Raw genomic sequence first — 115,343 nt, 5'->3', positions numbered from 1 at the left:
AATGTTGAAAAAGTCCTAGAGATTGCGGAGCAAGCTAATGTAGATGCTATTCATCCTGGGTATGGACTTCTTAGCGAAAATGGAGACTTTGCAAATTCTATTGAAGCGAAAGGGATTACGTTCATTGGACCTTCACCTGATGTCATGACCAAAATGGGCAGTAAAGTTGCAGCTAGAAAAACCATGCAGGAAGCAGGCGTGCCTGTCATACCAGGGACAGAGTCTGCTGTAGAAACTCCTGAGGATGCCATCGAGGCAGCAAAGGAGATAGGGTATCCAATCATGCTAAAAGCTTCTGCTGGAGGTGGAGGCATCGGCATGCAAATCGTAAACAATGATGAAGAATTGCAAAAGGCTTTTGAAAGCAATTCCAAGCGAGCAACGATGTTCTTTGGGGATGGAACGATGTTTCTTGAGAAGAAGATTGTAGAACCACACCACGTGGAAATACAAATTCTAGCTGATGGAATAGGGAATACTATCCATTTATTTGAGCGTGAATGTTCGATACAACGACGTCATCAAAAAGTAATTGAGGAAGCACCATCTCCGTTTATTTCAGAAGATACACGGCAGCGAATGGGAGAGGCAGCAGTGAAGGCAGCTAAAACAATTGGTTATAAAAACGCTGGAACAATAGAGTTTTTAGTAGATAAAGATCAACATTTTTACTTTTTAGAAATGAACACCCGTTTGCAAGTAGAACACCCTATCACAGAAGAAATAACCGGATTAGATATTGTTGAGGAACAGCTCCGTATTGCTGCTGGGGAAGAATTACGTCATAAACAAGAGGATTTGATGATTCAAGGACATGCTTTAGAAGTTCGTATCTATGCTGAGGATCCAAAGACGTTCTATCCTGCTCCGGGCCAAATGACTAGTCTATCCTTACCTGAAGGAGATTACGTTAGGCATGAACTTGCTGTAGATGGTAGTTCGTTTGTATCTCCTTTCTATGATCCAATGATCGCGAAATGTATCACGTCAGCAAGTAATCGAAACGATGCCATTCAATTAATGGAGAAAGCACTAAAGGAATATCACGTAGAAGGAATAAAAACAAATCTTCCTATGTTACGTGACATCCTAGCTCTTGATGCATTTAAACGAGGCAATACAAACACACACTTTATTGAAACGTACTATTTAAAGGAGGAAGCAAAATGATGGAAGTAAAAGCAAACATGGCAGGAAGTGTATGGAAAATAGTTGTAGCGGAAGGGGAAGCAGTATCTTCTGGACAGGATCTACTTATTTTAGAATCTATGAAAATGGAAATTCCAGTTCCAACAGATGATGATGGTACAGTTAAAGAATTAAAAGTGTCAGAAGGGGACTTCGTAAACGAGGGCGATGTTGTCGCAATCCTAGAATAGATAGGAGGTATTTTTCTTGAATATCCCTCAAAAAGTAACAGTGAAGGAAGTAGGACCTAGGGATGGTCTTCAAAATGAACAAGAAATGATTTCTACCGAGGATAAAGTAGAATGGATAAACCAGTTATCAGAGACTGGTTTATCCTATATTGAAATTTCATCCTTTGTTCATCCAAAATGGGTTCCTCAACTTGGAGATGCACTAGAAGTTGCTAAGGCGATAAAAAGGAAAAAAGATATAACGTATGCAGCCTTAGTCCCTAATCGCAAGGGATTAGAAAGAGCACTGGAAGCTAACGTGGATGAAGTATCCATTTTTATGTCCGCTTCAGAATCGCATAACAAAAAGAACATTAATAAAAGTATTGAGGAAACATTCCCAGTACTCCAGGAAGTTGTAAATGAGGCGAAACAAGAACAAAAATCCGTGAGAGGGTATCTTTCAACTGTCTTCGGTTGTCCTTATGAAGGCTCCGTTTCTATTGATAATACACTCAGAGTTTGTCATGAGCTTTTTGAAATGGGCATTGATGAACTTTCGATTGGCGATACGATAGGTGTAGCTAATCCAGTTCAAGTTGAACACGTTCTAAAAACCATGGATAAGTATTTTAATAAAGACCATTTGGCATTGCATTTTCATAATACACATGGCACTGCACTTGCAAATGTTCTAACAGCATTACAATTGGGTTATCATACCTTTGATAGTGCTCTTGGTGGACTTGGTGGTTGTCCTTATGCAAAAGGGGCATCTGGTAATCTAGCTACGGACGACCTTTTGTACATGTTGCAAGGGATGAATGTAAATACAGGAATTGAGCACGAAAGACTTCTTGATGCGGGACAATTTATTCAGCAAAAGATGAATAAATCTTTACCATCCCATCATATGCAGATATTGAATAAAGGAGGCGCCTCCCAATGACGAATGCAGTGACCTTAGAAATGAGCGGTTCCCATATTGCCATAATTACATTAAACCGTCCTGAAGCGGCAAACTCATTTTCTCATCAATTGATGGATGATTTAGAGGTTTTGATTCATGAGGTAAAACAAAATGACGCTATTCGGTGTGTCATTGTGACTGGCTCTGGTGAGAAATCATTTTGTGCAGGAGCAGATTTAAAGGAACGTTCAACCATGACCCAACAACAAGTCGTTCAAACCGTACATAGAATTGGTGAAGTGGTCAATAAAGTGGAGTCTATTCCTTGTCCAGTTATTGCTGCAATAAATGGTGCAGCTTTTGGGGGAGGGCTTGAACTTTCCCTTGCATGTGATATTCGATATGCGTCAGAGACATCCAAGATGGGGTTAACAGAAGTTTCGCTTGGCATTATTCCTGGCGCAGGTGGTACACAGCGCTTGCCTAGATTAATAGGACTTGGGAAAGCCAAAGAACTAATCTTCAGTGCAAAACGGATTGATGCAATGGAAGCTTCAACTCTTGGTTTAGTGGAACAAGTGGTACCACAACAGACTTTAATGGAACAGGCTCTCCAACAAGCAGAACGTATTGCTGCCAATGCACCCATAGCTTTAAAGCAAGCGAAACATGCTATTCAACAAGGGTATGAAGTAGACCTTCATAGTGGACTTGCAATTGAGTGGATGTGTTATCAAACGACCATACCTACTAAAGATCGGCTTGAAGGATTAGAAGCATTCAAAGAAAAGCGAAAGGCTAATTTTAGAGGAGAATAAAGACAGGAGGGTGTAAGATATGAAATTTGAAGAAGCCTTTGAAGAACGAGTAGAAACAATTAGAAAAGGTGGTGGCGAAAAGTACCATCAGCGCAATGAAGAAAAAGGAAAGATGTTTGTCAGAAAACGCCTTGAGCTTTTATTTGATGATGACATCGAATTAGAAGATGCCTTTTTTGCAAATGCTCAAGATGGAAGTCTTCCTGCTGATGGGGTTGTGACCGGGATAGGCAAAATCAACGGCCAATCTGTATGTGTAATGGCAAATGATTCCACTGTAAAGGCCGGCTCATGGGGAGCAAAAACGGTTGAAAAAATTATTCGAATTCAAGAAACAGCTGAAAAATTAGAGATTCCTATGCTCTATCTAGTTGACTCAGCAGGCGCACGAATTACAGACCAAGTAGAAATGTTCCCTGGTCGAAGAGGAGCAGGGCGCATCTTCTATAATCAGGTGAAGTTATCTGGTCGTGTTCCTCAAGTGTGTTTATTGTTTGGACCATCTGCTGCAGGAGGTGCTTATATTCCGGCATTTTGTGATATCGTCGTGATGGTTGAAGGAAATGCTTCGATGTATTTAGGATCTCCACGTATGGCTGAAAAAGTTATCGGGGAAAAAGTAACGCTGGAAGAAATGGGTGGAGCTAAAATGCACTGCTCAGAATCAGGATGCGGAGACGTGTTAGCAAAATCTGAGGAAGAAGCAATAGAGTACGCAAAGCATTACTTAGCCTATTTTCCACAAAATTATAAAGCGAAGCCACCTGTCCAAGAAGCATTGCCGATTAAAGAACATGAAAAAACGATTGAACAATTAATTCCGGAAAATCAAAATGCCCCTTTTGATATGTATGAGTTTATTGATCACCTAGTAGACGAAGAATCATTCTGTGAAATAAAAAAACTTTTTGCTCGCGAATTAATAACAGGGTTAGCCCGTATGAATGGGAAACCAGTTGGCATTATTGCCAACCAGCCACGCATGAAAGGTGGCGTTCTGTTCCATGACTCTGCAGATAAAGCAGCGAAGTTTATTAATCTATGCGATGCTTTTAATATTCCGCTTCTATTCCTAGCAGATATTCCAGGATTTATGATTGGAACGCGAGTAGAGAAAGCCGGTATCATTCGTCATGGTGCTAAGATGATTTCAGCCATGAGTGAAGCATCTGTCCCTAAGATCTCTGTCATCGTTCGAAAAGCATATGGAGCTGGATTATATGCCATGGCAGGCCCTGCGTTTGAACCAGATTGTTGCATTGCCCTTCCTAGTGCCCAGATTGCCGTTATGGGACCTGAAGCAGCAGTGAATGCGGTGTATGCAAATAAAATAGCTGAACTACCAGAGGAAGAACGACCTCAATTTATAAAAGAGAAGCAAGAAGAATACAAAGAAAATATTGATATCTATCGCCTTGCTTCCGAAATGGTTGTAGATGAGATAATTACTCCAAATCGTTTGCGAGATGAACTCATTAAACGATTTGAGGTATATGAATCTAAAAATCTAACCTTTACAGAACGCAAACATGGGGTATATCCTGTATAAGCTAAAAAACGTGAAGCAAAACCCTCGTATTTTTCATATACGGGGGTTTTGCTCCTTGTCATTTAGTGCATGTATACTTATATAATAAAGAGAAGAGATTTTGAAGGAAGAGGTGTTTCCATGAAATTAAACGATGTAATAAATAATATTGACTACGAATTGATTCAAGGCACAGAAGATACGTATATTGAATCAATCTCCTATCACTCTAAGCATATTGAGCAGGACTCACTCTTTGTATGTATAAAAGGACAACGTACTGATGGACATGACTATATTGCACAGGCTGTCATGAAAGGGGCTTCAGCGATTATAGTCGAAAGAAAAGTAGCCTTGGAATTTATACCAGAAGATTTAACGGTGATCCAAGTGGACAAGGCTCGTTCTATCTTACCTTCATTAGCTAGTCAATTCTATCAGTATCCTTCCAGAGATTTTCGGTTAGTAGGCGTAACTGGGACGAATGGGAAAACCTCTGTATCTCATATGATCTCTTCCATTCTACAACATGCTGGCCGAAAAGTGGGCAGCATTGGAACGCTAGGAAATAAAGTGAACGAAATGGATATAGAAAGTCGACGAACGACACCAACAACCCCAGAAGCGCTGGACCTTCAAGATACCTTCTCTAAGATGAAACAATCTAGCGTTTCGGATGTTGTTATGGAAGTCTCTTCGATGGGACTTGCTCTGGACCGTGTAAATGGATGTGATTTTGATATTGGTGTATTTATGAATCTAACCCAGGATCACTTAGATGATCATGGAACATTCGACAACTACAAACAAGCGAAATTGAAATTGTTCAAGAGCTGTCCATTCTCCATCATCAATGCTGATGATGAGCATGCCCATGATTTCATTGATGCTAGTATAGGAAAATACACAACGTTTGGAATAACGAATGGAGAAGCGGATTTACGGGCTGTTTCTATTACCAGTACTGCTTCTAGTGTTTCTTTTACACTAGAAGGGGAAAATCTAACCGAAGAAATCAGTGTCCCTATCCCGGGTGAATTTACCGTGTACAACTCATTAGCTGCCATTGCGAGTTGTTTACAAATGGGGCTTTCAATTGAAAAAATTAAAGAAGCGTTAGCTGTTGTAAAAAGTCCTGAGGGGCGCTTGCAGACTATTGAATCTGATCAAGGGTTCTCTGTTATGATTGATTATGCTAATACCCCAGATGCGCTGGAAAACGTCCTATCAAACATAAGAGCTTACACGGCCGGAAAACTGATGGTGGTATTTGGTTGTGGTGGAGATAAAGACCCTAAAAAAAGAGCAAAAATGGGACAGATAGCCAGTCGATGGTGCGATCATATGATTTTAACATCAGATAATCCTCGGTCTGAGAACCCCTCAACCATCATCCAAGATATAGAAGAAGGGGTATTACTTGAATCCAGCTACGAAGTTATTGAAGATCGACGAAAAGCAATAGAACGAAGCATCCTTCTAGCTGAACAAGGAGATATTATTCTAATCGCTGGAAAGGGATTTGAAACAGATCAAATCATTGGCGAAACAGTACTCCCATTTAATGATGTAGAAGTAGTGAAGAGTCGTTTAGCATCCTCACCAGCATCATCATAAACACTTAAAGTATGCCACAGTCCATGATAGGGCTGTGGCTTTTCTTGAGATATTTCGTTCACTTTTGTTCACAAAGAATTCATAAAACACTTTTTAAAATGAATTACAAAAGAGTATGTATTGCGTTATATTTGTAGTAGTTGTGCCTATAAAAAAGATTTGTTTAGTTAAGAATGATACTTACTTGGTAGAAAGGAAATATGATAATGAAAAAAACAATAATGAAAACCTTTATGTTTATGTTTGCTTTATTTATTCTAGCTGCTTGTGGAGGTCAACCAAAAGAAGAAGGAAACAAAGCTTCATCAAGTGATTCCGATGATGTACCTGAAATGATTGAAGTTTCCATTTCAACAGACCCTTCAAGCGACCAATTAAAGCCTAAAGAGTCTTTCACTATTCAGGCTAAGGTAACCCAGGGTGATGAGAACGTAAATGATGCAGATGAAGTGGAGTTTGAATTTTGGAAGAAAGGCCAAGAAGAGCATAAAAAAGTAGAAGGTGAATTTACTGAAAAGGGTGTTTATGAAATAGAGAAAACAGTAAATGAACCAGGTACCTATTATGTTATTTCACATGTGACAGCAAGAGGCATGCATAATATGCCACAAAAAGAATTGCAAATTGGAGAAATGTATCATGGTTCATCCAATGAGGAAGGAATGGATGAAGGGGAAAGTTATGAAGAAGGTAGTAGTGAAGAATCTGATCATGGTGAGGGTGGCATAGTGGCGCATGTCATGTTAGATGATAAGCTACCTGTGAATGAAGAGGTTACCCTGGTAGGTCATTTACAAAAAGATAATGAACCTTTAACCGAAGCAGAAATACAGTTTGAAGTTTGGAAAAATGGGGACGAAAAACACGAATATGTAGATGCTAAAGAAGGTAAACAAGGTGAATATTCCGTAGCTTATACATTTAAAGAACAAGGGGAATACCATGTGAATCTTCACTATAAAAAAGGCGATATGCATAGTCATAAAGAAAAAATGGTGGCGGTTGAATAAAGAAGTAGAGCTCCAGATATGATTCTGCAGCTCTTTTTTTGTTATTTAAGAAATTTTAAAATGTTTGCTTGTATATTCCTTGGTGTACCGCAGCCCATTCCTTGCTAAATAGGCACTTCTGCGCTATTAAGCTCACTTAACCTTAAGTATGCTGACCAAGCTTGCGAATTCCCTCCACCACTTGAGGATTTTCTAATGCTGATAAATCTCCAGACTCTTCGTTTAAATATGCTGTTCGAATAGCTCTTCGCATTACCTTAGCATTTCTTGTTTTAGGTAGGTCCTCTACAAAATAAAGATTACTAGGTCCTAATGCTTTTCCTAAAACAGAAATAGTATGTTGCAAAATCTTTTCTTTTAAGGCATCTGTTTCAGACATATGGGGTTTTAAGACGACAAATGCAACGGGGGTTTCGCCTTTAACCTGATGGGGAACTCCGATTACCCCGGCCTCAACTACTGCATCATGTTCAACTAGTACAGATTCAATTTCAGCTGGTCCCGTTCGCTTGCCGGCAACGTTTAACGTGTCATCAGATCGGCCTGTAATGGTATAAAATCCTTCCTCATCATGGATAACCCAGTCTCCATGTACCCACGTGTCAGGCCAGCGATTCCAATATGTTTTTTCATACCGTTCATTTTCTTTATAAAACCCTTTCGTCATACCTACCCATGGCTTAAGGAGTACAAGCTCGCCAACTTGGTTAGAGACTGAATTTCCTTGATGATTATATACTTGTACGTCCATACCAGGTAAGGCTGAATTAAAGGTTACCGGACCAATTGGTTTTACCAATACATTGCCTAGCATTCCACCTGATATTTCCGTTCCTCCTGAATAGTTAAAGATAGGGATTTGTGATTTCCCGACATCTTTAAATAACCACATCCATGGTTCTGGATTAAAGGGTTCTCCTGTTGCTCCAATCACTCGTAGGGTTGATAAATCATGTTGATTGACCCAATCTGTCCCGTTCTTCATCAAGGAGCGGACTAGTGTAGGTGAAATGCCAAGATGTGTCACTTGGTGTCTTTCTACAATATCCCACAATCGATCTGGGTTAGGGTAGTCAGGTGTTCCTTCAAACATGACAATGGAGGCACCATTAATCAACCCTCCATACACTAGAAATGGACCCATCATCCATCCCATATCTGTGTACCAAAATAAAGTATCTTTCTTTTTTACATCCATCCCAATACCAGCATCAAAGGAAGCCTTAATAGGAAAGCCACTATGTGTATGAAGAGCTCCTTTCGGTTTACCAGTAGTACCTGAGGTGTAAATAATCATAAAAGGGTCATCAGCGTTCATTTCTTCGGTTTTGAAATCGGTTACATTTTTCGTCATGGTCGACCATGTTACTTCTTTGTACGCATCCAGATCTATTTCCGAACCTAAACGCTCAACTACTATCATTTTTTCTATAGAGGGACACTGTTTGATTGCTTTGTCTGCTTCTTCTTTCATAAGCATTGTTTTACCACGTCTGTGGAATCCATCAGCTGTTATGAGTACTTTGGCCTTTGATGCATTTATTCTAGTCGCAATGGCGTCTGCTTTATAACCTGAGAATGCTGGTGAAAAAATCGCACCAATTTTAGAAGCGGCTAGCATGGAAAAAAGGGTTTCTGGAATCATAGGTAAGTATAAAGCAATGATGTCTCCTTTTTCTATTCCTATATCTTGAAAACCAGCAGCTGCTTGATTTACTTCTTTGAGTAGTTGTTTATAAGTAAACATACGAGTTAATCCTTCATCACTTTCCCATATAAGGGCAAGTTCATTTGCCATATCCGTATCATTAGCCCACTTTTCCACTGCATTGTAGGTAACATTCAACTTACCGTTAACAAACCAATTTGGATACTTGATTCCTTTGGATAAATCTAATGTTTGATTGTAGTCATGGAACCATTCAATGCCAAGTTCTGAAACGGCCTGATCCCAAAACCATTCTATTTCATCAATAGATTTTTCATGAAAGGCATCGTAATCTGTGTAACCAAGTGAGTTCATCCATTGATACAATCGAGTTTGTTTTTTGTATGTTTCACTAGGAAACCATACTGCGTGTTGTGACAAATCGAATCCTCCTTCGTCATACGAATATTCTGAAACTTCCTAGTGTCTATTATATAACAAAATGAAAGCGCTTTGAACTGGGGGGGTGAAATATCGTTGTCAAATAAAATACAGGATAGAAAGGATGATTAGAAGGAAATAAAAAAGAGCAAACATAGCGAAGATGATTGCTCTTTTTATGAAATCTATTGATAGATTTCATTCATAATTCGTTTTAAAATATCTAATTGCTCATCAAAAAGCACCTTATAATGTTTTTTAAGAACTTCAAATTCCTCTGTACCTTTTTCTGTAACACGGTACCAGTAAACTTTTTGACGTTTTTTCTCATAGGATTTGTAATCTTCTTTTCGTTGGAGAAGACCTTCATCTGTCATTTCATGTAATGTATCCAGAAGAGTAGATGGAGCTGGGCGCCAATTGCCAGTTAACTTAGCAAACTCTTCTTTAAAGTGTTCACTAATCATGGATGTACGTTTGTGTAACAAATGTAAGACGTAAAACTTTGTGAATTGAGCGGCTGACATGTTCAAGGCAAACTTTTTTGGATTGTTTTTACTAGACAAATTCATCCCGCCTTTAGTAGGGTTTATTTCATGGAAATCCATCCAAAATATTCATTGTTTTCTAATTATATCATATCTATACTTAGTAGTAACTCCAAGTAGATAATAAAAAACAAAGAAAAAAAACAACTAAAACAATAAATAATGTATTTTTACACTGTTTATGTTACAATGTGCCATGTAATATTTACGTTAAATTAAATTCCACATATTCTTTAGAAATATCAATGGATTTTATAATGATTTCTATGGTAGATTCTTGGTATGATAAGAATGTTAGGAATTATGGTGATATCAACTATTATATAGTTCTCTCTTTAGAGAGCGTCGTCGACTCAAAGATTGTATTACACTGTCACGTTACATGTATTTATTCCATTTCTATAAGGCTGAAGCACAAGATATATGCTTCAGTCTTTTGTTTGGAAGTAACGATATTTGGTTTCATCGATACTAGGATAAAAACTCCTATCAAGTGGAATACTGTTTCATTAATAGGAAGACAAAGGAGTATGTATAGTGAAGATTGCGATAATAACAGAAACGTTTCTGCCTTCTACAGATGGAGTTGTAACAAGGTTAACAGAAGCTATTAAGTATTTACGCAAACAAAATCACGAAGTTGTTGTTATTGCACCTGATCTTGGCGTTACGGAATTTGAAGGAGCAATTATTGAAGGGGTAAAAGCAACAAATTTACCTTTCTATAGGTACCGACCGTTTGCACTACCAAATAAAATTGTTAAAGATCTCCTGGAGAAACATCAACCTGATTTAGTACATGTGGTGAACCCAGCATTACTAGGAGTTAGTGGAGTAAAGTATGCAAGTCTTCTTAACTTTCCATTAATTGCTTCTTATCACACTCACGTACCAAAATATATGGACTATTATAATTTATATCCATTTAAGCCAATTCTATGGTGGTATTTTAAACGCCTGCACAATAAAGCAGATCTTAATTTGTGTACCTCTCAAGCTGTCAAAAATGAATTGGATGAGCATGGTTTTCACAATGTTCATGTTTGGAAGCGAGGGGTGGCGATAGATCGATACCATCCGAGCCATTATAATGAAGATATGCGTAACCGTTTGTCCGGTGGGGAGCCTGAAAAAAAGCTACTTGTATTCGTGGGTCGTTTAGCACCGGAAAAGGAAATTCATAAGCTAAAGCCTTTACTTGAAAAACGTAGTGATGTTCGGTTGGCCATCGTAGGAGATGGACCTGTTCGGGAGCAATTAGAAAATAAATTTACCGGTACAAATACCATTTTCACAGGCTTCTTACATGGTAATGAACTATCTCAAGCGTTCTCATCAGCTGATGCGTTTATTTTCCCATCTATTACAGAAACATTAGGTTTGGTTATCCTAGAAGCAATGGCTTCAGGCTTACCAGTCATTGCTGCCAAGAGTGGACCTACTATGGAACAGGTGGATGATGAACGAACTGGCCTATTATTCGAAAATGAAGATACGCAGAGTTTAATTACAGCTGTAGAAAAGCTAGAAGATCCGGCTCTTCACCAAAGCATGAGAGAAAATGCTAGAGAGGAAGCCGAGAAATTCAGCTGGACTAAACCATCTGAACAAATCCTCGAAGTATATGAGGAGGTTCTGGGTGTAACAGCTATGAAACAAGCACAATGAAATGACTAACAAAAAGACTAAAACATAGGTTTTAGTCTTTTTAGTATGGAATAAATCTTACATGTAATCAGGAGGGACCATGATGATAAAATTAGCTTGTAATTATTCAGCAGAATTATTGAACTTATTACATCAAGAAAAAGTAACAGTAGATTGGATTAAACTCTCTCGCTGGGATGTTTATACAAAAGAGGTACAATTCGCTCGTAAAGTAAGACCTGTTTTACTACATACATTACCCAATGCAGCACAATCAAATCTTGAGGAAATGGATTGGGATGATATCAATAATGCGATTCAAGAATGTAGTTCACCACATATTGCGATTCACCTATCTGGTCGTCATAACTACTGGCCCAATCATCCTGCGACAATAGAAGCTATTAAACAACGTTTACATAATGGGATCCTCTATTGTAAAGGAAAGCTTGATGTAAATCTGCTTATTGAAAATGTTCCTTATGACTCTAGGAGTGAAGTATATAAATGTGTATCAGATCCATCCTTTATCTATTCATTATGTGAAGACACAGGTGTTGAACTTCTACTTGATTTAGCTCATTTACGAGTTGCTGCCTATCATCGAAATGAATCACCTTACGACTATTTAGACCAGTTACCGCTACATCGAATTAGAGAGATTCATGTTTGCGGTCCAGAATATGATCCAGAAAATGGACTACAAGATCGGCACTTAGAAATGGCAGAAGAAGATTATCAATTATTAGCCTTCACACTTACCAAAACATCTCCTGATTTTGTCACGTTGGAGTATGGAGGAACAGGAAAGAAGATGGAGTGGAGAAGTGATCAGGACACGTTAGAAAGGCAACTGCAGAGGTTGAGTGATATAGTGAATAGCCAATTTAAACATGATGGAATATAAAATACGAACAAACGTTTCTGTAAAGGTGATAACGTTAACAGACAGTGTGTTTTTATGCTAATATTTTATACTATTAGGATTTCGTAGATATTAATGCTATTTCTCATACACTTATTTATTGTTTTGAGGGATTTTAACTATTAATAGCACAGGACATTTATGGTAAAATTTAGTTTATAAAAAGACAGAATAAGCATAATTTCCCTTCATTTGATGGATTTTACTATAGGCGTGAAAACAGTTTCGATTGATTCCTATAATAAGAAAAGCATCGTTTGGACGATGAGGTTTGAAATTCGATGAACTAGTTATCTGAAGCATGTAGGTTCTGCTTAGCGTTCACAATACCTCAGTATATATTACTAAGCAGTTTTCCCTTTATGTGGTAAAATACATGTAGAGTTATCGATTCTATCAACATCAACTTTACAATACCTTTCTTCAGCTTCTATCCCCTCCATTTACACTTTTCATTTGCCTTCCGTTTATTCTCATAGTACAGTTGTGTTTCGTTGAAAGGAGTGAAGACCATGACACGAGTGGTCATCTTAGCAGAGAAACCGTCTCAAGCAAAAGCATATGCCGACGCATTTCAAATAAAAGAAAAAACCAAAACACATATCGAATTAAAACCAGACGACACATTTCCCGATGGTGCGACCATTACGTGGGGGATTGGCCATTTAGTAGAATTACAAGAGCCTCATGAATACAAACCTGAATGGAAGAAATGGAAGCTCGATCAGTTACCTATAGTTCCAGATCAATTCTATGAAAAAGTATCCAGTGGCAAATGGGCTCAATTCAAAACCGTTAAACACCTTTTCCAACAAGCAGACGTTATCATCAATGGAACCGATGTGGACCGGGAAGGATCAAATATTTTCTATAGTATCCTACGACTTACAGGTGTAAAAGGGAAACCAATCAAACGTTTATGGATTAACTCCCTAGAAAAAGATGAGGTCAGAAAAGGGTTTAACCAGCTACAAAATAATGAAAAGGATTTGTTTTTGTTCGATGAAGCTAAGGCACGTCAGATTAGCGATTGGATGGTAGGTATCAATGCCAGTCGTCTATTTACAGTTTTGCTGCAAACAAAAGGATTTTCAGGATATCTATCAATCGGTCGAGTACAATCACCTACCGTCTATTTAATATATCAAAGGCAAAAAGAGATTGAAGACTTTGTTCCAGAACCTTTTTATCAGATTGAAAGTTATTTTCAAGCGGATAAAGGTACATATAAAGGCATAGCAAACATCAAAGAAACCGACAAGGCCAAAGTACAAGCTATAATGGATCAGCATAGACTTAAGGAAAAAGAAGAGCTACCGGGTACAGTGCAAAAGGTGGAGAAGAAAACGAAGCAACAAAAATCTCCAAAACTTCATTCCTTATCTACATTGCAGAGTGTAGCGAATAAACGTTGGAAATACAGCCCTTCAAAAGTGTTGAAAACAATGCAGAAATTATATGAGAAACGATTAGTTACATATCCACGTACAGACTGTAACTTTATTACAGAAAATGAATTTGCTTACTTATTGAAGAACCTTTCTAAGTATCAGGAAACTATGAACGTTTCCTTTACACCAGTCTCCCTTAAGCCGAATAAGCGATACGTAGACAGCAACAAAGTTCAGGAACACTATGCAATAATCCCGACAAAAACGGTTCCTACCACTAAAAAACTAGCTAGCTTAAGTTATGAGGAACGTAACATCTATAATGAGATTATGATGAACACACTTGCTATGTTTCATGAAAATTATGTATATGAAGAAACCACCATCATAACTGATGTAAATGGGTTGCCATTTAAAACAACAGGTAAGACAGAAGTAAAGCGTGGATGGAAGGAATTGTTCCCTAAGCCTGCAAAATCGAATCAAGAGAAAGACTCCATTTTACCTGATGTATATAACGGCGAAGGTGTAAAGGCACATGTTCATTTAAAAGAGAGCATGACAAAGCCACCAAAGCCTTACACAGAAGGCGATCTGATTAATATGATGAAAACTTGTGGAAAGCTTATCGACAATGAAGAAGACGTAGAAATGCTTAAGGAAGTCGAAGGTCTTGGTACGGAAGCAACACGATCTAGTATTATCGAAACGATTAAGAACCAACAATATATAGAAGTAAAAAAGAATGTCGTATATGTAACAGATAAGGGGATAACTCTATGTGAAGCCATTGAGGGCACACTTCTATCTAGTCCTAGTATGACGGCCAAATGGGAATCTTATCTAAAAAAGATTGGAAGCGGTCAAGGTTCCAAACAAACGTTCATAAAGCAAACAAGCCAGTTCATAGAGAAATTAATAGAAGAAACACCCAACACCCTTGGTCATATACAAGTTAAACAAACAAAAGGAGCGGAACAAAACAATAATAAAGAGATTGTTAGATGCCCCTCTTGTATGACTGGATCAATTGTTGATCGCTACAAATTCTATGGATGTTCTAATTATAAAGAAGGATGCAACGTCACATTTCCGAAGAAATTAGCAGGGAAAACATTAACACCGAACATGATTAAAACACTTTGTCAGAAGAAACAAACGAGAGTTCTTAAAGGATTTAAAGGAAAAAAACCATTCAAAACAGCACTAAAATTAGACGAAGAGTTCAAAATAAGATTTGATTTTAAAGATAATCTATCAAAAACTAATGACTAGTTTAATCCAATAATTCAACCTCAAATTATCCCATCTATAAAGCTAATATAAGCTAATGATGCTTTTTAAAATCATTAGCTCCTTTTTTTCTTTCAGGAAGAAATCTGTCTAATCGAAGCACAAAATAACAGGAACTTAGTGAACATAATAAATATAATAGAGCTAGAAACTCTGATGGTCATGAAAGGATACCTATTATGTCAGACTTTTACGTTAATGTGTTTCAAACAAGAGATACTTCGTTTCAAATTGGGGTTCTTACAGGAAGGATGATTCGAAATACCTTGATAGTATGGAAAGAACTTACTAAGCAAGGGATGGATCATGACAATATGAAATCTATATATGAAACATATGCTCCAAATCTGTTGGAAGAGTTAGAAGGATTGGCTTCTCCAGATTATTATGACAGTATTTTTAGTTTAGTTCAGCCTGAAGAAGCGGTTAGCATCAGTAGGGTATAATCTTCAAATTCTAGGTAGGCATGATGGAGTAGACCAAGAAGGATTAGTCTTAAGGTTGCATTTTGTTAGTCATGAGGATTATAGAAAAGGGGTATCACCGTGGATTTCGATACGAATGGTTTTAGATACGTGTTCTTCCTTAGATGAAGCGGTGTCTTTGCTTAAAGAAATCCCTCACGCTGCTTGCTATAATTTTTCCATAGGAGATCGAGAAGGAAATATAGCTGTTGTAGAAGCTAGTCCAGAACAAGTTGCGGTAAGGAATGATGGTGCATCATTAACCTGTGTGAATCATTTTCAAACCAAACTGCTAAAAAGTAAGAATCGAACAAATATAGAAGGGTCTATAAAGAGAAACGACTACTTGAATTTGTTTAAAGGTGGATATCTTTTCCAACACGAACTATTCAACATGTTTAAATGTAAGAACTCTCCAGTTTACTTTACTGATTATGAAAATCAATTTGGAACACTACATACATTTTCATACCCCTATCAAAATTCAAGGATCTTAACCTCTATTGCTCAAAGTAATCAAGTATTAGATATGGATTTGCAAAAGTGGGTGGATGGTGAAGATATAAATGTACAGGTTTTAAAAGGCTATATTGAATAAGAGCTATAATATTTCTTCTTATTGGTGTAACGAGATGTATAGACTTCCTAACTTTAGGAAGTCTTTTTATTCAAATGCCCATTTGAATATTTTCTGTTGACCTTGGAAGAACAAAAACATACACTATAAACAAACATTAAAACAATTATTTGAATGAAGGTGTATAAATTGAGTGAAAAAGTAATAAAACAATCCAATAAAGAAACGTGTGATACATTTTGCTATGATGAGGAAGTCGTCCTAAGAGTACAACCAGAAATAGAAAAGGTGGAAGGCGTAGAATTAATTTTTAAAGCACTATCAGACGCTACGAGAATGAAAATTGCCTATGCATTATCAATAGAAAAAGAGCTTTGTGTTTGTGATGTGGCTAATATTATTGGCTCAACGACGGCTACAGCTTCCCATCATTTAAGATTGTTGCGTAACATGAAATTAGCTAAATATCGAAAAGAAGGAAAGCTTGTTTTTTACTCTTTAGCAGATGATCATGTACATCAACTAGTTTCGATAGCTTTGGTTCACTCAAAGGAATCATAACTCTTGTGGACGTATAGAGGGGGAACATAAAATGAGTCAAATAGAAAAAGACCAACAATCAAGTTGCTGTTCTAATAAGCTGGATAATGCAGAAGCTCCCCAAACTACCAATTCCTGCTGCTCTGGGGAAGAAACCAAGATGAATCAAGACAAAGATAAAAATAAAAGTGCATCACCTTGTTGTGAAAAGGAAACAAGCACCACATCTTGCTGCAGCAGCAACAATGAAAGCACTAAAAACACACAGGAAGAGGGTAACGAGGGAAATGATAAACATAATATTGTGGAGTATAACATTAGGGGAATGGACTGTCCTTCATGTGCAGTTACCATTGAAAAAGGGTTAAGGAAGACTGACGGAATTCAAACGGTACAAGTGAATTATGGAACTGGAAAGATGGCAGTCGTAGCGGAGGACCCTTCCATTTATAGCACAATTCCAAAGCAAGTCAGAAAATTAGGTTTTGAGGCCGCTCTTGTCGACTCTAATATCAGCCAAGAGACTTACAGAATTGAAGGGATGGATTGTGGTTCTTGCGCCAAAACAATCGAAAATCATTTGAGTAAGAATCCCAATGTGCATACGGTTCGTGTGAACTTTTCCACTGGAAACATGAGAATAGAGCATGCTACAACTTCAAAAGACATAGTAAAAGAAGTACAAAAAGCAGGTTTTGATGCTGGGTTAGAGTCCTCTGAACAAAACAACAAGCAAGCAGCTGATAAAAAAATGTTGTTAGGTTCTGCGACCACCCTATCTGGAATATTTCTAGCGCTTGGTGCGATTGCTTCCTTTGCAAATCTTGTTTCAAGCTTATCTATGGTCTTATATGGCACTGCTATTCTCATAGGTGGTTTTAAACCAGCAAGAAGTGCTTTTTATGCAATTAAAAGTAGATCTCTTGACATGAATGTTCTGATGGCATCCGCAGCAATTGGAGCAGCTTTTATTGGTGAATGGTTTGAAGGAGCTATGGTAGTCTGGCTCTTCGCTTTAGGAAATACACTGCAAAGCAGATCAATCGAACGCACTCGTGACTCTATTAGAAGTTTAATGAACCTAACACCTTCAGAAGCTACCGTTAAAATCGGTGAGCAACTAATTCGTAAGGCCGTCAAAGAAGTTGAGATTAATGATATTATCATCGTCAAACCAGGTGAAAAAATCCCCCTTGATGGTGAAATCCTAACTGGAATATCCAGTATTAATCAAGCCCCTATCACAGGAGAATCCTTACCTGTAGAAAAACAACAAGGGGATACGGTTTATGCTGGTACGGTCAACGAAAATGGATCTTTAGAAATAAAAGTAACGAAACTCGTGGAAGATACAACGATTGCCAAGATTATTCATCTAGTTGAAGAAGCACAGGAGCAAAAAGCTCCTACTCAAGCTTATGTTGATCGTTTTGCCAGTGTCTATACTCCAATTGTTTTTGTATTAGCCCTTTTTGTTATGGTGCTTCCTCCACTATTAGGCTTTGGCACCTGGGGAGATTGGCTCTACAAAGGGCTTGCCTTATTAGTAGTGGCGTGTCCTTGTGCTCTTGTGATTTCTACACCTGTAGCTATTGTTTCTGCTATTGGCAATGCAGCTAAGAGAGGGGTATTAATCAAAGGAGGTACGTTTTTAGAAAAAGCTGGCGTAATTCAAGCAATTGCTTTTGATAAAACAGGAACGTTAACAGAGGGAAAACCAAAGGTAACAGAAGTAATTAGCCTTAACGACAACAGAGAAGAGCTCATTGCTATTGCAAGAACAATAGAAGAGTATTCTACTCATCCTATTGCTAAAGCCATCACCACCTACGCAGAAGAACGAGATATCCTGGCTAAAAATGGGGAAGCTTTTCAAGCAATCGCTGGAAAAGGAGCTCAAGCAACAATAGATGGTGTCGAATACTTTGCTGGCAACCCTAAGTTGTTTAAAGAATTAAACGTAACTCTAGAACAAATAGAAGAACGTATCCATGCTTTACAGGGAACAGGAAATACAATGGTTGTGGTAGGTACTCATAAGAAGATTCTTGGTATATTTGCTGTGGCAGATACGATCCGTGATATTACTGTACATTCCATTAAGACACTCAAAGCAGTAGGAATGAATGAGATGGTAATGTTGACTGGAGACAATGAAGAAACAGCAACAAAAATCGCTAACGACACAGGTATTGATCGTTATTTTGCTGAACTATTACCAGAAGATAAAGTTTCGGCCATTAAGAAACTTCAGCATGAAGGAAAGCGCGTTGCTATGGTTGGAGATGGAATCAATGATGCACCAGCTCTAGCAACAGCTGACCTCGGGATTGCAATGGGTGGTGCCGGAACAGATACAGCCATGGAAACTGCCGACATTGTACTCATGGCAGATAATTTAGAGAAATTACCACACACTATTCGTTTGAGCCGTAGAGCATTGACTATTATTAAACAAAATATTTGGTTTTCAGTCATAACTAAATTAGCAGCACTGGTCCTGATATTCCCTGGCTTCTTAACCTTATGGATGGCCGTTCTAAGTGATACCGGTGCAGCATTAGTTGTTATTCTTAATAGTATGAGGTTATTAAGGCAAAAATAGGGGATAATATCGTTTTTGAAGTAAAATCATAGTTTGAAGGGCTTATTATTTAACGCTTGGATCCAATCCAAGCGTTTTTTTGCTATGTGATGGAATCCATACTATTAGATACATTTGTGGAATTTTATGTTAAATTTAGTACTTAGGCGAACTTCTTTATTTCTGATACTCATAAATTAATTGTTGAAATTTTTATTAGTGCTTATGGGTTTCTGAATAGCATTCAGTTGTTGGAGTTATATAACTATCAAAACATGTAAGACTGGTGGTGGGGTATATAAAACAGCACTTAAAGGAGTTATTGACTTAATGAATTTTCATATTGTTAACAATTATCACAATTACACTAATACATATTGCTATTGTATTAACAGTCCCTGGTTAAGTTAAATGGATTAAGTAATCTTTGTTTAATTTTTGATTCCAAAATATTATGATGGAGGAATTAAATGAGAAATTTACTATTTTTAATCATTGTTCTTGTTCTAGCATTTATTGGTATATTTATTGGTTCTGTCATGAATACGAATTATAAAGCAATTGAAAGTAATAATAGCTCCGATCTATATAAAGGAACTCCTCTCACAATTGCAATAATAGGAGACACTCCAAACGTTAAAGAAGAACAGGTAACCTTCCATGAAATAAAGTTATCAGAGGTAATAAATATCCCTAAGAATAAATATAATGCAGTCTTTATTATGGAAGAATATTTAGGTGAAGCAGCACACAAAAAGTATAGAGATGCGTATCAATCACTTGAAGTTCCAGTATTTTTTGTTAGATCGAAAGCATCACACATGCCTTTTATCAACATGGAAAATCAAATCAGCTATGAAAAATATGAAGATAGAGTTAATGACACTCAAGATTTTATTACCGGTCTTTGGTACCCAAAATCAAAAGAAGAATTCAAAACGTTCAGATTTGGTTACCGGGTGGAGAATGATGAATTTCAGAGGGATAATGTTCAAGGGGTTTACTCTTCTGTTTTTAAGAAGATTGAATCAACTCTACAGTAACTTCAAAACAATAATGCTAACAAGATAAGTAAGCGCTATTAGTTCCTTGATAAAGGAGAGAATTTTTTGAGTTCAACTACCAAATTGCCACTATCTGAGGCAGAAAAATCAATACTTCGAAAAGCTAAACTCAAAATGAGCGATATACATGCTTTTAATACATAACAAATAGCTAACATGCTCGATATTCCAGTTGGAGAAGCTGAGACTTTAAATGGATTGGCTGATTTTTAAACTGTTCTTTCTATTGGTATAAACTAGCTGAAAAGTTGGTATTTATGTTGAATATTTTTGCCTTTTCGGAAATTAAAAATGAGGATGGCGCTCAGCTTTTTGACCAATTAGAGCAAGAGTTAGGTTTATGTATTGATAGTTGTGTGGAAGACCAAATTCGTTGTGTAATCAACTACGCAAATAACCCTAATAGCAGCAAACAGTGGTTTGAACAGAAGAAAGAAAGGCTTATCGAGAGATAGTAGGTTTCCTTGAAAACAGACCTAAAAAGGCTTGGTATGATTAGAAAATAAAGACCAGGAAAATTTGAAATTCTCCTGGTTTCCTTGGTTGTTCTGAAATCTTTTCAAAATAGGTATGGACTATATGTTATCTTGATAATTCCCTTAATTTAATTTCATTTCTCTTTTTTTTGTGACTTCATCTTTTTCTTCGAAGACTCTCGGATCATAAATACTCATTTTTGTGTTTAGAAAAAAACCTATAATTTTCTTAATCTTAATAATGATAGATCCCTCCCATGTTATTATAGCGCTTACATTTCATTATTTTATGTAAACATTTGGCATATATACCATTAATAGAACAAAAAGTAAAAGAATATGTTAAATCTCTTAAAAGAGTAAGAGAGAGGAGGATACATCATAAGGAGAATTATTGTTCGGACTTTAGAAAAAAGAGGAGGTTTCCAAAGAAATGGCTTCTTACCACCTTAATTGTACTATGTAAAGCAAGTGTACAGTTCTATAATCAGTATTATAATCTAAATTACTTGCCTAAAGGGGAAATGAATGCTGTCTTCACATCTCCAAACGAAAATTTTGATATACATATAAACATCACTACTGAAATACCTAACAACAATGATAGGAACAACCATGGAATGAAGGGGGAGGAGGCGCTCTTTTTTTTCCAAAAATCCGAATGGTCTCATTATAGAAGTCGAGCTGATCCCAGGTCAACGAGATGAGTTCCTGTTTCCGCATGCCAGTTGTCGCAAGCAGTTTGATCATGGCTTCGTTGCGAAGGGAGAGGGGGCGTTCATCTTTATCCAAACCTGCAAACAGTTGTTTCAGTTCCTGTAGGTTCATATATACAGGAAGCTTGGTATCCGATTTGGGATATTTGATGCCAGCCATGAAGTCAGAAGAAAGCAGATTATTCGTTAAGCAGTAGTTACAAAACGACTTTAAGCACGAAATACGACGCTGCATCGACCGCGGGCTGACATGAGCTTTTCCCATTTGAAACTGGATAAACCGACGAACAATTGTTGGATTTACATCATCCACATTAGTCGAGCGTTTATGTTGCTCCAAAAAGTGCAAAAAGCTTTTTAAATCGGACTCATAGCCAATAAGCGTGTTGTTGGAGTAATTTTGTTCAACTTCGAGATAGAGTAAAAATTCGTCCAGATTTCCAATGAGAATGACCTCCAAGAATAGGATTATTTGGACGTACCACCAACTTATATCCGGAAACCAACATATTATAGGACGACACAGGAACTTATGGAGACAGTCCAATAAATTATCGTCAAGTTAGCCGAATAGCTTTCACATAATGTTTATTATAAGAAGTTGATGTAACAGCATTTTTTCAATTCTGTCTCACTATCTTAAGTATACTGGGTTTATGAGACACAAGTTATTGTTCAGGAAAGAGTTCCTATAATATATATTATGTTCGGGGCGTTAAAAGATATAAAAAAATAAAGCTTATTCTGTTCTATGTTTATGGTCCCTCTTCTTACTATTCTCTATATTCACAAAATCAGCACTATACTCAATAACATCATTTATATATAAGTTATGTTCTTTAGCAAATTCCTTAACTTTCTCTAACAACTCTTTATCGTATGTAGTTTTATACTGAGTTCGATCTTTTGGTCTTAAATCTTTATTAAACGTTATAACTCCTTCTGATAAAACGTATTCTAAACCTGTTTCCATTAAATAATTTACATGAGTATTGTTTTTATCAGCTACATTTTTTAGTCTCTCAAGTACTGTTTTACTAATATTCGTTCTGAACTTCACTCTACTTATATCTGTCGTATGAACTAATGATCCATTTACTGATTTCCACATTTTATTTATCTCTCCTTAACTATTATGTTTATAATTTATACAAACCGTAGGCCATTCTAAACTTCTCTATTACAAATAATTTCAGGTAGCATTATTATATATAACTTTTGCACGTTTAGGTAGAGTAAACCTCTTATTATTCTTTCCTTCACATCGTATCTGTAACTAGTTTCAAAATACTTCGCCACTATCATTCTTCACATATGATAGTTGATTTCTTTGGGTGCCTAATCAAGAAAAATATGAATAAATAAATTCCCTATTAATTTTATTTTATTATAACATCTTCTGATTTTTAATTATCAGAAATTTCAAAATGATATATTCTTGAGAGTTTATTGTAGTAATTACTCGAATTATGCGATATAATATCAAACCAGTACAGTTCATAAATGTATAACTGTACAAAAAATATTATTAAATAAAACAACATAGGAGGAAAAATGTGAATAAGTTTACACCAATGTTTTGGAATGCCTTAACAATTGGAATTGTATTCGTTGCCTGGGGTGCCATTTTCCCTGATCATTTATTAAACGTAATGATGACAATTCGAAATGGTATTTTAGATAAGTTTGGGTGGTTTTATCAATTATCTGTCACCTTTATGCTTATCATTTCTATTTATATTGCATTTAGTAAATTCGGAAAGATTAAGCTTGGTAAACAAGATGATAAACCAGAATATAATACACTAACTTGGTTCGCCATGTTATTCAGTGCAGGTATGGGTATTGGTCTATTATTCTACGGATTATCCGAACCGGTAACGCACTATGCGAACCCACCTGTTGGCGAGGCACAAACAATTGAATCTGCTAAACAAGGCTTGAAATATAGTTATCTTCACTGGGGGATACATGCTTGGGCTATATATGCAATTGTTGCATTAGCACTAGCTTACTTTAAATTTAAGAAAGACATGCCAGGATTAATGAGCGCGACCTTAATTCCTTTATTCGGAGATCGAATGAAAGGGAAAGCAGGTTATGTTGTTGATATTATTGCCGTATTTGCTACACTTTTCGGCGTTGCAATCTCTCTCGGTGTAGGTGCCAAGCAAATAAATGGCGGACTTAACTACTTGTGGGGTGTTCCAAATACATTCCCAGTTCAACTAATCATTATGGGAGTTACTGCAGTATTATTCATTTACTCTGCTGCTACCGGGTTATCAAAAGGTATCAAGTATCTTAGTAACACGAACCTAATTCTTGCAGTGACACTATTCTTTGCATTCTTATTACTAGGACCAACTCAATTCGTATTAGAAACCTTCTCTACTACTCTAGGTTCATATATTAAAGATTTTACTAGTATGGGACTTCGCTTTGCACCGTTCCAAGAAGAGAATAACTCCTGGGTTAAGGGTTGGACTATATTTTACTGGGCATGGTGGATTTCTTGGACACCATTTGTTAGTACATTTATCGCACGTGTTTCTAAAGGACGTAGCGTAAGAGAATTTCTTGTCGCAGTTGTGATTGCACCATCACTTGTGTGTACACTATGGTTTGGCGTATTTGGCGGAGCAGGAATATTCTTTGATTTTGTTCAAGGATTAGATGTTGCTGGTCAAAGCCTAGAAACTTCGCTATTCTACGTATTTGATCAATTACCACTTAGCGGATTACTTTCTGTAATTGCGATTATCCTGATTATGACATTCTTCGTAACTTCAGGTGACTCTGCAACATTCGTTTTAGGAATGCAAACATCAAACGGAAGCTTAAACCCACCATTCTTTGTTAAGTTTAGTTGGGGTGTGATCCTTACAGCTATTGCTGCTATTTTAATGGGAGCTGGAGGATTAGATGGTTTACAAGCTGCAGCTATCATTAGTGGATTGCCATTGACCATCATACTGTTGCTAATGATAGCAAGTTTACTCAAGTCATTTAAAACGGAACCAATTCCTGGTGAATCAAAAGAAGAAATAGAAGAAACTAAAACTAAAAAAGTTAGAACAAAAACAGAAGCTACGAATCCAGCTAAATAATTAAGTATAGAAAGAGGGTAAACCATACTGGTTTACCCTCTTTTTTATTTAGGCTGAGTAACGTTTATTGTTGATTATTAACATTATAAAGGGAACACCGAATATTGGTATTCCCTTAATACATAAAGTCTGATTTTCAAATAAACGGTCGAATTTTTGTGGATTATCCATGTTACTTTGAATCAAAGATCTTAATTCTTTTATACCAATTATCCAATTCTTCCTTATTTTTTATATCATATCTTCTTTCACCAAATCTAAAAATGATCTTTTCAACATCGCTAACTAAATTAAAGATAAAGGTAGAATTAGTAATGGTAGTGATTTGTACTTCTTGTTCATTGAGTTTATTATAGCGAATGGTAATTTGCTTTTCTTCTGGATAAAGGGAAAAAATTTTTAATTCTTCGTGAGAATTCAAATCTCTGATAATCTTTCTTACACTTACTCTGATTTAGAACGTACGTTTGTTTCAATTAAGTATCAACAATTACCTTTAACAGCCCTTTTTAAATTAATTACATACAAATAAACCAGGATCCTTTAGGACCCTGGTTGACTGTGTACTATTCTTTCTCCGCATCTGGAATGCCTGGTTGTTGTTCTTTTGTCCATGTGCTCTTCGCAGGTATTTTAGAATAGTCTGCACGATGGGAGTACTTTTGAGCTATTTCTGTTACTTCCTGTAATAGTCCGTTATCTAAAGTTGTAGGATTCAATCCTTTTGAAAGGAATAAATCATTTTTTACATGAAGATCGTTTTCTGCTGCTTCTTTACGAGGGTTGGATACATATGCGATTTCCCCACCTGTAAGTTCACTCACTAATTTTGCTAGGTCGTTTATACGATGCGTTTCTGTCATTTGGTTAAAAATCATGACTCTATCTTCACGAGCTGGTGGATTCTCAATAGCCAGTTCAATACAGCGTACTGTATCTTGAATATGGATGAATGCTCTTGTTTGTCCACCAGTGCCATGAACGGTAATAGGATACCCAACAGCAGCCTGCATTAAGAAACGATTTAATACAGTACCATAGTCTCCATCATAATCAAAACGATTGATTAGACGTTCGTCCATCTTTGTTTCGATTGTATTTGTACCCCACACAATTCCTTGGTGAAGATCAGTAATTCGTAAATTGTCATTTTTATTGTAGTAATGGAATAACAATTGATCTTGTGTCTTTGTCATGTGATAAATGGAACCAGGATTTGTCGGATAAAGAATTTGCTGTTGGACTCTTTCTCCTGAATCAGTTGTCACTTCAATATCTAAATATCCTTCAGGAATCTCCATACCAGCTGTTCCATATCCATAAACCCCCATTGTTCCTAAGTGTACGAGATGAATATCTAGCCCTGAATCTTCAATAGCACATAATACATTATGAGTTCCATTAATATTGTTATTTACAGTATAACGCTTATGTTTAGGTGATTTCATCGAGTAAGGGGCTGAACGTTGCTCAGCAAAATGTACAATGACATCTGGTTGCTCACTATGTAATATTTCAAGAAGATGATCGTACTCTTCTGCTATATCAATATTATAAAACCCCATTTTCTGACCAGAAACATCTTCCCATACTTTCAGCCTAGTACCCATTGGCTGAATAGGAGTTAATGATTCTGCTTCTAGTTCATTGTCAATATTACGTCTGGAGAGATTATCGATGATAATGACTTCATGACCCAAGTTAGAAAGATGTAGACTTGTAGGCCAACCACAGAATCCATCTCCTCCTAAGACAATAATCTTTTTCTTTGATTGTAAATGATTACTTTCTAAATTCATTTCGATACACCCTTTATCCATTAGTATATTATTTTCTTAGGAAAGAAAGTATTGGAATAACTTGTTCGTAGCGACTAAATAATCAATAACACACGTATGATGTAGTTATCTCTTTTATAACAACTACTTTTTAATCATATCTAAAGGGGGAAAGCAGTGCAACCTATTCATGTCATCTATATATGATTTTTACACGAAAGGAGAAGATGAAGTCCTGTGAAAGAAAGGATAAAGCCTTACTAAGAGAGAATGTAACAAACTGTTGAGTTATTGCTTTTGTTTATCTTCAAGTACTTCAAGGGCCTTATTAATAACTTCATCCTCTCCTTCCTTAATTGTTTCAATAGAAGGTCCAACTGTATAATCAGGTTCAATACCATTCATATGAAGTAGCTTCTCCCCTTCTTCTGTTCCTACATGAGTTCCAGTGAAATAAACATTGATATAGTTCGGTAACTGTATTTGCGTATTATATCCCACTTCCCCTTTAGAGGTTCTATCAACAAATTCACCAATTTCAGCATGCTCAAATAATCTTAAAAACTTTCAGCTTTACCGCGAAATTTCAAGAATTTTTATATAGATTAGTTGATTTTGTTCCTGTGAAATGAACATCTATTTCCCCTCCGTGTAAAAATAAATAAGTAAACGCTAAAAACCTTGTGTGAAACGAACATCTTCCATTGTATGAAAAATACGAATGAGTAGTAGTTAAAAGGGTATAACTTATTTAAGAGGTATTAGGAATCCAGAATATCTAGAAAGCAACAAAAGGAACTTCTAGAAAGAAACCCTTAAATCTGATATTCTAACATTTGTATGAAACAACTGATGAACAAGAGGTGCCGATATGGAGAGAATTGCCATTTTGCTTCCTTGCTATAACGAGGAACAGACAATTGGGAAAGTAATTGATGACTTCAAAACAGAACTTCCCGATTCAACGATTTATGTTTATGACAACAATTCCTCAGACCGTACTTCCGAAGTCGCTAGAGAACATGGAGCAATTGTTCGAATGGAATGGCGACAAGGGAAGGGAAATGTAGTCCGCTCCATGTTTCGTGAAATAGATGCGGACATATATGTGATGGCTGACGGAGATGATACGTATCCTCCTGAGTATGTGCATGACCTTATACAACCTATTCGAGAGAAAAAAGCGAATATGACGATTGGTGATCGCCTGAGTAATGGTACGTATTATGATGAAAACAAACGACAATTCCATGGGTTTGGGAATCGTTTAGTAAAAGGTTTAATTAATCGTTTATACAAAAGCGACATAACCGATATCATGACTGGTTATCGTGCTTTCGACCAGTTATTTGTAAAATCAATGCCTGTTATGAGTTCTGGCTTTGCGATTGAAACGGAAATGAGCATTCATTCCTTGGATAAAAAATTTCTACTAAAAGAAGTTCCTGTGGATTATCGCGATCGTCCTGAAGGTAGTGAATCAAAACTGAATACCTTCTCAGATGGAATGAAGGTATTACGAATGATATTTACATTGTTTAAGGAGTATAAACCGTTCGTTTTCTTTTCTCTATGGACGCTAGTACTTATTTTGTTAGGTCTTATCGTAGGAGTTCCTGTGATTTCAGAATTTGTAAGCACTGGATATGTATCCAAGGTTCCTTCCGCTATACTAGCTACTGGCTTTATGATACTTGGCGTTCTCTCCTTTGCATGTGGACTCATTTTAGATGTCATGAGCGCTACGAATCGAAAGCAGTATGAACTTGAATTAAATCATTTGTATAACCGAATTAGGGGGAATCAAAATGACTAACCTTTCCCCATTTATACGTCTAATGGTATCTGCAGTAGTCAGTTTTATTGCTACTGCAGGTATCATTTCTTTCTATGAGCCCTTTTATCCATTCACCATGTTTATTGGTGCTATATTATTTTGTTTATTTATGCTACTCGCTTATCGCGCAATTACATCATTCTCATGGAATAATTCCATACTTTTTTCAAGGTCTTATCTAAAATGGATACTCCCATTTGGACTTATCTTCCCTGTACTTTTAATGGCCAGTAGTGCCCCAGACCAATCTCACATTGAAACATACTTCATGTTAATGAGTGTGTATTTGGTTACCTATTTGGTGTATGTTTGTTTGTTATTTATCGGGATTGCCCAACTGATTCAATTAGATATAAGTGGCAGCTCTAGTAAATTTAGCTTTCTTGTTTATTTTGTTATCCCATTTTTGGCTTGGTTGGTTTATTTTATAGCCTTTTTCCCAGCTACCATGACACCAGATTCTCTCTCTCAATGGGGACAAGCTCATTCATATGACTGGAGTAACTGGCACCCTCTCGTACACACTTGGCTTTTAACCGTCCTTGTTCAAATATGGGATTCGCCGGGTGTTCTCGCTTTATTTCAAGTATTTATGATGGCTTTGGTTTGGGCGTATGGAATGAAGTCCATTGAAAAACAAGGTGTATCATTTGTTTGGCTTAGCTTATTCACAGTCCTAGTTGCTGCTTGGCCAGTACTTGGGATTTATTCCGTTTCTCTTTGGAAAGACGTTCTCTATAGTATTGTACTGTTTCTTTTCTGCGTGCTAACGTTTAACATTGTCTTTTCTAGAGGGACATGGTTAACGCAAAAAAGTAATCTGCTTCTGTTGTTTATTACGTCTCTAGGCGTAGCTTTTTTTCGCCACAATGGATTTCCTGTCTTTCTAGTAATGGGGATTTTACTTCTAATCGTTTTTCGAAAACACTGGAAGCCGCTCTGTGCTAATTTTATAGCTGTATTAGCCATATACATCGTGGTTACTGGACCTATATTTTCAGCTTTAGATGTAAGACCTACTGAAGCAAAAGAAGCTTTGGGAATACCAACACAGCAAATGGCCAATATCGTCATCAACGGGGATCTGACCGAAGATCAAGAGGCATATGTTTCGAATGTTATGCCGCTTCCTATGTGGGAAAAGTTCTATCATCCTTATAAGGTAGATCCGATTAAATTTTCTGGTGAATACGATGATACATTTATCGCAAATGACTTAGGTGCATTTCTAAAAGTGTGGTCAGGAATGGTTATCCAAAATCCTGGCTTAGCCATGGAAGCCTTTCTCAAGGAGACTTCTATTGTGTGGCAAATGCACGAACCTAAAAAACCTGGATACACTTCTAACTTTTTGACCTACATTTATAAAGATAACGAGTATGGCTTAGAAAATAAGATATTCTTTCCAAGTATCACATCGAACGTTAAAGAGTATTTGGAAGATAGTGAAAAGAACTTTCTTACAACGATTTGGAGACCAGCTAGTTATCTATTTGCGATTGTATTCCTTACCTTTACCGCATGGATGAAGTTTTATAAACGAGCTAGTATGTGGCTTATTTCCTTACCTGTTCTTTTGAATATTGGTTCTGTTGCTGCTACTTTACCCGCTCAGGATTTCAGGTATCTATTCTCCAATGTTCCAGTTGCCCTTTTCTTAATTGCAATGATGTGGATTGGTCAAACCAAGATGAGGGACGCTCATGAGTAGATTTACACAATCAATCAAAAAGAATAGTACTGGTATAATCTTGATGACATTTGCAGCCTTCTTTACTTCTTTAGGCCAAATGTTTTGGAAACTTTCAGATGCCGGAATCAATCCAAGTTTAATTGGTGGGTTTGGTTTCTATTTTCTAGGAGCTGTACTCATGATTGTCTCCTTTCGTTTTGGGAGTTTATCTGTTCTTCATCCCTTGTTAAGTCTTGGCTATATATTTGCTCTATTTCTAGGTGTATTTCTTGTTGGGGAGACAATTGAATTTACTCACTTTTCCGGTATTGTCCTAATCATTCTAGGAGTCGTTTTAATTGGAGGTGGTGATGATTAGCCTTTTTTTGGTCCTTTTGATGACGTTGTTTGGCTCTCTTGGTGGCTTTTTCTTTAAGAAAGCTGGAGATTATCCCTTAGGTTTGAATATCCCATTCCTAATGAAGGTTGGAACAGGAGGTACATTTTATTTAGCTGGAGCACTTCTAAATATTTACCTTTTAACCCTGCTTCCCTATACAGTGGTATATCCTATCACCTCTGTGACATATATCTGGACGATGCTTCTTTCTGCTATATTTCTACATGAAACGATCACAGCAAAAAAAATAATCGGTGTACTTCTCATTTCAGGTGGATCGGTTCTACTTGTCTTGTAATAGTTTAGCCGTAATCGCTCCCTTCAGCTAATATAGAAAAATGGCGCATCTCTTTTAAGAGTGCGCCATTTTTATTACTCATGAAAGTTTGTACCTGACGTAACTTCTTTTACATATCCGGCACGAATAACGTAATCACCAAACTTTTCGCTTTCTTGTCTGTCCTTGGCATATTCAAACAAAATAGGTTTTAACGTACTTAGAATTTCTTCTTCCCCTATGTTCTCACGGTATAGTTTATTTAAGCGATTACCAGTAAATCCTGCTCCTAAGTACATATTGTACTTTCCAGGACCTTTTCCGATAAAACCAATTTCACCTAAGGCAGGTCGAGCACACCCATTGGGGCATCCTGTCATACGAATGACAATCTCTTCATCTTTTAATCCAGCTTCATCCAGTATAACTTCTATTTTATCTATAAGGGATGGAAGATATCGTTCTGACTCTGCCATTGCCAATCCGCAAGTTGGAAATGCAACACAGGCCATAGAATTCCTACGAAGAGCTGAATTTTCCTTCCCATCTGTTAAGCCATACTGTTCTACTAATTGATCGATTGCAGGTTTCATATCCTCTGTTACATTGGATACAACCACATTTTGATTGGCAGTAAGTCGGAAATCACCCGTGTGAACCTGCGCAATTTCCCGAAGACCTGTCATAAGCTTATAATCCTCTGTATCCTTAATTCTTCCATTCTGAATAAATAACGTTAGATGCCATTTTCCATCACCTTGTACCCATCCATAGCGATCGCCATTATGATCAAAATGGTAGGCACGAGCTTTTTCAATATCCCATCCTAGTCGATTGTTTAACTCATTAATAATCCAATCAACGCCGTATTTATCCACTGTGTACTTGAAACGAGCGTTTTTTCGTTCATGACGGTTTCCATAATCACGTTGAATCGTCACAATTTTCTCTGCCACATCTACAACTTGGTCAGCTGAGCAAAAACCAATAACGCGACCTAATTGAGGATACGTATCTGTATCTCCATGTGTCATCCCCATTCCGCCACCTACAGATATGTTAAACCCTTGTAATTTCCCTTCTTCAATGATAGCAATAAACCCAATATCTTGACTAAATACATCCACATCATTAGAAGGTGGCACTGCTACGCCAATTTTAAATTTACGTGGCAAATAAGTAGATCCATAGATTGGTTCTTGCTCAACTGAATCACGACTATCAATGACTTTTTCTTCATCTAACCAGATTTCATGGTAAGCTCGTGTTTGAGGGGTAAGATGATCACTAACTTTTTTGGACCACTCATAGACTTCAGCATGTATATCAGATTGATAAGGGTTGGCATTCGCCATAACGTTACGATTCACATCTCCACACGCAGCTATACTATCCATCAGTACTGCATCTATCTCTTGTATAGTTTTCTTCATATTCCACTTCAAAATACCATGCAGTTGAAAAGCTTGTCGCGTCGTCAGCTTGAGTGTTTCATTCCCATACGTGTTTGCAAGTTTATCCATCGCTAACCATTGTTCAGGCGTTGCTACTCCACCTGGTGCACGCACACGAATCATAAATTGATAGGCAGGTTCTAGTTTTTGTTGTTTACGTTCGTTTCGCAGGTCTCGATCATCTTGCATGTAGCTACCATGAAACTTTAGTAATTTCGTTTGTTCTTCTGGAATACTTGCTGTAATACGGTTAGCAAAGTCCTCTACTAACGTACCTCTTAGGTAGTTACTTTCACTTTTAATTCGTTCCATTACATCTAATGCTTTATCTTGCTGCCCGTTTTTTGTGCTCATGCTTTAACCCCTTTCTACAGTTAATAAACGTCACGTTGATATCGTTTGTGGCTTCTCATATCAGCTAAATAGACTTCTGCTTCTGCCTCACTCATTCCGCCTTCACGTTCAAAAATCGTCAACAAAGCCGAATGAACATCTTTGGCCATATATTTTTCATCCCCACAAACGTACACATAAGCCCCAGCTTGAATCCATTGATAAAGTTCTTTTCCTTTTTCAAGCATGCGATGCTGCACATATACTTTTTCTTCGGTATCACGGGAAAAAGCAACATCCATTTTCGTTAAAACCCCTTCTTTTAGCCACTTTTGCCATTCAATTTGATAAAGGAAGTCTGTAACGAAATGCTGTTCCCCAAAGAACAACCATGTATCCCCTTCTGCATCATTCTCTTCCCATTCTTCTAGGAAAGCTCTATATGGAGCAACACCAGTTCCTGCTCCAATCATAATAACTGGTGTATCTAACGTGTCGGGTAGCTTGAAGTTAGAATTTTTCTGAATGTAGATTGGTAGAGAATCACCTGGTTGTAATCGTTCAGCACACTGCCCGGAACAAACCCCCGTACGAGCTCTCCCATGTGCATCATATCTTAATGCACCAATAGTAAGGTGCACTTCGTCTGGATTAGCCGTCAAACTACTAGCAATAGAGTATAAACGAGGTGGAAGCTTTCGGAGGTTTTGCACAAAGTCATTGGCTGAAACCTCCCAAGGTCCAAACTCACGAGCTAAATCAATCAAGTCACGCCCATAAATATATGCCTTTAACTCTTCACTTTTATCAGATTCTAGTAATGAGTGAAGCTCCTCATGATTGGTTAGCTGAGCCAACTTCTCTAATAAAGGTTTAGTTATGTTGGTAATCTCATAAGTCGAGGTCAATGCATCTCGCAATACTTGTTGCTCTCCATCCTTACTTACGGTAATGAGTTCTTCCGGATTCCAATTCATTTCTACAATAAAGTTGTCGACTAGAACAGGATCGTTTTCGGGATATATACCTACTGCGTCTCCAGGTTCAAATAATAATTGTGAGCCTTCTAAATCTAATTCTAGATGTCGTGTTTCTTTATTTGATCCTCGCCCATTTAAATTAAGGTTTTCTAAAATTTCTGCCCTGAATGGGTTTTTCTTAGAATATACAGATTCTGAAGTATTGGAAGGTGAAGGGTTTATACCTTCTGTGGACCCAACTTCCTTATTTGATTGTTGGCTTTGGTCTAATTCATTTAGGACTCCTTCAAACCATTCAGCAGCAGGCTCTTCAAAATCTAAATCACAATCTACTCGTGGATATAAACGTGTTCCTCCTAATTCTTCTAGTCGTTGATCAAAATCTTTACCAGTTTGACAGAAAAATTCATATGACGTATCTCCTAATGATAAAATCGAAAACCGTAGATCTTCTAGTTCTGGCGCTCGCTTGCTATAAATAAACTCGTAAAATGTTAGTGCGTTATCAGGAGGTTCACCCTCTCCGTGTGTACTGGTTAAGATAAGTAAATCTTGAACTTTCTTGATGTTTTTTGGTTTAAAGTCATCCAATGAAGAAACGGTTACTTCTATGTTTTTCTCTTGGAGTTTTTGTGTTAATTCCTCCGCTAACGTTTGTGCATTACCAGTTTGTGATCCGTATAGTACTGTAACCTCTCGAGCTGGAGTTTGGCTTGATTGCTGGGTGATTGCTTGAGACTCTGTTGCACCTTGAGCAACTGGTGCGTTAACATCAGTTGCTTCTGTACTCTGTCCTGCAGCAAGGTACCCACTTAGCCAAAGTTTCTGAGATTCTGTTAACGTCGGAAAAAGTTGATTTAAGAGCTGTACTTGTTCTTCATTAAAAGGACTATTTGTTACTTGAAAATGCAAACATACCCACCTCACAAAGGAAAACTATTATTTTTATTACTATGAATACCTTTACGTATTCATACATCCAATCTCATTGTAATCCGAGTTGTTTAATCGGATTTATGTGTAAAATTATTTCCCTGCTATTTATGCAGGGATAATCTATTCACGTATTTTCGTTCTTCACTCATTACAAATGAAAATACCTCTCTTCTACGACAAGAAGAGAGGTACACACTGCAACTATGTAACCGTACTCTTCTTATCCTTCGGAGTGCTTTGTGCACCCGCTGGTATTGGCACAGTATATGATAAACAGACGGTCTAGCTTACAAAACCGATGCCGAGGTTTCAACGGGCCAGTCCCTCCACCTCTCTAGATAAGAAAAAGGGTATAAAATTGTTGTCAAAATGAATGATTGGTTCACATAATATGCTGATTTAGATGAAAAGTCAATAGATTATTAGAAAATTTATATAATTCTCTACAATGACTAAGCTTTTCTATTCGCGCATTCCATTTTAACCATAACATACCAATAAAATGTTGTTTCTAACTAAAAAATTTTAGGTGAATAGATAAGTGAAGCAGGACACCATTAATCAAAAGCTTGTCATTTGAATACTTCCCTCTATGGCTTAGCTACAATTTTTCCGCGACTATGTCGTGATGACAATCGGTCTAAAGCTCCAGGGACATTTTCTAAAGAGATGACATCCTCCACTAATGAAGTGATATGACCTTCTGAAAGTAGCTCAAGCATTTCATTTCCCATTCGTGCTAAATCCCTTTGCTGATGCAGAGTATTCACCATATGTGCACCACCTAAAGCAACTTGATGGAACGAAAGGGCACGTTTGAAATCAATGTTATTTGAAATATCAGGAGCTCCTGCAATAAATGCAATGTGGCCATTAAATGCAAGAGTCTCAATTGACCTAGTAGCATTCTCAGAACCGACCGTATCAAGAACGGCATGCACCCCTCGTCCTTCTGTAAACTCTAGTGTTCTTTTGACAAAGTCATGTTCTTTATAATCTATCGCATAATCTGCACCTAGCTGGTAAACAAATTGATGATTTTCTGCTGATGCTGTGGTGATTACATGTAACCCTGCATATTTCGCTAGCTGAATGGCAAAGCCACCTACTCCACCAGCCCCAGCATGAATTAGGATTGTTTGCCCTGCCTCTAACGTCATTTTTCTGAACAATGATTGGTAAGCAGTATATCCTGCACAAGGTAATGCCACCGCCTCTTCAAATGGAACGGATTCTGGTATAAGGGAAACCGTGTGAGAAGGTACAACAGAAAACTCAGCAAAGTTCCCATCCTTTATCATATTTCCATGATAGACCACTCGATCTCCGGGTTTCACCTCTGTTACATCTCTCCCTATCTCCTCCACGATTCCTGCCCCATCTACTCCTAATATATGAGGATAAGTCCATTCTGGGTGACCATTTGTAGCAACCTTATAATCAACTGGATTCAATCCCGCACCTTCAATCCGAACAAGCACTTCGTTTATATTTGGTTCTGGTTTTGGAACTTCTTGTATCTCCATCTCACGCCACTTTCCTGCTTCTTGTAATAGTAATGCCCTCATTATAAAATACCTCCAAATATAAATAGATATCCTTATTCAAAATTAAAAACTAAATTCCATCATAGCATGATAGATTTACATACATGCACCAATTTGCTTTTTAAAAAGTAAGCCATTGTATTTTTGTAGTCATCTCAGTCTTTTCAGAGTTTGATATTGAAGAATTTGTTAGTATTTATATGTAAAAAACTGCTCTCCACTAATATGAAGAGCAGCTTTTTCATGTATTAATACCTCTGTTATTTTCTATTCTCTAAGTTTCTCCATTCTGTAAAACTGTGATACGTAATCCCTTTAAACCCATTAGGTTGAGAATCTGTATAATAATCTCGAACTTTAGCAAGTTCATCTTCCATAGTCAGATACGTTTTATCATCAAAGCTTACATAATCTAAATAGTGAGGTTTTACTTCTATACCTACCTCTACTTTGGGGGAGTTTTCATAAAAAACTTCATTCTCTGATAGAGATGTTATGCTATTTGATCCAAGCGCCGTATTACGGTATGCCATTACAGTCACGTAATCATTCCGATCAATCATTTCTTTATAAAATCCAGGGTAATATGGTTCTACACTAGATCCATCTGTCCAAAAAGGTAAGTCACTCCCTACGATAAATCCATTATCACGGGCATATTGAACATACTGTTGTGAAGCGTTGGACCATTGTTGAATCATATCAGTACGATCTTGGTCCCATTCGTCAAGAACATGAGGTTCGATATCAAGGTGAATACCAACAAACTTCCCATTCTCAGGGGCATTGTTATTATATTCCATAACCCGGTCCATTCTATGTTTTCCTTCTGGAATATTGACCTCAAGACCCCAATGAGGTGCACCCATTAAAGCATGAACGGTCATATTATTTTCGGTTGCTTTTGTAATGAAATACGGATAATGTTCTTCTACTAGGGGGTTATAATGTAAATAAATATGATTTACATGGTGTCTTGTTAAAAAGTCAATGGTTTGATCAGGAGTTTCTGCGACTGAGTTGCTGTCCCAGATCCAAACATTTTTTTGTGTATGGTATTCATTCAATGCATCTTTAATAGCTTGAGCATAATTGGAAAATGCATCTTTCTTTGGTGTGTTGGATAAGGAAGAAAATGACGTTAGGTCACCACCTTCAAAGAAAGCATTAGCTTGTGCCTCTGTGTAAGTAATCGAAACCCCAATCTGAGAAGTAGAAGCTGGTTCAATTGTTGCATTAAAGCCATTCATTTCAAGATGTGTTTTAATCATACTGGTCAGCTTGTCGTCTTGCCCAGTAATTTGGGTAGTTACTTTTGAACCCTTTATCCCTTGAATGGAAACATGGGTCAATATATCCCTGCTTACAGTGGAGCTCGATTCAATGGTTGTAGCGGAAGATGTAACATCTTTAACATCGTAGTGATTGTATGTATTGCCTCCTGCTTGATCAGCAATAAAAGAGGATGCAGGTAAAAACTCTCCATCTTCTTTACCATCAATTAGTACCTGTGATTGATGGTCAACATATGAAAATTCCCAACAACTCTCACAGATAACTTCATCCTGAGTTTGAATGGCACTTTCCCCCAATACTGTTTTTCCTACAAATAAACCAACAAATAAAACGCAAACCATAAACGAGATTAATTTCAAATTAAAAGTCATGTGTGTAGTGTCCCTTCAGCATATATTTTGTTATTACTTACTATATCGAAATGGAACTACGACTTATGAAGTATTAAGTTAAATTATGAGTTTAATTTCCTAGTTTAGAGACTAAAAAATACCTATATATATAGTGCAAAAAACCTATGAATTTGTCATAGGTTTTTTGCATATATATATGAACCTCCCTTGACCACTATTAGCATACAAATTTGGCCCTTGGAATCCTTCTATTGCTCTAATCAATTAAAATACTATCGTTTTATTTTCAAATACAATAACACGATCCTCAAGATGCCATTTAACTGCACGTGCTAATACAGTTCTTTCTATCGAACGACCTATCTTTTTCAAATCTTTGACATCATCTCGGTGGTCTACTCTGTTAATATCTTGTTCAATTATTGGACCTTCATCCAACTCATTAGTTACATAATGAGATGTGGCTCCAATTAGCTTGACACCCCGTTCATGGGCACGCTTATGTGGATTTGCTCCAATAAACGCAGGTAAGAATGAGTGGTGAATATTGATAATCTCAGAAGGGTGAGCAGCTACAAAGTTTGGAGTTAGGATTTGCATATAGCGAGCAAGGACAATGACATCTATGTTGTATTCCTTTAGTAATTCCAATTGCTTTTCCTCTACTTCTGCTCGATTTTCTTTAGAGGCCGGGATATAATAGAATGGAATTCCAAATGATTCAACAATCTGCCTGGCATGCTCATGGTTACCAATTACTAAGGGGATTTCTGTAATGATATCTCCGCTTTGCCATTCAAATAAAAGCTCTCTTAAACAATGTAGTTCTTTTGATACGAATATAGCTGTCCTTTTCACATCATACACACTTTTAAGCTTCCAATCCATTGAAAAAGTTTGTGCTATGAGGCTGAATTGTGTTTTTAGCTCTTCTTCTTTAGTAGGTAAATCAGGGCATTCAAATTCAATTCGCATGAAGAAGGTCCCTTCCTTGGGATCAGTTGAATATTGGTTTGATTCCATAATATTGGCATTATTGTCTGCTAAAAACGTTGAAATGGCAGATACAATTCCTGGTTGGTCTGGGCAACTGATTAACAAACGCCCTCTGTTTTGTTGGTCCTGTTTAAAAGTTTGGATTTGTTCCTGTATAGATTGTGACATCAGAATCTCCTTCTTTATATATTCTTCAGTGATTTAGTATAGTAACACACTACTCTATTTTGCCCTTTTCCTATATCAATGTAAATAATACTTGAAAAAGATTCGCTTCTGTGGCAAAGTTTAGAAAAGGCGTTAATTAACTTAATAATATGAGAAATGTAGGGGGACCAGTGTTGCTGGTTGAGATAGTATGCGTTACATACTGACCCTTGGAACCTGAACTGGTTTAGACCAGCGTAGGGAACATAGTCAATCGATTAATAATGTATTGATATATGCACCCTAGGTATGGACCTAGGGTGTTTTTTATTTTCTTATCATACATTTAATCTTCCTACGCTTCCTGTTCTTCATTCCTATTTCTAGATTAACGCAATCTATGAACATATCAGGAGGTATTAAAATGAGAAAGTTTTTATTCGTCGTGCTTACATTAGTGGTTGTTATTTTGACAGCTTGCTCTTCCAACGAGCAAGGAGCAAGTTCTAAAGAAAATGAAGAAGAATTAAAAGAAGTATCTATCGTATTAGACTGGACTCCTAATACAAACCATACAGGATTATACGTAGCAAAAGAAAAAGGATATTTCAAAGAGCAAGGTCTGGATGTCGAAATCCTTATGCCAGGTGAAACAGGAGCAAATCAACTTGTTGCGTCCGGAAAGGCTGAATTCGGTGTAAGTGCTCAGGAAGCATTAACACATGCCCGTGTTCAAGATATTCCTATTGTGTCTATAGCAGCTGTAATTCAACATAATACTTCTGGATTTGCTTCACCAAAAGATAAGAACATAACATCACCAGCTGACTATGAAGGTAAAACGTATGGTGGCTGGGGTGCTCCGGTAGAAAAAGCCGTTCTATCATCTTTGATGAAGCAGGAAGACGCTGATGTAGAAAAAGTGGACATTGTCAACATGGGCAATACTGACTTCTTTACAGCTGTTAAACGTGATGTTGATTTTGCTTGGATCTATTATGGCTGGACCGGTGTGGAAGCAGAATTGCGTGGTCAAGAGTTAAACATGCAATACCTCACGGACTACTCCGAAAAATTAGATTACTATACTCCGATATTGACGACTAATGAATCGATGATAAACGAAAACCCTGAAACAGTGTCATCCTTTATTACAGCCGCTTCAAAAGGTTACACCTTTGCTAAGGATAACCCTGAAGATGCAGCTTCTATACTTATAGATGCTGTTCCTGATTTAGACGAAGAGCTTGTAAAAGCAAGTCAAAAGTGGCTATCTCCTAAATATCAAGATGACGCAGAGCAATGGGGTATTCAGGAAAAAGAAACTTGGAAAAATTATTCCGATTGGATGTATAATAACAATCTTCTGGAAGAACAGTTACAAGTCGAGGACGCATTTACGAATGAATTCCTACCAAATAAGGAGTGATCTTATGGCTAATTCATTAGTCAGTATTCAGATTTTACCTAAAACAAACAAGAACGACAATGTTATCCCTTATGTAGACCAAGCTATTTCTATTATTGATGCATCAGGTATCAAATATGAAGTTCATCCTTTAGAAACAACATTAGAAGGAAATCTATCAGAAATTTTCACCGTTATTGAACAAATGAATCAAAAAATGATAGATATGGGTTGTTCCAATGTCATCTCACAGATCAAAGTGCTCTATCAACCTAGCGGAGCATCTATGGATCAATTGACGGAGAAGTATCGTACATGAAACACATCATTCTTCAAGGATGGAGGCCCATTGCGGTCCTCATCCTTTTATTTATTATTTGGGAAATTAGTAGTAAACTATTTGCTATCCCAGCTTGGCTTATGCCTCCTCCTTCCGATATTTTTCATGAAGGAATAACAGGCTGGTCTAATTATAATGGCCATTTATTATCAACCATTCAATTAACGTTGCTAGGTTTTATTATTGGTACCAGCTTTGGTGTGATTGTAGCCATTGGGTTACATACTATTTCTGCTTTAAGAGAAATTGTTTATCCATTTATGATCCTATCTCAGAATATTCCTATTATCGTTTTGGCACCATTACTTGTAATATGGTTTGGATTTGGAACGCTCCCAAAGCTTATTATCATTACATTAGTTTGTTTTTTTCCTATCGCAATTGCCACTTTAGATGGACTTAAACAAACAAGCTCTGAATTGATGCATTACATGAAAATGGCGGGAGCTTCTAACAAGCAAATTTTCTGGAAGTTAGAATGGCCACACGCCCTCCCTTCTCTCTTTTCAGGTCTTAAAATTTCTGCAACCTATAGCGTTATGGGAGCGGTAATTTCTGAATGGCTCGGTGCTAAAAAAGGGATTGGGGTTTATATGACACTAGCATCCTCTTCCTTTCGTACAGACAGGCTATTTGTGGCTATTTTCATCATCATGATTGTCAGCTTAAGTTTCTTTGCCCTCATTGCTCTATTAGAGAAGAGAGTTATACGTTGGCAAAATAAAGGAGGGAAACATACAGATGGCTAACCTCTCATTAGAGTCAATATCCATGTCATTTGAAGGGAAGAAAATAATAGAGGATATCCATTTCGATGTGAAGGATGCTGAATTTGTAACCATTTTAGGTCCATCGGGAAGCGGTAAAAGCACACTTTTCCATTTAATTGGCGGGTTATACAAGCCTGAACAAGGACATATTTTTCTTAATGGGGAAGAAATAACTGGGAAAAGAGGTTCTATTAGCTACATGCCTCAAAGTCCTTCTCTATTCCCTTGGAGAACCATTGTTGAGAATGTCCTACTCGGTGCAGAAATAGTTGACCGAGCTGATAAAGAAACAGCATTACAAATGATTGAGAAAGCTGGTTTATCAGGTTATGAACACGCATTTCCCCATCAACTATCTGGGGGGATGAAACAGCGGTCTGCCTTTATTCGTAGTTTAATGAGCCCTCAACCCCTAATCTGTCTTGATGAACCTTTTTCTGCTTTAGATGAATTCACAAGACTCGAAATGCAGAAGTGGCTCATGAATATATGGGATGAACACAAACGATCTATTTTATTTGTTACACATAATATTGAAGAAGCTCTATTTCTTTCAGACCGAATTATTGTGTTGTCCAATAGACCAGCAACTGTTGAAAGGGAATTCCATATACCCTTTAAGAGACCAAGGCAAGAATCTTTATTATTAACGGAAGAGTTTTTGGCATGGAAAAGAGAAATTTATAATGAACTAAGGGTGATAGTGTGACTTATCCAATCATAGATGCTCATATTCATTTAGATATGTACACAGAACTTCAACAGCATAAAATTTTAAATGAAATGAATGCAGAGGGCGTTGAAGCACTTATTTCAGTGTCTAATCATTATCAATCTGCCTTAACTAATATAAAACTCTCAGCAATGAATCAAGGCGTAAAGACGGCTATCGGCTATCACCCTGAACAAGCATTACCATCTGATACAGAGATAAACCACCTCTTAGAACTAATAACGAATCAAGCGGAGGATATCATAGCTATTGGTGAAGTTGGTTTGCCCTTTTATAGACGTAAAGAAAACCAGGAACTTATACTTAAACCTTATATAGATCTGTTAGAAACGTTTATTCAGATGTCTGTTAAACTTGATAAACCAATCATTCTCCATGCTATCTATGAAGACGCAGAACTCGTACTTGATTTATTAGAGAAATACGATGTAAAAAAGGCACACTTTCATTGGTTTAAAGGTTCCTATAATACTATTCAACGTTTAATGGGTAACAATTACATGATTTCTATAACTCCTGATTGTGTGTACGAACAAGAAATACAAACAATCATCCACCACTATCCACTGGAACTTATGATGGTTGAAACAGATGGACCCTGGCCTTTCGAGCACCCGTTTAATGAAGAAATGACACACCCTAAAATGATTCACACCAGTATTCAAAAAATAGCTGAAATCAAACAACTGAATGAAACTACGATTTATAAAGCTATGTATGAGAACACAAAACAGTTTTATCAACTTGATGTTTAACCAAGAAAGTTCAATTGTCTTACCAATTTTATCGTGTTGCATACTTGTATGTATTATCCATATATTTCTATAAAAAAGGACGCATTCTGTGTAGGCAGAATGCGTCTATTTATATTACATTGCAGCAGTTCTTCATTGTATTTTTTTATCCGTTCTTAATAATAGATTGTTGCTCCAACAATGATTAACAGAATGAATAGCACAACGATTAGTACAAATCCTCCACCATAATTGTAACCTCTTTGACCACCAACTGGATTATAACCACAGCCTCCAAAGCCCATCAACTCACCTACTTTCATCAGTAATACTATACGTTATGTAATGCTAAGACCTATTGGAAGGGCACATACCTTAATGGGGAGCATATAGTATTGTCAAGATAGGTCAATATCACATAATGGTACATTAGTAAAATAAAGAGGTGGAATATATGAGCAATGATTACTTAGATATTTTAGCGAAATTTGGTATCGGTGGTGCCCATCCTGGAGGATTGCCTCTCACCAAGCAAATTTTTGCGATGGAAAATATCCACCCTGACATGAAAGTATTGGACCTTGGCTGTGGAACAGGTCAAACTGCCGAATACATTAGTACAACATTTGGTTGTGAAGTAACTGCACTTGATAATCACCCATTAATGGTGCAAAAAGCAAACAATCGGTTTGATACAACTTCATTGCCAGTACACATTGTTCATGGTGATGCACAGAATCTCGAATTTAAGGATTTTTCATTTGATATGATTTTGGCTGAATCTGTTATAGCTTTTACGGACATCTCCAAAACCTTAGCTGAGATAAATAGAGTTGTTAAACGAAAAGGATGTTGTCTGTTGATTGAAATGATTGCAAACCAGGAGTTAGAACAGGAAATCAAATCTACAATCGAGGAAGTTTACGGAATTCAACATGTATTAACGGAAGATCAATGGTTAGATAAATTAAACAAATCTGGATTTACAAACATTCAAGTTTTACCCACTATTACAAGTCTTCATAATACAGAAATAACTGATATGAACATATCCAATGATATAACACTAGAAGATTATGATATATGGGATAAACATGCCCACATAACAGAAACGTATGCTTCACATATAGGATACCGTGTATTTCGGTGTTGTATTTAAGTGACATATATATTTTTCACAATATGCAAAAAATCAAATGTTCAATATTTTGTTATGTTGATCCTAATGTTGAACCTCTAATTAACTCTTCAGTTGGCAGTGTGTGAAGTTTTTTGTAATGACACTGTTGTTTAGTATGGTAAGAGTCAACAATTTCGTATCCTACTGCATAACCGATCCACTTAGGGAACAATGTACCTTCTTCACCATATAGAAATATAGACTGAGCTCTTTCATTAGTAATATTTAAATTTGGTAAATAATAATGTTTCCATAATTCTTTCATTGCTTCAAATGGATAGCGATTATGCCATGGACCTAACCATTTCTCTCCATACAGTTGTTTTACTGCATGCTCGGCAAGACCTTCAAGTATGATGACATCTTTAAGAGCAGGTTCAACTTTCATCTTATTGTAAGTGGATAACCTGCATATGTGATGGTATTCATGTGCGAAAAGCGCTCGCACTTCATTCAAGACAAGAAATGGGGATAAAAACAAAAAGATAGATTGCTTATAAGTTACACCATTTTTAGAAGCTATCCTTTTACATTCAGGAAGATGAGCCTGTTTTATTGGGAAAATGAACACATTCACTTCAGGTCCATTCCACAACCTTTTTAAACGATGATATTCCTCTTCAACTACACTCCAGATATGCATTCTACTTAAATTCTTTAAAGTTTGCTCCAAATACTCATATTCAACAGGTTCAAATAAACCATACTGCAATAAAAAAAATTGCAATTCTTCACCTTGTATATCACTTTCATATTGTTCAATAGGATAACATAAAGTTTCACATTGAATTCGAAAGAGATTTTCTAAGTGAAATGTATTACCTTTACATGCCTTGGTAAAATCATTTAACCATAGAGACGTTTCCATTATGGACAACTTGCCCTCTCCTTTGATGAAACAAAATTAGGTACTTACCCATTATCCTGTAAGCTATGCTCGTGTCCAATCCAAAATACAAAAACTCACATAAGTTAGCAGTAGGTACAATCATGTATAGAATAAAAGGAGGGTATGTATGTCTGGACCAGATTTTTATCATGTGTGCTGCAGATATCATGGTAAACCCGTTCGTATAACATGCCGAGATGGCAGATCCCATGTAGGAGAAATCACCAGAGTAACAAGAACGCATGTATGGATAAGGCCGATAGACGGTCCAAGAGGATTTAATTATGGATTTTATGGATTTGGTTATGGTGGATTTGGTGTTCCATTTGCCTTAGGTGCCCTTACTGGAGTTGTTTTAGCTTCCGCTTTTCTCTGGTAAATCCAGTAAGGTACACTCCCGTTATTAACGAATGTATGTAGCTAGGTAACAGGTAAGAACAATGAATACACCTTCTCTCTTGTGAAGGTGTATTTTTTTCAAGCTTCTATTCTCGAAACCTTTTTCAATAAGAATTTCCGTGTAAGGAGAGAACTTAGTTGAAAAGAAGAAAACCTTATCGGTCTCCCATTAAATCAAGGTTATGTCTATTCCCTGAGTATAATTGGTGTGGACCTGGTTGTAGCGGTCCCCAAGGTCCAATAAATGCAGTAGATGCTGCGTGTCGAGCACATGATCTTTGTTACCGCTCCAAGGGACCTAGATGTGATTGCGATGTTGAATTTTTAGAAAGATTAGATAGGCTTAGAGAACTTCCCTCAAAAGAAGGAGAACACGCCCGTCTAATATACAGTATATGAAACTCCAAACTCTATTCAAGTGTTACTAAGGATTGCTATTTTATCTTTAATTGCTTTTACAACCACTTGATTCGTTTTCACACGTGCATGAAGTTTGTCTTCTCCTTCAACCACATGCCAAGGACTTGCTTGAGTAGATGTGCGGTCAAGCATGTCTTCTACAGCCATTTCATAGTCGTCCCATTTAGCACGATTTCTCCAGTCTTCATCTGTTAGCTTCCACTGTTTAAGTGGGTTTGCCGCTCGTTCACCAAATCGTCTAAGTTGCTCATTTTTCGATATATGAAACCAAAGCTTAACCACAACGTATCGGTCTTCTGTAAGCATATTTTCAAATTGATTTATTTCTTGAAATGCTCTGAACCATTCGGCTGATGTAGCCAGATTCTCTACTCTTTCAACCAAGACACGACCATACCAGGAGCGGTCAAAGATAGTGATTTTTCCATAAGGTGGTACTTTAGTCCAAAACCGTTTTAAATAGTGATGTCTTTTCTCATTAATGGAAGGAGCACCGATGGAATGAACATCAAATCCACGGGGATCAAGACCACTAGTCAATCTTTTTATCGCCCCTCCTTTACCCGAAGCATCCCACCCTTCACATACGATCAAACAACCTATTTGGTTATCAATCAATGACCTTTGTAGTTTAAGTAATTCCAATTGTGATTGTTTAAGTTCCTTTTTATATTGTTTTTTATCACTGATTTGTAATGTGAGGTCAACATTCTCCAACATCTTTTCATTCCCCCCTTTCATCTCCCAAGTATTACTCCAAACCAATTAATAGACTCGAATAAACCTTTTCAAGCATTTTACCACACTTTTCTTTAAAAATACGTTATGTTAGACAAGCATACTTCTATAATGATAGAAAACTAGATAGGAGGAACTATACATGCAATGGGTTATGATGCTTCTTATATTTATTGGAGGTATTGCCGTCTCAGTCCAGTCCTCCGTTAATGGCGGTCTAGGCCAAAAAGTAGGTGTTTTCGAGGGAGCCTTTGTTTCCTTTCTTGTTGGTACAGTAGCATTGTTCTTGATAATGTTGTTCTTTGGAAAAGGTAACCTTCTACAAGTATTCCAAGTTCCAAAATGGCAACTACTTGGTGGTCTTCTTGGAGCTTTTTATGTAAGCACGATGGTATTAGCAGTACCTAGAGTTGGTGTTGGAGCTGCTATATTTACTCTAATCACAGCGCAACTAATTACGAGCTCTTTAATCGATCACTTCGGATGGCTTGGAATGAAACAAATTCCCCTTGATTGGCAACGAATTGCTGGGATGGGATTAATGATTGTAGCTATTCTCTTATATACAAAGCGTTAATTATCCTTCGTTTTAATCTTTACATACAAAAACCAATGGAATCTGTTACTGATTCTATTGGTTTTTTACTTGGATAGGCTTTTTAAGAGCATCAGATTGGTATATCGACTCTAGCACTTGCACAATAGAAACACCATATCCTCCATCTAACTCCAAATCTTGCTTCCCTTTTATCGCTTCGACTAAGTCAAGTATTTGTCCTTGAAATACTGGTAGTTGTTCTGGTAAAGGAAATGTTTCATAATGGTCATCTTTTGCTATCCATACTCCTTTCCCAACTTCTACTTTCACCATGCCATTTTTGAAAATTAGTTCAGTGACATGTTGCCTGGCACCTTTATACCCTGATATTGAAATCGTAATTGGAATATTGGTCGATGTTTCAGCCCATACTAATGCACTAGCATCCACATCATATTTGGAATGATAAGTTAATGTAGCGCGAACAGTGCTAATAAATGAGTCTGTCATCCATAGGATTTTATCAACAGAGTGGGCACCTAAATTCATCATGACTCCCCCACCCGCTTTTTCTTTCTCCAAGAACCATTTAGGCCTTTCAGGAGTGAAATAATGCATGTGTCTCGATTCATTTATTTGAACTAATTCACCAAGTTCTCTAGATTGAATGATTTTTCTTGATACTATATTTTCAATAAAATAGTGCTGAGTATGACCTACCATTAACTTAACACCATTTTTTTCTGTTGCTTTGATGATTTCTTTGCATTCCCAAACGGTAAGGGCCATTGGTTTTTCAAGTAATATATGACTCTTTTGCTCTGCGCAGAACACTGCTGATTCTTTATGCAAAAAATGAGGTAACGTAATAATAGTAATGTCAGGACATTCTTGCTTAATCATCTCTTTATAATCGGTATATCCATTTACATGAAATAATGAACTCGCACGCTTGACTTTGTCATATTCTTTATCAGCTATGGCAACTGCTCTTACTTCTTCTAGGTTTTTTAAAGCTTCTAAATGCTCCTGAGCAATGTTCCCTGCACCTATGATACATACTGTATATATCACTGCTTTAACTCCTTTGTCCTACATTGTGTAATTTAATGAGAAAATCTTTATCTTGTACAGCATGTTGGTAAACTAGTTCAATTGATTCTCGTTCTGTTGCAACGCCAGACGTGAACTCAATGGAATAGGAGCCTTTAAATCCATTTCGTTTCAACTGATCAAAACGATTCCTTACAAATGGAGAACGTTCTTCTAAAGTGAAGAAGGTTCCATTATCAAATACACTGACATGAGCGTGGCTAATTCTAGCTCCTACATAATCAAACCAAGCTTGAAGATCAGTATTTTTATGAAAAGGATGAATGATTGCTTTATATTTACTATTGTTTAATTCAGTGAATATATCTTTTGCCATTCTTGGATCTTCCATGATTGTACCAGGATGACATTCACACAGTAATTGGCACTCACTAGGTAGTTGACTTGCCCAGTATTCAAGGTTTTTTAGATAAGTGTCTATCTCCTTCGTATTATTTCCAAGATTAAATTTCACAGATTGAGGTTGTAACCGTTGAATCATTTTGGCTGCTTGTAATCTCTCTGTTTCGTAACCGTCATCAAAACGAACATAGGAGTTATACACCTGAACGGGGAGCTTACTTTGTTCTAATCTCCTGATTTCTTGATTAGAAGCTTTTAGTACATGGTTTTCCCATAACTCGATACCAGTAAATCCATCCACATGAAAGCGAGATAACCACTCACTAACTTCTAAGGAAGGATTTCTAGCTTCGCGCCATCTATTTTTTTCTAACAACACAGTATTAATCAACACATTCGTCATGAAGATTCTCCCTTCGTTCAACAGAAAGAGGCAAGCCTTCCGGTTATTTATTTTAACCCAGAAGAACTTGCTCCTTTGACAAAGAATTTTTCAGTAAACAGAAACACAATCAAGATTGGTATTAGTGTCATTAACGCTGCAGCAATCAAATACTGTTCTTTTCCAAACCACGCTCCTTGCAAGGACAACACACCAATAGGTAGAGTGAATTTCTCTTCTGATGATAGATAAATAACAGGTGCCATGATTTCATTCCACTTTGTCATAAATGTAAAGATGGTTAGTGTTGCTAATTGGGGTTTACACATAGGAAGGAATATACGCCAATATGTTTGAAATGGAGTGCACCCATCTAACTTGGCGGCTTCTTCATATTCTTTAGGAATAGATAGAAAAGCCTGTCGCATTAAAAAAATTCCAAATGGCTGGGCAAGCCACTCCAAAATCCATAGTGGCACAAGCGTGTCTAGGAAACCCATGTGTTTAAAGATAATGAATTGCGGAATAATCATGACAACTGGTGGAATCATTAGCGTACCTAGCACCATAATAAATAGCGAATTCTTAAAGGGGAATTCTAGTCTGGCAAAAGCATAGGCTACCATAGAACAGGAAAGTAATGCTCCAGCAACAGAAAGAACTGTTACAATTAAGCTGTTCACTCCATATGTTCCAAGATCGGTCATTTTCCATACTTCTACATAGTTTTGCCACTGAAATGGGTTTGGAATCCATTCTACTGGTATAGCCGTGTACTGCTTATAGGATTTTAATGAATTCATTGCAGCAGTGATAAAAGGAGTAAGCATGATACAGGAGCTTATAAGGATGATGAGATAACTTACAATCCTTCGCTTATTATTTGGATTTTTCATATAGAAACACCTCTACTGATTACACTATTTTTCATAGTGAACCCACTTGTTTTGAAGCTTCACTTGAATCAATGTGATAATAAATAGGATGATGAACAGCACCCAAGCAATGGCAGAAGCATAACCCATTTTCAAGAAAGCAAATCCTTGTTGAAATAAATACAACATGAGTACCATGCTGGAATTGTTCGGTCCTCCAGCAGCTGTTATATCTCCCCCATTCCCCGTCATCACATATATTTGTTCAAATGCTTGAAAGGTCGTAATCGTACTTAGTACTAATACTAGAAACGTGGTACCAGAGATTAACGGAATGGTTACGTGCCTAAACTTCTTGAGAACACCTGCCCCTTCTATTTCGGCTGCTTCATAGAGATCTTCAGGAACATTCTGAAGTCCAGCTAAGAAAATTACCATCATATAACCAATTCCTTTCCAAACTGCCACAACCACTAATACAGGAATCACCAGCATTTCATCATTCAGCCATTGCTGTTGAGACATACCTATCTTAGAAAGAACCGTATTCGCTAAACCAAATCTAGGATTAAATATTGCATCCGCGACATATAGAACGACCGTCCAGGAAGAAATGACAGGAATAAAGTGAGCCATCCTAAATAACTTCAATCCTCTTAGCTGTTGATTCAGTGCAACAGCTAATATTAGAGCAAGGATTGTTTGGGCTGGTACAAATAAAACCGTAAAATAAACGGTATTTCCTAATGCTTGCCAAAACACTTGATCATTGACAAGCTTAGTGTAATTCCCGATGCCTATAAATTCTGGAGCATTTAACATATCGTATTTAGAGAGACTAAAGTAAAAAGAAGCAAGTAATGTAAACGCTATAAATACTACAAAGTGAATAAGATAAGGGGAAATCATAATCAATCCCCATTTCCCCTCATGAGTTAACCTTTTCTTTTGTTTAGGTTCTGTTGGTTGGGTTGGCTTGTTATGTTCGATTTTCGAAGGATTCGCCATAATTGCCACACACTTTCTATATCTATTTATCTAGCATTATTGATTGTTATAAAATTCATCTAGCACCTTCTGAACTTCTTGATCCGCTTCCTCTAAGGCATCATCAACACTCGTTTCACCTAAGAAGGCACGATTTACGTTATCTCCAAATACTTTCACCCATTCAGACCATACAGCATTTACATCAAGCGTACCTGCAAAATCAAAACTGTCTAAGAAAGCCTGCTTGTTCTCAGGTTTTTCACCAGATCCTAAGAATAAATCAGAGTTAGCTACAGACTTTTTAACAGGAACTGCTTCCCCAAGTTCCGCCCATTCTCTTTGAACTTTATCTTCTGTTACCCAATATTTGATCCATTCCCAAGCAGCTTGTGCTTTCGCATCAGAAGCACTCTCACTGATAATCCAGGAGTTTGCAATAACTGGCGAGAAACGCTCTCCACTTGGACCTTTTGGTAGAACGGTAACATCATAATTTACACCTGTTTCATTTGCCGCAAGTACTCGAGCATAAATGCCAATTCTCATCGCAGCTGTTTCACTAGGAAAAGGAGACATTGGACTTTGGAAAGCTTGAAGATCAGCGGGATCAGTTAAAATCCCTCGTTCCATTCCATCTACAATCCAGTTCATAGCCTCTTTGTTTTCGGTAGAGTCCACAATGGAATTCTTTAACTCATCCCCAAGGACACCACCGCCATATGATTTCAATACTGGCATCCAGCCTTCGGTTATATTAAAAAATGTAAGACCAAATTGTTTCACTGTACTTGTATCAAAGGAAGAAGCATTGGCATCGTTATCATTAGCATCTAATGTTAACTTAGCTCCCGCTTCCTTTAAATCATCCCATGTCCAACTATCATCCGGATAGTCTACACCTGCTTTATCAAACATATCTTTATTATAAAAGAGGGCACCAATTTGAATTCCCTGAGGGACAGCCCAATACTTACCGTCAGCATCCTTGTTAAAATCTAAGCCGTAATATTCGTCCTTGTTTAAGTCATTATTGATCCATTCCGTTAAATCCTTTGCAGCCCCTCGTTCAGCATACTTTTGAACAAACACCCCATCTGATAACCAGACATCAGGAGCGGTACCACCTGCGATTTGCGTATCTAATTTTTGGAAGAATTGAGAATAAGGAGCGTTTTGAGTTTTCACCTTGATGTTGGGATGTGCTTGTTCAAATTTGTTAATAAGCTCTTCCATTTTTTGATCAGCACTTCCAGAAGAATAAAATCCTAACGTAATTTTAACTTGTTCTTCACTAGTAGAATCATTGTCTCCATCTTGCTCAGCGTCCCCTTCTGTTTGGTTAGAACAAGCGGATAGCACTAGAGCAAATAGAGCAAACAAATACAACACTAGCCGAGGCCATCTTACCTTAGACATGTTAAAATTCCCCCTTCGTTTATTGATAACGCTTTCAAACTTAATACTACTCTGTTTTTTTTATAAGAGAATGTAATTTCATTTGATTGTTTGTGTTTTTTTCAATAAAATGAAAATAAAGAATTTTCTGTAATTAGATTTCGTTGATCTTGCTCCTACCTTCCATGCCAATCATATGCAGTATGTCGTATATAAGGGGGATTTACATGTATATTCCATTTACTAAACGTACGTCCATTAAGTCCAAGCTATTTTTTGTCATCCTTTTTTTCGTATGTGCTCCCCTTATTCTATTCGGTTATTTTTGGTATGAAAAAACCACATCTTCCCTTGAACAAAATGCTATTCAATATAGTCAACACCTATTAAACCAAACCAATCAATATCTAAATTTCTATTTAGAAGACCTTAAAAAGGCTACTGCCCCCTTCCAGACTAATCTACAAGTTAAACAATATGTAGATTTACAGCCTCAACCTAAAGACAAATTCACGACTTTTCAACTCTCTAAACAAATACAGGAAGAAGCTTTTGCATCTATTCTTAATGGTCGTTCGGATATATTTGGTATATCACTCATTAATAAAAATGTCATGCAAGTAAACAATTACAGCCAAGTAAACACATTTTTGGATATGGATGAGATTCGCAACAGAAATATCGAGCTATGGAAGAAAGTAGATTCGTTCGATACCTATGAAGTGTTAGATGTAGAAAAGATACAACATACTTCTGTAATACCAATAGTTAGGAAGCTGTATGATAAAACAACCTATGAGACAACTGGATTACTAATCATTCATTTGCAGTTAAACCAACTAGCTAAAATTATCAATGAGGTAACCCTTAGCCATTTTAATAATGTCTGGATAGTTAATGAACACCACAAGATTATGTATCATTCTAATGAAGAGTTGTTAGGCACAACATCCATATCTCACTCCTTCCAATCAAACATTTCTGTTCAAAGAGAAAATAAAGAAAATACGTTATTAGTTCATGAGGAATTTCCAAATACTGAATTAAAATGGGGACTCATCGCCAGTGTACCGATGGACAGGATTATGGGTAACCTAATTAAACTGCGTAATTCTACGATATGGGTAGGATTAATCCTAATTGGTGCAGCCCTATTTTTTGTAGGTGGCTTCTCTTTTTCGTTAACGTATTCATTAGAGAATCTACAAAAGTTAATGAAAAGTGCTGAATCTGGCAATCTAAATCTCGAACGAAAGAAACCATTTCCTCTTTATCAAAATGATGAAGTGAGCGATCTTTATGAAAGCTTTTATACCATGACTACAGAACTTGATCGATTGATAGAACAAGTTCATCTTGCAAAACTTAAAGAAAAGGAATTGGAATTAAGAACCCGTGAATCGGAATTGCAAGCTATGCAATCACAAATCAATCCTCACTTTTTATACAACACCTTAGAAATTATTAACTCCTATGCGATTATTGAGAATCAACCAACCATTAGTAACATGACAACCTCTCTTGCAGATATGTTCCGATATAATGTAAGTAATACAAAAAAAGTGGTAACCCTCCAAGAAGAAATGGCACAAATTAAATCCTATTTACAAATACAACAAGAACGGTTCGAAAAGCTTCGTGTCATTTATGATCTAAATGATTCTGACTTACAAGATGTTATAACTGCTCGATTAACCCTTCAACCTATTCTAGAAAATGCGTTCATTCATGGTTATGAAGAGCATCAATTAGCCCCTGAATTTATTGGCATCTATGGGAAGAAAACGACTTATTATTATCAAGTGTTCGTTGTTGATTTAGGAAAAGGCATGTCACCAGATACGATCGAAACATACAACTATGCGTTCACTCATAATGTTGATCCACCTGAACCCCAAAAATCTACCAAGCGTATAGGGTTAATGAATGTTCACAAACGTTTGTGCACTCAATTCGGGTTTCCTTATGGTTTATCTATACAAAAGTCTGATGAGACAGGCACCGTCATAGAAGTACGTTTACCCTTTGCAGTGGAAAAGCAAATGAAGGAGGCATAGATGATGTATAAGGTTATTACAGTTGATGATGAAAAGCTTATTAAACGTAGCATCCATGCACTAATTCTTAAGAACCAAACAGGATTTGAATTAGTTGGCGAAGCAATTGATGGTGAAGATGCCCTTCAACTATGTACAGACCTATCTCCCGATCTTGTCATAACAGACATTCGTATGCCTAAAATGAATGGACTTTCTTTTATTCAAAAGGTTAAAGAAATGAATAATCACACCCAATTTATCGTTGTTTCTGGCTATGATGAATTTGAATATGCACAAACGGCCCTCCGCTTTGGGGTAGTTGATTTTCTTTTAAAACCGATTAAACCGGACCAATTTTTAGCGTCATTACAAAAGGTTTATCACCATCTTGAAACAAAAGATAAAGCTTCAAAAGAACGAAGTGAATGGCTCTGGAACGTAAAAGTATTTGCTGAAGAACTCGTTAGTCATATATGGTTATTAGAAGAGCAACATGTACGTACTAAAATGGAAGAGATTCACCAGCAACTATTGAACAAACAAGTAGAAGAGCAAACGATGAAGCGGCTATATACGGATTTAATAACGTATATGAAAGGTGAATTAAAAAATCAAACTGAACGGATGAGTGACCTCCCCTGTATAGATGAGAGATCATTACCTGATAAAGAGAAGAATATGAAAGATTTTATGGTGAACCTTTGTGAATCAATCATCAATACGGTAAAAGAAAAGAGGAAATATGGTCATAGAAAAAACATTTTAACTGTGGTTTCGTACATTGAAGAACACTTCACTAAAGAAAATGTATCCTTGCAAGAAGTTGCGAATCTAGTAGATATGTCTCCCTCCTACTTCAGTATGGAGTTTAAACAAGAAATGGGAATAAGTTTCAAACAGTTCATCACGAAGAAGCGAATAGAGAAAGCAAAAGACCTGCTGCATAATCCTATTTATAAGACGTATGAGATCGCAGAAGCTATTGGATATGGAGATTATCCCCATTTTACGAAAACCTTTAAAAAATGCACAGGCTTAACACCAACACAATATCGCAAACGAATTGGATTGTAGAAAACTATGAAGCAATAGAGTGTTTCTAAAAATACACAACACCAAAATAAAAAAACGCATGGGGGCTCATACTTAAACCCCATGCGTTCTATTATGCATAAAAAAGGAACCTTCAACTTTTCTACACTATCAGTAAATGTCTAGATACGATGAATATGTGTTTTCCTTGCTTTGAATACTTATAGTCCGGTCCGTAGCGTTTTTATCTGATAAGAGAATGGTAATCGTTTTATCATTCAATTCACTATTCACATAATCCGTTATATCTATGCTATACCATCCCTTAGATACAATATCTACTTCACCAATTAATGTCCCCTCTTGGTTGGAAGGAGTTGTGTCCCATGTTATTGTATCCTCACTCCACCCATCATCAGTAATGCCAGTAATAGTCATGGGTACCTTTGACACATTTGCATCGGTTACTCCTGAATTTACGTAAAAATGTAGTAGCCCATTTGAAACACTAGATGTTTGAACGGAGGAAAGATCAAATTTGAGATAGGTGGATCGATCATAGTTACTCGATTTTGTATCCAATACATCTTTTATTTCTAAAAGCGGCGCTGCTCCATAGTTCTCATCCCCATATGAGCCGCTTCGAACATGAGCATCTTCCTGAACTGGAATGGTATTCTTCACCCATTCTGTTGATAGTTGATCATATTCATCATAAGCCGAAGCCCAATAATACCCTTCTGAGAGAATTCGATTTACTTTAAAACCTAATTGTCCTTTTCCATTGGGAAGATTCTCAGATGAAAACGTGATGTAACCTTGAGAATCCGTTTCAGTATTGATATATAAACCACTTAACATTGTAAAACGTCCACCTACAGTACTCATCACTCCTTCTGATGTATCCTTATCAATCACTTGTAAGGACACGGTCCCCTTGGTTCCGTCATACTGAATACTTGCATGTTTTATGATGAGGGGCTTTAATTCAGTTTCACTAGTTGTAGCTGATGTAACACTTGATGAAGGGCCTATATTTCCATTCACATCTATAGCAGCAACTTTATAGAAATACTGTGTTTTGGCTAGCAGTCCTTCATCCGTATAATCAAGCCTTCTAGAGGAACCCACTAAATTGGAATCATTCGCTTCAAAATCTGGAGATGTACTTCGATAAAAATAATATTCTTCTACTTCTTGATTATCATAAGCTCTTCCGTAAGTTATTGAGATACTCTGGTAATCTAAAGCAGTAGCTACAGGTTCAGAAGAGACAGGTGATGGATCTATGGAATCTTCAGGTGGTTTCCAATAAACAGCATCAGGACTCCACTCAGATGGTAAATAACGAATGGTATCATAATGGTGAAGTGCAATACCTCCATATGAAACATCCCCCGAGAAAGCGTTTTCAACTTTATCCAACTCAGCTTCCATATACGTTCGACCTTCTTCTCGAAAACTAATAACTTCAGGGTCTCCGCCATCAGCTATATCTTTCGTCTCGACTCCAATGACGACCGAATTAGGCTTTCCGATTTCATTGGCATAATCGATTTCTCCTTGTGCTTGAGCAATAATACCTGCTGAACCATCTGCTGTATCGCGATAATCCATAATGGAAATGTAATCGACAATATCTTGAATATGCTCTGATAACCATTTTGTTTCTTTTGTTTGATTCGAGGCACCCCAAGTAATGGCTTCTGCATTTGGTGAACTATCATACCACCTTGGAATGGCAGCACCAACAAAAAGACCGGATCCAGCTATTTCTTTTCTATTCATGAATATTTGTAAAAGATCTAAATATTGAAGTTGTAAAGAGGGTTTATCTGTTTTGAATTCGGGGGCAATATAAGGTTCAATATCAATATTTACTCCATCAAATTTTTCATTTTCTTGTGAGGAAAGATTATAGTTCAAAATGTTTTCAAATTCTTGAATGGCTATATCATGATAGCGTTCATAGGCACCAAAATAGGGAGGTGATGTTCCTCCTGCAATTAATGCATGTACTTTATATCCATTATCATGAGCCCAACTTACAAGGTTGCGAACTCGATCACGTTCGTCTTCTAACATATCAACTCCAAAGTAACGATCGACACCTAAATATAACGTGGTGATCTCATCCTGTCCGAACGTACTTGTGTCTTTTGCCATGGCATCTAATACATGTCGTGATCCTTCATTATAAAGTAAATTGTAAGATGCATTTTCCCAAATCCACATGGCTCGGTTTTGATTAATAAATTGGGTGGCTTCCTGTGATCCTTCTCCACTATATACATAAGTTGTAGCACTGTAGCCAACATTGCCTTCCATATCAGTAGCTCTAGCTTCTAAACTATAGGTCTGATTGTCTTGATGGATTTCCCATTTATATTCATACCCATCATTCTTATGCTTTGTTCTCATCCATTCACTACCATTTACCCTGATTTCCACCGATGCTAGTTCGTTTACTGCTTCTACAGATAGTTTTACCTTTGTCTTTTCACGAAGCAATTGCGATCCATCACCAGGACTTATGATTTTAACCAATGGAGTATCTGCAGAAGGGTTGATGATATAGCCATTTACTATGTTAGACCATATAGTGTATCTTGTTTCAATGTCGGTTCCAGTTGCCAGTAATTCGATATCACCGTTATAAGTGGATGTATCCAAATCATAATACCAATTTCCGTCGCCAGAATTCACGACAGGTCGTTTCGTTGAACCATTAATAAGTAAGTGTATGCTAGTAACGTTTGTATATGATCCAGATACCCTTACCGTATCCTCATCTAACGTATCTCCATTTTGATGAGAATCAATGGTTAAATTCCCAGATGCCTCTACGTTCGTCATACAAAAAAAGAACATGGAGATAAACAGTAAAAAGACCGTCATTACCGATCTATACGAATGTTTTGTGTATTCCATTCTCCTTATCACCTTCCTTTTTAAGAAATTATTAAGTAACAAAAACTTGCTTTATAGCAAACCTTAGGAATAATAGGGTTTCTTAATTTTAGACAAAAAAAGAATCACCACCTTAGTGATGATTCTATTAATATAGATTCATTATCATGCTGTCCTTTATATGTCTTTTTTTGAAATCCTTATACTTTAATAATGTCTTCGTAGGCTGTAGGTGACTTTCTTGAAAAGAGAATTTCCCCTGCCATGTGACATCCACTAAATTGAAAGCTATTAGGCCCGGCATGGGAAAATAATAGTACTTCCTGATTTATCCCTCTCGTCACTTCAACTGCTGTAACTGCTTGTTTTGAGAATAATTGATTTTTCGTGTCGAATACATCTATTTCTTTTAACGTAAACGGAGTTTTTTCCATGGTTGAATCGGGGACAATTGCCGATACAAATTTAACTAACCCTTTTCCTTCTTGAGAGCAAGTAACTTTAGTAGATTTATTTTTGTGATTATAATCTCTAGAAGTCCAACATGACTCTGTTGAGACTATACCAGAATGAAGTGAAATCATAGTAAGTTCAGCACCGTTTTTAGCCTTAGAATGAATTTTCCCATCGTCTTCAACCCTAACATCATTATCTTCACTAAAATGAAAATGTTGTTTATATTCATGAGTATCATGGGAAGAACATGTGTCAACTAAGATCCAGTAATAAGGTTTAATAAACATCAATTGACGCTTAACCTCGACAGGGCTTTCTAATCGCAAATAGCCATTATGTCCTGATTGAACATAGTCAACAAGATCCGTAGATTTCCAATAACGATCAACAGGTTGAGCTATATTCTCCCATGTCCATGAATCCACATAAGTAGAAATCGTTTGATCATCCACGCTAATTGTATTGTGTTGGGTGGATTCTTTAAAATATCTTCGGTCCTCATTTTCCATATAAGTGTATCGACCTGTATCTATTAAAAAATCCGCTCCGTTTGAACATAAGTCAAAATGGAGAAAATCGTCATGACCATGTGCTCGAATGATGTCCATATGGCCACCATCAAATAATACATATTGAGCGTCCGATTTCCATGAACTTCTCATGATAGAATAGCCGGCTTGGTCAAAATGAGTGGAACAAAAGGAAGGTTCTACTGGATTTAGTCTTTCGTATAAGCTGAATCCTTCTTTACCGAAGTACCATATTCCTTCAAAATCCAATACACTATACGCTTGATGCTTAAATTCCCCATTCTCAAATAAAACTGATCCACGTGTTAATACATCACGGATATCTGTATGATCACTATCACTAATCATCGGTTGATGTCCATTTGGTTTCACAAATGCAAGTGATGCAGTAAATAACCTATGAAGAGAGCGTTCTAAGGTACAAGGTAGTGAATAATCATTCTTCTTAGCTAGTAATACACATTCAAACAGGCAATGAAGAACTTCATGATGATACATGGGACTTTGTTCATTATGCATGCCATCTTCAAATACCTGGAGTTTACACATGCCCTCTAATCTTGTAACTGCTGCTTCTAACCATTTTTCAGTGCTCTCTAGATGTGGAAATAACATAGCTATCTGAAAAAGCCCATTGGTTTCAAGAAATCCCCAATTACTCTGCTGATCATGTGGGAGGTAAGCTATATGTAGATACATCCCATGCAAAGATAGAGCATGTTGGAAGGTTTCCTCTTCCGTACGCCCCCATTGCTCTGAAGATTTCACACAATAATATCCTTTTATCCAGTTTGTTATCCTAATTCCGCTATCTAGCTTCCGCCATGTATCTTTTACATTGTATTTTCTGTCTTTACTTTCATGAACTTCATTTTCTGTGAGTGGGTTCTGCGCTAACCAGTCGTTCATTAACCGAATATAAGCGGAAACGTACTTTTCATCGTCTGTTAACCAATAGGATTGACCTAATTCAGCCATGAATCTAGCCCGATTCAGATTTACTGTCCATTCAAAATCACCCTTATATTGGTATGTCCAATCGATTGAGTCAGAAAAAGAAATGGGTGTCTCACAACGCTCCATATCCCATCTGTGTGTAAAGATGAACGTGTTATCACAAGCCAAGTCCGCCCTATGAATGACTTCATTCACTTCATTTTCCCAGTACTGTGTTGTCATATCTTTAATGTAATCTTTTGAGGCTTCAGAGTAAAAAAATGAGGGTTCCTTTACACCTGAGTTCATACGTAAAAACCTCCATTCAGATTAAGAGAATTATCTTATATACTAGTGTATATGAATTTTTCTTTTACCAATACGACTTTTTCATGTCTTTATTGTTCCAATACAATAAAGTATTATATTTGCAGAAAAAGTAAAGGCCTTTGTATTTATCAACAACAGATTTTATATTTACTATAACTATTTAAGGCAACTGTAGCTTTGCAATTTTCTTAAATTTAACCAGTAAGGGTTCAAGAAAATAGAGAACAGGTACACTCACCAAAGTTAAAACAATACCAATACCTTTGAAATATTATCATTTTCTAATAATAAGAATATTAATAGAATGAAGGTAAAATCTCCAAATATAAATGGAATCTTTCATGTAGTACAATTAATACAATTATGTACTTTAACCCCCCTATTTTGATAAGACTTATTAATAGTTAATCACATAAAATATAAATCCATGATACCTTAAGGGGGTATCATTGTTGTTCGAGTATCTTGGTTTTTCATCTTCTAAGGTAAGACTCTTCGCATCATAAAAAGGAACACTTTTTGATTTACCTTTGTGACAGAATTACTCCTCTAATACTGACTAACTACTAAGTTAACTCTATATTATATTCGTTAACTAAGTCTTTAAAGGCAGGTCTTTCATTCCTATCTCGTCCAATTACATGTGTTGCAGTCACTAGTGAGTTCAAAACTGCCTCTTCAGTAGCATCACCAACAGCTCTGAATGCTAAATCAATATCTTCCTCATGTATCATTGGAACCGACATATAACTTGAGATTTTATTATGAGGTATTTTGGTAGCTGTAGAAAAGCCAATTACTACTTCTCCACTCCCATTTGTAATGATAGAACCCGTGCGAGATAACCCTGTAATAGTTCTTTTAATAACCCTATTTAATTGTCTTTCAGATACAGGTAGATCTGTACTAACTATTACAATAATGGAACCTTTATCTTTCTCCTCATGCGATTGGAGGATGGAATCTCTCAGTTCTTCCCCAACAGCTTTTCCGTTCACTTTTAAGTCACTTAATATTCCAAAATTAGCTAACACAAAAACCCCCATTGTATATGTACCATGCTCCATCTTCATTAACCTTGAGGAAGTTCCAATCCCCCCTTTTAATGAATAACAAAGCATTCCAGTACCTGCTCCAACCGAACCTTCTTTTACCTCTTTTGATGTATTATTCAATGCATGTATAACATGTTCCTTAGTAATAAACCTAGCTCGAACATCATTTAGTAGCATGTCGTTACATTCACATACTACAGGATTAATTGTTCCAGTTGTTCTTCCAATTTCGGGATTTTGATCTAGCATATATCCAATCAATGCATCTGCTGCAGTTCCAATACTCAACGTATTCGTTAAGATGATTGGAGATTCTAATGTGCCTAACTCATTGATTTGTAACGTCCCCATTGTTTTTCCAAACCCATTAATCACATGACTTGAAGCAATTACCTTTTCTTTAAATATGTTCCCTTGGTGAGGTAAGATAGCTGTAACACCTGTTTGAGTACCATTCTCGCTAAGAGTGACATGACCAACAGATATGCCATCAACATCTGTAATTGAGTTGTAGTGCCCTGTTTCTAGTTTACCTATCTTTACTCCATAATCTCTGATCCTTTTTTGAATGGACATCGGCTTCCCCCTATAAAGTTCATTACCAAATTTAAAAGGAAATTTGGTAATTGTGAAAGAAGGCCTAGGTTCTCCACCTAGGCCTCATCCATATTCATATACTAATTGATTATTTCCATTGATTTTAAAAGAATGACAGCACAGCCAGAAGCAAATCCCCCTGCACTAAAGGCAAGGAAAAAATAAAGCCAACTTGTACTTTCTTTCTTTTTAATATATATAGCATAGATAAGGGAAAATAACACTCCTATAAACATAGCGCCAGATGCGGTTGTAGGAGATAAGATTTCTAGATTCATGAATAGTGCTCCTTCGATGATTGTATAATAGGATTGTAACATGAAAGGTAACCTTTCTCCTATGTTTATTTAAGTGATGCTATGTCAATATTGCAATATCTGGCTATGGTTTTAAGAGGCCAACTATAATTATAGCTGTGATAATAAATATAAAATTGCCCAGGTAAGGCAGCTCCAGTTGGATAGAAGTGGGTCCAATTTTTTCGTTTTAGGCTATTCAACAGTGCTATCATTCCTCTATCTATCACTCTAGTAGGTTGAGGAGATATAGCAATCAATGCTTCAAGTGCCCAGGCAGTTTGCGAAGGTGTTGAAGCTTTTAGAGGTATATACATTTCTTCCTGATCACTCCTGCATGATTCTCCCCATCCACCATCCTCGTTCTGGATTCGTTCTAACCACTCTTTAGCTAACTTTAATGAGAGATGAGTATCTGATAACCCTGAAGCCTCCAAACCTGTTACGGCTGCCCATGTACCATATATATAGCAGATTCCCCATCTACCATTCCAAGAACCATCTGTTCGCTGATGATCTAACAACCAATTTACTCCATTCTTTATTTGTGGATGATCTCTAGGTATTTTTGCATAGTCTCCTAGAAATTGAAGCGTTCGTCCAGTTAAGTCAGGCGTTGATAGATCAACACTCGCTACGTCTGCTCCATCAATTGGGAGTAAGGTAAGTATTCGTTTATTGGTGTTTTTTTCAAATGCAGGCCACCCACCATCATCATTTTGCATAGATAGAACCCATTTCAATCCACGATTCCATTCCGAGCGATAGTTATGTTGTTCGTCCGCCAATTTCTTTAGAGATCGTAAGGCTGCAGTTGTATCGTCCACATCAGGTTCCATGGTATTCACATCTGAGAATCCCCACTTTCCAGGAGGGGTATGTGAATTATGAAAACTCCAGTCACCATATCTGAAATGTTGCCTTGATAGTAAATAGGAATTTGCTCGTTGAATCGGCTCTTCAGCAAAGTCCACTCCGGCTACCTGTAGGGCAGAGCTCAATAAAGCTGTATCCCATATAGTAGAAGGTGAATTTTGAATATGAATGCTATGAGGTGTTAGATAGCATATTAATGTTTTCATTCCTACTAAAGCTTTTCTGATTAGAGAATCTTGTTTTTTATAATCAAGGGCTAACAATGCAAACACCATATAAAATGACGAAAGAAAATAACCATACAAGAGACCATTTGGCTCTATTCTTTCAAACATATAATCTTTTGCTTTGTTAACCTCTTTGTCATTTGCTTTTTCTTGAAAATCAGACAAATAAACAAGGCTATCCTTCATCCATGACTTTAAAAATCTTGTCTGGTTACGGAGATCTTCATAAAATCGTGAATCATATAAAAGTAAATCTGATAAGTCAGGTGTATCTTTTGTGTTAAGTTGGAATTGTGAATTCATGAGAATAAGAATCGGAGCTAGGTGAACTCGTGCATACCCAACAAGATCATAAAAGCTGAGCGGAAATGCTTTAGGCACAAGTATGAGCTCAATCGGAATGGAAGGTAAGCTAGACCATGGTAGGTTTCCCGTTACGGCAAGCATTAATTTTGTTATGGTATTAGCTCTCATTAAACCTCCATTATCTTTAATATAGGAAGAGGCTTTTTTCATCAAAGGATCTTCTTTAGATGTCGTGCCTGAAGTTAACAATGCATAATAGGCATTAATAGTGAGCGATACATTTCCATCATCTTCATCAGGATAAAGTTTCCAAGCCCCATTAGATAATTGTTTAGACGCAATTCGTTCTGCAAGGGCTTCAATGAAAGCCCCATCTTGTACCTTAAGTGTTTTATAAAGAATGATTGTAAATGCATCCGTGAGTAAACTATTTTCAAAACACAGATGCCAGGATCCGCTTTCTGTTTGTATAGCTTTGATCTCTTCTATGAGTCGGTCTTTTTCCTTATACAACTGTTCTTTCATTAACACAGACTTCCCATAACACACCCTTTGTATTAAGGTATATTGTCTTGAACTATTTTCTATGAGCAATCTTGGTTTTCTTCACAATCAGGAATGTTGTTAGTAATTAATACATGAAAAGAAGGACCCCTAATTATGATAGTTCTTCACTGAATGTTATTAGGTATGTTCATGCGTTAGAGAACGAATAATAAGAATTCCTGACAAAACAGTTAACACTAAATTTCTTTCAGGAATAAGAAACATGTCTAAGTAGAAAGGATTTATCCCACTAAACCAATTTCCCCAGACCACACTAGGAATAAAACTTAGGAACGTTAGAGCAAGAGTCACCAATAATAACAACCAGTAAGGATTGAAATTCCTCTTCATACCGCCTAGTACATATATAATAGCTAACATTTCCTTAAAAATAATAGCACCCAATTAAATTTATCAATCGTTAATCGATATTCGAATCTGTCTGTTTTTTTGCATAAATGTAGAATCTTTATTTAGAAAAATATAACAAATCGAATCTATTATAAATGGATTTGGTTGAGAACATGTAACAATTTACAACCAACTTAGAACCTAATACTTCCCTACCCTAGTCAACACTCGTTTATGAAATAGTAACTGTAAGATTTATTAAAATCGAGTAGGAGGAGGCGACTAACCTCCGTCCTCTCACACCACCGAGCGTACGGGTCCGTACTTGGCGGTTTCCTTAAGGTTGACGTAAGAATTTATATCGTTGCGATAAACTACGAAGTCCTAAACGACTCCAATAGGAATTGTTTAGGGTTTTATTTAGTATTGAGCTATTGTCTACACGCCAATAGCCTTTCCTTGAGTTTGCCCACTCGTATGCTTTCCTCTTACGAACACCCAAATGGATTAACTTTCTTTTCCTTGTTTTAGGAAGTTTCCAGTCTTTCCATACGCACATTCTTAACAAGACTTTAACCCTAAAGCTTTTGCTCATGCAGGGCACAAAAAACCAACATTCCCATAAGGAATGTTGGTTTAGTAGGTATTTATTCTTTTGATATCAATAAAGTTTTCCCATCTTCTTGCTTAATTTTTTCTTGCTTCATTAGTGTACCAAGTGCTCTCTTGAATGCTGCTTTACTGATATTAAATTGGTCTCGTATTGCATCTGGTGAGCTTTTATCTGTGAACGTCATTTCGCCTTTATTAGAAGATAAATAAGCTAGAATTTGTTCAGCATCTTCTCCTAGTGCTTCCTCTTTAACTGGGCGTAATGATATGTTTAATGTTCCCACACTTTTTACATCAATAATTCGACCATTCACCCACTCACCAAGTCTTGGCTCTTCTTTTCGTTCAGTGTAGTGAATGAATCCTTGATACCCTTCCTCTGTTACCAAAAAGGAGCCTACTTTGTTAGCTCGATAAACTCGCCCGCTTATCGTATTATTTAGTAGACTTTCTGGAGCGGGTTCAGCATATTGTTCGATAATATTTTCAGTAGCAGGTTTAGCTAGCAGTCGTCCTTTTTGATCAGTTTGAAGACACACATACAATTGGTCGTGAACAATAGGCCAAATTCGATTTAATAGTGGTAAGTCATCCTTCGATACTAAAATGTGTTTAGGGATTCCAATATCTACAAATACCCCAAGGTTATCGACCATATCTACAACTTCTACCCAGCCATATGTGTTAAAATCAATATCAGGAAGATAGGTAGTAGCCACTATCTTGCCTTGTTTATCATGATATAAAAAAGCTTTTACTGTTTGATCAATATCTACAGTTTCTTTCGTATCATTCACATGTAGCATAACTTCACCGTGTTCATTCATAAGCACGAACCCATTATCTATTTTTCTAGATACTGAAAATTCATGAACAGTACCTACATTAAAGTTAGTCATCATTAGCCTTCTTTCACAGAATTATACGATTATTGTTTCATGTTCTAACGTATAATCTTTAGAGTATTTACGCTACTCTATATAATAAACGTTGATAAACAAACTTGCAAAACTATATCCATCACTTTTAAACAAAATTGAAATGATTATAAGAGGTGTCGTATGCGTATATATGTTGATGCAGATGCTTGTCCTGTAAAAGAAATTATTATTAAAGAAGCACAACAATTTCAGATTTATGTAACGTTGGTGAAGAGTTTTTCGCACTTCTCCCGTGAAGAAGATCCTCCTATGGTGACAACAACCTATGTCGATACAGGTGCGGATGCTGCGGATTACCGTATAATGCATCTTGCGCACAAAGGTGATTTGATTGTCACCCAAGATTATGGTTTAGCAGCATTAGCATTAGGAAAAGGCTGTTACGTTATCCACCACAAAGGATTCTCTTTTACAAAAGAAAACATTGACCAGTTATTAACCACTCGTCACGCAAACGCTCAAGCACGAAAAGGTGGGATGAAAACAAAGGGACCTAAAGCAATGAGTGATGATGACCGAGAAAAGTTTCGCTCTGTACTTCATTCCATATTACAAAGAAATCATGAAGAAAGCAGGTAGTGAAAGGTTCACTACCTGCTTTTAAATGGAAAAGTATTACTTGTCGCTTGTAATTGTCTAAATTTATCAACTAGCGGATGAACTTTCCTCTATTTACCCTGGTAGTACGGTACTCCCCATTAAATACTGGTCTACCTCTCTCGCAACTTCACGGCCTTCATTAATTGCCCATACGATTAAGCTTTGACCACGTCTTGCATCACCTGCTGCAAATACTCCTTCGAGATTTGTTGTGTAATTTCCATATTCTGCATCTACACAGCCTCGAGAAGTTGTATCTACACCAAAATGCTTCAGTAATGGTTGTTCTGGTCCCTCAAACCCAATTGCAATCATAACGTGCTGCACTGGCCATACCATCTCTGTACCAGGAATTTCTCGGTACGAATAAAACCCTTTGTCATCCCATACTTTCTCCGTTTGAACAGTGTGTAGTTCTTGAAGATGACCGTTTTCATCTGCTACGAACTTGGTTGTTTGAATAGAATATTGTCTCGGGTCTTCCCCTTTTGTTTCTGCAGCTTCCTTATATGCATACTCCAATGTGAACACATTTGGTGGTTCTGGCCACATGTTGTCTTCTGGTCTTGTGGTTGGCTGTTTAGGGTGCTTCCCAAATTGAACAACACTATTACAGTCTTGACGAAGAGCTGTAGCTACACAGTCAGCTCCTGTATCGCCACCACCAATGACAATGACATCTTTGCCTTCCACATTAATATATTCATCCTTTTGCATATCTTCATCTAGAAGGTTTTTTGTAGAAGCGGTTAAGTAATCCATTGCCAAATGAATTCCTTTCGCGTCACGCCCCTCAATGCTTAAATCACGTTGTTTTTGTGCACCAGTACATAAAATGACCGAATCATATTGTTCCTGCAACTCTTCTGGAGATATGTCTTTTCCAACTTCGGTATTGGTTATAAAATCGATACCTTCTTGGCGAAGTAGGTTAATGCGACGTTCTACAATATCCTTTTCCAGCTTCATATTTGGAATACCATACATTAATAGACCACCTGGACGATTGGAACGTTCGAAAATGGTTACAGAATGACCAGCTTGATTTAACTCATCTGCACTTGCCAACCCAGCTGGTCCAGAACCTACAATGGCTATCTTCTTTTCTGTTCGTTTCTGAGGAATACGCGGCTGAATCCAACCATTTTCAAACCCTTTATCAATAATAGCTTTTTCGATATTTTTAATTGCCACAGCAGGATCAGATATCGCTACTGTACATGCCCCTTCACAAGGAGCAGGACAAACACGGCCTGTGAATTCAGGGAAGTTATTTGTCTTCTCTAAACGCTCCAAAGCTTCTTGCCATTTTCCTCTATAAACAAGATCGTTCCATTCAGGAATCAGGTTATTAATGGGGCAGCCTGAGGCTTGCCCATTAATCTCAATACCTGTGTGGCAAAAAGGGATGCCACAATCCATACATCTTGCCCCTTGTCTTTTTAATGTTTCGTCTGAGAAAGGAGCGGTATATTCATTCCAATCTTTTACCCTTGAGTGGGTTGAGCGTTCTACTGATTCTTCTCGTTCATATTCCATAAATCCTGTTGATTTACCCATGCTCTCTCTCCTTTCTTATTTCAAAGCAACTTGGGGCGTATCACTTGCATCTGTTGCTTCTTGCTCCTGTTTCGTTGGGTTACCTTGAAAAGCACTCATGACAGCTTCATCTTCTGTTAATCCATCAGCACGATGTGCTTCAATTCTATTTAACATATTTTTGTAGTCTTTCGGAATGATCTTCACAAAACTTCGTTTAGCCATTTCCCAATGTTCTAGTACGTGCGCTGCACGTAGACTATTGGTTTTCTCAAAATGATTCTGAACTAGCGTTTGGACTTCTTGCGCTTCCATCGGATCTTCTAATGATTCAAACTCTATCATTCCTGTGTTGCATAGAGACTTAAATTTATCTTTATCATCGGCAAGGACATAAGCAACACCACCAGACATTCCAGCAGCAAAGTTTGCTCCGACATCACCAAGGACAACGACACGTCCTCCCGTCATATATTCACAACCATGATTGCCGACTCCTTCAACTACCACGTTTGCTCCGCTATTACGGACAGCAAATCGTTCACCAGCTACTCCGTTAATGTAGGCTTCTCCTTTTGAAGCACCATACAGGGCAACATTTCCAATAATGACATCGTCACTTGCGCTTGGACTTTGCTGTGGTTTGGATACAACAACCTTTCCGCCGGATAAACCTTTACCAACGTAATCATTTGCATCTCCCGTTAAGTGAAGGGAAAGGCCACGTGGTATAAATGCACCAAAGCTTTGCCCTGCTGATCCAGTAAAGTTTAGGCGGATAGTGTCCGCAGGTAAGCCTTCCTCTCCATAACGTTTGGAAATCTCACTTCCAACAATCGTTCCTACTACTCGGTTGGTGTTACGGATTGGATAGGATAATTCTATCCGCTTCCCTGTATTAATAGAGGATTTAACAGCAGGTAGAAGTGTCGTTAAATCTAGAGATTTATCAAGGTTATGATCTTGCTGTCTTTTACACGTTTTTGGACCTTTTGGTTGATAGACTAGGTTCGCTAAGTCTAGTGATTTAGCTTTCCAATGTTCACGGGTTTCTTCACTTACCTCTAATACATCTGTACGTCCAACCATTTCCTCTACTGTACGGAAACCTAATTCAGCCATAATCTCACGAAGCTCTTCTGCTACGAACTGCATATAGTTAACGACGTAATCAGCATGACCTGTAAACTTTTTACGAAGCTCAGGATTTTGTGTCGCCACACCAACTGGACATGTATCTTTATGACAAACACGCATCATTACGCACCCAATTACAACTAATGGTGCTGTTGCAAAACCGTATTCTTCAGCCCCTAATATCGCAGCCATGGCAACATCTCGGCCTGTCATTAATTTCCCATCAGTTTCTAATACTACTCGATCACGTAAGTTATTCAATACTAACGTTTGATGTGTTTCTGCTAAACCTAATTCCCAAGGTAATCCTGCGTGTTTAATACTAGTTTTTGGTGAGGCACCTGTGCCCCCATCATATCCACTCACGGATATAACATCAGCAGATCCTTTTGCTACTCCTGCTGCGATGGTACCGATCCCAGACTTAGCAACAAGCTTCACGCTAATACGTGCATCTCGGTTTGCATTTTTTAGATCGTGAATTAACTGAGCAAGATCTTCAATAGAATAAATGTCATGGTGTGGTGGAGGCGAAATTAATCCTACTCCCGGTGTAGAACCACGAACATCTGCAACCCATGGATAAACTTTCTTACCAGGTAATTGACCACCTTCCCCTGGCTTTGCACCTTGAGCAACTTTAATCTGCAACTCATCAGCATTCACTAGATAGTGACTACTTACACCAAAGCGACCAGAGGCAATTTGTTTAATGGAACTACGTCTTGAATCTCCATTTTCATCTGGATGGAAGCGGCTTGAATCTTCTCCGCCTTCGCCGCTATTACTTCTTCCTCCTAGACGATTCATCGCAATAGCTAGGGTTTCATGCGCTTCTTGGCTTAATGAGCCAAAGGACATTGCTCCCGTTTTAAAACGACGAACGATGTCTTCAACGGATTCAACTTCTTCAATAGGAACGGATTGCTCTGATTTAAAGGTGAATAGATTACGTAAAAATCCGATTCGCTCTTTATTTGCAGCCTTCGAATATTCTTTAAACATGTTGTAATCATTTTTACGACAAGCCCATTGAAGTGTATGAACAGTTTGTGGGTTGAAAGCGTGATGCTCTCCAGTTTTTCGCCACTGAAAGTCACTTCCAGGCTCTAACGTTGTGCTTAAAACATCCTCATAAGCAGTGGTATGACGTATCTTCGCTTCCTTGGAGATGGTGTTTAAATCGATTCCATCTAGCTGAGATACCGTGCCAGTGAAATAACGATTGATCACATCTTTACTGATACCGACTGCTTCAAATATTTGAGCTCCACGGTAACTTTGTACTGTTGAAATTCCCATCTTAGACATAACTTTTACTATTCCAGTAGTTACATGTTTACGATAAGCTTGAACAGCTTCATTCACATCCATATCTAAACTGCCATCTTCTACAGTTTGGCGGAATGTCTCATATGCTAGATAAGGATAGATCGCATCTACACCATATCCAATTAACGCAGCAAAATGATGAACCTCTCTGATTTCACCACTTTCTACAATTAGACTTGCCTTTTTACGCTTGCCTTTTTGAACCAAGTGTTGGTGCACTGCACTAGCAGCCAATAATGGCGGTACGGCTACATTTTCAACACCCATCGTCCGGTCAGAAAGTATGAGCAAGCTATACCCTTCTTCAATAGCTGCTTCTGTTTCATTACAAAGTTCCTCTAATTCTGCTTCTAAATCATTCGTAAAAACAGCATCAAGTGTCTTACATCGGAAGTTTGATCGATTCACATCCCTAATTCTATCCATTTGGTCTGCTGATAGAACAGGAGACTTTAGTTGAATACGATGACTATTCGATTCATTTGGATGAAGTATATTTCCTTCAGCACCTAACAAGGTCGTTGTTGATGTAATCATTTGCTCACGAATAGAGTCAATTGCAGGGTTTGTAACCTGTGCAAAGTGTTGTTTGAAATAAAGGAAAAGAGATTGAGGGTTTTCCGATAGTACAGCTAATGGTGTATCATTCCCCATTGCTCCTACTGGGTCTTTTCCTTCGGTTACCATAGGTAATAAATACTTATGGATATCTTCATACGTATATCCAAATGCTTTTTGTCTTACAAATGCGTCATCAACTGGTTTAGGATCAATGTACGTTCCTTCCGGTTCTAGATTCCAAAGATTTTTATCCAACCATTCTTGATAAGGATGCTCGGAAGCCATATCATGCTTAACTTCTTCATCAGAAATGATTCGTTGTTGTTCTAAATCAATCAAGAGCATCTTTCCCGGACTTAATCGATTTTTATATAGGATATTGTCTTCTTCCACATCAATTACGCCTACCTCAGATGAATAAATAAGCATATCATCTTTTGTTACGTAATAACGCGCAGGGCGTAGTCCATTACGGTCAAGGATACCTCCAATTTGATTTCCATCCGTAAATGTGATGGAGGTTGGTCCATCCCATGGTTCCATAAGGGTACTGTGGTATTGATAAAAAGCACGCTTTTCTGGAGTTAAGTGCTCATTTTCAGTCCATGGCTCAGGAATTAACATCATAGCTGCATGAGCTGGCTTACGACCAGATAGCACAAAGAATTCAAAAGCGTTGTCTAAAGCAGAAGAGTCACTTCCGCTCGAATCAATAATAGGTAGAATTTTATCAAGGTCATCTCCAAATGCTTCAGATGCCATTTGCTTTTCCCTAGCTTTCATCCAGTTTTTATTACCTCTTAATGTATTAATCTCACCATTGTGAATAAGGTAACGATTTGGGTGAGCACGTTCCCAACTAGGAAACGTGTTTGTGCTAAAGCGGGAATGTACTAAAGAGAATGCAGATACAAAATCTTCATCTAATAAATCTTCATAAAATGAATCCATTTGTTCTGGTAATAAAAGACCTTTATATACAATCGTTTGACTTGAAAGACTAGCAAAATAGAACTGTTTATCTTGCTCTAGTGCCCAATTTTCAGCTTGTTTTCGAATGACGTATAGTTTACGCTCAAATGGTAGCCCTTTTTCCATCTCGTCACTTGCTTCTATAAATACTTGACGAATGATAGGGCAGCTATTTTGTGCAGCAATTCCGATTTTTCTGACATTTATAGGTACACTTCTCCAGCCTAGAACCTTTTGCCCCTCGGCTTCGATTAATGTATTTATATATGCTTCCTCTTCTTCACGTTCTTCTTCATTTGAAAAGAAAAGCATTCCAACTCCGTAACGTCCTTGTTCAGGTAAATTCAACTCCGCGCACTGTTTCTTAAAGAATGTATCTGGCATTTGAACGAGCAATCCTGCTCCATCTCCAGTGTGAGGATCACTGCCTTGGCCACCTCTATGATCTAGCTGGCACAACATGTGTAACCCTTTTTGAACAATTTCGTGTGTTTTGTTCCCTTTTAATGATGCATATAGTCCAATACCACAAGCATCATGTTCAAAATCAGGGTTGTAAAGTCCCTGGGGGTTTGGAATTTGATTATATGTCATGAGCTATCTCCCCTTAAAATTAAAATGAAAATCCGTTTAACCTGTTAATATACATTGTAAGTTTTCTAAATGTTGCAAACAATATATAATTTAGATAGAATTAATCTAATTTTGATATGAATCGATATGGAGGATGCATTATGGAGCTTCGTCAACTACATTATTTTATGGAAGTTGCAGAAAGAGAACATATATCTGAAGCGGCTATTCACCTGCATGTGGCCCAATCAGCCATCAGCAGACAAATCGCTAATCTTGAAGATGAGCTAGGAGTTAAGTTATTTGTTAGAGAAGGAAGAAATATTAAACTAACTCCAATAGGAAAAATATTTCGAACACACACTAAAACGGCATTAAAAGCTATTGAACATGCCACTAAACAAGTTGAAGAATATTTAGATCCCGATAGGGGTTTAATACGGATTGGCTTCCCAACCAGTTTAGCTAGTCATTTACTTCCTACTGTCATCTCTTCTTTTAAAGAGAACCATCCTAATGTAGGTTTTCAACTACGACAAGGTTCTTACCATTATTTAATCGATGCCGTAAAAAAACGTGAGATTGATTTGGCATTCTTAGGACCTGTACCAAAAGAAGACCCTGAGGTAGAAAGTCATATTTTATTTACTGAACAAATTTCAGCACTTATCCCCATTCAACATGAACTTGCAGAACAGGAAAGTATTCTGCTCAGTGATTTGAAAAACGATTCATTTGTCCTGTTTCCAGAAGGATATGTCTTACATGATATTGCTATCAATGCATGTAAACAAGCAGGATTCACACCTCATGTTTCTTCTCAAGGAGAAGACCTTGATGCAATTAAAGGATTAGTTTCTGCTGGAATTGGGGTTACATTATTACCTGACAGCACATTCTATAATTCCACACCACGTTTAACCGTGAAAAAACCAATTGAAATCCCACAAGTAAGACGTTCTGTCGGGATCATAACCCCTATGGATCGTGAGTTAGCACCATCCGAAAAGGTTTTCTATAGTTTTGTTAAAAACTTCTTCTCGATGCTTGAGAGATACCAATAATAAGAAGCCACTAACTGTTGTTAGTGGCTTCTTATATGGGAAACTATAAAAATGTTGGCTTGTATAAATTTAGAGGCGATATCGTGTAGCAACATCCAACTGACCTACGTCCTGTGGGGCAACAGTTTGTACGTCGCTAGAACGGCACCCTGAACTTTTCTTTAATCTAATTATTATCAACTGCTGATTGTATATCATCCTTATAAGCATAAGAGAAAAGCAAGGATACTAATATACCTCCTCCGATTATATTTCCAATGCTAGCAGGAAGAAGATTGAGGAATAAAAACTCATACCAATGGTATTCAGAGTTCGATAAGATTCCCATGCTGAAGTAACCCATGTTTGCAGCACTGTGTTGGAAATTACCGGCTACGAAAAGGACTACAGGTAATAGTGTCCCTAATATTTTACCGGTTATATCCCTTGCAGCAGTAGTTAAAAATGCAGCCATACCTATTAACCAGTTTGCAAGAATTCCAGACAAGACAATCTGAATCCAGCCTGTAAAACCGTTATCTAAAAACTTCATTTTATGATCTATGTATGTAGATAGCTCTGTATAAAATGAAGTAGATAATGAACCAGACAGTTTAATAATAATAGCGACAAATAAGGCTCCAAGAATATTTCCAATATAGGCAGAGCCCCAGAACTTCAAAATGTTTCGTTGCATAAAACCTGTAGAGTGAAACAGATACGTCGGTAACAACACATTAACTTCTGTAAATAAGACAGAACCAGAAATAAACACCATTGCATAACCTGCAGCAAACCCAAAACCAGATAGCAGATAGTACAACCCTTTCGCTTCAATACCAATTGCCAAAAGAATGGAAAATGCAGCACCGAATGTCATAAATGCCCCCGCGGTAAGGGCTAATACTAACTGACCTGGGAATGGTTTTTTTAAATGATCTCTACCCTTATGAGCAAATTCGCTAACAATTTGAGAAGGAATGTAGAATTGTCTACCTGGTCGATCCGGATTGTCTCTGGGTTCGATTGCTGTTCCATCTGAAGATTGATGTTGGTTTTGTTGTATTTCGTCATTTTGTTGCTTATTGTTCATCCATATATCCCTCCAATTACTCCTCCTATTCCCAAAAATGATTGTTAATAATCTAATGTAAAACGTATTCATCGAAAATTGAGACATTAATTTTTTTAACCATGAAACTTAAATGTTGTCGGTGTAATAAATTCAATGTTCGGTTCTGTTGATAAATCGCTTACTAATCGAAACAGTGCATCGTCTTTTTGTTTTGCTTCAATCATGCAATCAATTTGCTTAGTTGAACCATTTGATTTCTGTACAAAATTCAAAAACATTTCTTTATCAATGTAAGGAGCATGACTTTTAAACTCATCCTGGCTTTTAGGAGAAGATATATGCATTTTTACTGGAAGGGAGCTCCCTTCCCATGTATGTAACACACGATCCAAATTTTCTTCCCAGTTCAGATGATCATAATTAGCCAAATGATGATGGATATCAAATATAAAAGGAATCATTAGCTTTTGTGATATATATAAACAATCCTCCATGGTATATAACGTATCATCATTCTCCAGCATAATCATTTTTTGTATGCCGGTCGGAATATATGACCAGTTTTCAATGAATCGTTCTAAAGACTCTTCTTTATTATTGTATCCCCCACCTAGATGCAAAACACAACGATGTGTGGGATCAATCCCCATCCCGTGTAGTAGTCGGTAATGGTATTTCAACACATGAAGTGAAAATTTAAATTTATCTTTATTAGGAGTATTGAGAACTACAAAATGATCAGGGTGGAAATCAATACGTATCTGATTTTGTTTTGCATAATTACCAATCTCTTTTAACTCGTTACTTAATGATACGTAATACTTCCAATCAGCGAGTTCTTCATGAGTAGCCAAGGGAACCAGCTTCGAACTCATCCGAAAGAATGTAATACCATGAGCCCGATTATGTTTCAAGAGACGTAACGTATTATGGAGGTTAGATGAGGCAATTCTCTCTAACTTATGTACTGCAGCCTCTCTGTCCTGCAAGGAACTGAATTGCTTATATGTCATCGTTTGCGATGGCGATGCATTCTCTACATGTACACTCATTGCTACATACCCAAGTCTAAAAATGGTCATTTATATTCACCTACTATCATTTAGATAGGAATAGTTTTCACCTGAACAATGTATTTATGTACATAGTTCTGTCACAAAGAGATAACAGGACATGTGATACAATATGCACAGTGCAATTAATGGAGGTTAGGTAAATTGACTGCAGACCTTATACATCAGGCCGAAGACTTTATTCGGAACTGTTATGTTGAATTAAATAAATCAGAGATAGAGATAGTGGAACGAATACAAGAAATAAAGTACTCGATACTTGATCATGGTAGCTATGAACATACGTTCGAAGAGCTCCAACATGGTGCCAAAATGGCTTGGAGAAACAGTAATAAGTGTATAGGAAGACTTTTTTGGGATAGTTTGACCGTATTTGATCAACGACATGCTTTTTCATCTGAAGAGGTAAAAGATGCATTAATCGATCATGTGAATTACGCAACGAACAACGGAAAAATTCGGTCTACTATTTCTGTTTTTAAGCCTAAGCAAAATGGCGAAGAACCTGTACGAATCTGGAATCATCAGTTGATTCGTTATGCAGGATATGAAACGGATGAGGGGATTGTAGGTGATCCAGACTCCATTGCTTTCACTAAAACATGCCAGCAATTTGGGTGGGAAGGTCAGGGTACTCATTTTGATATCCTACCTTGGTTGATTCAAATAAATGGAGAACAGCCTACTCTTTATGAAGTTCCAAAAGAAATAATTTTGGAGGTTCCGCTTCGACATCCAGAACTAGAATGGTTTCATAATCTACAACTAAAATGGTATGCTGTACCGATGATTTCAGATATGAAACTCGAAATAGGTGGAATGGAATACATAGCTGCCCCATTTAATGGTTGGTATATGGAAACTGAAATAGGTGCAAGAAATTTAGCGGACGATTATCGCTATAATATGTTACCTAAAGTGGCTGAATTAATGGGGTTAAACACGAAACGTAACGCAACTCTTTGGAAAGACAGAGCACTTATCGAACTTAATACAGCCGTACTACATTCTTTTAAAGAAGACGGTGTAAATATAGTGGATCACCATACAGCAGCTCAGCAATTTGAGAAATTTGAAGAGAAAGAGCATCATTGTGAACGAGAGGTAACAGGAAACTGGGTTTGGCTAAATCCTCCCGTATCCCCTGCTACTACACATATTTTTCATAAGCCTTATAAAAATAAAATAAATACTCCTAATTATTTTTATCAAGAGAAGCCCTATTTATAAGAGGAGACTGCGCCTTTCTTGTGCAGTCTCCTCTATCATTCATGTTATATTATTATGACTGTTTTTCTAATACAGAAATAAATTCTCTCATATAGTCAGGAAGATCTGGTGGGCGACGGCTTGACACCAAGTGTCCATCAACTACAACAGGTTCATGTACCCATGTAGACCCGGCATTAATCATGTCATCTTTTATTCCAGGAGTGCTTGTTACTTTCTTTCCATTTAAAATGTCTGCGGAAATTAATACCCACCCAGCATGACAAACTTGACCGATTGCTTTTTTCTGATCATCCATTGTTCGCACCATGCTTAAGATAGATTCATACCTTCTTAATTTGTCTGGAGACCAACCGCCTGGAACAAGTATCGCATCATATTCGTTTGGATCAATTTCATCAAACGTTTTATTCGATACAACTGGCACGCCATACTTGCCTACGTATTCTTCATCTACTTTTTCCCCTACTATATCAACTGTAGCTCCTTCTTCACGAAGTCGCATGACCGGGTACCATAATTCTAAATCTTCAAAGTCGTCACTTACGAGTTGAATCACTTTCTTATTTTGTAAACGCAAAATCTTCCCTCCTTTTCCTTGTTCACTTCCACTATAAAGGAATAAACAAACACACTCAATTCATTTATCTATAATTAGGATAACTCCGATTAGTGTAAAACATTTAGAAGTCAAAAAAAAAATAAAAAGGCACGAGGCCTTTTTATTTTTTCTTATTTTGCGCTTTCGCTTCAGCGTTACGCTCTTGCTCTTCAAAATCTTTACGAGCGCCCATTTCCTCACTGAATTCAACGTCGCGTTTTTGCTTTTCTGGTTTGTTGTTGTTTTCTTGATTACGTTTAGGCATGTAATTAACTCCTTTAATGATTAAGTATTGTCTTACCCTTATAATCTGTCCAATATAATGTTCCTTATACACAAAAAGAAAAGTCTTATTACTTGAATGAATGGTTCAGAAAATTTAGAATTGAAGTTAATATCTCTTCTCTTTTTTTGAACAAAAAAGAAAGCGTTTTCAAAAATTGTTGTTAAGGGATTAAAAAATCTTTTTATTACATAAGGAGGATTATACATGATCTACGCAAATCCAGGTGAAAAAGATTCTTTAGTTACTTTCAAAAAAAAGTACGATAACTACATTGGTGGTGAATGGGTAGCACCAGTTAATGGCGAATATTTCGAGAATGTTAGCCCAATAAATGGGCAAGTATTTTGTGAAGTCGCTCGATCCACTGAAAAGGATGTTGATTTAGCAATTGATGCTGGTTATCAAGCCAAGGATAGCTGGGGAGCAACATCCCAAGCTGAACGTGCTGTCATTCTTAATAAAATCGCCGATAGAATCGAAGAAAATCTAGAAAAACTTGCAGTAGCTGAAACGTGGGACAATGGAAAAGCTGTTCGTGAAACTCTAATGGCTGACCTACCTCTAGCTGTTGACCATTTCCGTTATTTTGCAGGATGTATTCGAGCAGAAGAAGGTTCTATTGGAGAAGTAGATGGAGATACTGTAGCCTATCATTTTAAGGAACCTCTAGGTGTAGTAGGACAAATTATTCCTTGGAACTTCCCTATTCTAATGGCGACATGGAAACTAGCTCCCGCTCTGGCTGCCGGGAATTGCGTTGTATTAAAACCTGCAGAACAAACTCCTGCATCTATAATGGTTGTAATGGAGTTAATTGAAGACCTACTTCCTCCAGGTGTGATCAATATTGTGAATGGCCTTGGCGTTGAAGCAGGTAAACCTCTTGCATCAAATGACAGAATAGCTAAGGTAGCATTCACCGGCGAAACAACAACTGGACGTCTAATTATGCAATACGCATCTCAGAATATCATACCTGTAACACTTGAGCTTGGAGGTAAATCTCCTAACATCTTCTTTAGTGATGTTGCTGATGAAGATGACGAATTTTTTGATAAAGCGATAGAAGGGTTTATCATGTTTGCTCTTAACCAGGGTGAAGTTTGTACATGTCCTTCCCGTGCATTAATCCATGAGTCCATTTATGATAAATTCATGGAGCGTGCTTTAGAAAGAGTTAAAGAAATCAAACAAGGTAATCCATTAGATACCGAAACAATGATAGGTGCCCAAGCATCAAGTGAACAGTTAGAAAAAATCCTTTCTTATCTGGAAATCGGAAAAGAAGAAGGTGCAGAATGCCTTATAGGCGGAGACCAGACCCAGCTAGCTGGAGATTTAAGTGGAGGTTATTATGTAAACCCAACTATCTTTAAAGGAAGCAACGATATGCGTGTATTCCAAGAAGAAATATTTGGCCCTGTCGTTTCTGTAACTACATTTAAGACAGATGAGGAAGCATTAGAGATTGCCAATGATACTCTATATGGATTAGGTGCTGGCGTGTGGACACGTAATATTAATACTGCTTATCGTTTTGGCCGTAATATTGAAGCTGGCCGTGTATGGACAAACTGTTACCATGCCTATCCTGCCCATGCAGCTTTTGGAGGCTATAAAATGTCTGGAATTGGAAGAGAGAATCATAAAATGATGCTAGATCATTATCAACAAACCAAAAATCTGCTTGTTAGCTATAGTCCACAAAAGTTAGGGTTTTATTAATATGGAAAAGGTCACCGCTACGCCAGAAGCTTTGGAGCTTATTGAAAAATTAAGAACTAAACATGGTCCCCTTATGTTTCATCAATCTGGTGGTTGCTGTGATGGTAGTTCTCCTATGTGCTTTAATGAAGGAGAATTTATGTTAGGAAATGCAGATCTCCAATTAGGCGAAATAGGTGGATGTCCTTTTTATATTAATAAAAAACAATATGATTACTGGAAACATACTCAACTCATCATTGATGTAGTAGAAGGCCGAGGTGGGATGTTTTCACTTGAAGGGCCCGAAGGAGTTAGGTTTTTAACTCGCTCAAAAGTTTTACCTAAAAAATAAGGGACTGTCCAAATAAGTATGGAGGATGAGATTAATCTCATCCTCCATTTCTATTTAGTCTTCTCTTTTTTGCTTAGCTCTATGGTCTGCCTCTTCTGCTCTTTCTTTGGCTTCTATATCGTTCTCATCCGCAAACTCTTCTTTGTATTCTACATCTCTTCCATCACGTATAATGTCCTTCTCAGGAGTTTGTGATAGTTTTGCATCATCTTTCGCTTTATTCTTTTTACTCTGTCCTCTAGTCATTTAGAATATCTCTCCTTTTTAAATGAAATTCACGTTTTAATATTTCAGAAAAAGGAATAGTTTATACAATAAAGAAACACTAAAAATCCTAGTTCATCGGAACTGATGAACTAGGATAAAGGGTAAGTATTCTAGAATTGTTCTAAAGACTTATTACTTTAAAACTTTAACTGTAACAGTTTTCCTTCCCCATTGAAGTGCTTCACTTCTACTAGGGATAAAGACATCAATCTCATTTCCATTAATGCCGCCACCGACATCACCTGCAACAGCATATCCATAACCTTCAACGTGTACCTTTGAACCTAAAGGAATCACATTTGGATCTACTGAAATTACCTTTTTATTGGGATTAGCTTTTAAGTTTATTCCTGTTGAGGTGATTCCAGAGCAGCCAGCGCAATTTGCAGTATAAGCTGTTGCTTTTACTTGAAGAGTTTTTGCTACATTGCTCGTTTCTTTTGATTGTACATTTGATTCATTTGATTGTACTTGTTTAGAAGCAGAAAGTACTAGCTTCTGTCCCACATAAATCGTATTCGTGGAAAGATTGTTCCAGGATTTCAGTTGAGATACAGAAACGCCATATTGGTTACCAATTGCCCAAAGTGAATCTCCTGATTTTACTGTATGTGAAGTGTTCGTGTTTGTAGAATCATCATTCGAATCTACTCGATTAACTTTTTCTGTTGTTTGACCAGGAGCTGACACTTCTAACTGAGAACCTGGATAAATAATGGTTGAAGAAAGATTATTCCACTCTTTTAAGTTATTCACACTAACGTTGTATGTTTGAGAAATCCCCCATAATGTATCACCACGTTTCACTTCTACCTCTTCTGCATAAGCTGTACTAGCGAACACACCTGAAACGCCTGCAACAGCAGCTAATGTCATGATTGTCTTCTTCATTAGGAATACCCCCTGCTTTTTTGTTCGAAATATTCTATAACCTACTATATCAGAGTTTACTAGAGATGAAAGAACAGGGAGGTAACAATATTATTTCTTGTATAACAACAACGTAACAAAGTGATTACAATGGTAGCTTTAAGAAAATTGCACTTACCATTTTTACTATTAAATCAGATTAATTGGTCATTTTTCTGAGTGGTAATCATGCTTACAATGACATAACTGAGAAGTGATAATCCAACAGGGATTACTACAGGGTGTATCTGTATAGCCTCGCTAAAAAATGAATCAACGATAACATAAGTACTTATTCCAGTTAACATGGAAGCAATAGCACCATACTTATTTCCTCGCGACCAATATAACCCTAATACGACTGGCCATATAAACGCAGCTTCCAATCCACCAAAAGCATATAAATTTAACCAAATTAATAACTGCGGAGGTTGTAGCGCTAATAAAAATACTAAGATCCCTAATGCTGATGTCATTATGAAACTCAGTTTTTTTACTTTCTCATTTGGAGCACTCGGATTAATGTAATTGATATATACATCTTTTACTAATGCCGAGCTGACCAAGAGTAATAATGAATCGACAGTGGACATAATAGCTGCCATAGGTGCAGCTAATACAATCCCAGCCAACCACGGAGGTAATACCTCTTGAGCTATAAGCGGCATTACTGTGTCTTTGTTCTCAATGCCAGGCAAGATTGGTTTAGCAAAGACTCCAATTAAATGCATATTTAACATTATAACCCCTACAACAATCGTTCCTATTATAATAGCTCTATGCATCGCTTTGGAACTTTTATATGACATGGCACGGACTGTTACTTGGGGTAGACCTACAACACCTACACCTACTAATATCCAAAAGGAAGATACATATCCTGGTGATAAATCCGCATTAGCTCCATAAGGGGTTACTAAATTTGGGTTTTCAGCCACTAAATCTGACATGAGGTTCGACACTCCCCCACCAGCAAAAATCGTAGCAATTAATAAAATAATCGTACCAAAAAACATGACCACACCTTGAACTGTATCCGTGAGAGCTACAGCTCTAAAACCACCAATAACTACATAGACAAGTACTGAAATTCCAAAGATGAATAAAGCAGCCGTATAAGATAAGCCCGTTACTGACTCAATTAACCGGGCACCACCTACCCATTGAGCAGCCATTGCTGAAAATAAAAAGAGAACGATACTAAATGCAGATAATAATACCACCCATTTACTCTCATACCTGGCTTTCAGAAAATCGATGAGCGTAACAGCTTTATATCGTCTCGCCAAAATAGCAAACCGTTTTCCTAGCACCATTAAAACAAAATAACCTGTGACAACCTGGCTCATAGCTAATAATACCCAACCAAGTCCTTGGCTATATGCTAATCCTGGACCTCCTATAAAACTACTTGCACTTCCATAGGTAGCGGTCATCGTCATTGCAAGGATAAATCCACCTAACTGTCGATTTCCTAGAAAGTATTCTTGCAAAAAGGATTCGGAAGATTGAACGTGACGGCTAGACCAAAAACCAATAATAAATATAATAAGAAGAAATGCAACTAACGAAATTAATACGGAACTATTCAATTCATATCACCTTCATCTTCTAGGGAAACATCTGTGAAAAAGACTTTCACAATAATAATGACTAAGCTTGCCATTAATAAAAATCCTATAATACAACTATAAAAAAACCACGCAGGAAACCCTAATATGTAAGTGTAATCCTTTGGGTCCTTATGACCCAATCCATAAGCGAAACCAAACCACCAAATAAAATTAAGTATAGCAAGTCCAACACCAATTAATGCCTCTTTATTAGCTATTGTGAATCGCTTATCTACTTTTGTAGAATTCATAGCATCACCTCTTTTTTATGTGAAACAACGAGTTTCAAAATTACTTGATTATTGATTCTTAGACCACTATACCATTGTAATTAGCAATAATACATAGTTTTGCAAAGTACAATTAATGCTCAAATTCAAATTAAAATGCCACATTATCGCAATAATGTGGCATCATAAGAAATACTAAGACTCTAAAGGTAACTGAACAGTAAAAGTTGTTCCTTGTTGAACTTCACTTTCTACTGTAATCTTCCCTCCATGATCTTCTATTATTTTAAAACTAACCATTAATCCTAGACCATTCCCATTCTTTTTTGTGGTATAGAATGGTTCACCGATTTTTTTGAGTTGATCAGGCGGAATTCCGACCCCTGTATCCTTGACCTTCATGGTTATATCTTTATTTTCTAGTTGAATGGAAACAGATACAGTTCCTCCTTTTGGTGAAGCTTCAATGCTATTCTTTATGAGATTCAGAAATACTTGCTTGACCCGATCTTCATCACAATTAACTTCCATAACATCCATCTTATTCTCAAAGCTTAGTTGAACTTTATGTTTTTTTGCATGAAATTCCAATAAGGAAATAACATTCCTTATGATGGGGATGATATTTTTCTTTCCAAGCTCTATTTCTTTAGGTTTAGAAAGTAACATAAACTCTTCTACAATTGCATTAACACGCTCAATTTCTTCCACAATAATGGATAAGTATTCTTGTCTTTCATCATCCGTTTCATCCAATTGTAAAAATTCAGCATAGCCTCTCATTGAAGTTAGAGGGTTTCGTATTTCATGAGCTACACCAGCTGCTAATTGACCCACTGCAGCTAGTTTATCTTGTCGATGAAGTACTTCTTCTGTTTTCTTCCGTTCTGTAATATCACTTCGAATTGCTAAGTATTGATATGGCTTTCCGTTTTCTTTCAAGAAAGGCACGATGGTTGTGTCTACCCAATAATAGGTATCATCCTTTGCACGATTCCGAATTTCACCCTTCCATACATGACCTTGACCTATCGTTCGCCATAAATTCTTAAAGAATTCTTTAGTATGATAACCAGAGTTTAAGATTCGGTGATCTTCTCCTATTAATTCTTCCCTACTGTATTTAGAGATTTGCACGAAATTTTCATTCACATTCATAATAGTCCCTTTGGCATCTGTAATCGCAACAATGGAGGATTCATCTAAAGCAAACTTGATATCTTGAATATCTTTCATCGCATCTAACACTTGTGATTCAGCTTCTTTGCGTTTTGTTATATCATTCCGAATAGCAATGTATTGGTAAGGTTTTCCCTTCTTATTTAAAAAAGGAACAATGGTTGTATCAACCCAATAGTAAGATCCTTCTTTGTCTATATTTTTTACTTCATTTTTCCAAACGTTCCCAGTACCTATCGTTCGCCATAAATCCTTGAAGAACTCCTTTGAATGGTATCCAGAATTCAACAGGCTATGGTCCTGGCCAATTAACTCATCTCTTGAGTACTTAGAAATCTCAACAAATTTATCATTCACATACGTAATAATCCCCTTTGCATCTGTAATCGCAACAATGGAGGATTCATCTAGCGCAAATTTTATATCGTTTAAATACGTATCACTGGTTTCTAATCGGTTACTAATCAACGTACTTGACCACAATAACCCGGCCGTAATCAATATAGTAATAAATAATACTAGATAAATGACGAATTGTTCCTGTGATTGACTCGAGTTGGCATTAAATGACGTGGAATTATAGGATTGAGTGGCTTTAGTTAATAGAAAATAGCCTTCTACAATAGCAGCTGTAATAATAATAGCACTAAGTGGTTTTAACCATGCATTCCTCGTATGAATAATGTTTCTATAAGAAAATAAAACCCAAAACGAGAATAAAAATGATCCGTAAATTAGTAGTAATGACGGAACAAGCACGATCAATTCATATTGTATTCCAAAGCTAAGTGTGTACATTCCAGTTACATGTGTAGCAAAAACAGCTAACATCATAAAAAAACTACCTAACAATAGCTTAACAAATCCAAAAGACTGGGTGGTTACAACATAAAAAGCAATACCAGTAAACGATATACCAAGAATAATAGATAAAATCGTTAATGGTATTTGATTCCCCACTATGCTGTATGTATCCATTGCCAACATAGTTAAAAAATTCATGACCCATATGCCAATACCCATAGAAGATATCCCACCAAGAAAGATAAAGCGGTTATTCTTCTCTGAAGTTCTAAGTAATGTAAACAAATCTAACGATGTATATGTAGTCATCAACGTTAATAGTACAGCAATCGCAATCAGGATTGGGCTATACGATTCTATAATAGTCCCCATTCTATTTACTCCCCCTTTTACACATGGGCTTACTGTAATTGTACTGGAAACAATATGTACATTAAAGATGCATTATGAAAGATTCTTATTTTTAGTAATAAAAAGTGTACTGATGTTTGCAAGTTGGCATAAAAGTTTACAGGAGGGGTCCGATACTTGAAACGTGGAAGGGGGTTACGGTGAAGCAACTCGCTTTCCTGCGGGCGAGCTGGTGAGCCTTCCCCCCCAGCCGGGTAATGGCTATCGGATCCGCGGGCAAATGTTGTATGTCTGCCGAAAGGACATATAAGCTCTTATTTTTAGTGAAAACCGTCTTTCGGTAGACCTTAAGGACAAATAAAATTTTATTTTTTACAAACAGCGACCTAAATGTCCATTGGCTTTCTTGCCACAGAATTTTTTGTTATCAACCAATTGTTATACTAGAACTTACTAGCGTGTAAACCGTCAGTAGATATTTAAATACCTCAACCTCTCTAACTTCGCAATGTTTGCGTTGCCCCAATACTTACAAAAGTGGCCGTGGAACAAGGAGACTCCCGCCGGAGAAAGAGGTAGGCAAGACCCCACAGATCCCGGGGCTCGAGGAGGCTTGCCAGCTCGCCGGCAGGACGCGAGTTGTTCCACGGCCACCTTTATTCTAACTAAATCTACGGAAACATCCCTCTTTCGGGATTACCAAATTTATCTGAAATTAAAGTCTTCAAGATTATGCATCGATCATTGAATAACAATGGTAATTATTCCATAAAAAAAGAAGGGTGGCTCCCTTCTTTTTTAACTTAAACGAAGATGTCTGTTTTTTCCTTTTAAAATTTGAAAGATTCCAAATAACAACAGTCCAGCGGAAACAATACCTAACAACCATTGACCATTTGGTTGTCCCGCTAATTTAGATAAAGCAGCATCAAGTCCTAGTGCTTGGCTTGTTTGTGCTTTCATGGCTGTTTGAATAAAGAAATACCCAATCAAACCAAATACGACTCCTCGTGATAATAACCCTATCTTTCCTGTTTTACTTACTGCTGATTTTTCTTTCTTAGTCATTTCACTATAATTGAATTGCTTTTTGAATTTTTCCGTCATACCTCGATACATTTCATATAGCCCATAAAGAATGATCGCTCCACCTACACCCATAATTACATATTGCCCCATAGGTTGAGCTAATACTTTTGCCGTTAACGATTGTTTCGTACTTCCACCTGAGGATCCTCCTCCAGATTGAAGAGCCCCTATAAGTATAGAAAAAGCTTTCATAGCAAGTGCACCATACATGATTCCACTCAAAAGATATCCAACTCTTGAACCTATTCCTTTATTTTCAGGGTTTTTAATCAGCTGAATCAATCTCCATACAATATAACCTATTAATCCAATAGTTGTTAACCAAAGCAGTATATTGCCAAATTGTTGTTTCGCTAAGGTATCTAATGCACCTTTTGAACCAGTAGTTTTACCACCTATTCCTAAAGCTGCCATTAATGATAAAGCTCCCAAGAGCACATAAATAGTACCCTTTGCAGTATATCCAAATCTCGCAAATGCTCGTACCCATGGTTTTACATCTTGGGTTGCTTGTTTTCCTTTTCGTTCTGCTCTTTTTTTGGTAACTTCCAGACTACTATCCAACTCCATCGCTCCTTTACTTTTATTTACTTTATCAATAAAATAAATCCCCCTTATCCAAAGAAAACAAACATATTTTGAAAAATATAGGTAAAAAGTATAAGAAAGACGCAACCGCCCTGGGAGCACCGTATATACTGCGGCCTACACAACGTATGTTGGTTCGATGTTGCTACGTAACGCAGCGGACTTAATCGAACTTCCCCTGAATCCGTAGGAGATAAAGGAAACACGAAAACACCAGTGATTCGATGTTAACTTATCGTAAGGAGGGGCAGGAAGTTTGCTAGTCGATGGGCGCTGGAGCTGGACGTGGCCACATCACATTTTCAGTTATACCCATGCATGGAATTTTATAGTACGCTAGACAACAAACAAAGCTTGTAGTGATGATCATCACTACAAGCTTTGTTATTTTTTACTATTAAGTTGCTTGAAGAAACTCTTTTCGTTGCTTCTCAATTTCTGGATCATTTATATATTCATCATAAGACATGTACTTGTCGATTACGCCGTTTGGAGTGATCTCAATAATGCGGTTGGCAATCGTATCAATAAATTGATGGTCATGAGATGAGAATAATATTGAACCTTTGAAGTTGGTTAATCCTTCGTTTAATGCTGTGATGGCTTCTAGGTCTAAGTGGTTCGTTGGTTCATCTAATAGAAGAACGTTTGAACCACTAAGCATCATTTTAGAAAGCATACAACGTACTTTCTCACCACCAGATAGTACTTTAGCTTTCTTCTTCACTTCTTCACCAGAGAATAGCATACGACCTAAGAAACTTCTTAGGAACGTTTCCGTTTCGTCTTCAGGAGAATACTGACGTAACCATTCAACAAGATTCTGGTCATTGTCTTCAAAGAATGCTGAGTTATCTTTTGGGAAGTAGCTTTGAGATGTAGTGACGCCCCATTTGTAAGAACCGGAATCTGGTTCAATCTCACCCATAAGAATCTTAAATAAAGTCGTTTTTGCGATTTCATTATCTCCAACAAGCGCAACTTTGTCATCTTTATGCATCGTGAGGGATAAGTTATCGAGCACTTTCACGCCATCTATTGTTTTAGTAAGATTTTTCACTTCAAGAAGATCGTTACCAATCTCACGATCAGGCTTGAACGCAATATAAGGATAACGACGACTAGAAGGTTTAATATCATCTAATGTAATCTTATCAAGAAGTTTTTTACGTGAGGTTGCCTGTTTAGACTTAGATTTATTTGCACTAAAGCGTTGTATGAATTCTTTTAATTCCGCAACTTTTTGTTCTTTTTTCTTGTTTTCCTCTTTAGCCATTTTTTGAGCTAATTGACTTGATTCGTACCAGAAATCGTAGTTACCTACGTAAATTTGTATTTTTCCAAAGTCAAGGTCTGCAATATGAGTACATACGCTATTTAAGAAATGACGATCGTGAGAAACAACGATTACAGTACCTTCAAAGTTAATGAGGAATTCTTCTAACCACTGAATCGCACGAATATCTAGGTGGTTGGTAGGCTCGTCAAGAAGAAGTACATCAGGATTACCGAATAAAGCTTGAGCAAGCAATACTTTCACTTTCTGAGAACCTGTTAGTTCGGACATCTTCTTATTATGAAGATCTTCTTCGATACCTAGTCCTGTTAGTAGACGGGATGCATCAGATTCAGCTTCCCAACCGTTCATTTCAGCAAATTCACCTTCAAGTTCAGCAGCTCGCATGCCGTCCTCTTCACTGAATTCTGCCTTCATATAAATTTCATTCTTTTCTTGCATGACTTCATACAAGCGTTTGTACCCCATAATGACAACTTGAAGTACATCATACTCTTCATATTCGAAGTGATTCTGCTTTAAAACAGCCATACGATGATTAGATTTTAATGACACTTCACCTGTTTGAGCTTCTATATCTCCAGATAAGATTTTTAAAAATGTTGATTTACCTGCACCATTAGCACCAATAAGTCCATAACAGTTACCAGGTGTGAATTTTATATTAACGTCTTCGAATAATTTTTGATCGCCAAAACGAAGACTTACATTTGTAGCCTGTAGCATAGTATATAATCCTCCAATTCTATAAAGTTACCACATGAAATTATATCATTGTACTATCAATTAAGATAGACCAACGAAGAAAAACACGGTAACAATAACTTTCACTAGGATTGCCATTTTCCATCAAGTTAAACATTTCATAAGATTTAAAAGAAAACTTGCCGAGTGGCAAGCCTTTGGCGCAGACAGAAGCCTAGTTGCGCTAATACTTTCACCATTTATAAGGTTTAAACTTTCTAAAAGTGAAAAAAAGTCCATTACCCATCATCGCAAAATATTCGCTACTTTGCAACAATAGGCAACAGACCTTTACTAAACTTCTTATCCAAAGAAGCTAACCCATATTTTTATTGCACTTGCTAAGATCAATGCTGCTAAGATACCCTGTAGTATTTTTGTGTTGATTTTCTTGCCAGCATTAGCACCTAATGGTGATGCAAGTAAACTGGCTACAATCATAACACCTGCAGGAAGGTATTCTACTTGACCAGTAGTCACTTTCCCAATAGTTGCTCCTATAGAGGATATGAATGTTATTGCAAGAGAACTTGCAATAGTCATGCGCGTAGGTATTTTCAGCACAACCAACATAATAGGTACCAAAATAAATGCTCCTGCAGCACCTACTATCCCTGCACCTATCCCTGTGACAAATGCAAGCGATGCTGCTAACCCCTTGTTAAATTTCACTTCTGTTAGATTTTGATCTTCAATCCCCTCTTTAGGAACAAACATCATAATCGCTGCAATGGTAGCTAACAGACCATATACTAGGTTAACTGCACTATCTGACATCATATTAGAACCATATCCACCTATAAAGCTGCCAATCAGAATACTTATTCCCATATAAAGAATAAGGGATTTATTTAAGTACCCACCTTTACGGTAAGCCCATACACCACCAATTGTGGCAAATAGTACTTGTACAGCACTAATTCCAGATACCTCATGAGCTGTAAATGCTGTAAATCCTAACAGTGGAGGGATATAAAGTAACATAGGGTACTTTATGATTGAACCTCCGATTCCAACCATTCCCGAAACAAAAGAACCTACAAATCCAATAATAAATATAGTCAATAATAACAAGAAATCCATTTCCATGTGTGGACCCTCCCATAACAACTTCTTCCACTTATAAATGCAATGTTTAAAAAATACGCCCAGTTTCCTTATAGGAAGCTAATTAGCAAGTTGAGGGATAAAATGAATGAGAAGGATACGAAAAAAGTATCCTTCTCACAAAACTTCTTTACCCCTGGCAGTATTTTTCAGGGTAAAAAAATTATATAAACAGATTTACATTTCCATTTTCAGCATCTGCTAGGTATGCTGCAACGCCAGCATAAGTGATATCATCTAACATTTCAGCACGTTGAAAACCAAGTAGATCCATTGTCATTTGACACGCAACAAGGTTAATTCCTTGCATTTGAGCCATCTCTATTAGATCAGGTACTGAACTTGTGTTATGCTTTTTCATTACTTTCTTAATCATTTTAGGGCCCATTCCAGCCATGTTCATTTTAGATAATCCCATTTTATCTGCGCCTCTTGGCATCATCTTTCCGAACATTTTCTCAAGGAACCCTTTTTGAGCTTCCACTTTTCCGTCTTTTCGAAGAGCATTTAGCCCCCAAAAGGTGTGAAATATCGTTACCTCATGATCATAAGCTGCAGCCCCATTAGCGATAATATAAGCAGCCATGGCCTTATCATAATCTCCACTAAATAGAATGATATTTGTTTTCTTTGTTTCAGACATATTGTGTCCTCCTCTCGTTGTTTATTACACTTACATGCGTGGGTATTTTAAGATGTTATATTATCCCTTTTGAATATAGAATGTGAATACTCCATCATCTTCTTTTTGATCAAGTAGCTCATGACCAGAAGATTTACTCCATGCAGCCAAGTCTGCTTTAGCACCTGCGTCAGTTGTAACAACTTCTATTACTTGATTAGCATCTAATTCCCCAATTGCTTTCTTTGTTTGAACTAATGGCATTGGGCATGCAAGACCTTTTACATCTAATGTTTTATCAATATTCATAATAATGACCTCCAAAAATATAATTTATAAAGTAAATTTAAATACCTATATGGGTATATTACACCTTACAAAGGATATCGTCAACCCCCGGGGGCATATAGATTTCAATGATACTTCTTACCCTTGTTACATTAACCTCTGCTAGAGTTTCAAATTAATGGGACCAGGAAGAGATATCGGTTCTTTTTGGTTTTAATGATAATTTTGCTATCATGGAATTGGTACATTTTAAAACTGGAAAGGATCAATTTATGAAGCAATTAATTCTGGTAGGAGCTGGCCATGCACATCTCCATATAATTAAACAATGGATAGACCATGCTATTGATGAGGTAGAGTTAACTATCCTGTCCCCAAATGAATACCAGTACTATTCTGGAATGTTCTCTGGATACACAGAAGGGTTATATGATATAGAAGACATTCGCGTTAATGTAGAGTCCTTAGCTGAACAAGCTGGAGCGACATTTTACAAAGAAGCTGTAATGTCAGTTGACGGAGAACAAAAAATACTTCTTACTGATAAAGGTAAAGTTCTTAGTTATGATGCAGTATCTTTTGATATAGGGTCCCTTACTGCTCATACAGATTTACCTGGCATTAAAGAATACGCCAAGCGCATTAAACCAAATTACCATTTTCCTGATATGATAAAAGAAATGCAAGAAAGTTCTAATCCTGTCATAGTCGGAGGGGGTATAGCCGGAACAGAATTAGCCCTATCTTTGCAAGCTTACCGACAAAAACATCAAGAAATAGCTCATGTTACATTAATATCTAGTTCTAATCGTTTATTGGAGAACCAATCTCAAAAAGCATCCAATAAAATGGAACAAATAGTACAAGAACGTGAAATCTCTACTCATACCGGAAAAAGAGTTCGCGAAATAGATTCGACACACATCATTACGGAAACAAACGAAAAAATAGACTACAAGGATGTATTGTGGTTGGCAGGCCCAAAAGCACCTGACCTATTTCGTGTATCTAATTTGCCTATTGATGAAGAAGGATACTTGCAAGTCGAATCTACCTTACAAGTTAAAGCGCATCCTTCTATTTTTGGTGCAGGTGATTGTATAACGTTAACGAATGCACCAAATCTACCTAAAAATGGCGTATTTGCGATTAAACAAGCACCTATTCTATGGGATAATCTTAAAGGATTCTTAACTGATAGCGATGGTCAACACTATAAACCACAAAAAAAATACTTAGCCATAATGTCTATTGGACATAAAGAAGGTTTCCTATTATATGGTTCCTGGACATTTAAAGGGAAGTTGGCTTGGAAACTGAAACATTCAATTGATCAGAAATTCATTCAATCTTATCAACAGAATTAATGTATTGATCTAGGGGGCATCCCCCCTTTTTTTATTTTTGTCTAGCGTACTATAAAAATGTTGGCTTGTGTATAACTTAATAAGTATAGAGGCGGCGTCCAGCCCCAGCTACTAGCAAACTTCCTACCCCTCCTTACGATAAGTCAACATCGAATCACTAATGTTTTCGTGTTTTCTTTATCTCATACGGATTCAGGGGAAGTTCGATTAAGTCCGCTACGTTACGTAGCAACATCGAACCAACCCACGTCCTGTGGGCAGCAGCATATACATCGCTAAACGGGCGCATGTGCTTTTGTTCTTAGCAAAGTCTCACCCGATTTTATTACTCACTTTCTTAAGGAACAGTAGTCTCTAATACTAAAAATTCCACTTCACTTTAGTTTACATAATATTATTATGGGTAAATAAAATAAAGAAGGAGCAGCATTTCGCCGCTCCTTCTTTATTTTAATATAGTATTTATTTATTCCAATTACCGCTGTTGTTTTCAACAACTTGTAGTTCTTTCATGCTGGTTGCCATATCATTCTGACAAATAGGACACTTAGGAGTTTCTTGACTCTTGAAGTTATCTCTCATCCATGCATTACAATCCTCGGATGTACACTCCCAGATTTTTAGGTCTTCTTTTTTGACCTCTTGCTGATTCTTTTTTCCAAACGCCATCTGAATGCCTCCTTCGGATATGATATATGAAAAAGCTACCTCTTAAGGTAGCTTTAATCATTATACTTTAGTTACATTAGCTGCTTGTGGTCCGCGGTTACCTTCAGTAACTTCAAACTCTACTGTTTGACCTTCTTCTAAAGTTTTGAAGCCTTCTTGGTTGATTGCGCTGAAGTGTACGAAAACATCGTCTTCGCCTTGTACTTCAATGAATCCAAAACCTTTTTCTGCGTTAAACCACTTAACTGTACCTGTTTTCATGAGAGAAAACCTCCATTGCTAATTTCTTAATATGTTTCACTTTCTTTTAAAAAAGAATCACATATTATAAAAAGTACCAACGTTAATTGATACTCTTTATAATATGTGATAGTGAGTATTTCAATTTCCGTAAAATATGAAGCAAGTTATTCATTTTTCAATTAAGTTAATCATACTACTTTAACGTAAAGAAGTCAAGTTTCAGGAAGCGAACTGTGGAAACTTTCTTATTTTTTAGTACAAAAACAAAGGAATAAATCTGAAAAGCTCTATGTAAATAGAGCTTTTTCATAAGGTTCATTTATAGTATATGAAAGCTATCATAAATTATACATTTTTTTTGCTATTCTCTGTTAATCTTAGAAATTCTTCTACATCCTTCACGCAAATTTCTATTGCGCTCTCCCAAAATTCTTGGTCAGTTAGATCCACACCAAGATGTTTTGTTGCAAGGTCTTCTACTGACATCCTACCGGTATCTTGAAGTAAGGAAATATATTTTTCTTCAAAATCACGCCCTGATTCAAGTGCTTTCCTATATATTCCAAGACTAAATAAATATCCAAATGTATAAGGAAAGTTATAAAAGGGTACATCTGTTATATGGAAATGAAGTTTGGAAGCCCAATAATAGGGAGAGTACTCATCTAAAGAATCACAATATGCTTCTCTTTGTGCATCTTCTGTTAACTGTTTAAGCTTTTCCACAGAAACAGTTCCTTTTTTCCTTTCTTCATAAAAACGAGTTTCAAAAAGGAAGCGGGAATGGATATTCATAAAGAATGCGACACTTCTTTGTATTTTATCTTCCAATAAATGAAGCCTTTCTTCTTCATTCGAAGCATGTTTAACAGAGGCGTCAGCAACAATCATCTCTGCAAATGTTGATGCTGTCTCCGCAACATTCATCGCATACAATTGATTTAACGGCTCTAAATCATCCATAACATGTTGATGGAAAGCATGGCCCAATTCATGAGCAAGTGTCGCTACGTTAGAAGGTGTCCCCGAATAAGTCATGAAAACTCGTGTTTGTTTGCTATCGGGAAAGCTTGTGCAAAAACCTCCAGGTTGTTTTCCACTTCGATCCTCAGCTTCTATCCAACTTTCTTCAAATGCTCTTTTAGCGAATGCAGCCATTTTGGGGCCGAAGCGTTCAAACTGCTCTTCGATAAATTCTGCTCCATTATCAAACGAAACCTTGTTCTCATTGTTTGAAATAGGCGCACCAATATCATACCAACTTAGTCGTTCTAAACCTAATAAGGAAGCCTTTCTTTGTAAATAGTGAACAAAAATATTCTTGTGCTTATTAATAGCATTCCACATAGCATGTAATGTTTGCTCATTCATTCGATTTATTTGCAGTGGTTCTTTTAAAACATTATCCCAACCTCTATGTTTATAAGTTTGCAGGCGAAAACCGGAAAGATGATTTAATGTTTCTCCAAAATAATCTTCCTTATCCGCCCATGCTTTTTGAAGCTTATCATGTACCTCTTTTCGCGTGTTACGTTCCGAACTACTTAGTTTATTAGCTGCTTGACCTACAGATAATTCTTTCTTTTCGCCATTATCATCTAAAATGACACTCATACTTCCAACAATTGTATCGTACATCTCTCCCCAAGCATGGTAGCCATCTACTGCTAAATCATTCACCAGTGCTTCTTGCTCTAACGGTAATTTCTCTTTAACTTGGTTTCTTCTCTCATTTAATACAAAAGATAATTTATTTAATGTTGGATGATTCAGTATATCATTCCATGTATTTTCTTGAATTTGAGAAAGCTTTTGATCAAATGTAGTTAGTATTGTTGATAAGTCTGCACCTAATTGATTAAGCTTAGCTCTGTACAAACCAGCATTTTTATCATTAACATCTTGGGCACTTAAACAACTCACAAAAGCGGAACTCTCCATTAGCTGTTTAAACGTTACATTGACATGATCAACGATATGAATGATTGCATTGGCATTATTGGTGGGCGTGGGTATTTCCCATTCTTTAACACACTTCTCTAACTCTTTCATCTTATGATGTGTATCTTCTATGTAAGATGCGAACCCCTCTGAATCACTACCACCTTCAAAAAACATATCTAAATCCCATGTTTGGCTATACTGTGTTTTCGTCACAACCAATTCCTCCTTTATATCGTCTCTTTAATTATATACATTATTTAGAATTTTTCTATATTGTTCAAAAAGTTATACTTTTTAACTTTTTAAGAAACACGCAAGCTCCCTTCTACTGATGCTTTACATGATGTAGGTTGGTTTGATGTTGCTCCGTGAGGTGAGCCTACATGATGTAGATCAGTTCGATGTTGCTGCGTGATGCAGCGGTTTTAATCGAATCTTAATCACAGAACCTCTTTCAAAATTCACCTGATTCCTTGTAATCAAAGAAAGACGGAAGCGGTAGTGATTCGATGTTGACTTATCGTAAGGAGGAGCAGGAAGTTCGCTGGGGCTGGAGCCAGACGTATGTGCCCATAATTATGCTTTCTTCACTATTAATAGCGCAAGCCTTTGGAGCAGACAGAGGCCTAGTTTATATAGATAGAAAAAGTAAAAAAGGACTATACATTCTGTATAATCCCTTTTGTCTATCTATATAAACATTGCTTCTAAAGAAGGTTCAGATTCAACAAAACCAACCGCTACTGCATTATATATTTGGTTTTCGTTTAACATAACATCTGGTATTACTAGCACAACTTGTTTTGACCCAGCTGGACGTACTTCTAAATCTACTTTTGTAGGAGGAATTGATTTATATTGTGTAGCTTCGTTAAATCCTACGTTAGAGAAGAGTATATCCCCACCCTTTACTGCAATATCAACTCGTGGTGCATCAGGAGATAAATGGATAAATCGTACTTTTGCTTTACCTTGCTCTGGATATAGGTCATCTTGGTATGGGAGTAATTTCAGCTTTTCAACCTTTCCAGCTGCAGCAAGTGTGATGGCACTATTCGGAGGGACATTTACATCTTTTGTTAATACAGCTTCTTGCTGTCCAGTTGCTGTTATCTTAATACGATAATCTCCTGGCATAACCGGAATATAATCACTAACTTGCTTGTATGCTACATCTTGAAGTAGTAATTGACCATTCACATAAATATCCACATTAGGTGCATTAGGAGAAGCGTGGAACACTCTCACATAGGATTGCTGTTGATTATTTCGATATTGTGCATGGCCCATTTGCTGTTGTTGCTGTAATTGTATAAGTTGCTGCATACATTCAAAATGCTTCATATAATACATCATATGTTTTTGGGGATCAATGTACTTATAGTAACCCGCTAGCAATTCATACATTCCTGCCTTATGTGCTAATTCCCTTTCATACTGATTATATGAATTCATCATTTCACTCCTAAGGATTAATAATTTCATTCCCTTTAATCCCTATGAAGGAAAGTCCATGTTCATGCCAGTAAAAGAGGATTAAATGCTTATTTTTTAGAATAATTTTGATTAAGGTTTTACAAGCTACTAATAGATGTGGTACATTCTAACAGAATTGATTTTACAACAAGGGAGATGTTCTTTGTGACATTTAAAAAGAAATTGACAGCCATGTTATTTGGTTTAGTACTTGCAATCGGATTAGCTGCATGTGGTAATGGCGAATCCGGTGATAATGCTAACTCTGATAAAAATAATGATGAAAAGCAAGAAGATAAGAGTGATAAATCAACAAAAGACGATAGCTCAAATGAATCTGATGGTGGCGACAGCAAATCGAAAAGTGCAAACACTGACATCAAAGAAAGTGGCGATGTAGCAGCTGTTGTAAATGGCGAAGAAATTCCAATGAAGAAATTCAACGATCAGCTAATGTCCCAGGCAAATCAGATGTCTCAATCTGGACAAGAACTTAAAGAATCACAAGTAAAACAATTAAAATCCTCCATTATGCAACAACTAATTAATACAGAGTTAATTCTTCAAAAAGCTGAAGAAAATGACATTACTGCATCAGAAGATAAAGTGAAAAAACAATTTAATCAAATCAAAGAGCAAAATGGAGACAACTTCCAAAAACTATTAGAGCAAAACGATCTTACAGAAGAAGAACTTAAAAACAATATTAAGAAAAACCTTAAAATTCAGCAGTTCATCGATAAGAATACTGAAGAAGTAGAGGTTACTGAAAAAGAACTTAAAGCAGAATATGACAAAATGAAGCAACAATACGAAGCGATGAACAAACAAAGCGACAAAGAAATGGAAGTTCCTAAGTTTGAAGATGCTAAAAAGAAACTAAAAGATAGCGTTAAGAAGAAGAAAGAAAACGAACAAGTAACAAAACTTCTTAAAGAACTCAAGAAAAATAGTGAGATTGAAAAGAAAGTAAACGTATAAAAAGAACATGAAAAAGCAGCCTTCTCGGCTGCTTTTTTTATCTAAAAATCCTAATAATTATTTCATTCATGTATATAACTTTCTAAGTTAATCTACATTCAGCAACTAGTGTGCTTCATTACATCCTTTAGGCTCATAACACCCAGTAACACTCGAACCATAGGCAAACCCATACAACACTATGCAGAAGCTTACCCATTTGTACTCACAGTTAACTTAAACCTTTTTTCTAGCAATGGTTATTGTAAGGATATAATTATATTTATCTGCATGTTTTAGTTCATCTGTTAGTATTTCAAATACCATATCTCTATAATACCTAGTAGGTAATCCTGCACGAATATCTCGATATTTCTCAACCGCCGCAAGTTCTCCAAATAAAGCTTTTTTTACTCCTTCTTCGAAGCTGTTTGGCTTTTGAAATGATTCATCATCCGTGTCTGTAATTTCTTCACCAGTAAAATCTCTATAGATCTGACGAAACATTTTATTGTGCTTTTGTTCATCATTTCGTATTGATGTAATAATTTCCTTATCTTCAGTTGTTGGAGCCACAGCTATTAAATAATCATAAAATAATTCGTCTTCCCTCTCACCTTGCACTGCCTTTCGTACCCCTACCAATGCTTCCTCTAAGGATTTATAAGATTTGTTCTGCCCATATCCTTGCAACATTGGATTTGGAGCATATTGCTTCTGTGTATAATTACCTTTTTGACCAGGCTGTATTTGTCTTTGAACCGGCATCGGCCAATAATAATATGGATTATAGTAATACATTAACAGACCTCCTTGCATTTCAAGTCTATACCAATAAATACGTGGAAAATAATGCTCTTATGCTAAAACTTATTAAGAAGAGAACAAAACACGCAACTTACTGTTGCGTGCTTTGATGTACTACTTGATTTAATTGTTCTTTCTTCTTATAAAGGATATCAATAGAGGTATCATCCTGTAATGAATACATTACCCCTTCTTCATATTCCTCTAATGACTTACTCATTTGCTCTTGATACATAGTTATATGCTCTTTCCATTGAGGAAGATAATACTCAACTAGATCTTCCTTTTGAGCATTTATATACTCTTCTAGTAAAGGCTTTATTTTCACTTGTAGTGCTTCTTTCATTTTTTCCTTTTCATTTTGCTCAAAAAACGATTTCGTGTTTTTAAACAAATTGAGTTCCTGATCAAAATATCCGGACTTCACATGCTTAAATGGTTCTTGAATTTCTGGAGTTTGATAAGATTTCTCATTTGCATGCGGTAAAGAGAAATCTGATATTAATCTTTGTGTTTGTTCTTGTACATCGTCTTTCAACTCAGATACGGTTTCTTTAAGGAACGATTCCACTCGTATAGACACGGCTCGCACTTCTTGTTTAAGCTCACTAGCTAGCTGATCCATTAATCCAAAGATACCTGTCTCCAGATCTTGTTTGGCAAGTTTACTACTCCCTTGAATGGTGGAGGGGTTTATATGTTCTTTAAAGAAATCCGTAAACCTTAATAAGAGTCTTTCTTGTATATAATACGTTTGTTTATCAATTTTTTGTTGAATCGTACGCTCATACCTTGTTGTATCTATGGTTTTAATAATCTCAAGAGCTCTTGAGAGTTGTTCTTTTATAGCTTTCTTTTTCTCTTGTTTCGCTTCTTTACTTAAGGAAGCAGATTCAATCATATGCTGCATTATCTGAGTTGCTCGATTAATATCATAAACGGTTTCATGTACTAACAATCCTGAGATTTCTTCCTCCATAAAATGAGTAAAATCATCATTAAATTCCTCAATTCCTGATGAGGATAGAACAGGATGCTGACTTATGACAGAGTTTTCTTTTTCATTAAGAGCCATCAAACTAGACACAGGATATAAACGTGGATTGCGTATCCCAAATTGCGTTAGCTGTTCATCCATATAATTTGTTACAAGATGTAAATCTTCTGTATTTTGAGCTAGGTCAGCTGCATTTATAAGGAAAAACATCTTATCCATACTGAATGCATCTTTCACTCTGCCAAGCTGATAAAGAAAATCCTGGTCGGCTCTTGAGAAAGCATGGTTGTAGTACGTAACAAACAAGATCGCATCAGCTTGCTTCATATACTCAAAGGAAACTTCTGTATGTCTTGCATTCACAGAATCTGCACCAGGAGTATCGACTAAGGTAATTCCTTGTTTGGTTAAGGGGCAATCATAATAAAGGTTCATCCATTCTACAAAGCAAGAGCGAGTTTCATCAGACACATAAGCTGTAAACTCATCTAGAGTGACTGTAATAGAATGTCCAATGTATTCCTTCATTAAAGAATAACCTTCTTCAATAGCATTAATAAAAGAAAGGCGGTTTTGATCGATTGATGAAAGTTCACCTTGTTGCTTTAAATAAATTAGCTCTTCTACAACCTTTGTTAAGGTAGTAGATTGTAACACATCTTTACCAGCTGCAAATCGAATATCCTCTATTAACTGCGTTTCTGATTTCACTTTTACTTGGACATTACCATGACCATATTCATCATTAGATGGCATTATTCGATTAATTGTCGCTGTGGTAGGATTAGGTGAAACAGGTAACACTTTTTCACCTAAAAGTGCATTTGCAAAGGAAGACTTTCCTGCTGAAAAGGCTCCAAACAATGCTACCGTGTAATGTCGTGTTTGAAGCCTGGCTTTTTTCTCCTTCAATTCTTCTAGGATGGATCCAAATCCATGTACATCCTGTAAAACGTCCACTGTTCGATCAATAGCGTTTAGCGCAGATTCTATAGACATAGAAGCACTAGAATTATCACTTTTCTGTGAAGGATCTTCATCTGGATTATGTTCTCTATTCTGATTCTCCATTTTATTGATCCATTCTACCTGATGAATCTTTGCGTCGCGGTGTATTAATGATTGAGTTGCTTCATCATAAGCAGTTGTGCATATTTCTTCTCCGTTGACAATTAATTGATATTCATTTTTTCTTGTTTCTATAGCATTCTTCTCTTCCTCAATTTGATTTTTTAGCTCTTCATATTCTTTCATGGTATGTTCGAGGTTTTCTTTTTCTTCTAAGTCATGGTTCATTTGATTTTGGATACTTTCTTTAACAAGCTCCCATTTTGTTAACGCTAGTTGTTTGTAGCGCTGTTTTAGTTCATTGGTTACATCCTTTGTATAGACAAGCACATAATCTCCACCACTACCTGCGCCTGTTTTTATGAGACGTTTTAAATCTTCTGGTTCAAACGTTATTGATCCATTTTGTAGTTGCTGTAAAACCTCTTCCTCAACTACTTGATATTCCTTCGCAACTGTTAATAATTTGTTGCGTACTGGCCATTCCATATTCGCTTTCACTTTTTCCATTAAAGCATTATAGAAGTCATGAAGACGATTCTCTCTCTCTTCTTCCGTTTTTTTCTTTGTCATGAACAGGCCAACTTTAAAACCAGAGTCCATTGACTCAATAAAGGAACGAGCGTTTTCACGAAGGTCATGTGACATAACATATGCATTATTTAAAGTAGATTGTAATTCTGATAACATGGATTCTTCAGACTGTTCGGGTCTAGATCTCATTCTCGACTTTTCTTGTTGAACCTCTTCAACAGTCTTCACGTCGGAAATTGCTAGTTCATTTAGTTTATGCTGAAATTCTTCTATATTATTATCTTTTTGTTCCTTATAAGCTTCTACATGTTCTTGCACAATCGTGTTCACAGAGTGGTAGACTGTTTTATGCACAGTGTCATGCTTATGTTCTATCAATATCTTAACCTCTTGTTGTAATGCTTGAAAATCATTGTAGGAAAGCCCAGTATCAATTAATGACGTGAAAAATACCCCTTCAGGCTCAATTCCCCATACATCAAGAGATTGGTACACGCTATTTTTGAATGATGTAAAAGATAGCTCTTCTTCCTGATGCTTATCAACTTGATTCACAACAATATAGAGAGGTTTCCCCCTCTTCTTCATCTCAGCTAAAAAGGCTAAATTGACCTCTGATTGAACATGATTATAATCCATAACATAAAACAAAACATCCACCATATGCAGTGCTGACTCTGTCATAATACGATCTGCATCATTTGAAGAATCGATACCGGGTGTGTCCATGATGCTTACCCCTTCAGGTATTGAGGAGAGTGGCTTACTTACCTCAATCTCACGAACAGCATCTCCATCTTTACAAAAAGACTTAATGGTATCCAAATCATATTCTTGCTCAACTTCAATTGGGTCTTCTTTAGTAAAATATACACGCGCATACTCACGCCCATTTTTTACTTTGACTAAATTTGCGCTAGTTGGTATAGGACTTGAGGGTAAGATTTGTTCGCCAATTAACGTGTTTATCAATGTTGACTTTCCAGCAGAAAAATGCCCGGCAAATCCCATAACGAATTCCTCAGATTGAAGTTTCCCTAATAAATCAAGCGCTTTCTTAGACTGTACTTGATCATCATGAAGTTGAAATTGCTTATATAAAGTAGAAACGATTGGTATTAACTTTGATTGATCCATAGATTGATTTACATTCATTTTGATGGTAACCCCTTTGTTCATTGCATCTTTGTCCATTGTACTGAAATTACACAATGATTGACAGTAGGAACCTATTTTTTATTGCTAACTTTTTGCAATGTAATGGTGTAAAGCTTCTAACAATTTTTCATCAGCAGAAATTTCTTCTTGATATGCAATCGATTCATACTGTTTCAGAAGTTGTTTAGAAATATATAATGTTTTTTGGACTTCATCAGATTGAAACATAACCGTCTGATTGTCTATTTGCACATCACCACTAATAATCGATCGTTGCAAAAGTTGGATTTCTCGTTCAGATAAATGAACTACTCCAAGCCTACAACGTACTAAATAATCTCCGAACTCTTCTTCGTATATTTGTATATTCCGTTCACCGAGTTGATGCAACAATTGAAACAATAGTTGATATACAGGGTGTTGATAATGTCTAGGAATTGGCATTCGAAATTCAACAACCCCCCTCTTGCGAATGTATCTACGTTCCGGGAGATTCCTTGTCTTTCCATCGATAGAATTAACTCTGATGAATTCACCATTATCTGTTAAGACCTGAAGCGGTTCAACCGACACAACCCTCGCCATTGAGCCATTCACAAGGACCTCGTCAAAAATATGGACTTCTCGCGAAATTAGTTGAACCTTTCGCCCATATTCCCCTTCTCGTTTAGCGTGTGACTTTTGTGACAGAAAATTCTTAAATCTATTGATTTCTTCTTGTTGAAACCACCTTCTTTTTCGATTTCCAATCATCGCTACATCACTTTTAATCTGTTCCTCTTTTACGAACTTCATGAGGTACTGAGGTGTCATCTCTAACTGCCGAGCAGCGTCTTTAACAGATACCCCTGGAAGTTGAAACACTTCGCGTAAACGTTTCAATTCCTCTTCACTGAATCGATAGCCTCCATCACGTCTATGAGTATCTATATTAATAGGCTCAGCTAATCTCTGTTGAACTAAGTATTGCACTTGCCGTTTGGTTTTTCCTAATTCATTCGCTACTTGATCGATAGAATAATACAATCCAATCACCACTTCCATTTCATTAAATATATTTTATGTAATCCATTTATTTATATAATTGTACCTTAACATAGAATAATGAGCAATTTTTCTAGGCTAATTACAATTAGATATGTTAAGCTTATGTTATAGATTTTATTAACTGGAACTACTGATGTCGATATACTGGAGGCTGATTTCGACATGAATATCTCATTAACGACAACGTCGTTGCGTTTGTCTAATGAAGTCGATTGGTTCGACGATACATTATATAAACAAGTGATAGCTCACGGTTATCGAAATATTGATTGGTCATACATACCTGATGATTGGCTTTTATACCTATTCCTTCACGAGGAACCTACTCTCGGAAAAAAGAGAAAGATGAATACATTAAAAGAATACTTTCGAGATATTCGTCACTTTTTATCCTATATACATGACAAAGATTTATCTGTTCGTCAGACCCATCATGAAGAGCTCGCTCATTATCAACATCAACTATCTGAACAGGGCTATAAACCTATGACCCTTCGTCGGAAAACTGCTGTGGTGAAATCTTTCCTCTCTTTCTTATACCGAAAAGGAATTATAAATGAAGATCTTACTAGAAGTATGAAACAAATCGCAGTGGAAAAAGAGGATTTGGTAAATCGTGATTTTTACGAGGAAGAAGTGCAGGCATTACTAGATTACTACAAAAAACATAATTGGTTTATGTACACTATGCTATTTGTTCTCGTTTCAACAGGTTTACGAATTCAAGAACTATCTACAGCAAAATGGTCTGGGGTTTATTATCACCCAGAAGTTGACCTTTATTTTATTACAGTAATCGGAAAGAGAGACAAAGTACGTGAGGTCCCGTTATTCGATGAGGTTCTTGAAGCGCTAACGGAGTTCCGATCAAGAAGAGGTTTTCATAGCGCTTTAGGAGACGATGGAACGGCATTGTTCCCGAAACCAAGCGGCAACCATTACCATTTCAAGTACTTGAGTCATGAATTCACAAACCAAATTAATCAACTAGCAGGTGTCTTCCCGTTTATTAAAAGACGTATGGATATGGAAGAACAAATGATGAATGATGGAAAATCCATCAAATTTAAAATCACTCCGCATACATGCAGACATTATACGGCTGCTTATTATTTATCTAAAGGAGCAGATTTAAAAGCCATACAAAACCTGCTTGATCATGAATCCTCCTCTACAACAGATAACTACCTTCGTAGAACTAGAAAATTCCATGAACATGCAGCAGTCAAAATTGGTGGACAGTTTATGAAAAGTAACCATTAGTCCAAGAATCGAAAAAAAGATTCTTGGAGGCAATCTAGTTTACATAACATTATTATGGTTTAATAACTTCCCTTTGTGAATTTTTAGATTTATTGCTTTACACCGTTACGGTAACGTGCTAAACTCTGTGTATAATACGTTAAAGGTTATGAGGAAGACAGATTTTTGGTTTGTTTTTCAGAGAGTCGATGGTTGCTGTGAATCGATAAACATCCTTAAATTGAGCACTTCTGAGCTGGTATCTGAACAAAGTAAGCATACCCGGTCCCCCACCCGTTATCGTGTCTGAGATCGCTCCCATATTTTGAGCGTATCAAGGGTGGTACCGCGTAATACACGCCCCTTGCTATTCATAGCGAGGGGTGTTTTTTGTATCAAAACAAGCTATATGAGGAGGAAGAAAATGCTACACAATCAAGCTTTCTTAAGAACTCCAGGACCAACACCAATTCCACAACAAGTTACCCATGCAATGAATCAACCAATGATTGGTCATCGCAGTCAATCTTTTGCTCAGTTATTCAAGGGTACGAGCGAACGTTTGAAACCTATATTTGGTACAGAGCAACCTGTCTATACATTGACATCAAGTGGAACAGGTGCACTAGAAGCTGCTGTAGTAAATGTGACCAACCCAGGCGATGAGATTATCTCTGTTGTAGCAGGCGCCTTTGGCGATCGATTCGCCTCCATATGTGAGCATCATCAATTAGTTACCCACAGGGTAGAAGTTCCATGGGGAGAATCGGTTGATCAGCAAGAATTAATCTCTACTCTTCATGCACATCCGAATGCTAAAGCTGTTGTAATGACATATAATGAAACATCCACGGGTGTTATGCAGCCAATTCAAGAGCTAACAAAAATCGTGCACGACCACTCTTATGCCCTGGCTTTAGTTGACGGGGTAAGTTGTATCGGCGCTGTCCCAGCTCAGATGGATAAATGGGGTATTGATATACTCGTAACAGGGTCTCAAAAAGCAATGATGCTTCCTCCTGGTCTTGCATTTATTTCAGCAAGTGAGCGCGCTTGGGATGTTATTGAGCAAGTTGACTCTTCTTCCTTTTATTTCGATTTAAAAGCTTATCACAAACAATATGAAAATGGGATGACCCCTTATACTCCAGCGGTTTCTCTAATTCAAGGGTTAAAAGAAGTATGTACCATGCTCGAGGAAGAAACATTAGAAAAAGTGTATAAGCGACATGTGCTAATGAAAGATATGACTCGTGCTGCTTTCCGTGCTTTAGGGTTACCTCTTTTGACATCAGATCAAGATGCATCTCCAACTGTCACTGCCGTTAAAGCTACGGAGGGATTAAAAGTGGATGAATTCCGTAACCACGTAAGAGATCGTTATGGTTTATCATTAGCTGGTGGTCAAAAGAAACTAAAAGGCGAAATTTTTAGAGTTGGACACATGGGCTATTGCTCCCCTGTAGATGTTCTAACTACTTTATCTATTATTGAAATGGGATTAGTCGATTGCGGTATTTCAATTGAATTAGGCGCAGGTGTAAAAGCTGCCCAGGAGGTGTATATCAATGACGTTTCAAATTCTAGTAAGTGATCCAGTAAACCAAGAGGGCTTAGAGCCACTTTTATCCAATGAAGAAGTTAATGTTGATCAAAAAACAAATCTGTCTGAGGAAGAACTTCACGAATTAATTCCTCACTATGATGCACTAATTGTACGAAGCCAAACTACTGTGACAGCTTCTTTAATTGAAGCTGCAACCCAATTGAAAGTAATTGGTCGTGCTGGTGTCGGTGTTGATAACATTGACCTTGATGCTGCTACTGAAAATGGTGTGATTGTTGTTAATGCACCGGACGGTAATACCATGTCTACTGCAGAGCATACGTTTGCTATGATGATGTCTCTTGCTCGTCATATCCCTCAAGCTTATCAGTCATTAATGAATGGAAAATGGGACCGCAAGTCATTCAAAGGTGTAGAACTAAATAAGAAAACACTTGGCATTGTAGGAATGGGGAGAATTGGAACAGAAGTAGCCCAACGTGCAAAAGCTTGTAACATGAGCATTGTCGCTTATGATCCATTCTTAACAGAAGAACGAGCTCTAAAACTAGGCATTGTAAAAGGGACGATGGATGATATTTATGAACAAGCGGACTTTATTACCGTCCACACTCCTCTTACGAAAGACACAAGACATATGATTGATGAGCAAGCATTTGCAAAAATGAAAAATGGCGTACGTATTCTGAACTGTGCACGTGGTGGTATTATTGAAGAGAATGCACTACTTCAAGCCATTGAGGATGGAAAGGTAGCAGGAGCTGCTCTTGATGTTTTTGAAGAAGAACCTGCAACCCATCACCCACTTCTTTCTAAACCAGAAGTGATTGCCACCCCTCATCTAGGTGCTTCAACAGAAGAGGCCCAAACGTTAGTTGCCTATGATGTAAGTGAGGAAATCCTTCGTATTCTTAAAGGTGAACCATTTAAGAATGCTGTCAATATGCCATCCATTTCTTCTGAGGTCCGAGAAGTTCTGGAACCATATTATTACCTCGGCGAAAAACTTGGAGAAATGGCTATTCAACTTGTACTAGAAGCACCGACAAAAGTAACGATCACGTATGCAGGTGAACTTACAGACTATGACACATCATCTCTTACAAGAAATGTAATGAAAGGTCTATTAAGCTATCACTTAGGAGATAAAGTGAATGTGGTAAATACACTCCATATGGCTAAATCGTATAACCTCTCCTATTCCGTTGAATATTCAGGTTCAGCACGTGATTTCACAAATCTTATTACTGTTTCTATTGAAACCAAAAATGGTACTCGCACCATCTCTGGAACAATGTTAACAGGGTATGGTCCAAGAATCATTAAGATTGATGATTACTCAATCGACATTGCGCCTGATACGCACCTACTCTACATCCAACATCGAGATACACCTGGTATGATTGGACTTGTAGGTACAACACTTGGTAAGCATGATATTAACATTGCAACGATGCAGGTTGGTCGTAAAGAAGAAGGCGGAGACGCCATCATGATGTTAGCAATTGATCGACCAACAGATCAGAACGCTTTCCATGATTTAGGGCTAATCGAAAATATTACATCTGTAAAAGACATTCACCTATAAACATGCAATACCGCATAGACCTCTTTTGTCTATGCGGTATTTCTTTAGTAATCATTATTATATATAATCTGTTTTAGAATCTCATAAGTTTTATATATCTCTGTAAATTCACCCATAAAAAACTTCCTTAATGTAGCAATAGACAAAAATATTTATATATAAAGACTTAAATTAGAGATAATACACATTATATTTTTCCCTTTTCACTCACCATATCTACATGACTCAAATCTAAAATAATTCAAATTTTAAGTAACACTTTCCCTTCATAATTACGACTCTCCATTAATTTATGTGCACTTGCTGCATCCCTTAAATCAAAGACTTTCTCAATAGGGAGGTAGACTTTCTTAGATGCAAATAAATTTATAACCTCTTCGGCAATAGGAGCTATGAATTCTGGTCTATATCTCCTTGTTGTCCCTAAGCTAAACCCTTTAATATTTCTACAGCTACTATGAACATCCTCGTTTTAATTATACCTGCTTTCCCACTACTATTTCCGAACTGAACAAGAGTACCATATAGGGCTAAGCAATCTAAACTCTTGCTGGTAATTTCACCAGCAACTGAATCAAAAATTACATTAGCACCTAAATCATTTGAATGATTTAGGACCTCTTCTATAAACGTATCGTAGGTACAAACTACGTCTGCTCCTAAACTCTCCACGTATTCTTCTTTTTGCATACTGCCAACTGTTGCAATAACTTTTTCTACACCTAATAGCTTGGCTAACTGCAGAAGCATTGAACCTACACCACCTGCGGCACTATGTATGACAATCGTATCCATTTTTTTAACCTGGCCAATCTCATGTAACAAAATATAAGACAATATAGATACAGTTGGCATAGTAGCAGCTTGTTCAACTGTTAGTTCATCTGGTATTTTAAATACTAATTGCTCACTTGCATTTACAAATTCTGCATATGACCCTCCTGTTGGAAATGCAATTACTCTATCTCCCACAGAAAATGAGGAATTATCTCCTGCTTCTTCAATGGTGCCAGCTACATCTAATCCTAAAACAAGAGGGAAATTACTTGACCCTTTAGCGCCTCTTCGTTTCTTTATGTCAGCATAATTCACGCTAGTATAAGCTGTTTTTATCAATACTTCATTTTCTTTAATTTCTGGAACCTTTGTTTCAGTAAAAGATAATACGTCAGCATCTCCAAAATGATATTGAATAATAGCTTTCATTTAATTCCCCCTAGTATATTATATAATCCCTAAGCTACTGTTAATTCAATAAGTAAGAATGATATTATTTATTACCATGTATAACTTACAATTAATTCTATGGTATATAAATATTCTGAATGATACAAAAAATAAAACATATACATAACTGTTAGTTTTCACTACTCTTTAAGTCGCAACTTCCCATCAAAAGATAACTTGCTTAAACCTTTTACATTAATAACCTGGTCGCTTTTCATATGGATGAAGAACTCCTATGATAGACTCTGAACACTCTTCTTCAATACTTTTAATGACACCATTAGCTATCTCTTTGTTTGTTAACCACCTTGATGTATCGTTGTTAATGACAAAGCCTAAATAGATATTTCTATGAATACAGTTTGATGAGAGTTTTAAACTACCATCTTCAAAATATCTCCTGCTCCCCTTTATTTGATACAGCTTCCAACTTTGGCTCTTTTCAGAAACTATATGATCGATTAATTCTATTGAAGGAAGAAAAGGAGTCCAACTAACTACAATAGAAATAGGACCATATTTTTCTATCGCACTTCTAACATAATCTTTGAGTAACAATTGACTTTTGTAATCCACCATTAAACTATTTATTAACTCAGGATGTAATGAACTCTCCTTCATGTCCTCATGTTTACTTTTGCCTCTTCCAATAACGGAAACTACAAATCCGTTATCAGCAAACCAAAGCGAAACATCTTTTAACATACCCGTACCACCAATTACCAAAGCATGCTTTCCATTCATATCAACCCTCCTTCTATTCAGAATACACTCTCAACTACGATAAGTAATCATAAATATGGTTGATTTAAACTACTACTTTTGATGTAATAAAAACCTTAAAATTCGTATTTAAATTATAAACCGAAATCACTTTTTATATATTTAACCATTTTTCTATAGATTTCTATGCATTTCGAGAAATCAAAAGCCCTATGTGCACCGTCCTTAAATCAATGATGATTAACAACTTTTAATTGCAGTTTTAATAAGTATAAGATTGAGATTTATTTGGCATGCCAAATGAGTATGAAGCTAGGAGGTTTTAAAGAGAAGTTAGAGAGTGGAGTGACAAAGTGATAATTGTAGAAGGGTATATAGTTACATTGCTAGGTTCGCTTGTAGATTATGAATTAGGCAATGTATAAGACCAGCTATAAAAAGTCAAGTAACTAAATATTGTCTGCTAATCCTCCTAAGTTTCTTTTATTTTTCACCCAAGAATTAAGAGGAATGTTTTCTATGGTTAGGTCCCACGTATAATTACCTTCAATTTACAAATAATATAGAAAAGGTAACTATTAAAGGGGTAAAAATGAATCCATTTATAATAAAAGAACAGCTTACAAGTCGTCTTGGAGTGCATTGGAGCCTGTGGGCAATACCAGGTTTTGAACAACTTTATAATCGGGAGTATTTATTAGGACTATTCTATATGATTTGAGAAGTGGTAGTAAATTTATTAGCAAATCTTCATCTATCCATTATATACTCCTTCCGTGGAGATTTACAGGCATCTTATGATGTTGTCAAATGGGAATGGGCTTTATTTTATCCTTCAGTATATGCCTACGGAATTTGGCAAGCTTATAATACTTCATCAAGAACAAACTATGAGTAAGGGATTGAAGGTGAAAATAACTATTTTCGTCCTCGATTTACAGGATTATTCATCGGATTGCTATTAGGAATGAACTTTGGACTTTATAAGTGCTTTTTTATTAGTCCGGTGTTTAGTGGCTTGTCATCGGGCAATATGTTAGCTTATTTGGTCATATAACAGAAGAATTGTTGTTGAAAAAATTTGAAATGAAAGATAGTCATCAATGAAAAGTATGACAACCGGTAGTCAATTTTACTCCATCAACTTAATAATTCATATGATCCATCTTTACCCAAAATTAATTATTCAAATTTATCGTAAAATAAGATCTTTTGCGACATTCCTAACCAGCCTTTTTTAAAAAGCAACAAAATAAGTTCTAAACCTGCCAGAAAATATAGTAGTAACGAGGTGGAAAAATGACTATCCCTAATTACGAAGATATACGAAAAGTTCATCAACAATTAGTGGATATGAGAGTTGAATATTGGTTCAATCATGATTTACTTTCTTTTCAATGGTGGATACTAATACTAGTATTGATCCTCCCTTGGTTTATTTGGTGGCGTTTTGTAGATAAGAAAAGAATAGATCAGATATTACTATTTGGAACATTGCTAATTTTGTTAGTATCACTTTTAGATGATTTAGGGGTTGAAATGCACCTTTGGTCATATCCATATCAATTAGTTCCTCTTCTTCCGAAATTAGTACCTATTGATTATGGGATGTTAGTCGTAGCTCATATGTATTTGTATCAAAAATATACTAGGTGGAAAAGTTTTATAGTAGCAAATATAGTAATGGCTGCAGTATTTACTTTTATTTTTGAACCAATTACTGTGTGGTTAGATATTTACAAAATGGAAGACTGGCGTTACATCTATTCTTTCCCCATATATATTCTAAAAGCTGTATTAATTAAGTGGCTAGTTGACATGATAATTATAAAGAAGAAAATGTTAGATAATTAATCAATTGATAACATATGTGAATCAGCAGTATGCAAATGTTTGCACTCTCTGAAGGGTTATTACAGGACCCCCTTGGGTATTAGAAAGCTATTTGTATAAAGATTTTATCCGCACATCAACAATTGGTGCTCAGATTGATTAGTGTTAATATCTTCCTAATAACAGCGTTTTTATATAAATAAAGTGTTAATGGAACGAATCATGTCTATGCTTTTTTACCCAAAGCATATATTTCGATTAACTAAAGTGAATTGAGCTATTCTAATTGCTTCATTCCATTTTTACGAATGGTACTATCATCTTTCTCTAAACAGTGTCCAGCGGTAGTCATGTACCAAGTTAAAGATTTCTTTGCTTCGTCAGCAGCAGTACATCAAGCTCAACTGTATTTGGTTTGAAATGGTATGCTGACACATAGTATATTGTAATCTTTAATTTTACTTATTGTCTGCCTCTGGCTCAAAATTCACTTTTTTAAACGTTATCTTTTTAAATATCTGTTTCAATTCTTTTTTGGTAGAGTTACTCAGTTCTTCATTGTAAGCAACATGAATTTTCTCTTTATGAGCATCATGGTCTAATACAGCAATTCTCTTCAGTTCACCTTTATTTTCCAAAATATTCACCATTTCATTTACATAATTATTTAGATCCTCAGGCGTAAAATCAACTTTATTAAATTTTATTTTTGAAGGTAATTGTTTTCTAACTATTTTTTTTACATGTTTTATACTTTCATTATCGTACTTATAATGAACCACTAGTTTACTATTTTCAAAGTCAATATTTAGATTCACACGATGTTGATAACTTTCCCCAAAATTTGAAAAAAGAATTTTTTAAGCTTCGTTCTCATCTTCAAGTTGTTTGATTTCAGTCTTTTCTTTTGTGAATTCGATATCCATCATATCTTCTGACGTAGCAGCATTTACTATAGCTCCTATAGCCATTAGTAATACTAGAGAAGATACCAAGCTATACATTATTTTTTTTGATAAATACCATACTCCTTTTTTTCCCAACTATAACACTCATCTAAATATGTATAAATAATAAACCCAAGCAATCGTCTCCACGATTACTTGGGTTCTAAAAGAAGTATAATGTTATAGGATTCCAATCGCTGCAAGAAGGATAACAACTGCAACGGATATAATCGGTATAAGAACAGCTACGACGAAAATATCTTTGTAACTATCTTTGTGCGTCATTCCTGTAATAGCAAATAGCGTTAAAACTGCTCCATTGTGTGGTAATGCATCTAGTCCTCCTGAAGATAAAGATGCAATACGGTGGAATGCTTCTGGACTTACTCCCGTATTTTGAGCTATCTTATAATATTTAGATCCTAGTGCTTCTAGTGCAATTCCCATTCCTCCAGAGGCAGAGCCTGTTGCTCCTGCTAGAATGTTGACTGAGATTGCTTCTGAGATTAATGGGTGACCCTTTACACCCATCAATAATTCTGTTAGGCGTTCAAACCCTGGTACTTCACGAACTACTGTACCAAACCCTACTGCTGCACTTGTATTAATAATAGCAATAACAGAACCGCTTGCACCGCTATTCATGGCTTGAATGAAACGCTTGTATTTCGGAATGTTTAAAATCATGATTAAAAGAATTCCTGCAATCAAAGCTGTTACAACATCTACTTGAAAAACATTTAGTGTAATCAAGACAGTTAAAAGAGGTAAGAACGATAATAGCCAATGAGGAGTTTTGTCTTCAGCTTCTGTATTTTTATCGTCTTTTGGTTCTGTAAACGCTTCTCCATTATCTCTTAATTTTCTCTCTTGTCTACGTAAATAGAAGTAACCACCAACGGACATGATAATTGCAGCTATGATACCCATTACTGGAGCAGCAGTTGCGGTTGTGTCGAAGTAATCCATTGGAATCAGGTTTTGTATTTGTGGTGAACCTGGAATTGCTGTCATGGTAAACGTAAACGCACCTAATGCAACTGTAGCTGGTATAAGCTTTCGACTTACATTTGCTTCTCTAAATAACGAGATTGCTAAAGGATAGACCGCAAAGACAACGACAAACAAACTTACGCCACCATAGGTCAAAACGGCAGCTGAAGCTAGTACCCCTAAAATAGCACGCTGCGTTCCTATTACTTTTGTCATTGCAACTGCAACGGACCTTGCCATACCTGTATCTTGCATCAATTTTCCGAATATAGCACCTAGCATAAATACAGGGAACCATGATTTCGCAAAGTTAACAAAACCGCCCATATATGTATCTCTATAGGCTTCTAGTAAATCGAGCCCTCCTGTTAACGCAACAATTCCTGCTGCTATGGGTGCCACCCATATAATGGACCAACCTAAATAAGCAAGCACCATTAGTGCGGCTAGCCCAAGAAATATACCAAACATGATAAATCCCCCTAAGTCTAATTGAATCTTTTATAAAGAATACTAAGAGCAATCCGAGTAGCAACATATATGCAAAAAAATATTCAATCCACCGAGGAATCGTAAGCATATATGTTACTTAACACGGGATAACCTCTTACCTACAAAAATTGTTATCGCTTACATACTTTCTACTACCATCGCAATGCCTTGGCCCCCACCAATGCATAGTGATGCTACCCCATATTTTTCATTTCTACGTTTTAATTCCTTCAACAACGTATAGAGTACTCTCGTACCACTTGCACCTACAGGATGTCCAAGTGCAATAGCTCCACCATTCACATTTACTTTTTCCCGATCAAGTCCTAGCTCTTTTTCAACGGACAAGTATTGTGCTGCAAAAGCTTCGTTCACTTCAATTAATCCCATATCTTCTAAACTAAGATCAGCTTTTTGTAAAGCTTGTTTTATAGCAGGAGCAGGTCCAATTCCCATATGGGAAGGGTCAACACCCGTTACTCCCCATGAGACAATTCGTGCAAGCGGTTTTACTTGCTTGGATTCAACAAATTCTTCAGCAGCTAAAACTACAGCGCCAGCACCGTCGTTAATTCCACTAGCATTTCCTCCTGTAACCGATCCATCTTTCGTAAAAGCTGGTTTTAAGTTTGCTAGCGTTTGAGAAGTTGTATCCCCACGTATATGCTCATCAACATCAACGACCTTTGTTCCTTTACGTGATTTAATTTCTACTGGTGCAATTTCTTCTTTAAATTTTCCCTGCTCTGTAGCAGCCGCTGCTCTTTGGTGACTCCTTGTTGCATACTCATCTTGCGCTTCACGAGATATATCATATTTATTGGCAAGGTTTTCCCCTGTTACGCCCATCAATTCGCCGATATATTCATCTGTAAGGGCTGCCCATAACATGTCATCAATTTGCGGTGTGCCTAATTTTGTACCAAAACGGGCACCTCTTAACGCATGTGGAGCAAGGCTCATACTATCTACTCCACCTGCTAGAGCCACACTTCCTTCACCAAGCATAATAGATTGAGCGGATGAAATGACGGACTGAAGGCCAGAACCACATAAACGGTTAACTGCAAGTGCTGGACTTTCAATAGGAATTCCTGATTCTAATGCAATATGTCTTGCTAAATAAGGGGCATTCTTCGATGAGTGAATCACATTCCCCATAATGGAAAAATCAACATCCTCACTAGCAATACCACTTCTTTCGATTGCGCTCTTACTTACCGTTACACCCAATTGGGTTGGATCGACATCTTTTAATGCTCCACCAAAGGATCCAAAAGGGGTTCGCGCGCCTTCTAAGATATAAACATTTTCCATGCTGTTTCACTCCTCTAC

General features: G+C 36.8%; 100 protein-coding genes, 2 riboswitches and 1 other annotated feature (1 of these 103 only partly in view). Of the genes, 44 read left to right on the top strand and 56 right to left on the bottom strand.

Translation table 11 applies throughout. The features are described 5' to 3' along the window. The 7 genes from GLW08_RS00790 to GLW08_RS00760 all read left to right on the top strand — a co-directional run. Positions 1-1,170 carry the 3' portion of an acetyl-CoA carboxylase biotin carboxylase subunit gene (locus tag GLW08_RS00790; protein ID WP_160846695.1) on the top strand. 183 nt of this gene lie to the left of the window's left edge, so only the last 1,170 of its 1,353 coding nucleotides appear in the window; the start codon falls outside the window, past its left edge; its stop codon occupies positions 1,168-1,170. Continuing rightward, positions 1,167-1,379: an acetyl-CoA carboxylase biotin carboxyl carrier protein subunit gene (locus tag GLW08_RS00785; protein WP_160846694.1), complete on the top strand. Its 213-nt coding sequence runs from the start codon at positions 1,167-1,169 to the stop codon at positions 1,377-1,379. Before GLW08_RS00790 ends, GLW08_RS00785 begins: the two co-directional genes overlap by 4 nt. Before the next feature lie 16 nt (positions 1,380-1,395). Next, the gene (locus GLW08_RS00780; protein WP_160846693.1) at positions 1,396-2,307 is read left to right on the top strand and encodes a hydroxymethylglutaryl-CoA lyase; all 912 of its coding nucleotides are present in this window, start codon (positions 1,396-1,398) and stop codon (positions 2,305-2,307) included. Then, positions 2,304-3,086 (top strand): enoyl-CoA hydratase, encoded by a 783-nt coding sequence (locus GLW08_RS00775; protein WP_160846692.1) that lies wholly within the window; start codon positions 2,304-2,306, stop codon positions 3,084-3,086. Before GLW08_RS00780 ends, GLW08_RS00775 begins: the two co-directional genes overlap by 4 nt. Before the next feature lie 19 nt (positions 3,087-3,105). Continuing rightward, a complete protein-coding gene (locus GLW08_RS00770; protein WP_160846691.1) occupies positions 3,106-4,635 on the top strand; it encodes an acyl-CoA carboxylase subunit beta in 1,530 nt (509 codons plus the stop codon). A 120-nt stretch (positions 4,636-4,755) separates the two neighbouring features. Next, the gene (locus tag GLW08_RS00765; RefSeq protein ID WP_160846690.1) at positions 4,756-6,231 is read left to right on the top strand and encodes a UDP-N-acetylmuramoyl-L-alanyl-D-glutamate--2,6-diaminopimelate ligase; all 1,476 of its coding nucleotides are present in this window, start codon (positions 4,756-4,758) and stop codon (positions 6,229-6,231) included. Positions 6,232-6,437: 206 nt separating this feature from the next. Continuing rightward, on the top strand, positions 6,438-7,241 hold the full coding sequence (locus GLW08_RS00760) for a FixH family protein (RefSeq protein ID WP_160846689.1): 804 nt from the start codon (positions 6,438-6,440) through the stop codon (positions 7,239-7,241). Positions 7,242-7,383: 142 nt separating this feature from the next. Here the strand turns inward: GLW08_RS00760 and GLW08_RS00755 are convergent, their stop codons facing one another. Both GLW08_RS00755 and GLW08_RS00750 read right to left on the bottom strand, forming a co-directional pair. After that, a complete protein-coding gene (locus GLW08_RS00755; protein WP_237458251.1) occupies positions 7,384-9,330 on the bottom strand; it encodes an AMP-binding protein in 1,947 nt (648 codons plus the stop codon). Between the two features lie 185 nt (positions 9,331-9,515). Next, positions 9,516-9,902, bottom strand: a complete 387-nt coding sequence (locus GLW08_RS00750; protein ID WP_237458328.1) for a PadR family transcriptional regulator — start codon at positions 9,900-9,902, stop codon at positions 9,516-9,518. A gap of 513 nt (positions 9,903-10,415) precedes the next feature. Between GLW08_RS00750 and GLW08_RS00745 the strand changes: the two genes are divergently transcribed. From GLW08_RS00745 to GLW08_RS21745, 9 genes are all read left to right on the top strand, one after another. After that, positions 10,416-11,546 (top strand): glycosyltransferase, encoded by a 1,131-nt coding sequence (locus tag GLW08_RS00745; RefSeq protein ID WP_160846688.1) that lies wholly within the window; start codon positions 10,416-10,418, stop codon positions 11,544-11,546. A gap of 79 nt (positions 11,547-11,625) precedes the next feature. After that, positions 11,626-12,432 (top strand): DUF692 family multinuclear iron-containing protein, encoded by an 807-nt coding sequence (locus GLW08_RS00740; RefSeq protein ID WP_160846687.1) that lies wholly within the window; start codon positions 11,626-11,628, stop codon positions 12,430-12,432. A gap of 530 nt (positions 12,433-12,962) precedes the next feature. Beyond that, on the top strand, positions 12,963-15,116 hold the full coding sequence (locus GLW08_RS00735) for a type IA DNA topoisomerase (protein WP_160846686.1): 2,154 nt from the start codon (positions 12,963-12,965) through the stop codon (positions 15,114-15,116). A gap of 197 nt (positions 15,117-15,313) precedes the next feature. After that, on the top strand, positions 15,314-15,580 hold the full coding sequence (locus GLW08_RS21750) for a hypothetical protein (RefSeq protein ID WP_237458250.1): 267 nt from the start codon (positions 15,314-15,316) through the stop codon (positions 15,578-15,580). Then, positions 15,549-16,196: a C45 family autoproteolytic acyltransferase/hydolase gene (locus GLW08_RS00730; protein ID WP_237458327.1), complete on the top strand. Its 648-nt coding sequence runs from the start codon at positions 15,549-15,551 to the stop codon at positions 16,194-16,196. The genes GLW08_RS21750 and GLW08_RS00730 overlap by 32 nt, the downstream gene beginning before the upstream one ends. Positions 16,197-16,364: 168 nt before the next feature. Next, a complete protein-coding gene (locus GLW08_RS00725; protein WP_237458249.1) occupies positions 16,365-16,736 on the top strand; it encodes an ArsR/SmtB family transcription factor in 372 nt (123 codons plus the stop codon). A 31-nt stretch (positions 16,737-16,767) separates the two neighbouring features. Beyond that, on the top strand, positions 16,768-19,320 hold the full coding sequence (locus GLW08_RS00720) for a heavy metal translocating P-type ATPase (protein WP_160846684.1): 2,553 nt from the start codon (positions 16,768-16,770) through the stop codon (positions 19,318-19,320). Between the two features lie 449 nt (positions 19,321-19,769). Further along, positions 19,770-20,342: a hypothetical protein gene (locus GLW08_RS00715; RefSeq protein ID WP_160846683.1), complete on the top strand. Its 573-nt coding sequence runs from the start codon at positions 19,770-19,772 to the stop codon at positions 20,340-20,342. Positions 20,343-20,620: 278 nt separating this feature from the next. Continuing rightward, the gene (locus tag GLW08_RS21745; protein ID WP_237458248.1) at positions 20,621-20,818 is read left to right on the top strand and encodes a helix-hairpin-helix domain-containing protein; all 198 of its coding nucleotides are present in this window, start codon (positions 20,621-20,623) and stop codon (positions 20,816-20,818) included. Between the two features lie 612 nt (positions 20,819-21,430). Here GLW08_RS21745 and GLW08_RS00705 read toward each other — a convergent pair. Together GLW08_RS00705 and GLW08_RS00700 are read right to left on the bottom strand one after the other, a co-directional pair. Then, the gene (locus GLW08_RS00705) at positions 21,431-22,015 is read right to left on the bottom strand and encodes a tyrosine-type recombinase/integrase (RefSeq protein WP_160846681.1); all 585 of its coding nucleotides are present in this window, start codon (positions 22,013-22,015) and stop codon (positions 21,431-21,433) included. A gap of 279 nt (positions 22,016-22,294) precedes the next feature. Next, positions 22,295-22,666, bottom strand: a complete 372-nt coding sequence (locus GLW08_RS00700; protein ID WP_160846680.1) for an rRNA methyltransferase — start codon at positions 22,664-22,666, stop codon at positions 22,295-22,297. A gap of 445 nt (positions 22,667-23,111) precedes the next feature. Here GLW08_RS00700 and GLW08_RS00695 point away from each other — a divergent pair, with 445 nt between their 5' ends. Next, positions 23,112-24,665 carry a BCCT family transporter gene (locus tag GLW08_RS00695; RefSeq protein ID WP_337193873.1) on the top strand — a complete coding sequence of 518 codons (1,554 nt, stop codon included), beginning with the start codon at positions 23,112-23,114 and terminating at the stop codon, positions 24,663-24,665. Between the two features lie 172 nt (positions 24,666-24,837). Here GLW08_RS00695 and GLW08_RS00690 read toward each other — a convergent pair whose 3' ends face one another. From GLW08_RS00690 to GLW08_RS00680, 3 genes are all read right to left on the bottom strand, one after another. Next, a complete protein-coding gene (locus GLW08_RS00690; protein WP_160846679.1) occupies positions 24,838-25,086 on the bottom strand; it encodes a hypothetical protein in 249 nt (82 codons plus the stop codon). Positions 25,087-25,231: 145 nt separating this feature from the next. After that, positions 25,232-26,464 carry an NAD-dependent epimerase/dehydratase family protein gene (locus GLW08_RS00685; protein ID WP_160846678.1) on the bottom strand — a complete coding sequence of 411 codons (1,233 nt, stop codon included), beginning with the start codon at positions 26,462-26,464 and terminating at the stop codon, positions 25,232-25,234. A gap of 267 nt (positions 26,465-26,731) precedes the next feature. Next, entirely contained in the window at positions 26,732-26,944 is a 213-nt protein-coding gene (locus GLW08_RS00680; protein ID WP_160846677.1) for a hypothetical protein, read from the bottom strand. Positions 26,945-27,314: 370 nt separating this feature from the next. Here GLW08_RS00680 and GLW08_RS00675 point away from each other — a divergent pair, with 370 nt between their 5' ends. Genes GLW08_RS00675 through GLW08_RS00660 form a run of 4 tightly spaced genes read left to right on the top strand, consistent with a single transcriptional unit; the run spans position 27,315 to position 30,650 of the window. Then, entirely contained in the window at positions 27,315-28,259 is a 945-nt protein-coding gene (locus GLW08_RS00675; RefSeq protein ID WP_160846675.1) for a glycosyltransferase family 2 protein, read from the top strand. Then, a complete protein-coding gene (locus GLW08_RS00670) occupies positions 28,252-29,991 on the top strand; it encodes a DUF6020 family protein (RefSeq protein WP_160846674.1) in 1,740 nt (579 codons plus the stop codon). The genes GLW08_RS00675 and GLW08_RS00670 overlap by 8 nt, the downstream gene beginning before the upstream one ends. Further along, complete coding sequence (locus tag GLW08_RS00665; RefSeq protein WP_160846673.1) at positions 29,984-30,331, top strand: EamA family transporter; 348 nt, start codon at positions 29,984-29,986, stop codon at positions 30,329-30,331. Before GLW08_RS00670 ends, GLW08_RS00665 begins: the two co-directional genes overlap by 8 nt. Beyond that, positions 30,324-30,650 (top strand): EamA family transporter, encoded by a 327-nt coding sequence (locus tag GLW08_RS00660; protein ID WP_202406223.1) that lies wholly within the window; start codon positions 30,324-30,326, stop codon positions 30,648-30,650. Before GLW08_RS00665 ends, GLW08_RS00660 begins: the two co-directional genes overlap by 8 nt. 74 nt (positions 30,651-30,724) lie before the next feature. Here the strand turns inward: GLW08_RS00660 and cysI are convergent, their stop codons facing one another. The 5 genes from cysI to purU form a co-directional block, all read right to left on the bottom strand. Beyond that, positions 30,725-32,437, bottom strand: coding sequence for an assimilatory sulfite reductase (NADPH) hemoprotein subunit (cysI, locus tag GLW08_RS00655; RefSeq protein WP_160846672.1), 1,713 nt, complete (start codon positions 32,435-32,437; stop codon positions 30,725-30,727). Positions 32,438-32,457: 20 nt separating this feature from the next. Beyond that, on the bottom strand, positions 32,458-34,308 hold the full coding sequence (locus tag GLW08_RS00650; protein ID WP_160846671.1) for an assimilatory sulfite reductase (NADPH) flavoprotein subunit: 1,851 nt from the start codon (positions 34,306-34,308) through the stop codon (positions 32,458-32,460). Positions 34,309-34,549: 241 nt separating this feature from the next. Further along, positions 34,550-34,677: riboswitch (SAM riboswitch) on the bottom strand. Positions 34,678-34,922: 245 nt separating this feature from the next. Continuing rightward, entirely contained in the window at positions 34,923-35,900 is a 978-nt protein-coding gene (locus GLW08_RS00645; RefSeq protein WP_160846669.1) for a zinc-binding dehydrogenase, read from the bottom strand. A 239-nt stretch (positions 35,901-36,139) separates the two neighbouring features. Continuing rightward, complete coding sequence (locus tag GLW08_RS00640; protein WP_160846667.1) at positions 36,140-37,546, bottom strand: poly-gamma-glutamate hydrolase family protein; 1,407 nt, start codon at positions 37,544-37,546, stop codon at positions 36,140-36,142. Between the two features lie 246 nt (positions 37,547-37,792). Then, the gene (gene purU, locus GLW08_RS00635; RefSeq protein WP_160846666.1) at positions 37,793-38,692 is read right to left on the bottom strand and encodes a formyltetrahydrofolate deformylase; all 900 of its coding nucleotides are present in this window, start codon (positions 38,690-38,692) and stop codon (positions 37,793-37,795) included. 150 nt (positions 38,693-38,842) lie between these two features. Beyond that, positions 38,843-38,952, top strand: a riboswitch (TPP riboswitch). Between the two features lie 143 nt (positions 38,953-39,095). Between purU and GLW08_RS00630 the strand changes: the two genes are divergently transcribed. From GLW08_RS00630 to GLW08_RS00610, 5 genes are read left to right on the top strand one after another with little or no spacing between them, the layout of a single operon-like run. Further along, entirely contained in the window at positions 39,096-40,100 is a 1,005-nt protein-coding gene (locus tag GLW08_RS00630) for an ABC transporter substrate-binding protein (RefSeq protein ID WP_160846665.1), read from the top strand. A 4-nt stretch (positions 40,101-40,104) separates the two neighbouring features. Further along, entirely contained in the window at positions 40,105-40,398 is a 294-nt protein-coding gene (locus tag GLW08_RS00625; RefSeq protein ID WP_160846664.1) for a thiamine-binding protein, read from the top strand. After that, positions 40,395-41,168: an ABC transporter permease gene (locus tag GLW08_RS00620; RefSeq protein ID WP_160846663.1), complete on the top strand. Its 774-nt coding sequence runs from the start codon at positions 40,395-40,397 to the stop codon at positions 41,166-41,168. Before GLW08_RS00625 ends, GLW08_RS00620 begins: the two co-directional genes overlap by 4 nt. Further along, entirely contained in the window at positions 41,161-41,898 is a 738-nt protein-coding gene (locus tag GLW08_RS00615) for an ABC transporter ATP-binding protein (RefSeq protein WP_160846662.1), read from the top strand. Before GLW08_RS00620 ends, GLW08_RS00615 begins: the two co-directional genes overlap by 8 nt. Further along, positions 41,895-42,677: a TatD family hydrolase gene (locus GLW08_RS00610; protein WP_160846661.1), complete on the top strand. Its 783-nt coding sequence runs from the start codon at positions 41,895-41,897 to the stop codon at positions 42,675-42,677. Before GLW08_RS00615 ends, GLW08_RS00610 begins: the two co-directional genes overlap by 4 nt. A 155-nt stretch (positions 42,678-42,832) precedes the next feature. On the opposite strand, the gene GLW08_RS00605 is transcribed toward GLW08_RS00610, so the two are convergent. After that, a complete protein-coding gene (locus tag GLW08_RS00605; RefSeq protein ID WP_160846660.1) occupies positions 42,833-42,961 on the bottom strand; it encodes a YjcZ family sporulation protein in 129 nt (42 codons plus the stop codon). A 149-nt stretch (positions 42,962-43,110) separates the two neighbouring features. On the opposite strand from GLW08_RS00605, the gene GLW08_RS00600 reads away from it, so the two are divergent. Continuing rightward, complete coding sequence (locus GLW08_RS00600) at positions 43,111-43,815, top strand: class I SAM-dependent methyltransferase (protein WP_160846659.1); 705 nt, start codon at positions 43,111-43,113, stop codon at positions 43,813-43,815. 52 nt (positions 43,816-43,867) lie between these two features. Here the strand turns inward: GLW08_RS00600 and GLW08_RS00595 are convergent, their stop codons facing one another. Beyond that, the gene (locus tag GLW08_RS00595) at positions 43,868-44,704 is read right to left on the bottom strand and encodes a DUF2268 domain-containing protein (RefSeq protein WP_237458326.1); all 837 of its coding nucleotides are present in this window, start codon (positions 44,702-44,704) and stop codon (positions 43,868-43,870) included. A 148-nt stretch (positions 44,705-44,852) separates the two neighbouring features. Between GLW08_RS00595 and GLW08_RS00590 the strand changes: the two genes are divergently transcribed. Both GLW08_RS00590 and GLW08_RS21740 read left to right on the top strand, forming a co-directional pair. Next, the gene (locus tag GLW08_RS00590) at positions 44,853-45,104 is read left to right on the top strand and encodes a hypothetical protein (RefSeq protein ID WP_160846657.1); all 252 of its coding nucleotides are present in this window, start codon (positions 44,853-44,855) and stop codon (positions 45,102-45,104) included. Between the two features lie 158 nt (positions 45,105-45,262). Beyond that, positions 45,263-45,523, top strand: a complete 261-nt coding sequence (locus GLW08_RS21740) for a phospholipase (protein ID WP_237458247.1) — start codon at positions 45,263-45,265, stop codon at positions 45,521-45,523. 15 nt (positions 45,524-45,538) lie between these two features. On the opposite strand, the gene GLW08_RS00585 is transcribed toward GLW08_RS21740, so the two are convergent. Continuing rightward, complete coding sequence (locus GLW08_RS00585; protein ID WP_160846656.1) at positions 45,539-46,264, bottom strand: polyphosphate kinase 2 family protein; 726 nt, start codon at positions 46,262-46,264, stop codon at positions 45,539-45,541. Between the two features lie 160 nt (positions 46,265-46,424). Here GLW08_RS00585 and GLW08_RS00580 point away from each other — a divergent pair, with 160 nt between their 5' ends. Further along, the gene (locus GLW08_RS00580) at positions 46,425-46,859 is read left to right on the top strand and encodes a DMT family transporter (protein WP_160846655.1); all 435 of its coding nucleotides are present in this window, start codon (positions 46,425-46,427) and stop codon (positions 46,857-46,859) included. Between the two features lie 54 nt (positions 46,860-46,913). Here the strand turns inward: GLW08_RS00580 and GLW08_RS22205 are convergent, their stop codons facing one another. Genes GLW08_RS22205 through GLW08_RS00555 form a run of 5 tightly spaced genes read right to left on the bottom strand, consistent with a single transcriptional unit; the run spans position 46,914 to position 51,938 of the window. Further along, a complete protein-coding gene (locus GLW08_RS22205) occupies positions 46,914-47,894 on the bottom strand; it encodes a Gfo/Idh/MocA family oxidoreductase (protein ID WP_160846654.1) in 981 nt (326 codons plus the stop codon). Positions 47,895-47,898: 4 nt separating this feature from the next. Continuing rightward, positions 47,899-48,678 (bottom strand): sugar phosphate isomerase/epimerase family protein, encoded by a 780-nt coding sequence (locus GLW08_RS00570; RefSeq protein WP_160846652.1) that lies wholly within the window; start codon positions 48,676-48,678, stop codon positions 47,899-47,901. 47 nt (positions 48,679-48,725) lie between these two features. Beyond that, complete coding sequence (locus tag GLW08_RS00565; RefSeq protein WP_160846651.1) at positions 48,726-49,553, bottom strand: carbohydrate ABC transporter permease; 828 nt, start codon at positions 49,551-49,553, stop codon at positions 48,726-48,728. Between the two features lie 24 nt (positions 49,554-49,577). Beyond that, positions 49,578-50,540: a carbohydrate ABC transporter permease gene (locus GLW08_RS00560; RefSeq protein ID WP_160846649.1), complete on the bottom strand. Its 963-nt coding sequence runs from the start codon at positions 50,538-50,540 to the stop codon at positions 49,578-49,580. A gap of 36 nt (positions 50,541-50,576) precedes the next feature. Then, positions 50,577-51,938, bottom strand: coding sequence for an ABC transporter substrate-binding protein (locus tag GLW08_RS00555; protein WP_160846647.1), 1,362 nt, complete (start codon positions 51,936-51,938; stop codon positions 50,577-50,579). Between the two features lie 206 nt (positions 51,939-52,144). On the opposite strand from GLW08_RS00555, the gene GLW08_RS00550 reads away from it, so the two are divergent. Both GLW08_RS00550 and GLW08_RS00545 read left to right on the top strand, forming a co-directional pair. Then, positions 52,145-53,974, top strand: a complete 1,830-nt coding sequence (locus GLW08_RS00550) for a sensor histidine kinase (RefSeq protein WP_160846646.1) — start codon at positions 52,145-52,147, stop codon at positions 53,972-53,974. Then, a complete protein-coding gene (locus GLW08_RS00545; protein ID WP_160846645.1) occupies positions 53,975-55,030 on the top strand; it encodes a response regulator transcription factor in 1,056 nt (351 codons plus the stop codon). It abuts the gene before it with no gap. Positions 55,031-55,159: 129 nt separating this feature from the next. Here the strand turns inward: GLW08_RS00545 and GLW08_RS00540 are convergent, their stop codons facing one another. From GLW08_RS00540 to GLW08_RS00515, 6 genes are all read right to left on the bottom strand, one after another. After that, complete coding sequence (locus tag GLW08_RS00540) at positions 55,160-57,919, bottom strand: DUF7594 domain-containing protein (RefSeq protein ID WP_160846644.1); 2,760 nt, start codon at positions 57,917-57,919, stop codon at positions 55,160-55,162. A gap of 179 nt (positions 57,920-58,098) precedes the next feature. Continuing rightward, positions 58,099-60,129 (bottom strand): alginate lyase family protein, encoded by a 2,031-nt coding sequence (locus GLW08_RS00535; RefSeq protein ID WP_160846643.1) that lies wholly within the window; start codon positions 60,127-60,129, stop codon positions 58,099-58,101. A gap of 587 nt (positions 60,130-60,716) precedes the next feature. Continuing rightward, entirely contained in the window at positions 60,717-61,781 is a 1,065-nt protein-coding gene (locus GLW08_RS00530) for a P1 family peptidase (protein ID WP_160846642.1), read from the bottom strand. Between the two features lie 101 nt (positions 61,782-61,882). Then, the gene (locus GLW08_RS00525; RefSeq protein ID WP_160846641.1) at positions 61,883-62,080 is read right to left on the bottom strand and encodes a hypothetical protein; all 198 of its coding nucleotides are present in this window, start codon (positions 62,078-62,080) and stop codon (positions 61,883-61,885) included. A gap of 65 nt (positions 62,081-62,145) precedes the next feature. Continuing rightward, positions 62,146-64,032 (bottom strand): prenyltransferase/squalene oxidase repeat-containing protein, encoded by a 1,887-nt coding sequence (locus GLW08_RS00520; RefSeq protein ID WP_160846640.1) that lies wholly within the window; start codon positions 64,030-64,032, stop codon positions 62,146-62,148. Positions 64,033-65,051: 1,019 nt separating this feature from the next. Further along, positions 65,052-65,915, bottom strand: a complete 864-nt coding sequence (locus tag GLW08_RS00515) for a CvfB family protein (RefSeq protein ID WP_160846639.1) — start codon at positions 65,913-65,915, stop codon at positions 65,052-65,054. A 162-nt stretch (positions 65,916-66,077) separates the two neighbouring features. Here GLW08_RS00515 and GLW08_RS00510 point away from each other — a divergent pair, with 162 nt between their 5' ends. Next, positions 66,078-66,536: a YaiI/YqxD family protein gene (locus tag GLW08_RS00510; protein WP_160846638.1), complete on the top strand. Its 459-nt coding sequence runs from the start codon at positions 66,078-66,080 to the stop codon at positions 66,534-66,536. Positions 66,537-66,629: 93 nt separating this feature from the next. On the opposite strand, the gene GLW08_RS00505 is transcribed toward GLW08_RS00510, so the two are convergent. Then, entirely contained in the window at positions 66,630-68,117 is a 1,488-nt protein-coding gene (locus GLW08_RS00505; protein ID WP_160846637.1) for a glutamate synthase subunit beta, read from the bottom strand. Positions 68,118-68,132: 15 nt separating this feature from the next. After that, entirely contained in the window at positions 68,133-72,692 is a 4,560-nt protein-coding gene (gltB, locus tag GLW08_RS00500) for a glutamate synthase large subunit (RefSeq protein ID WP_160846636.1), read from the bottom strand. Positions 72,693-72,832: 140 nt separating this feature from the next. On the opposite strand from gltB, the gene GLW08_RS00495 reads away from it, so the two are divergent. Next, the gene (locus GLW08_RS00495; protein WP_160846635.1) at positions 72,833-73,735 is read left to right on the top strand and encodes a LysR family transcriptional regulator; all 903 of its coding nucleotides are present in this window, start codon (positions 72,833-72,835) and stop codon (positions 73,733-73,735) included. Positions 73,736-73,901: 166 nt separating this feature from the next. Here the strand turns inward: GLW08_RS00495 and GLW08_RS00490 are convergent, their stop codons facing one another. Beyond that, positions 73,902-74,807, bottom strand: coding sequence for a formate/nitrite transporter family protein (locus tag GLW08_RS00490; RefSeq protein ID WP_160846634.1), 906 nt, complete (start codon positions 74,805-74,807; stop codon positions 73,902-73,904). 95 nt (positions 74,808-74,902) lie between these two features. Next, on the bottom strand, positions 74,903-75,871 hold the full coding sequence (gene uvsE, locus GLW08_RS00485) for a UV DNA damage repair endonuclease UvsE (RefSeq protein WP_160846633.1): 969 nt from the start codon (positions 75,869-75,871) through the stop codon (positions 74,903-74,905). 135 nt (positions 75,872-76,006) lie between these two features. Here uvsE and GLW08_RS00480 point away from each other — a divergent pair, with 135 nt between their 5' ends. Beyond that, the gene (locus tag GLW08_RS00480) at positions 76,007-77,092 is read left to right on the top strand and encodes a nitric oxide synthase oxygenase (protein ID WP_160846632.1); all 1,086 of its coding nucleotides are present in this window, start codon (positions 76,007-76,009) and stop codon (positions 77,090-77,092) included. Positions 77,093-77,144: 52 nt separating this feature from the next. Here GLW08_RS00480 and GLW08_RS00475 read toward each other — a convergent pair whose 3' ends face one another. Both GLW08_RS00475 and GLW08_RS00470 read right to left on the bottom strand, forming a co-directional pair. Next, positions 77,145-77,672, bottom strand: coding sequence for a type 1 glutamine amidotransferase domain-containing protein (locus GLW08_RS00475; protein WP_160846631.1), 528 nt, complete (start codon positions 77,670-77,672; stop codon positions 77,145-77,147). Between the two features lie 142 nt (positions 77,673-77,814). Next, on the bottom strand, positions 77,815-77,958 hold the full coding sequence (locus tag GLW08_RS00470; RefSeq protein ID WP_160846630.1) for a hypothetical protein: 144 nt from the start codon (positions 77,956-77,958) through the stop codon (positions 77,815-77,817). Between the two features lie 225 nt (positions 77,959-78,183). Here GLW08_RS00470 and adh point away from each other — a divergent pair, with 225 nt between their 5' ends. After that, a complete protein-coding gene (gene adh, locus GLW08_RS00465) occupies positions 78,184-79,704 on the top strand; it encodes an aldehyde dehydrogenase (protein ID WP_160846629.1) in 1,521 nt (506 codons plus the stop codon). A 1-nt stretch (position 79,705) separates the two neighbouring features. Further along, complete coding sequence (locus tag GLW08_RS00460; protein ID WP_160846628.1) at positions 79,706-80,038, top strand: DUF779 domain-containing protein; 333 nt, start codon at positions 79,706-79,708, stop codon at positions 80,036-80,038. Positions 80,039-80,092: 54 nt separating this feature from the next. Here the strand turns inward: GLW08_RS00460 and GLW08_RS00455 are convergent, their stop codons facing one another. From GLW08_RS00455 to GLW08_RS00410, 10 genes are all read right to left on the bottom strand, one after another. Further along, positions 80,093-80,284 carry a YfhD family protein gene (locus GLW08_RS00455; RefSeq protein ID WP_160846627.1) on the bottom strand — a complete coding sequence of 64 codons (192 nt, stop codon included), beginning with the start codon at positions 80,282-80,284 and terminating at the stop codon, positions 80,093-80,095. Between the two features lie 153 nt (positions 80,285-80,437). Continuing rightward, the gene (locus GLW08_RS00450) at positions 80,438-81,196 is read right to left on the bottom strand and encodes a LysM peptidoglycan-binding and 3D domain-containing protein (RefSeq protein WP_160846626.1); all 759 of its coding nucleotides are present in this window, start codon (positions 81,194-81,196) and stop codon (positions 80,438-80,440) included. A 173-nt stretch (positions 81,197-81,369) separates the two neighbouring features. Then, entirely contained in the window at positions 81,370-82,806 is a 1,437-nt protein-coding gene (gene panF, locus GLW08_RS00445) for a sodium/pantothenate symporter (protein WP_160846625.1), read from the bottom strand. Next, positions 82,803-83,078, bottom strand: coding sequence for a YhdT family protein (locus tag GLW08_RS00440; protein WP_160846624.1), 276 nt, complete (start codon positions 83,076-83,078; stop codon positions 82,803-82,805). The genes panF and GLW08_RS00440 overlap by 4 nt, the downstream gene beginning before the upstream one ends. Before the next feature lie 174 nt (positions 83,079-83,252). After that, on the bottom strand, positions 83,253-85,412 hold the full coding sequence (locus tag GLW08_RS00435) for a PAS domain S-box protein (RefSeq protein WP_160846623.1): 2,160 nt from the start codon (positions 85,410-85,412) through the stop codon (positions 83,253-83,255). 777 nt (positions 85,413-86,189) lie between these two features. Beyond that, complete coding sequence (locus GLW08_RS00430; RefSeq protein WP_237458246.1) at positions 86,190-87,044, bottom strand: DUF1206 domain-containing protein; 855 nt, start codon at positions 87,042-87,044, stop codon at positions 86,190-86,192. 421 nt (positions 87,045-87,465) lie between these two features. Then, complete coding sequence (locus GLW08_RS00425) at positions 87,466-89,091, bottom strand: ABC-F family ATP-binding cassette domain-containing protein (protein ID WP_160846621.1); 1,626 nt, start codon at positions 89,089-89,091, stop codon at positions 87,466-87,468. A 321-nt stretch (positions 89,092-89,412) separates the two neighbouring features. Then, positions 89,413-90,192: a sulfite exporter TauE/SafE family protein gene (locus tag GLW08_RS00420; protein WP_160847839.1), complete on the bottom strand. Its 780-nt coding sequence runs from the start codon at positions 90,190-90,192 to the stop codon at positions 89,413-89,415. A gap of 187 nt (positions 90,193-90,379) precedes the next feature. Continuing rightward, a complete protein-coding gene (locus GLW08_RS00415; RefSeq protein WP_160846620.1) occupies positions 90,380-90,859 on the bottom strand; it encodes a DsrE/DsrF/DrsH-like family protein in 480 nt (159 codons plus the stop codon). Between the two features lie 60 nt (positions 90,860-90,919). Then, the gene (locus GLW08_RS00410) at positions 90,920-91,147 is read right to left on the bottom strand and encodes a sulfurtransferase TusA family protein (protein ID WP_160846619.1); all 228 of its coding nucleotides are present in this window, start codon (positions 91,145-91,147) and stop codon (positions 90,920-90,922) included. A gap of 251 nt (positions 91,148-91,398) precedes the next feature. On the opposite strand from GLW08_RS00410, the gene GLW08_RS00405 reads away from it, so the two are divergent. Continuing rightward, positions 91,399-92,493: an FAD-dependent oxidoreductase gene (locus GLW08_RS00405; protein ID WP_160846618.1), complete on the top strand. Its 1,095-nt coding sequence runs from the start codon at positions 91,399-91,401 to the stop codon at positions 92,491-92,493. A gap of 462 nt (positions 92,494-92,955) precedes the next feature. Here the strand turns inward: GLW08_RS00405 and GLW08_RS00400 are convergent, their stop codons facing one another. The 4 genes from GLW08_RS00400 to GLW08_RS00385 all read right to left on the bottom strand — a co-directional run bounded on the left by GLW08_RS00400 (position 92,956) and on the right by GLW08_RS00385 (position 96,834). Further along, on the bottom strand, positions 92,956-93,162 hold the full coding sequence (locus tag GLW08_RS00400) for a cold-shock protein (RefSeq protein WP_202406222.1): 207 nt from the start codon (positions 93,160-93,162) through the stop codon (positions 92,956-92,958). Between the two features lie 60 nt (positions 93,163-93,222). After that, positions 93,223-93,423: a cold-shock protein gene (locus GLW08_RS00395; RefSeq protein ID WP_036820291.1), complete on the bottom strand. Its 201-nt coding sequence runs from the start codon at positions 93,421-93,423 to the stop codon at positions 93,223-93,225. Between the two features lie 327 nt (positions 93,424-93,750). Next, positions 93,751-95,562, bottom strand: coding sequence for a M3 family oligoendopeptidase (locus GLW08_RS00390; RefSeq protein WP_160846617.1), 1,812 nt, complete (start codon positions 95,560-95,562; stop codon positions 93,751-93,753). A 477-nt stretch (positions 95,563-96,039) separates the two neighbouring features. Continuing rightward, on the bottom strand, positions 96,040-96,834 hold the full coding sequence (locus GLW08_RS00385; protein WP_160846616.1) for a DUF4397 domain-containing protein: 795 nt from the start codon (positions 96,832-96,834) through the stop codon (positions 96,040-96,042). A 156-nt stretch (positions 96,835-96,990) separates the two neighbouring features. Here GLW08_RS00385 and GLW08_RS00380 point away from each other — a divergent pair, with 156 nt between their 5' ends. Further along, positions 96,991-97,806 (top strand): SurA N-terminal domain-containing protein, encoded by an 816-nt coding sequence (locus GLW08_RS00380; protein WP_160846615.1) that lies wholly within the window; start codon positions 96,991-96,993, stop codon positions 97,804-97,806. A gap of 216 nt (positions 97,807-98,022) precedes the next feature. On the opposite strand, the gene GLW08_RS00375 is transcribed toward GLW08_RS00380, so the two are convergent. From GLW08_RS00375 to GLW08_RS00365, 3 genes are all read right to left on the bottom strand, one after another. Next, positions 98,023-98,586 (bottom strand): ferritin-like domain-containing protein, encoded by a 564-nt coding sequence (locus GLW08_RS00375; protein WP_237458245.1) that lies wholly within the window; start codon positions 98,584-98,586, stop codon positions 98,023-98,025. A gap of 97 nt (positions 98,587-98,683) precedes the next feature. Beyond that, positions 98,684-102,346, bottom strand: coding sequence for a dynamin family protein (locus tag GLW08_RS00370; protein ID WP_160846614.1), 3,663 nt, complete (start codon positions 102,344-102,346; stop codon positions 98,684-98,686). 87 nt (positions 102,347-102,433) lie between these two features. Beyond that, on the bottom strand, positions 102,434-103,375 hold the full coding sequence (locus GLW08_RS00365) for a MerR family transcriptional regulator (protein ID WP_160846613.1): 942 nt from the start codon (positions 103,373-103,375) through the stop codon (positions 102,434-102,436). 183 nt (positions 103,376-103,558) lie between these two features. Here GLW08_RS00365 and GLW08_RS00360 point away from each other — a divergent pair, with 183 nt between their 5' ends. From GLW08_RS00360 to serA, 3 genes are all read left to right on the top strand, one after another. Continuing rightward, positions 103,559-104,659, top strand: coding sequence for a tyrosine-type recombinase/integrase (locus tag GLW08_RS00360; RefSeq protein WP_160846612.1), 1,101 nt, complete (start codon positions 103,559-103,561; stop codon positions 104,657-104,659). Positions 104,660-104,798: 139 nt separating this feature from the next. Next, positions 104,799-105,006, top strand: a binding site (T-box leader). A gap of 56 nt (positions 105,007-105,062) precedes the next feature. Further along, complete coding sequence (locus GLW08_RS00355) at positions 105,063-106,232, top strand: pyridoxal-phosphate-dependent aminotransferase family protein (protein WP_160846611.1); 1,170 nt, start codon at positions 105,063-105,065, stop codon at positions 106,230-106,232. Next, positions 106,207-107,793 (top strand): phosphoglycerate dehydrogenase, encoded by a 1,587-nt coding sequence (serA, locus tag GLW08_RS00350; RefSeq protein WP_160846610.1) that lies wholly within the window; start codon positions 106,207-106,209, stop codon positions 107,791-107,793. The genes GLW08_RS00355 and serA overlap by 26 nt, the downstream gene beginning before the upstream one ends. 241 nt (positions 107,794-108,034) lie before the next feature. Here the strand turns inward: serA and GLW08_RS21720 are convergent, their stop codons facing one another. From GLW08_RS21720 to GLW08_RS00340, 3 genes are all read right to left on the bottom strand, one after another. Continuing rightward, positions 108,035-108,163: a zinc-binding dehydrogenase gene (locus tag GLW08_RS21720; RefSeq protein ID WP_337193907.1), complete on the bottom strand. Its 129-nt coding sequence runs from the start codon at positions 108,161-108,163 to the stop codon at positions 108,035-108,037. Between the two features lie 53 nt (positions 108,164-108,216). Further along, positions 108,217-108,999, bottom strand: a complete 783-nt coding sequence (locus tag GLW08_RS00345) for a quinone oxidoreductase family protein (RefSeq protein WP_237458244.1) — start codon at positions 108,997-108,999, stop codon at positions 108,217-108,219. A 216-nt stretch (positions 109,000-109,215) separates the two neighbouring features. Beyond that, the gene (locus tag GLW08_RS00340; protein ID WP_160846609.1) at positions 109,216-109,764 is read right to left on the bottom strand and encodes a short-chain dehydrogenase; all 549 of its coding nucleotides are present in this window, start codon (positions 109,762-109,764) and stop codon (positions 109,216-109,218) included. Between the two features lie 571 nt (positions 109,765-110,335). On the opposite strand from GLW08_RS00340, the gene GLW08_RS22050 reads away from it, so the two are divergent. Continuing rightward, entirely contained in the window at positions 110,336-110,464 is a 129-nt protein-coding gene (locus tag GLW08_RS22050; RefSeq protein WP_272917045.1) for a hypothetical protein, read from the top strand. A gap of 578 nt (positions 110,465-111,042) precedes the next feature. Further along, positions 111,043-111,597 (top strand): CBO0543 family protein, encoded by a 555-nt coding sequence (locus tag GLW08_RS00335; RefSeq protein ID WP_160846608.1) that lies wholly within the window; start codon positions 111,043-111,045, stop codon positions 111,595-111,597. A gap of 437 nt (positions 111,598-112,034) precedes the next feature. Here GLW08_RS00335 and GLW08_RS00330 read toward each other — a convergent pair whose 3' ends face one another. From GLW08_RS00330 to GLW08_RS00315, 4 genes are all read right to left on the bottom strand, one after another. Next, complete coding sequence (locus tag GLW08_RS00330) at positions 112,035-112,394, bottom strand: hypothetical protein (protein WP_160846607.1); 360 nt, start codon at positions 112,392-112,394, stop codon at positions 112,035-112,037. Positions 112,395-112,436: 42 nt separating this feature from the next. Then, entirely contained in the window at positions 112,437-112,619 is a 183-nt protein-coding gene (locus GLW08_RS00325; RefSeq protein WP_160846606.1) for a hypothetical protein, read from the bottom strand. A gap of 84 nt (positions 112,620-112,703) precedes the next feature. Continuing rightward, entirely contained in the window at positions 112,704-113,987 is a 1,284-nt protein-coding gene (locus tag GLW08_RS00320; protein WP_160846605.1) for a GntP family permease, read from the bottom strand. 159 nt (positions 113,988-114,146) lie between these two features. Beyond that, positions 114,147-115,325 (bottom strand): acetyl-CoA C-acetyltransferase, encoded by a 1,179-nt coding sequence (locus GLW08_RS00315; RefSeq protein WP_160846604.1) that lies wholly within the window; start codon positions 115,323-115,325, stop codon positions 114,147-114,149. Positions 115,326-115,343: the final 18 nt, after the last annotated feature.

Origin of the sequence: Pontibacillus yanchengensis, from assembly GCF_009856295.1 — a bacterium.
In the GTDB taxonomy this organism is placed as follows: Bacteria; Bacillota; Bacilli; order Bacillales; family BH030062; genus Pontibacillus; species Pontibacillus yanchengensis_A.
Note: the sequence above shows the minus strand (reverse complement) of the source record. Positions and strands in the feature narration are given on the sequence as shown.

Excerpts from the sequence above, each read along its gene's own strand:
- GLW08_RS00470 (WP_160846630.1), bottom strand. The coding sequence starts at position 77,958 with ATGCCTAAACGTAATCAAGAAAACAACAACAAACCAGAAAAGCAAAAA.
- GLW08_RS00455 (WP_160846627.1), bottom strand. The coding sequence starts at position 80,284 with ATGACTAGAGGACAGAGTAAAAAGAATAAAGCGAAAGATGATGCAAAA.
- gltB (WP_160846636.1), bottom strand. The coding sequence starts at position 72,692 with ATGACATATAATCAAATTCCAAACCCCCAGGGACTTTACAACCCTGAT.
- GLW08_RS00345 (WP_237458244.1), bottom strand. The coding sequence starts at position 108,999 with ATGAAAGCTATTATTCAATATCATTTTGGAGATGCTGACGTATTATCT.
- GLW08_RS00395 (WP_036820291.1), bottom strand. The coding sequence starts at position 93,423 with ATGAAAACAGGTACAGTTAAGTGGTTTAACGCAGAAAAAGGTTTTGGA.
- GLW08_RS00495 (WP_160846635.1), top strand. The coding sequence starts at position 72,833 with ATGGAGCTTCGTCAACTACATTATTTTATGGAAGTTGCAGAAAGAGAA.
- GLW08_RS00775 (WP_160846692.1), top strand. The coding sequence starts at position 2,304 with ATGACGAATGCAGTGACCTTAGAAATGAGCGGTTCCCATATTGCCATA.
- GLW08_RS00685 (WP_160846678.1), bottom strand. The coding sequence starts at position 26,464 with ATGAATTTAGAAAGTAATCATTTACAATCAAAGAAAAAGATTATTGTC.
- GLW08_RS00510 (WP_160846638.1), top strand. The coding sequence starts at position 66,078 with ATGCGTATATATGTTGATGCAGATGCTTGTCCTGTAAAAGAAATTATT.
- GLW08_RS00785 (WP_160846694.1), top strand. The coding sequence starts at position 1,167 with ATGATGGAAGTAAAAGCAAACATGGCAGGAAGTGTATGGAAAATAGTT.
- GLW08_RS00340 (WP_160846609.1), bottom strand. The coding sequence starts at position 109,764 with ATGAATGGAAAGCATGCTTTGGTAATTGGTGGTACGGGTATGTTAAAA.
- GLW08_RS00720 (WP_160846684.1), top strand. The coding sequence starts at position 16,768 with ATGAGTCAAATAGAAAAAGACCAACAATCAAGTTGCTGTTCTAATAAG.
- GLW08_RS00540 (WP_160846644.1), bottom strand. The coding sequence starts at position 57,919 with ATGGAATACACAAAACATTCGTATAGATCGGTAATGACGGTCTTTTTA.
- GLW08_RS00615 (WP_160846662.1), top strand. The coding sequence starts at position 41,161 with ATGGCTAACCTCTCATTAGAGTCAATATCCATGTCATTTGAAGGGAAG.
- GLW08_RS00750 (WP_237458328.1), bottom strand. The coding sequence starts at position 9,902 with ATGAATTTGTCTAGTAAAAACAATCCAAAAAAGTTTGCCTTGAACATG.
- GLW08_RS00515 (WP_160846639.1), bottom strand. The coding sequence starts at position 65,915 with ATGACTAACTTTAATGTAGGTACTGTTCATGAATTTTCAGTATCTAGA.
- GLW08_RS00735 (WP_160846686.1), top strand. The coding sequence starts at position 12,963 with ATGACACGAGTGGTCATCTTAGCAGAGAAACCGTCTCAAGCAAAAGCA.
- GLW08_RS00525 (WP_160846641.1), bottom strand. The coding sequence starts at position 62,080 with ATGAATCTAGAAATCTTATCTCCTACAACCGCATCTGGCGCTATGTTT.
- GLW08_RS00595 (WP_237458326.1), bottom strand. The coding sequence starts at position 44,704 with ATGGAAACGTCTCTATGGTTAAATGATTTTACCAAGGCATGTAAAGGT.
- GLW08_RS00760 (WP_160846689.1), top strand. The coding sequence starts at position 6,438 with ATGAAAAAAACAATAATGAAAACCTTTATGTTTATGTTTGCTTTATTT.
- GLW08_RS00320 (WP_160846605.1), bottom strand. The coding sequence starts at position 113,987 with ATGTTTGGTATATTTCTTGGGCTAGCCGCACTAATGGTGCTTGCTTAT.
- GLW08_RS00565 (WP_160846651.1), bottom strand. The coding sequence starts at position 49,553 with ATGAAAAATCCAAATAATAAGCGAAGGATTGTAAGTTATCTCATCATC.
- GLW08_RS00545 (WP_160846645.1), top strand. The coding sequence starts at position 53,975 with ATGATGTATAAGGTTATTACAGTTGATGATGAAAAGCTTATTAAACGT.
- GLW08_RS00385 (WP_160846616.1), bottom strand. The coding sequence starts at position 96,834 with ATGAAATTATTAATCCTTAGGAGTGAAATGATGAATTCATATAATCAG.
- GLW08_RS00450 (WP_160846626.1), bottom strand. The coding sequence starts at position 81,196 with ATGAAGAAGACAATCATGACATTAGCTGCTGTTGCAGGCGTTTCAGGT.
- GLW08_RS00440 (WP_160846624.1), bottom strand. The coding sequence starts at position 83,078 with ATGAATTCTACAAAAGTAGATAAGCGATTCACAATAGCTAATAAAGAG.
- GLW08_RS00600 (WP_160846659.1), top strand. The coding sequence starts at position 43,111 with ATGAGCAATGATTACTTAGATATTTTAGCGAAATTTGGTATCGGTGGT.
- GLW08_RS00315 (WP_160846604.1), bottom strand. The coding sequence starts at position 115,325 with ATGGAAAATGTTTATATCTTAGAAGGCGCGCGAACCCCTTTTGGATCC.
- GLW08_RS00360 (WP_160846612.1), top strand. The coding sequence starts at position 103,559 with ATGAATATCTCATTAACGACAACGTCGTTGCGTTTGTCTAATGAAGTC.
- GLW08_RS00620 (WP_160846663.1), top strand. The coding sequence starts at position 40,395 with ATGAAACACATCATTCTTCAAGGATGGAGGCCCATTGCGGTCCTCATC.
- GLW08_RS00550 (WP_160846646.1), top strand. The coding sequence starts at position 52,145 with ATGTATATTCCATTTACTAAACGTACGTCCATTAAGTCCAAGCTATTT.
- GLW08_RS21745 (WP_237458248.1), top strand. The coding sequence starts at position 20,621 with ATGTTGAATATTTTTGCCTTTTCGGAAATTAAAAATGAGGATGGCGCT.
- adh (WP_160846629.1), top strand. The coding sequence starts at position 78,184 with ATGATCTACGCAAATCCAGGTGAAAAAGATTCTTTAGTTACTTTCAAA.
- GLW08_RS00420 (WP_160847839.1), bottom strand. The coding sequence starts at position 90,192 with ATGGATTTCTTGTTATTATTGACTATATTTATTATTGGATTTGTAGGT.
- GLW08_RS00400 (WP_202406222.1), bottom strand. The coding sequence starts at position 93,162 with ATGGCGTTTGGAAAAAAGAATCAGCAAGAGGTCAAAAAAGAAGACCTA.
- GLW08_RS00410 (WP_160846619.1), bottom strand. The coding sequence starts at position 91,147 with ATGAATATTGATAAAACATTAGATGTAAAAGGTCTTGCATGCCCAATG.
- GLW08_RS00590 (WP_160846657.1), top strand. The coding sequence starts at position 44,853 with ATGTCTGGACCAGATTTTTATCATGTGTGCTGCAGATATCATGGTAAA.
- GLW08_RS00435 (WP_160846623.1), bottom strand. The coding sequence starts at position 85,412 with ATGGGGACTATTATAGAATCGTATAGCCCAATCCTGATTGCGATTGCT.
- GLW08_RS00605 (WP_160846660.1), bottom strand. The coding sequence starts at position 42,961 with ATGGGCTTTGGAGGCTGTGGTTATAATCCAGTTGGTGGTCAAAGAGGT.
- GLW08_RS00505 (WP_160846637.1), bottom strand. The coding sequence starts at position 68,117 with ATGGGTAAATCAACAGGATTTATGGAATATGAACGAGAAGAATCAGTA.
- GLW08_RS00405 (WP_160846618.1), top strand. The coding sequence starts at position 91,399 with ATGAAGCAATTAATTCTGGTAGGAGCTGGCCATGCACATCTCCATATA.
- GLW08_RS00660 (WP_202406223.1), top strand. The coding sequence starts at position 30,324 with ATGATTAGCCTTTTTTTGGTCCTTTTGATGACGTTGTTTGGCTCTCTT.
- GLW08_RS00335 (WP_160846608.1), top strand. The coding sequence starts at position 111,043 with ATGACTATCCCTAATTACGAAGATATACGAAAAGTTCATCAACAATTA.
- GLW08_RS00675 (WP_160846675.1), top strand. The coding sequence starts at position 27,315 with ATGGAGAGAATTGCCATTTTGCTTCCTTGCTATAACGAGGAACAGACA.
- GLW08_RS00770 (WP_160846691.1), top strand. The coding sequence starts at position 3,106 with ATGAAATTTGAAGAAGCCTTTGAAGAACGAGTAGAAACAATTAGAAAA.
- GLW08_RS00700 (WP_160846680.1), bottom strand. The coding sequence starts at position 22,666 with ATGTGGAAATCAGTAAATGGATCATTAGTTCATACGACAGATATAAGT.
- GLW08_RS00370 (WP_160846614.1), bottom strand. The coding sequence starts at position 102,346 with ATGAATGTAAATCAATCTATGGATCAATCAAAGTTAATACCAATCGTT.
- GLW08_RS00425 (WP_160846621.1), bottom strand. The coding sequence starts at position 89,091 with ATGCTACAGGCTACAAATGTAAGTCTTCGTTTTGGCGATCAAAAATTA.
- GLW08_RS00765 (WP_160846690.1), top strand. The coding sequence starts at position 4,756 with ATGAAATTAAACGATGTAATAAATAATATTGACTACGAATTGATTCAA.
- GLW08_RS21750 (WP_237458250.1), top strand. The coding sequence starts at position 15,314 with ATGTCAGACTTTTACGTTAATGTGTTTCAAACAAGAGATACTTCGTTT.
- GLW08_RS22050 (WP_272917045.1), top strand. The coding sequence starts at position 110,336 with ATGAATCCATTTATAATAAAAGAACAGCTTACAAGTCGTCTTGGAGTG.
- GLW08_RS00670 (WP_160846674.1), top strand. The coding sequence starts at position 28,252 with ATGACTAACCTTTCCCCATTTATACGTCTAATGGTATCTGCAGTAGTC.
- GLW08_RS00715 (WP_160846683.1), top strand. The coding sequence starts at position 19,770 with ATGAGAAATTTACTATTTTTAATCATTGTTCTTGTTCTAGCATTTATT.
- serA (WP_160846610.1), top strand. The coding sequence starts at position 106,207 with ATGACGTTTCAAATTCTAGTAAGTGATCCAGTAAACCAAGAGGGCTTA.
- GLW08_RS00665 (WP_160846673.1), top strand. The coding sequence starts at position 29,984 with ATGAGTAGATTTACACAATCAATCAAAAAGAATAGTACTGGTATAATC.
- GLW08_RS00355 (WP_160846611.1), top strand. The coding sequence starts at position 105,063 with ATGCTACACAATCAAGCTTTCTTAAGAACTCCAGGACCAACACCAATT.
- GLW08_RS00535 (WP_160846643.1), bottom strand. The coding sequence starts at position 60,129 with ATGAACTCAGGTGTAAAGGAACCCTCATTTTTTTACTCTGAAGCCTCA.
- GLW08_RS00630 (WP_160846665.1), top strand. The coding sequence starts at position 39,096 with ATGAGAAAGTTTTTATTCGTCGTGCTTACATTAGTGGTTGTTATTTTG.
- GLW08_RS00530 (WP_160846642.1), bottom strand. The coding sequence starts at position 61,781 with ATGTCCATTCAAAAAAGGATCAGAGATTATGGAGTAAAGATAGGTAAA.
- GLW08_RS00490 (WP_160846634.1), bottom strand. The coding sequence starts at position 74,807 with ATGAACAATAAGCAACAAAATGACGAAATACAACAAAACCAACATCAA.
- GLW08_RS00585 (WP_160846656.1), bottom strand. The coding sequence starts at position 46,264 with ATGTTGGAGAATGTTGACCTCACATTACAAATCAGTGATAAAAAACAA.
- GLW08_RS00625 (WP_160846664.1), top strand. The coding sequence starts at position 40,105 with ATGGCTAATTCATTAGTCAGTATTCAGATTTTACCTAAAACAAACAAG.
- GLW08_RS00570 (WP_160846652.1), bottom strand. The coding sequence starts at position 48,678 with ATGACGAATGTGTTGATTAATACTGTGTTGTTAGAAAAAAATAGATGG.
- purU (WP_160846666.1), bottom strand. The coding sequence starts at position 38,692 with ATGTCACAATCTATACAGGAACAAATCCAAACTTTTAAACAGGACCAA.
- GLW08_RS00740 (WP_160846687.1), top strand. The coding sequence starts at position 11,626 with ATGATGATAAAATTAGCTTGTAATTATTCAGCAGAATTATTGAACTTA.
- cysI (WP_160846672.1), bottom strand. The coding sequence starts at position 32,437 with ATGAGCACAAAAAACGGGCAGCAAGATAAAGCATTAGATGTAATGGAA.
- GLW08_RS00555 (WP_160846647.1), bottom strand. The coding sequence starts at position 51,938 with ATGTCTAAGGTAAGATGGCCTCGGCTAGTGTTGTATTTGTTTGCTCTA.
- uvsE (WP_160846633.1), bottom strand. The coding sequence starts at position 75,871 with ATGACCATTTTTAGACTTGGGTATGTAGCAATGAGTGTACATGTAGAG.
- GLW08_RS00415 (WP_160846620.1), bottom strand. The coding sequence starts at position 90,859 with ATGTCTGAAACAAAGAAAACAAATATCATTCTATTTAGTGGAGATTAT.
- GLW08_RS00375 (WP_237458245.1), bottom strand. The coding sequence starts at position 98,586 with ATGTATTACTATAATCCATATTATTATTGGCCGATGCCGGTTCAAAGA.
- GLW08_RS00560 (WP_160846649.1), bottom strand. The coding sequence starts at position 50,540 with ATGGCGAATCCTTCGAAAATCGAACATAACAAGCCAACCCAACCAACA.
- GLW08_RS00520 (WP_160846640.1), bottom strand. The coding sequence starts at position 64,032 with ATGAAAGAACAGTTGTATAAGGAAAAAGACCGACTCATAGAAGAGATC.
- GLW08_RS00645 (WP_160846669.1), bottom strand. The coding sequence starts at position 35,900 with ATGAGGGCATTACTATTACAAGAAGCAGGAAAGTGGCGTGAGATGGAG.
- GLW08_RS00580 (WP_160846655.1), top strand. The coding sequence starts at position 46,425 with ATGCAATGGGTTATGATGCTTCTTATATTTATTGGAGGTATTGCCGTC.
- GLW08_RS00460 (WP_160846628.1), top strand. The coding sequence starts at position 79,706 with ATGGAAAAGGTCACCGCTACGCCAGAAGCTTTGGAGCTTATTGAAAAA.
- GLW08_RS00640 (WP_160846667.1), bottom strand. The coding sequence starts at position 37,546 with ATGACTTTTAATTTGAAATTAATCTCGTTTATGGTTTGCGTTTTATTT.